Origin of the sequence: Guptibacillus spartinae, assembly GCF_028610625.1 — a bacterium.
In the GTDB taxonomy this organism is placed as follows: domain Bacteria; phylum Bacillota; class Bacilli; order Bacillales; family Guptibacillaceae; genus Guptibacillus; species Guptibacillus spartinae.
Window position 1 is genome coordinate 251,380 of the sequence record NZ_JAQQWU010000003.1, and the last position, 115,343, is coordinate 366,722.

Here is a 115,343-nt window from a genome sequence, read left to right on the forward strand (position 1 = left end):
GTCACGGTGCTCCCGGGGGTCGGTGCAGGGGTACGGTTGGGTAACGGGTGCCGCCCCCGGTAACGAACCTGACCCCAAAAAGGAGGTAGATCGATGGCGCGCTGGATATATGTGATTGGTGCTTTGCTTGTAACGGTAACCTTTTCCTTTTTTCTTTTCTATTCTGTAAGGGCTTTCAATTTAACGCCGGATCGTCCTTCTGCATCTTATAAAGCTCCGGACTATCGATTCGTACTCGTTACAGAGGAAGTGAATAATGACTACTGGCGACTAGTGGAGAAAGGGGCACGCGCTGCAGCAGAGAAATACAATGTTTCGCTCCAGTATACCGGACCAAAACAAGCCAATTTTGATGAACATAAGAAAATGATTGAAATGGCAGCTGCCTCAAAAGTAGATGGCATCATCGCGCAAGGATTAAACCAGGAGGTATCTCCTTCGCTGATTAATCAAGTATCAGCGAAAGGAATTCCTTTTCTAACAATCGATACAGATGCGCCCGAAAGTAATCGCGTGGCGTACGTCGGAACCGATAATTATTATGCCGGGTTTCTCGCAGGACAAGCGTTACTCAAGGATACAGAAGGGGAAGTGAAGGTCGGGATTATTACGGGGCGATTTGATTCAGCGAATCAAAAGCTAAGGGTGGAGGGGTTTAAAGATGCGATTAAAGATAGCAATCGCGTAAAGGTGATTGCCATCGATGAATCTCAAATTACGAGAATCCAAGCTGCAGAGAAAACGTATGAAATGATCAAGGCGTTTCCGGATATAAATGCTTTTTATGGAACTAGTGCCCTTGATGCAATTGGGATTGTACAGGTACTTGAAAGCATTGGGATGACGGACCGGGTTTATGTGATTGGATTTGATACTTTGCCTGAAACAATCCAACTCATTGAACAAGGAAAGCTAGAAGCAACCGTTGAACAGAAACCCTATCAAATGGGGTATGACGCGGTTGAATTAATGGTTCAAGTGCTTAAAGGAGAAAAGGTTTCCCCTTATCATCACACGATGACAAATGTCGTTCGTCAACAAGACTTTACTCAAACAGAAACAATGACGCCGGGAGGGATGAAACAACAATGAAAATTCAAGCGAGATTTATTCTCTTTTTTACATTGCTTGTTCTTCTGATGAACGGTGTCGCGTTTTACTTGTTTCATAGTAGTCAGGGTACAATTGATGATTATCACACGAGCTTTGAGCGATTTATTGTCTTAAATGAGATTTCGCAACAAACGAATACAGTCTATGAAGCTATGAATACGTATCTAACAGCCCGGACGCAAGAAGAATTAACAGCTTATGCTACTGAACGAAAAATTCTATCACAAGAAAAGGAAGAGCTTCTTGAGACGGTCAAAAATGAAGGGAACGATCAAATCGTCACAAATTATGAAAACATGATTGAAAGCTTTTTACTTGAATGCGATATAACCGTACAGGCCTTTCAGAGGCAGGAAATTAATCAGTATTCAGGTCACTTAAATCAAGCAGCCCAAATCTCTGCCTTTATCCAAGAAACAACGCTAACACTCATTAATTCTGAATTAACGGATTACCGCACCTTTTACAACGAAATGGATCAAAAAAGTTCATACCTGCAGTGGATGGGGATTTCGTTATTTGTTTCTATGATTTTAGTTAGCTTCTTAATGGCCTTCTGGTTTTCACGGGGAATTACTACGCCAATTCATGAGCTTGCGGCAGCGGCTAGAAAATTATCAAAAGGTGATTTTACAGCGAGTAAAGTGATTGTTCATTCAAAAAATGAACTGCAGCTGTTGGCTGAAACGTTCTATCGCATGCAGGAAAATATAAAAGAGCTGATTAAGGAAATTAAACAGAAATCAGAACTCGATCAACTTTTGAAAGAAATGGAATTAAAAAGCCTTCAAAGTCAGATGAATCCTCATTTTCTATTTAATACACTTAATACGATTTCCAGACGCGCTTACATTGAAGGGGCCGATCAAACAAGTGAATTGATCGAATCAGTTTCGGCGCTTCTCCGCTATAATCTTGGTAATCTAGCGAAAGACGTAACGCTTGAAGAAGAGCTCACAATTGTGCGGGAATATTTCTTTATTCAGAAGTCGCGATTTGGTGAACGTGTGACGTTTGATGTCATCGCAGATGAGAACGTCCTCGACTGTAGAATTCCTGTTTTAACCCTTCAGCCAATTGTTGAAAATGCGTTTATCCACGGCGTCGAGTCGTATGAAGCAGGTGGGGAAATTACGATACGTATTTATGCAGAACAAGAAGAGGTCATCATTGAGGTTTTGGATAATGGAGTTGGTATTGAAACGGAAAGACTTTCACAAATTTTTTCTGAAGATGAAGGGGCAATTGCGCAAAGGCAGGGGCATTCGACAGGACTTGGCATGCAGAATGTAAAAAAACGAATTGAATTGTTCTCGGAACAAACAGGTTCTATGACCGTTGAATCTTCTCAAAAAACAGGGACCACTGTTCGATTGAATGTACCTTATCAAACGATGGAAGGAGAGGAACAATTTGCTTAAAATCATGATCGTGGACGATGAGCAGCTAGAACGAGATGCTTTGGAAATGATGATCTCAAGAAAATATGGCGATCGCGTCACTCTTCTTAAAGCGAAAAATGGAAGGGAAGCCATTGCGCTTGTGGATGAGTTCCAACCACAAATCATTTTTATGGATATTAAAATGCCCGGAATTGATGGAGTCGAAGCGGTAAAAATCATTAAAAAGAGTCATGCCAACATTCGGTTTATTATGCTCTCTGCTTTTGACACCTTTAACTATGCAAGAGATGTCATGCAGCAAGGGGTGAAAGAATATTTGCTGAAGCCAGGGCGTAAGAAGGAAGTTTTAGCTGCTCTCACACGCGTTTCAGAGGAACTTGAAGTAGATCGAGTAGAAGCGGAAAAAAAGGAGCATGTTCAAGCAAAGCTTGCAAAAGCGGTTCACTTACTTGAAGGGGAGTGGATGAATGCGATCCTAATGAATCAAGTGACGGAGTTCAGTCCTTCTGAGTGGAGCGAACTCCTTGGTTTTCAAACGACAGCAGGTTATGCCATCGTTATTAAATTTCCCAACAAACAGGAGGTCTTCATCAATGAAATGGTCCAGTGGATTAAGGAAAAATTGAAAACCACTTTTCCAGGTGAAGTATTAATTGGAGTGAGAGATGACTGCTATTTACCCTGTTTTCTTTTTAGCGAAAATCTTCATGAGAAGGATAAGCGCATAAAGTCAAAAGTACTGCCGTTGATACGAAATCTTCTTTATGAACTTAAACATCGTTTTCATGAAGCGGTTTGTATAGGCATAGGAACGCCCTATCAGGAAGCGAATCAATTCGTTGCTTCATACCGAGAAGCTCTTCATACGGCTCGGAATCTAGATTTTCAGCATGAGGTAACGTATGCATTTTATCAAGAAGGAAAAAGCGGAAGGATACCTAGCCGGAATGTTACACAGGAGCAGGAATCGATTGTCATCAATGCGATTCATAATGGGGAATTTGCAAGAGCGATGCAAGCACTTGATGTGTATGTTGAAATGATTTCAAATAAGCCCACTTCCATCTATGTTCAAAAGCTAAATGAACTCTTTCTTGTCGCGGAGCGGATTCTTCAAACCAATGGAATTGTCTTATCCTCTTATTCCTACATAGTGGCGGAAAGTGAGTCTGAAGCGACCAATCTAGCGCGAGAAAAACTCCGGAAGTTAAGCGAGCATGTTCAGGGATGGCGTGCACTCCACGGAGGGGATCGACTTGAACAAGTCAAAAAGTACATTCGATCTCATTTTCATAAACAGCTTACCCTTGAAGAAGCAGCCGATTATGTAGAGCTTAGTCCCTATTATGTTAGTAAATTATTTAAAGATAAGAGTGGCATAACTTTTATAGATTACGTTACAGAAGTTCGGATTACAGAAGCAAAGCGGGAAATGCTCGATCCTACCAAAAGCTTAAAAGAGATTTGTTTTAACGTCGGGTATAAAGATCCGAATTATTTTAGTCGCGTATTTAAACGAAAAGCAGGCTTGTCACCTTCTCAGTATCGTGAGCGGTTACAAACCCTTAAACAGTAGGAAACGCCGATCGTTCTAGTCGTAGGTGCAAAGCGAGATTGATATTATCTTAAACTATTTTCTTATTTCATTCTTCCCTCTTCGAAAGGTATACTTAGAATGCAACTTGGGACGCAACATCCCTTAAACAGAGAGGATTTATCATCATGCTTGATTATAAGCTATATAAAAATAAGGCAAGTGACAGCGAAACGATCGTCTTGCTCCATGGTCTTGGTGGGAACTATGGGATCTTTTATCACCAGATAGGAATTTATAAAAAGCAGTATCATGTGTTAGCGATAAACTTACCGGGCCATGGAAATTCACCTCTTACATCAAGCTATGATACCCCTTTTACGGCTGAATTGATTGCTGATGAGATTCTCGGTCTTCTAGATGAATTGAAAATCTCAAAAGCCCATTTAGTAGGTATTTCACTCGGATCCGTTGCGGTGCATCACTTGTTGCAGCGGGCACCAGATCGTATTCAGAGTGCCGTGCTTGGAGGAGCGATTACGCGATTTAATTCCTTAGCTTCCTCCTTACTATTGGCTGGAAATGCAGTGAAAGCTTTTATGCCGTATATGTGGTTATACAAATTGTTTGCTTATGTGATGATGCCAAAATCAAATCATTCCCGTTCACGTGAACTCTTCATAAGAGAAGCGATGAAAATGAAGCGGTGTGATTTTCTGGCATGGTATGGATTAGCTTTTCACGTGAAAGCGACCTACGTAGAAGTACAAGAAAAGAGTGAAAACATTCCCAAACTCTATATTTCAGGTGAACAGGATCATCTCTTTGTCAAACCCTTGCTTGAAGATATTCACAGCGACCAACAGGCGACCCATTTATTATTAGATTGCGGTCATGTTTGTAACGTCGAAAAACCGAAAGAATTTAATGCTGCTTCTATGGCGTTTTTCAACAAACATCGAATAGAGAAAAGCATTTCAACTGCCCTATAACGTTTCTTCATAACAAAGAGGAGTTTCCTGTTAAATTGGTAAACTCCTCTTTATAGTTGAAAGGATATAGGATTTCTCTTTATTTCGTTAATTGAATCGAATAATCCTTCAGAATCCCCTCCTGAACATACCGCTGGATGGAGTGAAGTTCTTTTATCACTCTTGCCCTTTCTTCATCATGCTTCCACCAGTTATTTTGCTGTCCGAGTTCACGATCATCTGAACAATAACTATAGGAGATCCAGTCTGGCATATAAGTGGTAAGTGTTAGATGACATCTTTTCATATGATAAGGCGAACTTACAATTAATAGCCGGTTAATTCGGTTTAAACCAATCGAACGTTGCAAAACCATTAGAGAAGCGAGAACGTTTTCTGTGGTGTTTGCAGCCTCATGCTCGAGTAAAATAGCTTCATTTGGTACGCCGAGATCGACTAATCGATCTTTCATCCAAGTAGCTTCCGTTTCCTCGTTTTCTCCCCATCTTGCTGCAGATCCTGAAACAAGAATTTTAGGGGCACGTTTATCATGATAGAGTTTTGCAGCTTTTATAACACGGTGAATGTTCTTTGACCCGAAAACAAAAATACAATCACCGGATTTGTGATCATCTACGGTTTCCTCGAACATGATGGCCGTAATTTGTTCCCTTGAGAGATTGTCCGGGTCTAGTTCGGATAACTTCATTTTTCATTCACCTCATTTATACAGAAATACCTGCTTCCTTTATAATTCTCCTTCATTGTGAGAAGACCCTTCCTTTATTTGTGTTGTACTAGCTTATGAGAAACACCACAAAAAAGTGAAGATAACCACAAAAATATGAAGGCGCTTACATAACTTAAGCGTCATTCGGTTTGATAAAGTGTGAGTAACAAAAGAAATGGGGGGATCAATCGTATGAAAGGAAGGCTTAAATCATTTACGGGTTGGTTTTTAATATTTGTGTTAGCGCTTGGACCACTTTCTGCTTGCTCGAGTTCTAATGAAACAAGCGGCGGCTCGAGTAATGAAGAAACGCTTGATATTTTTAGCTGGTGGACAGGTGCTGGGGAAGAAGATGGATTGAATGCGCTTATTGACTTATTTAAAGAAGAATATCCTGATATTGAAGTCGAAAATGCGGCCGTTGCTGGCGGGGCGGGAACAAATGCGAAGGCTGTCCTTGCAAGTCGCATGCAAGGGGATGATCCACCAGCAACATTCCAGGTGCATGGCGGTTCCGAACTAAATGATGGCTGGGTCGCAGCTGGAAAAATGGAAACGCTTAACGACCTCTATGAAGCTGAAGGATGGGAAGATAAGTTTCCAGAGGACTTAATTGATCTTGTTAGTAAAGACGGCGATATTTATTCGGTTCCAGTAAACATCCATCGGGGTAACGTGCTCTGGTACAATACGAGCGTTTTTGAAGAAAATGGTGTGGAGCCACCGAAGACGTTCGATGAATTTTTTACAGCAGCCGATCAGCTTCAGGAAGCAGGCGTAACGCCTCTAGCCCTCGGTGACAAAGAGCCATGGACAGCAACGCATCTCTTTGAAACAGCGCTTCTTGGAACGCTTGGTGCAGATAATTACAAAAAACTTTTTACTGGGGAACTCTCATTTAGTGATCCAAAAGTAAAAGAAGCGGTTGAAAATTTCAAGAAAATGTTGAGCTACGTAAACGAAGATCATAGTTCTCGTAACTGGCAAGATGCTTCTCAGCTCGTCGCAGATGGAGAAGCAGCGATGAACGTCATGGGAGATTGGGCAAAGGGTTACTTTGTGAATGATCTTAATTTGAAAGTGAAAGAGGATTTTGGTTGGATGGCAACACCGGGTACGGAAGGAATGTTTATGGTGATTACCGATACGTTTGGTTTGCCTAAGGGCGTATCAAATCCTGAAGACGTTAAGAAATTTCTATCTGTTCTTGGTTCTGTAGAAGGGCAGGATGCGTTTAATCCTTTAAAAGGTTCGATCCCAGCTCGCGTAGATGCTGATCTTTCAAACTACGATGAATATGGTAAAGAAACGATTGAAGATTTCAAGAGTGCAAGTCTTGCACCGAGCCTTGCGCATGGATCGGCAGCACCTGAAGGTTTTGTTACGAAAGTGAACCAGGCGATTAATATTTTTGTGACGCAGCAGGATGTTGATCAACTGATTAGTTCACTTGAAGATGCTTCTAGTGACCTGAAGTAAAAATGTGCTGGGAGAAGATTGGTTCTTCTCCCTTTTTGAATGGTAAGGGGGATGATGATGGAGACTGAAACAACGATGCGATCGGTCACAGTAACAACGCGGAAGAAACGTTCGCTTACGAAGGATCACATGCTTGCGATTGGCTTTCTTATTCCTTCAATTTTATTAGTTGGTGTATTTGTTTATGGATTTATCGGCTGGACAGGCTACGTTTCGTTAAGTAATTGGAACTCACTTGTCCCAGACTTTTCATTTGTTGGATTGAAAAATTACCTTTATTTGTTTGGTGATTTCCGTTTTCAAGCAGACCTACGAAATACGCTCTTTTTTACAATCATGTTTATTTTAGCCGTGATTGTCGTAGGGCAAATTCTAGCGATCCTTTTAGACCAGAAAATTCAGCAGGAGTCACTGTTTCGCAACATCTTTTTCTTTCCGATGGCACTTTCATTTGTCGTTACAGGGGTCGTCTGGCAGTGGCTGTTGAATCCTTCCACAGGGGTTAATCTATTTCTTGCAAAGCTCGGACTGGATTCAAAATGGTATACCGATACGACAATCTTTCCTGCCATTGGCTGGGGTAAAATCGAATTCGGAATTCCAATCGCCATGATCGCTGTTGTCATTGCGGCCGTCTGGCAAATGACTGGCTTCTCGGTTGCGATGTATCTTGCCGGGTTACGAGGCGTTCCTGAAGAAGTAAGGGAAGCGGCTCGCATGGACGGAGCAAATGAATTTCAAGTGTATTGGAAAATTATTATGCCGATCCTCCGTCCCATTACGGTCAGTGTGATCATCATTATGGCTCATATTTCACTTAAAATATTTGATTTGATTTATGCGATGACGGGACCAGGTGCAAACTTTGTTACTGATGTGCCCGGTGTGTATATGTATGAAACGACGTTCAGAGGAAATTATTACGCGAACGGAGCAGCGATTGCGGTTGTCATGCTTTTAGCGGTTGCGATCTTTATCATTCCTTATCTTTGGTCGAGTCGGAAGGGGGAAGCTTAGTGGCTATACGATCGTTCACGCGCCCTATTCTCTATGCTTTACTTATTGCACTTTCGTGTTTCTACCTGATGCCCGTTTATGTGATGATCATTACGAGTCTCAAGCCACTTGAAGAAGTCACGTTAAGTCAAATGTGGCAGCTGCCGACCTCCCTGGACTTTAGTAGCTATTCCGAGGCTTTTACAAAACTTGCGCCAAATCTATTGAATAGTTTTTATCTTGTCATACCAGCCACGTTGTTATCCGCGCTCTTAGGATCCTTAAATGGGTACGTCCTTTCAAAATGGAAATTTAAAGGCGCGAATACGCTGTTTACAATTATTTTATTTGGAATGTTTATCCCTTACCAAAGTATTCTAATTCCGCTTATTCAGTTTCTACGGGAAATCGGTCTATACAATTCAATCGCTGGACTTGTGTTTGTTCACGTCGTGTACGGCATTCCAATCACGACTCTAATGTTCCGGAACTTCTATGCGAGCATTCCTGATTCGATGATTGAATCAGCCAAAATAGATGGCGCTGGATTTATAGGAGTCTATCGTTTTATTATGGTGCCGTTATCGATTACAGGCTTTGTTGTTGTCGCAATCTGGCAGTTTACAAATATTTGGAACGAGTTTTTGTTTGCGGTCACGATTACGACATCGGATCAGCAGCCAGTTATGGTCGCGTTACAAAATTTATCTGGAAGCCAAATTGTCCAATGGAATGTTCAAATGGCTGGTGCTCTACTAGCTGCATTACCAACCCTTCTCGTGTATATTTTTCTTGGAAAGTTTTTTGTGAAAGGATTACTTGCTGGTTCAGTAAAAGGATAGGGGGAAAAGAGCAGCTTATGCTGTTCTTTTTGTTTTTTCTACTAGAGGTTCTTTTCAAAAATAGAGGAATTTCGCCTACTTATCTTGAAATTTGTTTGAATAGTGAGAAAAATGGTAAAATTATTAAGTGATCTTACTTAAATGGAGGGGGAGTGCCGATGTTTCATTCTTATAATGTAGATGGTTACTTTGATGAGATGCTTCAGGAAGGCAAAAAGCCAAGGGGACATTGCAAACCGTTCCACGAAAAATTAACCGAAGTGGCGCCAGAAGAATTGCAATCGCGCTATGAACTGGCCCAGAGTGATTTTCTCAGACAGGGCATAACATTTACGGTTTATAGTGATAACGAAGGAACGGAACGAACGATGCCATTTGATTTTGTTCCAAAAATTATTCCTCCAGATGAATGGCAGGAGCTTGAACGTGGACTCATGCAACGTTTCGATGCATTAAATGCCTTTCTAGATGATGTCTATCACGAACAAAACATCTTAAAAGACGGCATTATCCCTCGTGACCTTGTTGTCAATTGTCAGCATTTTTTCCAGCAAGTAGCAGGAATTGATCTTCCAAGAAGGCAACACATTTTTATGGCTGGTATCGATCTAATACGGGACGATAACGGCGAGTACCGTGTTTTAGAAGATAATCTACGTAATCCCTCAGGCCTCTCCTATGTTTTTCAAAACCGTTATGTGATGAGAAAGGTATACCCAGAATTTTTTAATCAATATTCTGTTCAGTCTCTTGAGCAACAGTTTTCCTACCTTCATTCCGCCATGGCTTCGCTTGCTCCAGAAGGTCGTGAATCACCAACCATTGTTCTCTTAACCCCTGGTGTTCATAATTCTGCTTACTATGACCATTCTTTTATCGCTCAGCGAACGGGCATCGAGCTTGTTGAGGGGAGAGATCTTGTTGTAAGAGAGCGCCAAGTCTATATGAAAACGGCTCGTGGATTGAAGCAAGTTGATGTTATTTATCGTCGTATTGATGATGAGTTTCTAGATCCGCTTGAATTTCGTGAGGATTCCTTACTTGGTGTACCTGGCTTGATCGATGTTTACCGTGCAGGTAATGTTTCAATATTAAACGGAATTGGCAACGGGGTTGCAGATGATAAAGCCATCTATCATTTTGTTCCTGACATGATTCGCTATTACTTGAAAGAAGAACCATTAGTGAAAAATGTTGAAACGTATCTATTACGATATGACGATCAGTTAGAATATGTCCTCGATCACCTGTCAGAGCTAGTCGTAAAGCATACGAACGCTTCAGGTGGTTATAACATGCTGATTGGTCCTCACGCTTCTAAAGATGAAATAGAAGCGTATCGAAAACAAATTCTTAACAACCCGTCTGAATTTATCGCTCAACCGACAATTAAGTTATCTCGCTTACCCGCTTTTAAAGAAGACCGATTTGCGGCATGTCATGTGGATCTTCGTGTTTTTATTTTCGGTGGGGAAAAGACGCATGTTTTTCCTGGAGGCTTAACACGTGTTGCGCTAAAAGAAGGTTCCCTAGTCGTCAATTCCTCTCAAGGTGGCGGAGCGAAAGATACATGGGTGCTTGAAGAAAATCCAGTTCATATTTAAAAGGGGAGGGAACATTGTCAATGCTAAGCAGAGTAGCTGATTCACTGTATTGGTTAACCCGAAATGTGGAGCGAGCGGAAAATAATGCACGATTAATCGCGGTTAAATTAACAAGCCGGCTTGAAAACGCCAATCCAACTGAAGAAATGAATCAAAATTGGTATGAACTGATCGAAATTAGCGGTTTTCAAGAGGTTTTTGATGATGAATATGACCGTTCAATTGATCGAAATGTGATTGAATTTTTATTATTTTCGATAAAAAATCCTAATTCTATCTTAAATACGATTACAATCGCAAGAGAAAATGCTCGAGCTGTTCGTGAAATTATTCCAAATGAGCTTTGGGAAAGCATTAATTCATTTTATCTCAATTTAAAAAGACAGAGTCATGCCCCGTGGACGATGGAAGAAGTAAGCGATATCTGTGAATTTGTAAAAAAGGATTCTCTCCTATTTCAAGGTATCGTTGAAGCCACAATGCCACGAGGAGATGCTTACCTTTTCATGGAAATGGGTAAACACTTGGAAAGGGCTGAAAAAGCAGCTCGCATCTTAGACGTGTATTATCATAAAAATTTGGATTCCTACCAGAACAAAGAAATTGTTGAGTATCATCATTGGTGGTCTGTTCTTCAGTCGGTTAGTGGGCACGAGGCTTATATTAAGACGTATCGACCATTGATTAAAAGTCGGAATGTCGCTGAGTTTTTCATTTTAAATGCTGAGTTTCCAAGGTCGATGATGTACTGTATCCAAAAAGTACGAAATGCGTTTGTTGCGCTCGAAGATGGGCATGTTGAACACTATTCAGAGTCACTTGCGCAGGAACTTGAACACCTTGCCAATGATTTGTATGATTTTTCGATAGAAGAAATCTTGAATCAAGGTGCCCATGCGTTCCTTCAAAGCTTTCAACATCGCTGTATGACGATCGGCCTGCACATTACAAAAACCTATTACCTGGGGGAAGTTGTGATACCATGAAATACGAAGTTACCCAAACGAACACTTATGAATATGAGTTGCCAGTAAGACAGAGCATTAATCAATTCAGGCTCCGGCCGCTTCACGATGTGCAACAATCGCTTCATGACTATCGTGTTCGAATTCGACCTGAGAGCATGACTTACGGGCACACGGACTATTGGGGCAACTATGTCGAGACGTTTTACCTTTGGGGCGAGCATCAAGGCCTTGAAATTGAAACCGTTTCAACAGTTGAAGTGCATCCTCTAACGTTGGATGTTACGTTACCATTGACGGGTAAACAGCGAACGGAACTTCATTCAGAATCGTTTAAACAAGCCTATACCGAATATCTGATTGAAACGGATTATACAACGATTTCAAAAAACGTTATGGAAGAAGAAACGCGAGAACTCTGGGCAAATGCGAGAGATGAGCTTGATTTTGCTGTGAAGTTAAATGAGCATATTTATAACACGATGGAGTATGTGTCTGGGGCAACGAATGTGGAAACAACAGCTGAGAAAATCTTAACCCATCGGACGGGCGTTTGTCAGGATTACACCCATTTAATGCTTGCTCTTTGTCGGCACCGAGGGATTCCAGCACGCTATGTGAGCGGGTACATCTACATTGGAGAAAATTCAGCTTATCGTGGTGATGCAGCAACGCATGCCTGGCTTGAGGTCAAAGTCCCAGGGTTAGCCTGGATTGGTCTCGATCCAACGAATAACGCGATTGCGGCAGAGCAGCATATTCGTATTGCAGTAGGACGAGACTACCGTGATATTTCTCCGTTAAAAGGGGTATATATCGGCGGAGCTCAAACGCTAAACGTAAGCGTCGGAGTGAAAAATTTAGAAGAACGGGTCAGCGGGTAAGAAGCTGCTCGTTTTTTTATGGTAATGGACATAATAAGCAATAATAAAGTTTTAATTTTTTTCAGAATCCTGTCTAAGGGAATCTAAATTAGGGTATTGGAATGAATAGATCATTTGAAAAACAATAAAAAGGGTGATGTCATTTGTCGGATTCCATCCACGTAACGATTAATGGAAAGAGTGTAGCCGTATCGAGTGAAAAGAGCGTGCTTGAAGCACTTAATGAAAATAGCCTGGATTTGCCTAGCGTATGCTACCATCCAAGTCTTGGCGCCATTGAAACATGTGATACTTGTATGGTGGAAGTGAACGGTGAAATTGTAAGAGGGTGTTCGACCGCAATTTCAAACGGAGATAGCATTAATACAACGGCCACACACGTAAAAGAAGCACAAAATATTGCCATGGATCGTATCCTTCACAATCACGAGCTTTATTGTACAGTTTGTGACTACAACAACGGAACGTGTGAAGTACATAATACAGTGAAACAAATGAAGATGAATCATCAGGCAATTCCATTCGAACAAAAGCCAGATCCAGTGGATAACTCCAACCCTTTCTATCGATACGATCCAGATCAGTGTATTCTTTGTGGACGATGCGTCGAAGCGTGTCAAGATGTTCAGGTTACCGAGACATTAACGATTGACTGGGAAAGAGAACGTCCACGCGTTATTTGGGACAATGATGTCGCTATTAATGAATCTTCTTGTGTATCTTGTGGTCATTGCTCAACGGTATGTCCGTGTAATGCCATGATGGAAAAAGGGATGGAAGGAGAAGCAGGATTATTAACAAGCATTCAACAGGATACGCTTCGTCCGATGATTGAGCTTACGAAAAATGTTGAAACAGGCTATAATTCAATCCTTGCGATCTCGGATATGGAATCCGCTATGCGTGAAAATGAGATCAAAAAAACAAAAACGGTTTGTACCTATTGTGGTGTTGGCTGTAGCTTTGATGTTTGGACGAAAGGCAGAGATATTTTAAAAGTTGAGCCACAGGTGGAGGCGCCTGCAAACGGGATTTCCACTTGTATCAAAGGGAAATTTGGTTGGGACTATGTAAACAGTGAAGAACGTCTCACAAAACCGCTTATTCGTGAAGGCGATTCGTTTAGAGAAGCGGAATGGGAAGAGGCATTGAAGTTAATTAGCCGAAAGTTTTCAGAAGTAAAGGAAAACCACGGTGCGAACGCTCTTTCTTTTATTAGTTCTTCCAAATGTACGAACGAAGAATCATACTTAATGCAAAAGCTTGGAAGAAGCGTAATTGGAACGAACAATATTGATAACTGCTCACGCTATTGCCAAACGCCAGCTACTGTCGGGTTATTCCGTACTGTTGGACACGGGGGCGACGCAGGATCTATTAAAGATATTGAAATGTCTGAGCTTGTGATTGTCATCGGATCGAATACGTCTGAATCTCACCCTGTCTTATCGACAAGAGTGAAGCGTGCGAATAAGTTGCATGGTCAAAAGCTAATCGTTTCCGATCTTCGAAAACATGAAATGGCCGAACGATCTGATTTATTTATTCGTCCATCTTCCGGTTCCGATCTTGTTTGGCTTTCTGCTGTAACAAAGTACATCATCGATCAAGGCTGGGCAGATGAAGCCTTCTTAAAAGATCGCGTAAACGGTCTTGATGATTATATAGCTAGTCTCGAAAAATACACAATGAGCTACGCATCTGAAGTAACAGGAATCGATGAAGCAGAATTAATTCAAATTGCTGAAATGATTCACGAAGCAAAAACAACAGTGGCGCTATGGGCAATGGGTGTAACGCAACACGGAGGTGGCTCAGATACGAGTACAGCGATCTCCAACCTTCTACTTGTTACTGGAAACTATGGCAAGCCGGGTACAGGCGCTTACCCACTTCGCGGTCACAATAACGTGCAGGGTGCAAGTGACTTTGGAAGCATGCCAGATAAAATGCCTGGTTATGAAAATGTGACCGATGAAAAGGTACGCGCTAAATATGAAAAAGCCTGGGGAACGCCACTTCCTGAAGAAATTGGTTTAAACAATCATGAAATGGTTGAGCATATTCATGAAGGAAAACTAAAAGCGATGTACTTAAAAGGAGAGGACATGGGAATTGTCGATTCAAACATCAACCATGTTCACGCTGCTTTTGAGAAGCTTGATTTCTTCGTGGTCCAAGATCTCTTCCTTACGAAAACGGCTCAATTCGCCGATGTTGTGTTACCGGCAAGTCCAAGTCTTGAGAAAGAAGGAACCTTCACTAACACTGAGCGTCGTTTCCAGCGTCTGTATCAGGCGCTAGAGCCACTTGGGGAGTCGAAGCCGGATTGGCAAATCATTATGGAGATTGCGAATGAAATGGGCGCAGATTGGGATTATGATAGTCCGAGTGACATTATGGCTGAAGCCGTTCAACTTGCCGATATGTTTGCGGGTGTTTCTTACGAACGTCTTGAAGGTTATAAGAGTCAGCAGTGGCCAGTTGCAGCAGATGGAACGGATTCGCCGCTTCTCTTTACAGAAGATTTCCCATTTCCTGATGGAAAAGCTAGACTATTCCCGGTTGAATGGACGAAACCACTTGAGTATGACGACCAGTATGATCTGCATGTCAATAACGGGCGTTTGCTTGAGCATTTCCATGAAGGCAATATGACGTATCAAAATGAAGGCATTAAATCGAAAACACCGAGTACGTTCGTTGAAGTTTCTCCTGAATTAGCAGAAGAAAGAGGACTTACGGATGGGACGCTTGTCAGACTTTCCTCACCATATGGGGCAGTGAAAATAAAGTGTCTTGTAACCGACCGCGTTCAAGGAAAAGAAATTTATATTCCACTGAATGACCAGGATGATGCCGCGATTAACTTGTTAACGAGTAGTTATGCGGATAAAGATACGGATACGCCTGTGTACAAAGAGGTAAAAGCGAAGATGGAAATTTTGAAAGATAAGGGAACTTCGCCGCTTCCTAAGATTAATCATCGCTATGGTAATCCTCAGCCACAGATAGGTGTCATGGTTGAGAGGAAATGGGCAAGAAAAGACTACTTATTCCCTGGCGAAATGGTGAAAAAGGAGGGCATCAACTATGGCAAAAGCCATTAAGCAAATCAAGCGGATCGACGTTTCGAAAGAAGAGAAGCGAGCAAATGATCTAAAGGAAATTGAAGATGCGTTGATAGATAATAAAGATGCCCTTCTTGAAACGTTAAGTGTTGTCGGTGGGATGAAGGAACGTGGGATCCTCACCCTTATGAACGGTCTATTTGGAGAAGGAGATCGCGTTCTAAAAGTGATTGTGGATTTACTAAATGTTCCTGAGAACACAACGGCATTAAAAAACCTGATGCTTCTCTTTGGAGCAGCCGGTAAAATTAACGTCCAGGATCTTGAACCCTTATTATTAAAAATAAATGCAGGGATTGAGAATGTAGCTGAAAATTCAGAGGGAATGGAGAAAACGGGGTACCTTGATCTCCTACGTGCCTTAAAAGATCCAGAAATTAATCGATCCCTGACGATTTTAATTACCTTCTTAAAAGGAATGGGAAAAGATACAGAAAACGAAGAACAGATGAATGATAAGTCACAGTCATCTGAAATGAGACAGGATATTTAACATGTGATCTTTAAAGAGCCCTGCCGTTTAATGGCGGGGCTCTTTCACGTATGCTGTTCTGGAGAAAATCCAAAAAAGAAGTAAAGTGAGAACAATTCCTATTGTGTCAGGCACGAAAACATCAATTAAATGACCAGTTCTGCCTTCAACTCGGCTTTGATGAAATTCATCAAATAAGGCATAAAGAAATGCGATCATCGCTCCTAAGAAGATGGCATTCGATCGCTGGAATTCTTTAGATGCCTTAATACATAAAAAAGCAAGGAGGGCGAATGAGGCCACATGCGCTCCTTTTCTTATGAAAAATTCGACGTACTGGTAAGGCGCTGACGGTGTGACACGTACACCATCATAAGTAAAGGCAATTGGAGGCAAATCTTCCTCTTCAATCGTTATCATTCCTTTAAATAATGGCTTTACATCCTGTTTTTGATAAGGAGTATGAGAGGATATAAATAGGATGCTCATCATCATTAAAGCAAAAAAAGTCCACTTTCGTTTTGTTATAAATTTCATACATTTTCCACGTTCTTTCTTAAGCAGTTTAGTCCCTATCATATCGAAAATCATGCATAATAGGGAGTAGTTTCGTGAAGAAATGTTAACTTTTTGTATTGATCACGTGAATGAGGCCTGAAATGATTCAGGCGCCCTTATAATAAAAAGGAATCCATATTGAAAAGGAGATTTGTGATGAGAATCGCCGTTATTGGTGCTGGCTATGTTGGTTTAGTCACAGGTGTCTGTCTTGCTGAAATTGGACATCGCGTCACATGTATTGATGTAGACCGTGAGAAAGTAGCGATGATGACAAAAGGTTATTCGCCAATTTATGAGCCGGGCCTGGAAGAGATGATGAGAAGGAATTTGCAAAAGGGTCGTCTCAATTTTACGACTTCTTATCACGAAGCTTTCAAAGAAGTGGAAGTCATTTATTTGGCTGTTGGTACACCACAGCTGCCTGATGGAACAGCTGATTTACAATACATTGAGCAGGCTGCTAGCACGATTGGAACGTCCCTCCAAAAAGAATGCATTGTTGTCACCAAGAGTACAGTCCCTGTTGGAACAAACGTCCGGATCAAAGCGTTGATTGAAGAAAAGTCAATGCACAAGATGAAAATAGACATTGTATCAAATCCAGAATTTCTTCGAGAAGGGTCAGCTGTTTACGACACGTTTCATGGCGATCGGATTGTGATTGGATCCGAGAATCAAGAAGCGGCTGAGGTACTAGAGCGAATAAATCAGCCATTCCATATTCCGATTTATCACACAGACCTAAATAGTGCTGAAATGATTAAATATGCTTCGAATGCGTTTCTAGCTACAAAGATCAGCTTTATTAATGAAATCTCAGCCATTTGTGAAAAGGTTGGGGCGAATGTAGATGATGTTGCATGTGGAATGGGGAAAGATCGGAGAATTGGTGAGCAATTTCTTAAAGCGGGAATTGGTTACGGGGGTTCTTGTTTTCCAAAGGATACGAATGCCCTTGTGCAATTAGCTGGGAACAACCAACATAATTTTAAATTGCTTCAATCCGTCATCGAAGTGAATCATTCTCAGCAAATGAAACTAATTGAAAAAACGCAAGAAGCAGTTGGAGAGATTCAAGGGAAAAAAGTTGCGCTTCTAGGTCTCGCGTTCAAACCTAACACTGACGACATGCGGGAAGCAGCTTCTATTCCAATTGCACACGCTTTAAAGGAACGAGGCGCGGAAATTGTTGCTTATGATCCCATAGCCATTCAAAATGCAAAACAGCATTTACCACCAGGGATCCGCTATGAAGAATCACTAATCAATGCACTAGCCGGTGCAGACGTGGCGTTAATACTAACTGAGTGGAACGAAATTAAGAAACTCGATTTGAGTCACTATGTTAAATGGATGGCCTCTCCAATCGTAATTGATGGGAGAAATTGTTATCCGTTGGATGAGATTAAAAAGTATTCGATTCATTACGTCTCCATTGGTCGCCCGACAATCAATCGAAAATGCCTATCTGTTTCAGTTCATTAATGCGATAAACTAGCCTAGGCTGTTTATCGTATTTTTTGTGGGTAAAAAATATCTCAATTTCAGAGTATTAGTACTTGAAAAAACCTATCACTTTGGTAAAATATGTTTGTTGGTTACTTGAAAAGGTACTACTTGCATTTCTTCAAATGCGAATGAATGGAGTGAAAAAATGGTAGAAAAGACGTGTGACAGCTGCCAAAAACCTTCGTATAGCAGTAATTATCAAGGAGAATGGATTTGTCCGTATTGTGGTAAAGATCTTACCAAAATACCTGCAAATAATGAGGATTATCTATACAGTGCAAAGGTAATTAAAAATAAGTGAGGTACAAAAATAATTTTGAATAAAATGAGGCATATCACTGGTTCTTTAATAGACTAGAATGAATTTGCTCGAAAAGGATTGTGATATGGGAGAGTTTATTAAACTAATTGTGGCGATTGTTAATGAGCTTCATGACATCGTTATCGGGGTTATGTCTGGGTTAGGTTTTTCGATCACTGATAAGGAACTACATTTCTGGGTCATTGGTTTAATGGGAATGGGAGGATTTGTGGTCGTCCAATTTTTATTTCGATTGCTCTCAAAATGGAGCATCACAGCTATTTCTTTTATTTATACAATAACCGTATTGCTCGTGATCGTCTTTGCTATTGAGATTCAGCAGAAAATCACCGGTAGAGGAAATATGGAATTTGCCGATGCGGTTGTTGGATTGCAAGGCTTTGTCGTTTTGTTTCTCGTCTATTTAACTATTCGCCTTCTGGCAATGGGTGTAAGAAGGTTACAAAAACCACGTTCAAATAAGAGCACAAGAAGTAGGTAACCTGGTGATGGTTATCTTTTTTTTATAATAAAAAGAAGGAAACGACCGTTCCCTTCTTTATTAATTAGTAGGTCATTTGAGTTAATAAGGCAATAGCCGCTCCAATAATGATTGCAGACACGGGTAGCAAAAGATAAATCATTTTCTCCTTACGCTGTCTACGATATTGGATTTCTTCAGGCGTTAGCCACGATTCTTTCATAATTAAATCTCCCCCTGGTTCTTGCTACAATCGCAGTGAGGCCGTATTCGGCAGCTGGCTGACTGTCGGATGAACAGCCCGTGAAGTCCCTATAGCTTTGCGTCACCACTTTTCAGTGATTTTGCCATTCTCGTACGATTTGAAGCATTAATAAATCATAATAGTGAAGCGGTGTCATGAAAAAGTAAAAATTGTCGAAAAATGACTACAATTCTAAGTATAACCTATTCCCTTTAACGTGTATATTGGGAAAATGAAGATAGTAGCCTTCTCTTTATTAAGAGTTTGTGAACGAGTTTTCCCAATATCCCCTCGTTTAAGTCATGTCCAGACTTGTTAACAAGGTTTCGGAAGTTTTTTCTTTAGTTGACCACAGAATAACGCATGAAAAAATATGGATGGATCAGAATAGAGATAGAAAGGAGGTTGGTCTTACATGAAAAAGCGCAAAGCACAATCTCATGCTGCGTTAACAAATAATCAAACTCCTAAAGAGAGTATCCCCAACCCGGAAGCTTCTAAACGATCGCGAAAGAAGGAAAGTTAATCTTTACCACCCTTTATTCGTAAGAAGCGCAGTTCCTAATAGAATAGATAACAAAGAAGTGGCAAGGAAAAGCAACTTTTCCTTGCGCTTTTTTTGAAACTGAATTTCTTCAGGCGTTTTCCATTTGTGAACCATCTTCTTCACTTCTCATATCGCTTTCTTTTTTTGCTGATATGATGAAGGCCTTGCCCTGTTTTATTTATTATCGGTTTAAAGGTGAAAAAACTTTAGGATAATTTGTCGATTTTTAAGAAATAATCGGAAAGACTTGCTTTTTTACAAGTAATTGGTACTTATCTAGGTTGAAAGTCGAGAGGAGTTGCTAGTAATGCCAGTGATCTATTTGGAAACGCTCATTGATGCTCCGCTTCAAACATGTTTTGATTACGCAAGAAATGTCGAAGCGCATATGAAGAGCACGGAACAAACAAAAGAAAAAGCAATTGCTGGAGTGACAAACGGGTTAATGAGAGAAGGAGATACAGTCACATGGGAAGCCACACACTTTGGGATCAAGCAACGTCTAACAGCTGAAATTACAGGAATGAGTGAACCCGATTGGTTTATTGACGAAATGACAAAAGGCGCTTTTAAGTGGTTCGTTCATACCCATCGCTTTGAAGATCTAGGGGGTGTAACGTTAATGGTTGATCAATTCGCATATAAAGCGCCATTTGGGATTCTCGGCAATCTAGCCAACGTATGCTTTCTAAAAAAATATATGAAGAGTTTATTAGAAAAGAGAGCTAGCGAGTTAAAAAATATGGCCGAAACAGCTGTATAAGCGGCTTCAATTCAGGTGAAACTGTAATGTGCTTGAAGAGGAGGCGAACTTGTTGCATGTTTCTCGTACAATCGTACTTGTTAGCATCCAATGCTGGCTTGGCATGGGACTTGTTCTTTCATGTATAGCCACACTTACATTATTTGACCAAGAGCCAGCTCCGCTTATTGTGAAAGGGATCGCTCAAGTTTTCCGATCAACGGAACTTCATTATGGTTCCTTAACAGTGAGTTTACTTAATAATGGCGACAATGGATTTGCTCATTTTGTCATTCGAAAACTTGGTCATTTTTTTGTATACAGCTTTTTAACGATTTTCTTGTTTCAACTAGGTAAAGCGAGCGACTCTTTTCTAAGGATACTGATGGTGTTGCTTATGGTTGGCATCATAGCCGTGACTGACGAGTTTGTTCAAGCGTTTTTACCTAATCGAACCGCACTCATAACAGACGTATTTGTTGATCTAACAGGGTGCCTACATAGTATTTTTCTTATGAAAATATGGTATTTATGTCGATTATGAAAAGCTCTCGCATAGTGGGAGCTTTTTGGCATGGTGGAATAGAGGAGTCCTGTAATGCTTTTATAGTAAAAATATCCTATAAATTCGACACGGTTTATAGGTATTCTATGTTATTTTTGTAATATTCGTCATTTCCCGCCTATTTTAATGTCAAATTTATGCTAAAGTGTTAAAAAGGGAGAATATAACTAATATTTTCTTAAAAAATCTTAGGGGGAAAAGATTTGAAACTTTTGACGTCACTTTTAGTTGGCATTCTAGCATTTTCTTTATCGATGCATGGTGTCCAGGCAGCGGGGGAAACCGTCACTGTCAAACTAGTAAACTATGTGAAAGATACGACGGCTTTAACGTTTAATGTAGCAGGAAGCTATCAGATTCAAGGTAGTGAGATTAAAATTGAAAGTTCTCAGGTAGATGAGTACAGTGTAAAAGCTGAGTCTTCTGATGTGGTTCTCTATCGAGGCAAAACGAAGCTTAAGAACTTTGGAAGTTCAATGACACTTGTGCCAACCATCACAAATGCGATGGATAGCTTCGTCGCAATCGGTGATAAAAAGTATCTAGGTGAAATGAAGTTTACGGTTGATGGGAAATACATTCGCCCGGTTAATACACTTCCGATGGAAGAATATTTAAAAGGCGTAGTACCTAGTGAAATGCCAGCTTATTGGGGAACAAACGGAGGAATGGAAGCTTTAAAGGCACAGGCGATTGCCGCAAGAACTTTTGCATTACCTCGAAAAAATTCTTTATCGGATAGCCAGTCAAGTCAAGTATACAAAGGATATGACTGGTTTCAAACGACGAATGAAGCCGTAGATGCAACAGCAGGAAAAACATTAATGTATGATGGAAAGTACATAGGTGCCTACTATTCCTCCACAAATGGTGGAATGGTGATGTCAAATACAAATTCGTGGGGGAGTAGCTGGATTCCATACCTCCAAACGAAAGTCGATCCTTACGATGAAAGAATGATCACGAGCTACGACTATTGGGAATATAGTCTTGGAAAACAGCAAATTGATTTAGAGAGATTAGATCTTAAGAATCCTGACGCATGGTGGTCTCAAGTATCAGAATCGAGTTCAAATGTCACAGAAATTAAAAATATGAAATCATGGCTTGTAGCAAAAGGAAAAATTAAACCGACGGATGATATTAAAATCACGCAAATTAAGAATATTAATTTTACTGTACCACCATTTAAATCGGATCAAGTATTAAAAGGCAGTGTCGAATTTGATTACTTCTTAAAAAACAAGGAAGGTTTTGTGAAAGATTCAAATGGGGAAATCAAAATAAATACGATGAAAATTGAAGATACTTCCTACAATGTTCGATTTATGATAGGTACGACAATTATGAAAAGTCCATATGTTAAGGAGATTAAAGATACGAAGGATTCCTTCATCGTTTCTGGAAGTGGTTTTGGACATGGAATTGGAATGAGCCAGTATGGCGCTTATCAGCAGGCGAAAGAGGGTCGAAATTTCGAGCAAATTCTATCTTTCTATTATTCAGGAACTGATTTAGTCAAAGAATCAACGGAATCAAGTGAGATTAGAAGGCTTGCTGGTAGCAACCGCTATGAAACAAGCGTAGCGATCTCTGAAAACGGATGGAAGGAGTCTTCAGATGTTGTTGTACTTGGGAGAGGGGACCTATCTGTCGATGCTCTTACAGGTAGTGTTCTAGCTAAAAAGTACAATGCGCCATTACTTTTAACAAAAAGTGATGAACTCCCATCAAGTGTGGAAGAAGAATTGAATCGGTTGCAGCCTAAGAAAATTTATATCCTAGGTGGACCTGCTGCCATTTCTGAGAAGGTAGTGAACCAACTTTCCACTAAAGTTCACATATCTAATATTGAAAGAATAAGCGGTGCTAATCGTTATGAAACGTCGGTTGCAGTTGCTAAAGAAGTTGGAAATAGCAATCAGGTAATCGTGACAACTGGAGACGATACTTCACCTGATGCCCTTTCAATCGCGCCATACGCGGCTTCTAAGGAAATTCCTATTTTGTTAACAAATAGTAAGAAATTAAGCGAAGCTACGTCAACATACATGAGTACCGTAAAACCAGTTACTGCTACAATCATCGGAGGAGAAAATGCAGTATCTAATGTGGTCGAGAATAATTTAGTTGGCATTCCAACGGTTAAGCGCGTAGCGGGAAGTAATCGTTATGAAACAAGTGTGAAAATTGCTGAAACATTTGATTTTGAAAACAAAAGTGTCTTTTTCGCAAATGGAGATGTATTTATAGATGCTCTCCCAGGGTCTCCATATGCAGCTGCGATGGGAGCTCCTGTTATTTTAACGAAACAAAGTTCACTTTCTGGAGAAGCTGAGCAATATGTAAAGAAATCAATGAGTAGAGAATATTACTTCCTAGGTGGCGAGGCAGCCATTAGCAAACCAGTTGAAGAAATCGTAAATAAGCTCTTAAAATAATCTTTTAACCACCTCTCATAAAAAGAGAGGTGGTTTTATGTTATTATAATAAAAATGGCTTTACTCAAGACAGCATTCGTTCATATAAAAGATATTTCTTATAGATAAGGATGTGGTTAAATGCATGAAAAAAAGGAAATTGAAATTCTTTGTGATGCGTTAAGAACTTATTGGAATGAGCACCCTGAAAAAAATATGGGGCAATTGTTAAAAGATTTGCATGCAAAGTATGAAAATGATGAGCTATTCACCGAAACGGCTGATCAAAAATGGTTACATTGGATGCTTGAAAATAGTAAACAGCGCGATATCATTGAAAGAAAATACCGCAATCAATCACAACTTAAAGATTTGGAGAGTAGTATTCGTCCAGAACTCATGGAAGTGATTCGAAGATTTGTTGATTAATGAAAAGAGCCGACCACGTTATACGAGGTCGGCTCTTGTTTTCCTTATAATCAAAAGGGGGGATTAAAGGGATTACTTAATTTTTCGGTTTATTGCTTGTTACGTTGGGGGTACTTGAAAGGTAAATATGAAAACATTATCTGGGAAGACAGAATGGAAAAAGGTAATGAATACATAGAAGGGAAGTGCACGAAATGGGACTAAAATTTGGAATAATGGGTACAGCGAACATTGCAAGGAAAGCGGTTATACCTGCCATCCAAAATGCTAGTGGTTCTGAAGTTGTGAGCGTAGCTAGTGGCAGTGGCAAAGCCAAAGAATTTGCAGAGGAAATGAGCATTCCACATTATCATGACAGTTATGAAGCGATGTTGGAGGATGATTCAATTGACGCAGTCTATATTCCACTTCCAAACACGCTTCACAAAAAATGGACCATTGCAGCTGCGAAGAAAGGGAAACACGTTCTTTGTGAAAAACCAGCTGCTATAACGGCTCGTGACGCAATGGAGATGGTAGAAGCTTGTGACGAAAACGGCGTTATCTTCATGGAAGCTTTTATGTATCAATTCCACCCTCAGCACTCAGTTGTAAGAGATGTGATTGCGTCAGGTGAAATTGGGGACGTCAAGCATATGCGTGCAAATTTTTCATTTTACCTGGGAGACAAACCAGATAATATTCGCCTTAGCAGTGAACTAGGTGGGGGAAGTATTTGGGATGTGGGATGTTATTGCATACATTCCTCTCGCTTCATTATTGGCAATGAACCACTTAAGGTCTATACGGAAGCAGCTATTCCAGAAGGCGGAGGAGTCGATCTTTCTGCTTCAGGCATCTTGACATTCGCTAATGACGTTACCGCTTCGTTTGATTGTAGTTTCGAACGGCAGATGAGCCATTCCTATGAGATTATTGGTACAAAAGGTAGCATTTACCTCCCGTACGCCTATCGTCCTGATGCACCAGGAGCGAATGGAGTCATTGAGATTAAAAATAGTGAAGGCAAGGTGAGAAAAGAAACGGCTGAAGGTGAGCAATATACGCTTATGGTTGAGCACTTTGCACATTGTGTTCAAAGTAACCAAACGCCATCTTATTCCGGTGAGGCAACAGTAAATAATCTAAAAGCGATTGAAGCTTGCTATGAATCGATGAAACAAAATCGCCCAGTTGAATTAGTTTAATACAGAAAAGCACATTGGGATTATCCAATGTGCTTTTCTAGTATTTCATTTGTTCCTGCTGAGTAGGAAGCTTCACTTGCAACAGAGTTAATCTGATCTTCTTGAGGAGTTTCACCCTCGCCAACCCAGTAAAACGTTATATTATCTATATGATGTTCTCTTGCAGTAACAGCCATAACAATATCACCTTCGCTGTCTCCAAAAACAAATACTTCTTCTGCAGAATGAATTTCATCTAAAATCCATGTCGCCCCAATTTTTTTAGTTAAATCAGGATGAATAACATCGACTCCATAAGTAGACACAGCGGTTTTATTTCCTGATTCAGAAGCAATCGATTCGACATCATCTGCATATTCTTGAAGGGCTTTTCGGGTTTTCTTTAAATGTTCCTTATCACCAGGATCTCCGTGAACAGCCTCAACCGTACCCATGGCTTCTTTTGTTTGATCCCATTGAATCAAATCTTCATACTTTTCTTTCTGACTAACTTTGTATAATTTATCTTTCACTTCATCTGAGATCACATATCCTTCATCTAAATCCCATGAAGAAGTATCCGTTCCCCGTCCTTTAATGACCCCATGTTCAGAAACACAATAAAGAGAAGACCAGTCAATTTCATCATCAAAGAGCGGGAAAAGATAGTCAGAAAGCCAACCTCTCGACCGACCAGTTACAAAAGAAAGGACGTGTCCGTCTATGGCGAGTTTTTCAATTTTTCTCACGACGTCTTCATCAGGTCTAGCATTTTCATCGGTTAAAACACCGTCTACATCAAACATATATAAAGCCATTCAAGCACGCTCCTATTCTATTTAATGAAGTTTAGTTTCTAGTATAGCGTGGGGGAAGGAGAAGGGGCAAATAAAAACCCCGGCTTAAATGAGCCGGGATCTTATTTAAATATTTACTTGTTCAGTTTGAATTTCATGAGATTGTGGAAATTTTTCGTGATCTAATGCACCAATTACAAAAGCAGATAGAGCAAAAACAGTTGCCAAAGTGATAGTTAATTTTTTCATTTCATTCTCTCCCTTAATTTAATTAATTATTTTTTTTCTGGCATCATTGGCCAGACGATAATAATAACTAGCATTTTTATATTGTGAAGAATGATTAAAGTAATCTGCTAGCCGTTCACAATAATCAGTAACATACTTCCAAGATTGTTTTTCTTCGAAATAAGGTATAGCCTCCTCTTTTAATAGGACCTCATAATCTAAGTTATATGTTTGTTTAACATGATGCTCCAAAATTTTAAAATGATAAACATAATTAATAACTTCATTGTTTTGAGCTTGTTTCAAACCAGTTGCTAGCCATTTTTCTGCATTATCTATTTTATTTAATTTACTATATTCAGTAGCAATTAAATATATGGTTTGTACTACTTCTTCGGAATCATCTTCATTTATATACTGAAGACCGGATTTATAATAATCTAAAGCCTCGAGAGATAATCCCATAGCTGCTGATACTAAGCCTAAATTGTGATAGACAATACTTTTTAAATACTTATCATTAAATGACTCAGCATATTTTAAAGTGTTTTTAAAATGATTAGTTGCTTCTTCATAATTTAATATTCTTAAATTATTAATACCTAGAAGTACTTCAATATCAGCACTCCTTTTAAAATTGTACTCTTGATTAAACAATGATAAAGCTTTAACAGCATGGTTGTTTGATAATGCTACTTGATACAACCTACCATGAACCAATGCTTTTTGATAATAAAATTCGCTAAGTTCTCCAACATCTAAGTTCATAGTCTTACTGAGTTTTTCTGCTTTTTTATAAACTTCCAGAGAGTCGCTAAATTTTTTGAGTTGGTAATAATATAATCCTAAAAAATAATAATAATAGAACTCTAAATCATGATTCAAGCTTTCCTGAACAATGTAAAGTCTTTCAAGTAAGGTATTGGATTTATCTAATTCTAAATTTAGAAGATGGTAGCGAAATTTGAATAAAAGATAAGTGGTAAGTAGAATTGGATCTTCAATGTTTTCAAACTCTTTATCAATCTTTTTCTTCTTGATTTCAACCTGTTCAAAATCTCTCATTCTCATTTCCCGGTACCATTCTTTGAGAAACTTTGTCATTTCAGAGATCTTATCCTCATCATCAACCTGATCAAGAGAAACGCCTAACTCATTACAAAGATGTTCGACAAGTTCTTCACTTGGCTGGGCAAGGCCGTGTTCAATCTTACTCAAATACGGAATAGAACAGATACCGGAAGCAAGTTGTTCTTGGGTGATGCCTTTCATTTGTCTGAAGTATCGGATTTTTGCTCCAATCATTCTTTGCTTCCTTTCTCCTAGAACTATTTGATTATAGTTTACTAAAAATTCTCAGAAAAGAGAATAGTTTTGAGGTTGGGAAATATAAACGAATTTAGACGGTTTAAACGCATGTTTTTCGGTTTGTTTTCCCAATATCAACATGTCGAATGAATTTTCGAACGATAATGACCATTATATGGTAAAATGATGAAAATGAAAAGGAGGTGTCGAAATTGCAAGAAGATCGCATTGAACGTGTAGAAACTATGATTACAAATTTGATTCAAATTATTGGAAGCATGAGAAAAGAACAGCATAACCTCGAAGAAAAATTTCAAACTCTTCAACAACTGCATCAAAACCTTCTCCATGAACGTTCGTAACCCCTCTTTTTACAACTACTTTCTTAAAAGCGTGACTTACTCCCTATTCAAAACCATTTTTTTCTAACCATTAGTGTGATACTATTCTAGTGATTTGTCGAAAGATTCGTTATAAACTTATGAGTAGCGAATGTGTATCAATCATGGAAGAGGTGTCACAACTGAAAAATAAAACGATGATTGTTTTAATGTTTTGTATTCTATTTTTTTCGTTTGGTCCTAGTGTCTCTGAAGCTCAATCAGATCAAGAGACGAAACGCATTATTGTTACATATGATAAGACTTCTAGTCCTTCCCGAAAATCTAATCAGTCTGCAAAAGTAAAAGTGATTGAAGTTCCAAAGGAAGAAGTAAAGGAAACGATTGAACGTTTGGAGTCGGATCGTAAAATCAAGCATGTTGAAGAAGACCAACCTGTTTATTTAATGAATACAAGTCTACCGAACGATGCTATGATTTCCTATCAAAAACCATGGATCGACCAGATTCATTTACCAAAAGCATGGGCACGGATTGATAAACAAGAAAGTTCCATAAAAGTTGCAGTCATTGATTCAGGGGTTGATCTAACCCATGAGGATCTAAAAGCGAATCTTGTAAGTGGCATTAACCTTGTGAATAAGGATCAAACGGTACAAGATTTAGATGGACATGGTACAAAAGTGGCCGGACTTATTGGCGCAGTAACGAATAACCAAATTGGTATAGCTTCTCCAGCCCAAGGGGTTTCCATTATGCCAATAAAAGTGACGGAGAACGGGAAGGGCATGCTTTCAACACTAGTAGAAGGAATACGATTTGCAATTGATCACGATGCAGATGTTATTAACTTCAGCCTTGGTAATTATAATAATTCATATGCTTTAAGAACAATTGTTGAAGAAGCTGCAGCGAAAGATATTTTGATGGTAGGCGCTGCAGGTAATGATAACCAATCAGCTGTCGTTTTCCCTGCAGCGTATTCAGAAGTATTAGCTGTGTCGTCTGTTCAAACGGGTACAAAAGAAAAGGCATCCTTTTCAAACTATGGTTCTCTAGTGGATTTAGCCGCACCTGGTACGGATATTTATAGCACCTCCCTTAACAGCGAGTATGCTTTTGATAAGGGGACAAGTCTATCAGCACCCATTGTTGCGTCCTCAGGGGTTCTATTAAAAAGTTATGCGCCGTTTTTAACCAGCAAGCAAACCTTTAAACTATTAAAAGAGTCTGCGGAACCACTCCCTGGTTCTTTCTCTCTTGGCAATGGTTTGTTAGATGTAAATGCCGCTATTAAGAACGTGACAGAGTACAACCGAATATATGGCGAGACTTCGATTGAAACAGCGCTAGAAATCTCTCGAAAAAATTGGGAGACGTTAGAGAAACAAACACTATCAATTGATGGGCAGGAGATCACAGGGAAATTTGCCGTACTAGCTCGCTTTGATGAATTTCCTGATAGTTTAGCCGCTTCTCCGCTTGCTTCTAAGCTAGGAAGTCCGATTCTCTTAACAAAAAAAAGTGGTTTATCACATAATGTAATTGATGAATTAAACCGTATTTCTGCAGATCATGTTTTAATAATTGGTGGGGAAAATGCGGTTCCAAAAGGTATATCAGAGCTACTAGAATCGTCAGGGATCACAACAACAAGAGTTGCTGGAGATAATCGTTATGAGACGGCGACTGAAATTGCTGAAATTGTTGAAGAAGACAAAACATCGGAGGCGTTTATTGTTTCAGGAGAAAAATTTCCAGATGCTTTATCAATTTCCTCATTTGCCTCAAGGTTTGGGGCACCAGTACTTTTCACAAAAAGTTCAGCTTTGCCTGATGATACGAAAGCTTACCTAGAGAAGTTACGCCCTGAAAATGCCTACGCGATTGGAGGCGAGACTGTTATTAGTCAGAGTGTGATGTCTAAGATTCCTTCTACAAATACCGAGCGAATTGGTGGAAAGGACAGATTTGAAACAAACTTCAAAGTTTTATTAAGATTTGGGGTAGAAGAAAATAGCGATGGCATTTACTTTGCAACAGGTCTGAAATTTCCAGATGCACTGACGGGTGGAGCTGCCGCTTCAAGATCAGGTCAATCCATTGTTCTCGTTCATCCATATAGAGAAAATGAAGCATTAGAAAAATCCATTTTATATTTAAACAATCAAGGAATTGACAATTACCGTATTCTAGGTGGTCCAGCTGCAATCAGTGAGAGGAAAGCCTGGTATATTGATCACATTCTTGATGAGTAAAAAGACTCAGCCATGGCGCTGAGTCTTTCTTTATGAACACGATTCTCCCAATCTATTGCTATTACGCCATTATTACGCTTTTATGGACAAAAGTCCTAAAATATCTACAAATTATCAAAAATTTTCACAATTTTAACAGTAAAAGATTGACTCTTAATCTCTTTATAATTAAACTGAAAATAGTGAATTATTCTAATTGTTACGAATTAAAGGGGGATCGATTGCAGGTATTTCACAAATTATTAAGGGGGATTTTAGTAAATGACGATTAAGAAAAAAGTCCTGACAATTGTAGCAGGCGCTTCTCTTGTTGCTTCTTCATTCGCGGGAATGACGTATAATCCAGAAAAAGCGGAGGCTGCATTAACAGAAACGAAGAAATTTAAGCTTCCAGTAACACAGGAAATTGCCTCTCTTGCTGCAAGTGAACAATCGAAACAAGAATTGATTATTGTTGCAAACGAACACGGTGGACCTGACATTACTAAAGAACTTGAGAAACTTGGCGTGAAAGTAAAGAAAAATACAAACAACTACTTGTATCTTGCTGAAGTGCCAACAAGTAAAGTTCTTCAAGTCTATCGCCTGGATTCTGTTGGCATGCTTGGTGCAAACAGTGAAATTGTTCTGGATCAAAGTCCGAGTGAAGACACTGATCTTAATCCAACAGTAAAAAACCCTGAAGATGTAGTGAAACCTGCAACGGAAGAAACTCATTCGGCAACTGGTGTTGATGAATTTCATGATAAGTATGACGGAACAGGAGTTAAAGTAGGAATCATTGATACTGGTGTCGACCCAGGTCATGAAGCTTTCACTCAATATAATGACGAAGGAGAAGTTATTTCTTCAAAAATCAAAGGCGTTGTTGATACTGTTGGAGAAGGTGACGTTTGGTTCCAACAAGAGGCACCTGAGGGGGACTCAATTACTGTAGAAGAAGGAACATATAAGACAGAAGGCATTGATGCGGAAGACGATACATATTACTTCGGTACGTTGAATCCGGCATCTTATGATGTAGATGGAAAAGGAAAAAAACTTTATCGTGATTTAAATGGTGATGGGAAAGGTGACGCTCAATTTGACGTTCTTCTAGTAGACGATCAAGTCTATATCGATATGGATCAGGATAAAGATTTCACCGATGAAAAAGCATATGGTGAGGGCGATGTTGATAACATGGACCTTAACGAGGAGGACGAAGTTCCTGGTGCAAACTTTAGAATTGCAAGTCCTAGTCCTACTTATCAAGGTCACCAGTTCCCAGATTCAACATTGTACCCTTTCCCAGTTGCAACAGTTTTCTTTGATGGAGATGGGCATGGTACACACGTTTCTGGAATTACAGCTGCAAATGGACCTGAAAGAGAAAATGAAACTGGCGCTGTAGCTGCTGAAGGTGTAGCTCCAGGCGCAGATTTGTATGGTCTAAAAGTATTCGACTCTGCTGGTAAAACATTTGGCTGGAGTATTGCAAATGCAATGTATCTTGCGGCAGTTCCTGAAGAACTTGGTGGATTTGGAACAGATGTCGTTAATATGAGCCTCGGTTCATCTCCAGATTTAAATGATGGATCTGGTGCATATGCAAAAATTATTGAGGATATGGGCGAGCTATTCGATACTATTTATGTTACTTCAGCGGGGAATGATGGACCTGGAGTAGATTCTGTGGGAGCGCCTGGTGATGGGATGAAAGCACTGTCAATTGGAGCATACATTAACAGTAAAATGTGGGCAACCGAATATGGATATTATCCATATGGTAAAAATGCAGATGGTTCTCCTGTGCAAGGTGAAGGTTTATGGTATTTCTCTGCAAATGGCCCGACAGAAGATGGTCAACAAAAACCAGACTTTGTAGCACCTGGATCTTCTTATGCTTCTTTTCCAGTCCATTTAGGTAATTATGAAGTTCTTCAAGGGACTAGCATGTCTTCTCCATACGTAGCTGGAGCGGTAGCGACACTTAAGCAAGCTGCACTTAAAGATCGTATTCCGTTTGATTACGAGCTTGCGCGTGAAGCGCTTATCCAAACGGCTGTCCATGTGGATGGGTATAATCGTGTGCAAGAAGGCGCAGGTCTCATTGACGTTCCTGCCGCTTATGAGTACATTCGCAAGCATTATATCAACGAAGTAAAAGAAGTGAATGTAACAGTTTACCACGGTGAGAAAGTTTCTGGTGGACCTGGTCTTTATGTTCGAAACAAGGAAGTTCCTGAAGAAGTAACAGTAATGGTAGAAAATCCAACGGATGAAACGAAGAACCTTAACATTTCTTCAAATTCTGATTGGTTCACTCCTTCTGTGAAGAGTATTAAACTTGCACCGGGTGAGTTTAAAGAAATGACTGTGAAGTATGATAAGAGCAAAATGGATATTGGCGTAAATGCTGGCACTCTTTTAATTGACGATCCAGATACGGCTTATGCCGAAGCTCGTTCTTTCCAAACAATCGTTCTTGGAGAAGAATTTACGTCTGAAGATCGTTTCCGCTTAACGCATGAAGGTGAAGTTCAGTCTTCAAAAACAAAGAGCTATTTCTTTAATGTTGAAGAAGGGGCACAGGAAGTTCGCTTTGCGTTAGAAGCTCTTAAAGAAAACAATGAATTCCAGGGCCGCGTGCGGATGCTTGTTATGAACCCTGATGGCGATCAAGTTAACGCATTCCAGGGGTATGCAGGTTATGATGGTCTTGGCGTAGAAGATTATGTTGCTAAAAGTCCTAAGTCTGGTGTTTGGGAAGTAGCGGTCTACGGTACTGCATCTCCAAAAGACGGTCTTGATATGAATAAATTTAAGCTTGAAGCATTCGTCCAAGATGTTGTAGCTAGCCCGGGTAGAATTGAGCTTGGCAGCGTAATGCCTGGTAGTGAAGTATCCAAATCTGTTACCTTTGAAAACTATCTATCTACGAAACGTTCAGTAGAAGTAGTTGGTGGAGCATTTAGTAAGCCTGAAACCGAGAAATCTCGTGAAACTGTAACTGGTGGCAAGGTTTACGATAAAACAATCAATGTGAAAAATAACATCTCTCTTGATGTAGCTATCGGTAATACAAGCGATGCTGGTGATGATCTTGACCTCTATCTTTATCGCTCAAAAGACGGGAATGTTATTGGGGATTACATCGCTATTGATGCAGATGGTGATTCAGAAGAATCATTTACTGTAAAGAATCTTCCTGATGGTGAATATACAATTCGCGTCGATGGTTATTCAACAGTTGAAAAGACAACTGACTTTGATCTTTCTGTTACAGAAGCGAAAGTACTTGCGGCTGGAGAAGAAGGTGCTGGAAGTATTGAAGTCACTGGAAAGTCTAGCTTTGATTTGGGAGTAGGAAAGAAAGCAACCACAGACGTGAAGATCACAACACCAGAAGATAGCGGTAAATATACAGCTGGCGTCTTCTTGAAAGATAAAGCGACTGGCGAAGTGCTTTCCATTGTTCCCGTTGAAACAGATGGCGATATGGTAGAAGTAGTAGCTGGAGATACGCGATTTGAAACAGCTATTGAAGTATCAAAACAAATGTATCCAAAAGGAACCACTGCTGATACTGTGTTTATCGCAACTGGATTTAACTTCCCGGATGCGCTATCTGCTGGGCCGTTAGCAAGTGCTTACGATGCACCAATCTTGCTTGCTAATAAAGACGGTATGCTTTCAGATGAAGTTTTAAATGAAATTTCACGTCTTAAAGCGAAGAATGTCATGATTCTTGGTGGGGAGAATGCCATTTCGAAGAAAGTCAACACGCAGCTTGCAAATATTGGTGTTAGTACCGCTGATATCGAGCGCCTTAGCGGGGACACTCGTTATGATACGAACGTTCAAATTATTAACAAGCTTGCTGAAAAAGGCTCGACGAGTGAAGCTGTCTTCCTTGCAACTGGAACAAACTTTGCAGATGCTTTGAGTGCTGCTTCAATTGCAGGTGCGAATGATATGCCAATCGTATTGACGGACGGAAAAACGCTGACTGAAGATGCGAAGAAGCTTATGGCAGGAAAGCAAGTTTATGTTCTTGGTGGAGATGCAGTCATATCCGATGCAGTTGTGGATATGGCCGATGAACTATCTCTTTCTACAAAACGTCTAGCTGGAGCAAATCGCTTTGGAACGCTCGTTGAAATCCATAAAGAACTGGGCTCAAATACGGATCAACTATTCGTTGCTAACGGAATGAACTTCCCAGATGCCCTAGCAGCTGCACCACTTGTTGTGAAGGATCAAGGTAGCATGTTCCTTGTGAAGAGCGACGAAATCCCGAAAGAAATTGAATCTTATCTCGTTAAGTACTTTACAACAACGGATGTATCAGGAGCGAAAGTTCTTGGTGGAGACAATGCTGTAAACAAAAATGTGAAAGATCAATTTAACAAATGGTTAAATAAGTAAAGTAACAAAAAAGCCGCTCTCGAAAAAGTGAGCGGCTTTTTAATTTTTACTTGCAATCATTTTCCCTTTATTACAATAATATTAATAGCTACCATTATTCTACATATTTCAGGGGGAAGGTATGAAAAAAGTAATTTTTTTAATCGCTCTTATTGGATGCCTCGCAGTAGTCATTGCTGGGAAGTTTCATTGGGATGATAAGATTCAACAAACAGGTGCGACTGTTAGCGCGGAAGTAGATTCAACAGAAGAAACAGCAAAACAAAGCAAAGAACCTAAAGAAATACCGGTCAGTAATAGCCAGCTTCAAAAACTTGTCACTAATTTTCCAGAGCACCTTCAGGAAAAAATGATGTCTTCTAACGAGCCAATCTCCGTGGCCATTGTGGGTTCTGAATCAGTTGGTACAAGTAAAGAAGGACTCAAGCAAAGTGTTGAAAAGGGATTAGAAGATTCTTATTGGGATGGGGCTTTTGCAGTTAAACAATTTACATTCGAAGAGGCCACAACGAAGTCGATCGTTGAAGAGAAATTATACGATAATGTCATTGAAGAGAAACCAGATATCGTACTGTTAGAAGCGTTTACGTTAAATGATAATGGAGTCGTTGTTATTGATGAAGGCCATCAACATTTATCTGCTTTTATGGCGGAATTAAAAGAAGCGATTCCAGGTGTTACCATTATGTTGATGCCTTCTAATCCGATTGCGGATCCTGGCTACTACGCCCTTCAAATTAGTGCGCTTGAAAAATACGCAAAAGCAAATGACATTGTATACTTGAACCACTGGAAAGAGTGGCCTGCCGTAGATAGTGAAGAAATAGAAGGTTATTTAGCCGATTCTAGACCAAATGAACAAGGTTTTGAAATATGGGGCGATTATATCGTTGATTATCTAAGCGGAAACTAAGAGAGAGCCTTCCTATTTTGTAGGGAGGCTTTTTGCTTTTTGTTTCGTGTTTTTATAAGATGAATAGGAACATGAGTCACCATTCGACTAAAAGGAGAGTCAGCATGGCACCTGTTAAAGTAATGAGTGTATTTGGTACAAGACCTGAAGCAATAAAAATGGCCCCGCTTGTGAATGAATTAAAAAAATATCCGCAACATATCACGCCACTTGTTGCTGTCACAGCTCAGCATCGAGAAATGCTAGATCAAGTGTTATCGATTTTTGAGATCGAGCCAGATTACGATTTAAATATTATGAAAAGCAATCAGTCTCTTGCTGATATTACAACAAGAGTGCTTAATGGTCTTGATCAAATTATGAAAGAAGAAAAGCCTGATCTTGTGCTAGTTCATGGAGATACCACAACGACATTCTCTGCAAGTCTTGCAGCATTTTATAATCAAGTTTCAGTCGGTCACGTTGAAGCAGGTTTGAGATCACATGATAAATGGTCTCCGTACCCGGAAGAAATGAATCGAATGTTAACTGGGAACCTTGCTGACCTGCATTTTGCACCAACAATTCAAGCATCAAAAAATTTATTAAATGAAGGAAAAAAAGCAGAAAGCATTCATATAACTGGAAATACAGCGATTGATGCATTGAAAAATACAGTCCGTGAAGACTACAATCATCCCTTATTAACAAAAATAAATAACAACCGTATGATATTGCTCACTTCCCACCGACGGGAAAATCATGGAGACCCCATGAAACATATTTTTCAGGCGGTTATCCGAATAGTGAATGAGCATCATGACGTTCACGTCGTTTTTCCAGTTCACTTAAATCCCTCAATCAGACAGTTGGCGGATGAAGTACTTGGTAACCATTCTCGTGTTCATTTAATTGAGCCGCTGGATGTTATTGACTTTCATAATTTCGCTTCTAGAGCAATCTTAATTTTAACGGATTCTGGAGGTGTACAAGAAGAGGCGCCATCACTGGGTACTCCTGTACTCGTTTTAAGAGAAAATACAGAAAGACCAGAAGGTGTATTAGCAGGGACGCTTAAATTAGTGGGGACAAATGAACAAACCATCTATTCTACTGCAGCTACTCTTCTTGACAATAAGGAAGAATATAACAAAATGTCGAAAGCATCAAACCCTTACGGAGATGGAGAAGCATCAAAGCGAATAGCTGAGGCAATTTTATATTACTTTGAAATATCTGACAGAAAACCAGAAGCATTTCTTGAATAAATATTAATAGCGAACCTTTCTATTAAATATAGAGAGGTTTTTTTCTTATTATCCGTAATCGAACATAGTCATATTTTCTTATCTTAAATGGATTATCGGATAAACATAGAAGTTCTCTCCTACCTATATTAAAATGTAATAGATTGCCAAAATAGGAGAGTGGGATATGAAGAAAAGTGTAGTTGTAAGTTTTTTTCTTTTGGTCTTTATGTTGTTACACAGTCCATCTTATGCTTCAGCAGAAAAATACATAGTGATTGATCCAGGGCATGGCGGACGTTTTACAGGAACATCAGGTTATTCAGGGGCAGAAACAGGCTTTTATGAAAAGGTTGGAACACTTGAGATAGGTTTAAAGTTGAAAGAAAAGTTGCAAGATACGGATATTAAAGTTTTTATGACTCGACAAACGGATCGAGATTTTGCAAGTGATTCGAAGGAAGATCTTATTGAGAGAATGAAGATTGCAAACGGATACGTGAAGGGAAACAATGACAATTCTCTTTTTGTTTCGATTCACCACAATGCTTACCCTTTTAGTACGCTCGTGAAAGGCTATGAAACGTATTATTATAGTAAAGAAGCTGCATGGGATGAAGAGTACCCGCCAGATCCAATTCAAGTTGACTTTGAGTCAGAAAGCCGGAGACTCGCAAGTATTGTTCATCCTAAAGTGTTAAATCAGACTGGATTACTTGATAAGGGAATACAAAATGATCAGGCATTCTTTGTGATTCGTAATGCTCAGATGCCCTCCGTACTTGTTGAATTAGGGTACATGTCTAATCCCTCAGAAGAAAGCTTAATTAAAACAAGTCGTTTTCAAAATGATGCAGCAGAAGCGCTTGCGCAGGCCGCTGTCAACTTTTTTAAAGTGTTTGAAGTGAAAGATCGTGATGGAAATGAGATTAAGCAATTCACTTCACGAAATGATGCCATCACCTTCGCCAAAACGCTTAAGAACGTGACGGTATTCGATAAAGATAAGCAAGAAACAATCTATGACTCTACTAAAGTAAACTATGAAGTTTATATGAAAGGAGACAGTAAAGCTATTTCTTTTACAGAGCTATCGGATGCGATCAATTATGCTAAAGATCGAAAAAATACAAAAGTTATTGATAAGAAGAAAGGCACAGTTGAGTGGTCGAATTATTTAACGCGTCCTTTTCAAATTCGGAGTAAAGATGGCTCTAGTAAAGGGAGTTATTTTGAAAAGAACCAGGCGATTTTAGCTGCTAAAGCTATGAAGGATGTAAAAGTTGTCAATCGCTCGTCGGCTGATACTCTTTGGACCAATATTTCTGGAGAACAAGTGACAAAGACTCTTAACGTGGAGGATCTTGCTGGAAGCGATCGATTTGAAACAGCCGTTAAGATTTCAAAAGAAATTTATCCTGAAGGTTTTAAAGATAATAATAATGAAAAAACAGTCGTACTTACAAATGGATTAGGTTATGCAGATGCTCTTTCTGTAGGTCCTCTTGCTGCTCAATTAGGAAATGCGCCAATTCTTTTAACTAGGGGTTCTTCGCTAGATCCTTTTGCTGAGCAAGAAATCAAGCGATTAGGTGCTGAGAAAGTCTTATTGATTGGTGGAAAGAGTGCCGTTTCTGCAAGCGTTGAAAAGCAAGTAAAGGGATTAGGGGTAACTGCAGAAAGAATTGGCGGAGCCAATCGATATGAAACAAACTTAATGATAAACGAAAGACTTGATCATGTTGAGGGAGTGTTTGTAGCGAACGGCTTAAGCTACGCAGATGCGCTAGCAAGTTCGCCAATCGCTTCAGCCTCCGATAGGGCGATACTCTTAACCGATAAGAAAAAATTATCACCTGAAGCTCTTTCGTATGTCAAAGGAAAAGAGACAGCCATACTTGGTGGAGAAGCAGTTATTTCTTCATATCTAGAAGAACAGCTGAAGAATTCAACTGGATCTAGCGTGAAGCGCTTGGCGGGGGAGACACGCTATGAAACGCTTGCTGCTATTTTAAATGAATACAGCGATGAAATGGGATCAGATACTATGCTTCTTTCCATTGGTCAGGATTTTCCTGATGCTCTCGTTTCTTCCTCATTAGCCGTTCAAACTGGTGCACCGTTGATTCTCGTACATGATGAATTGAATTCCTCCGTACAAGACGTGCTTTTTGAATACGGAATGGAAAACCGCTTGACTTCTTTGTTTACAATCGGCGGAAAAGTTCAGGAGAAACCAAAAAGCCAGGTAGCGAACCGATTATATTAAGAACATATTAACTTCAGCATGGAGGCAGGTATGAAAAAAAACACAATAAGCATCCTTTTAATGCTACTAATAGCGTCTGGGTGTGGCACGGCTGCAACGGAAAATAGTTCAGGTGAAGCAAGTGAGGCCAAAGCTAGTACGAACGAAGTAAGCGCAATGAATGAACTGGACTTCATTGAATATCGACCAGAGACTGGTGTCTCAAAGACATTTACATCGCAGGGTAAACAATTGTTCACAGAATATATCGTGGATCAAAATGCAGAATATATCCAAAGAATGATTACACTCGGAGATATGGAGACGACTCAAATTGTTAAATGGACAGAAGATCGAGCTGCAGTAGTAGAAGAAAATCAAGTAAGTAGTAAAGAAAGTATGCTTGAGGGATATGAATCAGTAGAGGAAGTGGAGGCGCTTTTGGACCATTCCGACAAAACGGAAGGGCTAGAAATGACAACAGTCGATACAGTGGAAGTTCCTTATGGCAGTTTTCATGATGTGATTAAGGTGACGAAGAAACAAGACCAAATGATGATTACGCTCTTCTATGCAAAGGGAATAGGAATGATTAAGCAGGTGTATGAAACAGAAGATAGCTCAGAAAAAGAAGTAGCTGAATTAACTGAAATTCAATGAAAACCGAAAAAAGCAGCCATTCTGGTTGCTTTTTTTGGTTTGAAAAGCTTAAAAAGTTATTCGACAAAAGTTGGCAATTCAGGTTGAATTATGAAAGAATAAGTTAATCGTTTCTAAATACATAAGAAACGTTAAGATTTTGTAAATTACGGTTGAATAAAGGGGGAGATTAGCGAAAAAATGTAGAGGAAAGCCGATTTAACAAGGATTAGTACTTAATATGACAGGCTTCTGATACTAGTAGACGACAGAAGCGTAATTATATAAAATATAATATGACGTTTAGAAATATAAATGCAGTTAGATTAGGAGTTAACAAGCGAATGTTTAAAAAATTACTTAACGATTGGCGAAACAACAAAGATTTGCTTTACCACCTAACCATATCAGAATTGAAATCAAATACTGCTAGAACGTATCTTGGAACATTATGGTGGATTGTTGATCCGATTCTGTATATGGCGATTTATTATTTTCTTGTAGGAATTGTTTTAGATCGAGGCGGCGACGATTATGCTGTTTATCTTTTCACTGGATTAATTCCACTAAAGTGGGCAACGGCTTGTATGGTCGATGCAACTACTGCTATTTCGTCAAAAGCGAGAATTCTTCAACAAGTGTACGTACCAAAACTAACGTTTATTTTGGTTAGGCTTGGCGTTAACACATTTAAATTTCTTGTAAGTTCATTCATTATGGTTTTATTCCTCTACTTCAGTGGAGTGGAAATGACCGTTAATGCGTTGAATTTCTTTATATTACTCGTATTAAACCTTCTTTTGTTACTCCCGATTATGATTATTATGGCTCATATCGGAGTGTACTTGAAAGATATCAAGAATATGATGCAATACATTTCACGAACATTGCTTTATTTATCACCCGTTCTTTTTAGAATGGAAAGGGTCCCAGAGGATATTAGAGGTTATCTTTACTTAAATCCGTTCACAGATTTTCTAGTTTCCTACAGAAATATCTTCTTATACAAAGGACAGCCGCTATGGGACAACCTCTTCATTATTTTAGGTCTCTCATTAGTTCTCTTGTTCATTGGACTCCGCATTTTGAACAAATACGACAAACAATATGCCAAGGTGATTTAATTGAAAAAGGACATCATTGAATTAAAAGATATCTGGGTTTCGTATCCTGAGCACTCTGATAACCCATTGAAACAATTGCTTAGTAAGGATAAAAAGCAGTTCTGGGCATTGAAAGGCCTTGATTTCACTGTGAAAAAAGGAGAAGTGCTTGGGATCATCGGAAGAAATGGTTCTGGAAAGAGTACTCTTTTAAAATTAATGAGTGGCTTAATTGAACCAGATCAGGGATCTTACCAGGTGGAAGGAAAACGCCCGATGTTACTCTCTCTTGGGGCAGGTTTTCAACCAGAATTGTCAGGGATTGAAAATATTTATTTGAACGCCCTTTTATTAGGAAATCGCAAAAAGAAAATTGACGAAAACCTTGAAGCCATTATCGAATTTTCCGAGCTTGATGATTTTATTTATAAGCCCGTTAGAACGTATTCTTCTGGTATGAGAGCAAGATTGGCGTTCTCGACTGCTATTATGCTTGATCCAGAAATACTACTTATCGATGAAGTTCTTGGTGTTGGAGATTCGGCGTTTCAGAAGAAGTGTAAGGACGCAATTCTTGAGAAAATTCAGCAGGATCGGACCGTTATTCTTGTCACACACTCTTCTTCGCTAGTGAAACAAATTTGCGATCGGGTCGTCTGGATTCACCGCGGCGAACAAAAAGCAGTAGGAGAGACGAAGGGAATCGTTGAACAGTACGATGAGTTTATGAAGGCAAAAAAGAAATGAAGCACATTCTAATGGTTCTTTTTAAAGACATTGATTATGATGCGCGGGTTCAGCGTGAAGCCATTGCTCTCGCGGAGAGTGGCTATAAGGTGACCATTTGCTGCTTAAATGAATTTGATACGGAGCCCCCTTTATTGCATAACTTGATTAAAATTCATAAGCTGGATATTTATACAAAGCAAGCGAAAAAGGGATTGGCTTCCGGATTGTCAGGAAAGCCATCTATCATAGCAAGAATGGTTAGAAACCCACTTGTTAAACTGGCAAAGGATCAATATGCCAGCTACGAATTTTATAAAAGGGTAAAGGAAACAATGGCCCTAGAAACTATACATGCTATCCACTGTCATGATCTAAACACATTGGATACTGGTAAACGCTTAGCAGGACACTTTCAAAGCAAGTTGATTTACGACTCTCATGAACTTTTTAATGAAATGACTGGCCGAAATGCCATAGATCGGCGTTTTGGTTATGCATTAGAGGCGAAATTAATGAAGCGAGTTGATCGATTTATTACGGTGAATCCCTTTTTAATCGATAAATTTAGTAAGCGTTATGGGACATTACCTCCTTCGATTTATTTGCAGAATATCCCGCTTCTTGGTGAGGAACAAGAGCGAAAAAATGCTAACTATTTTCATCATCTTTATGGGATCCCCACTGATAAAATGATTCTTTTGTATCAAGGGGGCTTTTCTAAGAACCGTGGCATTGAACTGTGTGTTAAATCGATGAACCAATTATCTGATCAATACCATCTTGTTTTACTTGGAGATGGGGATATCAAAGCAGCTCTAACGCAACTAGTTGAAGCAGAAAACCTTACTTCGAGGGTGCATTTTCATCCAAAGGTACCACCAACAGAAATACTATCTTTGACAAAAGAAGCGGATATCGGCCTCGTCATGTATGAGAATGTGAGTGAAAATAATTATTATTCAACGCCTAACAAAATTTTTGAATACATGTTGATGGGGCTTCCAGTAGTATCTTCTAATCATCCAGGGAAAGCCTATCTATTAGAAGAGTATGATTTTGGGATCGCTGTGGATGAAGATGAACAGGCGATCGTAAAAGGAATTGAAACAATTCAACATAGAAGAAATTATTATGTTCAAAAATGTGACGAAGCAAGCAAAGTACTAAATTGGCCGAATGAATCAAAAAAGCTAATTCACTTGTACAATGAATTATTTTCTTAATCAGCAAGGAAATGGAAACATCTTCATTTCTGAAGTTACTGTGAGTGAGGAGTTGTAATTATGAAACTTGTCGTAATGGGCCTTGGATACATCGGGTTACCGACTGCTGTTATGTTTGCGAGGCACGGCGTTCAAGTGCATGGTGTGGATGTCAATGAGCACGTAATTGAGACATTAAAAAATAAGACGCTTCACATTGAAGAACCAGGGCTAGGCGACATGCTCGTTGAAGCGATTGAGTCTGGTCATTTAACATTTGGAACAGAACCCGTTGAGGCTGACGGTTTTATTATCGCTGTACCAACACCGGTTAATCCTGATAAAACAGCGAACTTAAATTATGTTCGATCTGCTGCTGAAATGGTCCAGCCTTTTTTAAAGGAAGGAAATCTTGTTATTCTTGAATCAACAAGTCCTCCTGGCACAACGCTGAAGGTGCTTTCACCTATTCTGGAGTCATCAGGTCTACAAGTTGGAAAAGACTTATATGTGGCTTATTCTCCTGAACGAGTTTTACCTGGTAAACTGCTCGATGAACTCGTCCATAATAATCGCATTGTTGGCGGAGTAAATGCGGATTCAAGTATCAGAACAGAGGAAATTTACAAAATCTTTGTAAAAGGAATGATTCACCAGACTGATGCAACAACGGCAGAAATGGTAAAATTGATGGAGAATACGTATCGGGATGTGAACATTGCGCTAGCGAACGAATTGGCTCGTATTGCCGAGCGTGTTGGATGCGACATTTGGAAAGCAGTTGAATTGGCAAACTGCCATCCGAGAGTTAATGTCCATTCGCCAGGACCAGGAGTAGGCGGTCATTGCATCGCGGTTGATCCGTGGTTTCTAGTGGAAGCAAGTCCGGTAGATGCTAAGCTCATCCAAACAGCTCGATCGATTAATGATGATGTCCCGAAAAAGATTGCTAACCAGATTAAGAAACGATTAGAAGGGATAACAAACCCGAAAGTTTCATTATTTGGACTTGCCTATAAAGGAAATATTGGTGATGCACGTGAAAGCCCATCTCTTACGATATTGCAAGAGCTTGAAGAAATGGAGATTGAATGTGCTGTTCATGATCCATACGTCGTAGATAAGCGGGTTAAACACCAATTTGAAACGGTAGAAGAAACGGTCCAACAGTCAGATTGTCTCGTTATTTTAACGGATCATAATGATTACAAGGTGTTAGATCTTCAAAAACTAGCTCCTTTAATGCGCCATACCTTGCTTTATGATACGAAGAATTTAATTAATAAGGAACAGGCACAGAATGCTGGCTTCCGCTATGAAAAAGTAGGGGAATCCCCAATCAACACGAATTTATTACATTTATAAAGGATGAATGAGATGAAGGAAGCATTGTTAACGAAGTTTGAAACAGGTAATGCACGTGTAGGAGTTATTGGACTTGGCTATGTAGGGCTGCCCCTTGCTGTAGAAATGGCACAAAAAGGTTTTGAAGTATATGGAATCGATGTATCTAAAGAAAAAATGGACATTCTAAATAACGGGAAGAGTTATGTGATGGATATTTCCGATGAACAGGTAGAGGCGATTATCGGAAAGAATTTCTTCCCTGGAGATGACTTTTCAGTTATCTCTAAATTAGATGCCGTTAGTATTTGTGTCCCAACACCTCTCGCTAAAACAAAAGAGCCAGACGTTTCTTACATCAATGCTGTGGTTGAAAAGTTAGTGGAGTTCATGACAGAAGGCACGCTCGTTGTTCTTGAAAGCACCACTTATCCAGGTACAACGGACGAGTTAATTAAAGCTGTTATTGAAGAAAACACCTCTTTCCGTGCAGGTGAAGATTTCTTCCTTTGTTTCTCACCAGAGCGTGTTGACCCAGGTAACCAGCAATTTAACACAAAAAACACACCGAAAGTGCTTGGTGGGGCAACAAAGCCATGTCTTGAATTAGGGGTATCACTTTATAGTTCATTCCTAGAAAATATCGTTCCAGTTAGCTCAACAAGCGTAGCTGAAATGGTGAAACTTCTTGAGAACACGTTCCGAAGTGTGAACATCGGTCTAGTGAACGAATTAACGATGATGTGTGATCGAATGGGAATTAATGCATGGGAAGTGATTGATGCAGCGGCGACGAAGCCATTTGGCTATATGCCATTCTATCCTGGACCGGGAATTGGCGGTCATTGTATTCCACTTGATCCAGCCTATCTTTCATGGAAAGCAAAAATGTTTAACTTCTATAACCGTTTCATTGAGCTTGCAAGTGATGTGAATGGCAATATGCCACGCTATGCGCTAAACCAGGCGGCGGATATTTTAAATGATAATGAGAAGTCCATTAAAGGATCCAAAATCTTTATTTTAGGTATGGCTTACAAGAAAAACATCGATGATCTTCGTGAATCTCCAGCACTTGAAATTTATCGACTTCTTGAAGATAAGGGAGCACATGTGTATTATCATGATCCATTTGTTTCTAGCTTTAAGAATGGAGAAGAAGTGGTTTATTCCGTTGAGTTAAATGACCAGAATCTTGATGACGCAGATCTTGTTGTAATTGCAACTGATCATACAACCGTCGATTATGATTATGTCATTGAGCGTGCGAAGCTAATTTATGACACGCGGAATGTAACAAAGAACTACAAAGATTCGAAAGGTAAAGTGACGCTACTCGGTGGTCAGCAAAACTTTGATTTACCTACGAATGTTGAAGAAAACTCAAGTGTGAACCCTAAGTAATCGAAGTAAAAGGAGAATTCTACATGAAATTTGATGTTAGCCCATTTTATACAGAAAATATTGAGGTATTTATAGATGAGGGTTGCTTAAATGACAGACTGCTCGAAAATGGAAGAAAAGCAAATTCCCTTCTCATTCTTTCTGGTGATGGGGAAACACAAGCTTCATTAGAACTTGCAAGAGTGGATCAGCGTGTGAAAGAGCTTGTTCGTTTTGATGAGGATTTACAAAAGAAAAGAAACATGTATAGCTCCTTACCATTGGAGCTTCAAGAGAAGATAAACTTGCAAAAAGTGAATTATTATCATGCAGAAGAGCTGGGCATGTACCATTCAGATATGATTCTGCTTGAAGGAAGCTTTACAAGAAGATTTTTCGAGGAAAGTTTTCTTTCAACCCTTCACCATTTGATGGCACAGGAATTAAATGGCTCAGTAGCGGTTAAATTCCCATTGAATGAAGAAATTACAGAAGATATCTCTGAGGTTATTCTGAGTTTGAACCAGTATTTTGTGGCCACTTCTATTGGACTTGAAGACGGTTTTCTCTACTTCATAGGTGAACCACGTACCGCCCTTCCTGAAGAACGAATCAAACAAGAGGTCACCAGTGGCCTTTTAGCCGCGGTATTAAAGCTTGAGAAAGCTCTTCAAAAACTGAATACGGTTCAAACCAAGGCAGATTCCGAAAATCAAGAAGACGCGATCGCGAAAGCGGTAGCCAACCAAAACTTAGATCAAATGATTAAACAACAGTTTCAGATTAGAGAGCTTCAGGAACAAGTGAAGCAATATAAAAACGAGTCCAAAAAGAAAGAGAAACAACTTTCACAAGTTTCAAGAAAGTACCAGCGTGCTCAGCACATTGTTAACCATATGGATTCCAATGCTTCGACGAGATATTTAATTGGTGATGCCGTGATGGGATCAACAAAATCTTTTGGTCGCGCCATTCGGTTACCGAAAAGGTTGTTACGCATTTATCGAGATGCCAAAAATGGAAAAATTGGACGGATTAAAAATGGTTCTGGTTCATTTGAAATTGAACCAATCGCTGATGGAAATGCCATTCTTTTTGTTCCAACAAACGGAGCTGGCCTTGGCCACTTAACAAGGTTGCTTGCGATTGCGAGACGAGTGAAACGAATTGACCCGTCCAAAAAAATCATTTTCCATACAACAAGCTCAGCGATGCATTTAATTTTACAGGAAGGTTTTCTAGGGTACCACTTACCTTCCAAAATGCTTTTCCCTAAAGAAATGAGTGCAAAGCAATGGAACGCCATGTTACGCGATCACCTTGAAACGGTTATTGGCATTCACCAACCTGAAACGATCGTCTTCGACGGGGCTTTTCCGTATGCAGGGCTAGTTGCTTCCATGCGAAAGAAAGATGGGTTAAGAAAGATCTGGGTGAAGCGAGGTCAGCACAAAGAAGGTAAGGCTGAGCTAGTGGAATCCAAGGAAGCCGAGTTCGACGAGGTTTACGTCCCAGGTGAAGCTGGCGGGGAAAACAGTATGCGTAAAGAAGGAATAAAAACTTACTGTGAGCCAGTACTCTATCTGGATCGTGAAGAGTTAAAAGATCGTGAGAGTGTTCGCCAGCAGTGGAATATCCCAGAAGGTATGAAGATGGTGTATGTTCAACTTGGTGCCGGAAAAATCAATGATATTCATTCCACGATTTCCATTCTTTTGAATGAATTATTGAAAAGAGAAGATGTGTTTGTCGTCATTGGTGAATCCATTATTGGAAATCGAATGGATCTTAAAATGGAGCGGGTTCTTACCTTAAGAGACTATCCGAATTCAATCTATTTTAATGCGTTTGATCTAATCGTGACAGCAACTGGTTACAACACCTTTCATGAAGTCATGTATTTCGGAGTGCCTTCTATTTTAATTCCGAATGAAAACACAAAGACAGATGATCAAGTTGCAAGAGCGATGATTGCTGGAAACGCAGGGGCTGCCATTGTGTTAAGAGATCCGGGAGCTGCTGACTTTGAAAAAGCCATTCATGATGCTCTTGATGTAGAGAACAATCAAGCCATGCGTAAAAGTGCTCTTTCGCTAGTGAAAGAAAATGGAGCTCAGCAAATGGCAGAAATGATTGTACAAACCGTACCAGCTAATCAGTAGAACTAATTGTGGGAGAGTGATGAAATTGAAAAGAAAGATTTTGGTGCCAATCGCATTTAATAATTGGGCGTTAACAGACGTGAACGATAACCGTTTGACGAAAGAATGGATCGATCATCGAATGGGGATTTTTATGAAGTACACATGTAAAAGTCTTAAAGCGCAAACAAATCAAGATTTTACAACAATCCTTCAATATGATCAGCGCTCTGAAGAGCATGTAATGAACGCGCTAAAACAGCATGATCCACTTCCAGAAAACATCAAATTTGTTCCTAAAAATGCGTATAACAAAACGTTAGAGCGTGAGATTCAGGGATATGATGAGGTTTACTTTGCCCGAATTGATTCAGATGATATGTATCACAAAGGATACTTTGAATTTCTGAAAAATCATCAACCATCAGAAGGGACCGAAGCACTAATCAATCAATATGGTTATTTTTATGATGAGTATTCGGATAAAGTGGCGACAGCTAAAATCAAATCACCACCTTTCTATACGCTCATTTATAAGGTGAGCGAGTATTTAGAAGGGAAGCGTCATCCGGTTAAAGGCCATCTGTCTGTCCACAGTCTTAATCATGAATTATTAGAGCCAAGAAACTATGTGCAAGTGATCCATTCGAATAATATGTCCACATCATTTGAAAATCGCTATATCGACGGATTAATTGAAGATGAGAATGAAAAGAAACAGATTCTCAGCAACTTCTGGGGTTAATTGTTACTGAATGAAAAGCTGTCGGGCCTTCCGGCAGCTTTTTTTTTCGAAAAATATCATTTCTCCCTAGCTTTCCAACAATTTAAAAATCCTTGGAAAATGACCCACAATCCTTTTTTGAACATATGGAATGAGCTATAATGCTAATAAATGGTATCCAATTCATTAGAGCTGCCTTTGCAGTGGAATCAGGAGAGTGGCATGTTAAAAAATCAGTTAGAGCATTTGCAAAGTGAAACTCTTACCATACCTGAACCTCAACGGTCGAGATTACGGTGGTGTGGGTCTAGAGCTTCAGGAAAACATATTCTGCATATAAGCCAGACACCTGGAATTCTTTCCATTATTAATGAAGATACGCAATTAGACATGGTAAACCTTATTTCTACCTATGCTGGTGGGGGAGTGGTTGACCAACCTAACGTTAATTGTACAAGCACATTTTGGGCAGTAAACCTTTCAGGCGACATTCCGTTTCCAACGAATTACTTTGATGCCCTTATTATTGAAGATACATTAGCTGAAACTCTTGCTGAACAAAAATATGAAGTGCAAAGACTTTTAAAGCCCAACGGGAAAATTATTGTTACGGAAAAGAGAGAGCATGCCTTTCACTTAAAAGAGGAATGGGAAGCGATTTTCTTAAGCAATGAACTGATTGATCACCGTGTTGATGAATATTATGTTAGTGTCGTTCTCCGAAATGTTATGAAAACATCTGACGAGTCAGAGAAAATGCTAAGTAATGTGTTAAATGAGATGGAAGCTGTAAATGATCGATTAAATAAAGAATACGCTAAGGTGGTATATCAAAAGCTTGAAGAGAAAAAAAATGAAGAACTAGCAAGATTGCAAGAAAAGAACAAATTGGTCAAAAATCTTCCTTTTGTAAAACGAAAGCATGATGCCCTAATCCAGCAAGTTGAACTTTCATCAGAAGAAAAAAGGGAGATACTCCAAAAACCTCAAGATATGGCCATACATATAAAGAAATGCAACTTGGAAAATCAGCTTAGTCGTTTTCAAGCAATGGGAAACGTTACGGTTGTGTTTGGAAAGGGTTCTTTCTATCGAAAAAATAGTTTAGTATTCTCTCATCAATTAGTGAATGTGCTTAGTCATAAAGACCGAAATGTCGTTTATGTACATGAAGACATCACTCATTCGATAACACCATTATATCGAACTGGAGAAAAGATCATTCAAATGAGCGCCTCAGATTTTTGGGATCATTCGCATCTATTTGTTGCACCAGATTTGTATATAAGCTTACAGGACCTTCAATTGGCAAAAAGGATAGGGCGATTTCAATGGCAGAAGTGGCGTATTTACTATTTACCTAAAGAAATTGCAGATCAAGAGGTTCACCATTTTACGTTAAATAGCCTTTATCCTAAAAGTTTGATTTCGAGAAACGCGAGCTATCTTTCCTTTGTATCGGAGGAAATGCAATCTAAGAGTATGGTTAGCTCTTTCAAAGGAGCAGCGCGGGTGATTGCCGGATATATTGGGGATCTTGGACAAGATACCGTAGATTATAAAGCCATTAAAGAAATGCTTGTTGCAAACAAGTCGATGGCAATTGAACTTATCGGTTACAATCTTCCTGATAAAGCTCCAATTAATACAAAAAGATTATCGCTAAGAGAGTATACAAATGATGATGATGTAAGAAAAAGAGTGAAAAGATGGACGTTCGGCATTCTTCCCCTTCAAAAGCGCGGATTATTGATACCTTTTCACACGATGACTACCTTTCAAGTTCCAATTTTATATACTGAAAACTGGAATGCTCCTCTACAAGAGCAAAAGATCATTTCCCTTGATAAAGAAAAGTCCTTAAGTGAGCTACTAGAGGAAGCGATTTACGCTTTGGAGGGAGGAGAACAATGAAAATCCTATATATCTATCGTTACTTGTTACTAGGTGGTGTAACGACGCAATTAGCCAATCGACTTGGATTTCTGAAATCCGTTTGTGATCCTCATTTTATTTTTCTTTCTGATCATGGAGGGAGAACGGCGTTTGATAACTACGATAAAATTACAGTGACGAGTGAGCCTGCTACCATTCATGATTATGTGAAAGAACATGAATTTGATTTAATTATTGCAATTGATACAAAAGAAATTACGGATTATTTAATAGAAGTTCAATGTGAAGTGCCAATGATTCAAGAGGTGCATGGGATTTCGTACAAGCTAAATTATTTGGTAGAAGAGGATCAGCGTCGCTTTCTTGGATATATCGTTCCCTCAAGCTACAGTAAAGAAAGGATCATAGAGGATTATTCTGCTCCAGAAGAGGGAACGTTTGTGATTCCCAATTGTCTTGATACCACATTATTTTCTCGAAAAGAAGTTCGGCCGATTACAAACAAAAAAATCATTTGTTGGGTTGGAAAACTAAATGATCATAAAAATTGGCAAGGATTTTTAGAACTTGCAGAAAGAATATCTGCACGTCGAGATGATTGTGTATTCTGGATTGTTGGGGGTGAAACGGCCTCTGCTAAAGCAACAAGACATCTCTTCCATGAGGCGAATAAGCGTCATCTGCGAATTCAATGGATCGATCGCATGGAGTACAATGAAATGCCTCATCTCTACTCGATGGTTGCAGAGAGCGGTGGCTGTACGGTTAGTACATCAAAAGGCGAATCCTTTGGTATGAGTTTGATTGAAGCGATGGCATGTGGATGTCCAGCTGTTGCCCCAACGGTTGGAGCCATTCCTGAAATTTATTTAGGGTCATTACAGCGACTAACCTATAAACTCCACGATTTGCCGACGTGTGAATCCATTGTGGGTCGTCTCCTGGATGATGCAGATGAACGAAGAATTCAAATTAGGAATGGGATGGAAAAGGTGAAAAAAGACTATTCAATTAAACATGTTGTTACGCAATATTTTGATTTGCTTCAGAGGTTATCTACTGCGCAAAAAGTCTGGTGATCTACCGGGCTTTTTGTATGTGCATGATTGAATCGCTTCTTCATTATGGGGAGAAGGCAATGGCTTTATTAACGGAGTGTAAAATTTCGTTTACACTTCTGCTGGTTATCCTAATCAACTTTTCTTTCCAATCATTACGAAGTATAATGAAAGAAGTGTTTTTATGTCGTATTCTTGCTAAGAGGGAAAGGATTCATTATGAAGATTTTATATCTATCTCAACATTTCCCGCCCGAGATAGGCGCTGCTCAAGCACGTGCTTATGATATGTCAATGAATTTGGTAGAAGAGGGCTGTGATGTTACAGTCGTTACAGCTTTTCCGAATCATATTTCTTCCAAAAAACTACTTCAATCCAGCAAGCATCTAGGATTAAATGTCATACGTTCTTATGTTGTTCAAGACACGAAGAAGAGTACACTAAGAAGGATGTTAAATTATGTTTCGTTTATGACAACCTCGATTATAGCCGGGTTATTTGCTAAAAAGCCTGACGTTGTATTTGCTACAACTCCACAGCTTTTCGTTGGGTTATCTGGTTATGTATTAAGTAAGTTGAAACGTGCCAAATTCGTTATTGAAGTTCGGGATTTATGGGTGGATTTTGCAGAAGTACTAAATCAAATTAATAATAAAAAGTTGCTCACAATGGCTCGGAAATTAGAATGGTTTCTTTTTAAACAGGCTGATCACATCATTGTTGTCACTCATGGGTATAAAAGATACCTCGTTGAAAAAGGAATATCTGAAAGTAAAATTGACGTTATCACAAATGGTGTAAATCCTAGTGAAATGGGATTATTAGTACCTGAAGAAGGATTGAAAATTCGTTCGGAATATGGCCTGGAAGACCAGTTTCTTATTCTTTATGCAGGTAACATGGGCATTGCACAAGGTCTTCAAACTGTGTTAGAAGCAGCTCATAAGTTGAAAAGTGTCTCTTCTATAACTTTTGTGCTTATAGGAGAAGGTGCTGAAAAAGAAAGGCTACAAAACTACAAAATAGAAAACAATCTTCAGAACGTCATGATCCTAGATAGTCGAGCAAAGCAAGAGTTGAATGGCTTTTATGCGGCGGCTGACTTATGCCTTGTTATTTTGAAAAACCACCCTCTTTTTGATATTACCATTCCATCTAAATTGTTTGATTGTCTTGCTATGAACAAACCGATTCTGTTAGGAATTGGAGGAGAATCAAAAGAAATTGTTGAAAGTTTAAACGCAGGTCTCTTTTTTGAACCAGAAAATGCGGAGTCGCTTGCGAATGTTGTGGTAGAGGCTACTTCTAACCCTCACATTATGGAGCAATTAGAAAAAGATGTTCGAAGCAAAATGTTGTTAAAATATAATCGACAAGAATTATCTAGAAACTTAGTGCGGTTGTTAGAATCGACTCAGGATCGTGTAAAAGGTTGGTCACAATGAAAAAAGTGTGTGTTATCACGTCCATTCATTCTCCCTATGACGGACGTATTTATCATAAACAGTGTAAAAGTTTAAAAAGAGCGGGATATGACGTCGTATTAATTGCGCCTAAGCCAGAAGTGGCTGAGTCGGAAGATATCCCGCTTATTCCTTTTAAACGCCCTTCAGGAGTGAAGGAACGACTTCGATCTCTTTTTCATCTTTATAAGCTTGCTAAAAAGACTAAAGCCGATCTTTACCATTTTCATGATCCTGAATTAATGCTGGTGGGGGTTATGATTGAGGTCTTCCTAAAAAAACCAGTCATTTATGATGTACATGAGCATTATCCAAATACGATAATGGGTAGAGAATATATCCCTTCTTTAATAAAAGTGCCGATGAAGCTTGGCTATATCTTGACAGAAAAATTAGCCCTTATGAAAATTAGTGGCGTGATTTATACGACAGAAGAAATTGGATTACGGTATCGTCATTATCATGGATGCAAAATTGAAAATTATCCATTAAAGGAAATGTTCCCAGAACCATCGAATGAAAAGGATGAGAACCAAATCATTTATTTAGGTGGTATTACAAAGATAAGAGGCGTTCTTCAGCTCATCGAAGGGTTTGCTAAGGCAGTAGAAAAAACACCTGCGGCAAAATTACTCTTTCTTGGTAGTTTTGAATCTGAGCATTTTAAAGATGAAGTACATCAATTGATTGATCGGTTGGAAATAAATCAGAATGTAACTTTTATAAGTAGGGTACCCTACGAACAAATATCAGCTTATGTGAATCGTTCAGCTATTGGGATTTTACCTTATTTGCCCTATCCAAACCACCTTGTTGCTCTCCCAAACAAATTATTTGAGTATATGGCTGCAAGCAATGCCATTATCTCTTCCAACTTCCCACACTATTCAAAAGTGATTGAAGATAGTGAGGGAGGCGTTGTCATTAACCCGGAGAATCCTGAGGAAATCTCAGTTAAAATCCATCAGCTTTTAAGTCAACCTGCACAGACGAAAGAACTTGGCCAAAATGCTAGACGTGCATTTGAACTTAAATATAACTGGACTTGTGAAGAAAAAAAACTGCTTAAATTTTACCGCTCTTTGCTAAACATGTAGCGGTAAAAAGAGAGAAGCTTGAAAGAAGCGGGGAAACAGAATGAAAAAACAATCAAGAATTAGAAGAAGGCGAAAGAAAAGCTTCTTTCGCAGACTTTTAACTTTTGTCCTGTTAATTGTCCTGGTCTTAATTGGCTATGGTGCTTATCTTGCCTATAATGCTTATGATGCAGCATCCGGCTCCTATCAGGGACTTTCTAGAGGAGAAAAATCGGCGTTGCGTGACGCGGAAGTAGCGGTCACAAAAGATCCGATTTCCATCTTAATCATGGGAATAGAAGATTATTCAACTGGTGGAGAGAACGGTCGAACGGATACGCTCATGGTCGCAACGGTTGATCCTGATACAAAGAAGGTCAACTTACTCAGCATTCCAAGGGATTCTCGTGTGGAAATCGTCGGAAAAGGTATTGAAGACAAAATTACCCATGCACATGCCTATGGTGGGACAGAAATGACCATTAATACCGTTGAGAATTTCTTAAACATTCCAATTGATTACTATGTGAAAGTAAACTTTGAAGGATTTAAAGATGTTATTGATGAAATTGGTGGTGTTACCGTTGATGTGCCATTTGATTTCGTTGCTCATACAGACGTACCGGGCGGGAGAGCGACCTTTACAAAGGGGTCTATGACTCTTGATGGTACCGAGGCGCTGGCCTATGCACGTATGCGTAAAGATGATCCACGAGGAGATTTCGGACGAAGCGACCGACAGAAACAGGTGATTAAGGCAGCGATGGATGAGGTTTCGACAGCATCAGGTTTGTTCAAGTTAGATGATATCGCTCAACACATTGGCAACAATATTGAAACAAATCTAAAGCCAACGGAATTGTTTGCTCTTCAAAAAGCTTATTCTGATGTCAGTTCATCGGATATCGAAAGCCTTTCAATTGATGGAGTGGATGAACGGATAAATGACGTTTATTACTTTAAACCAGATGAAGAAAGCGTAGCTTCGTTAAGCCAGAAATTAAATGACATTCTTAATTCTTCGAAATAATAAAACGTTAAAAAGCATCCGCTATTAGGCGGATGCTTTTTTAACGTTTCATTGTACTTGTGAAAACCAACAGTTTCTTTAACGTATTAATGAGGGGTTTTTTCTGGTTACCAATTAGCCCAATTAATTCGGCAGTAAACTGAATGACTACGAGAACTAATAGGAGTAAGAAAAGAGAACCCCATAAAGTGGACGCTGAAAACAAAATGGCTGTGATGCCAAAGAAAAAGCTGAGAAGGTAAATGATAATAACGGTTGATTGATGTGAGAATCCTATAGCGAGTAAACAATGGTGGATATGAAACTTGTCAGGCGTTGAAATCTTTTGCTTTCTCGAAACACGTCTAACAATTGCAAAGAACGTATCAAAAATGGGAACTGCCAAAATGATAACAGGTATAATCAAACTAAAGACAGTTACACTTTTAAACAATCCAAGCATTGATATAACCGAAATAGCGAATCCGAGAAAGAGTGCTCCAGTATCTCCCATGAAAATACTTGCTGGATGAAAGTTGAAAATAAGGAAGCCGAGTGTACTACCAATTAATATGACCGCAAGTGCAATGACTACAAGCTGTTGGTCAAGAATGGCCATTGTTAAGATCGAACCTAAAGCAATTGTAGAAACCCCAGCAGCAAGCCCGTCTAGTCCGTCAATTAAGTTAATGGAATTGGTAACACCAACAATCCATAATACTGTGATAAAGAAGCTAAGAAACCCAAATTCAATTCTCCCAACAAAAGGAAGTGAAATGAATTCTACTTGTAAGCCTGATGACGCGACAATAATCGCAGCGATAATTTGACCAACTAACTTCACTTTAGGCGAGACTGCAAAACGATCATCAAACACGCCTAATACGATAATTAACGTTCCAGCAATGACAATTTCAGGCATATAAGGTGAGTAAGGACTTAAATATAAAAATCCTGCAACGGTTCCAGCAAAAATGGCAAGTCCGCCGGCAGACGGCATTAATCCTTTATGAACTTTACGCTGGTTTGGTTTATCAGCAATTTTAAATTTCAGTGATAAGAATTTCACAACAGGTGTAGCTAAAATAGCCACGGTTATAGATATCAAAAAAGCAATCAAATACTCTGTTAACGAATACAATAAAATCCCCCTCTAACTGAGGAATAGTAATTCATTCCTTTCATATCATATCAAAATAGATGTGTATTGCAAGAGGTTTCTTATTAAGCTTTTATTGAGTTTATCCTAATGTTTCTATCTTTCCCGAATATGGGACTTTCATGTTGAATGATAGGAGGATCTATAATTACCAATACCCTTTTGGGTTAATCAGTAACCATTTTACACATCATACTCTTGATACACTTGTTCTCCAATTGTTATAGTGGCTTGCCCGTTTACAGTATTGGTCATCCAATCAATAAAATTTTCTTCTGTATTGCTATCCACAAGTGTTCGAACTTGGACATTCTCCAAATACTTTATCTCATCTAATAAGTAGTTCGACGAACGGATTTCGTTTTCGACTTTACCTAATAAAGAATAATCAATTACAGTGGTTATTTTGGTCATTAATTTACGCTCCACTATTCCAGTTGCATTCAGTCCTTCTGAAACTGATTGTCCATAGGCACGAATTAAACCACCTGCACCTAGTTTAATGCCACCAAAGTAACGGGTAACGACTACGGTAGTATCTTTTAAATTTCGTTTTTTTAGAACCTCAAGCATTGGAACACCTGCTGTGCCCGATGGTTCTCCATCGTCATTCGCTTTCTGAATCAAGTCCTGCTCGCCTATTAAGTAAGCGGAGCAATTGTGAGTGGCACTCGCGTGTCTTTTTTTGATGGATTGAATAAACTCTTGGGCTTCCTCTTCTGAGGGGGTTCGCTTGACGTGAGCTATAAATCGAGATTTTTGTATGACGATTTCGTTTTCTCCTTCGTTTTTAACGGTATAATATGAAGTAAGCATGCGAATAACCTCCAGATATTCTTTCAACATTCTAATGAATGAAAGGGATTTGTTTCTAATTATCGAATAGTACATAATGGAACCTTCGTATTTAAGTCAGAAAATAATAAAGGGTTTTAACGTCCTTCTTATTATAAGTTTCTTAGATTAATCCATCAAATATAGATCCTCAAGTCATAAACAGACGGTCACATACGAATTTTGTAAAAGAAGTACTTTTGGACTATCTTTTCTTAACGTCCGTCCCTTGAAGGAATGGAGGGGTAAGCTCTTGGATTTTCAAAAGCTTGATCCAAATTCATTAGATGTCATTCTCGACAGAACAATGGAGAGTATTAATAGTAGTAAATCGAAATTGTTCGAAATTGGAGAGCTTTCTCATGACGAGTGTCAAAAGGTCAATAATCAACTTCAATTATTAAAAGAAGAACTCGACAATGTTCATCGTCTCAGGCAAGAAAGATTGCAAATGGATCGTGAAGCCCGTGCTGAACTTGTGAAGATTAGTAAGAACTTTCAGGACTATAAAGAGCCAGAAATTCGTAATGCCTATGAAAAGGCTTCAGACGCTCAAATTAAGCTATCAGTTAGCATGGAAAAGGAAACACGGTTAAAAGATCAGATATCGGATCTTGAACAACGGATTTCTTCTTTGCAGAACACTTCGGATAAAGCGGAGTCATTTATGAGCCAAATCTCAACCGTTCTAAGTTATCTGAATGGCGAATTAAGACAGTACGGCGAAGTCATTGAGGACGCTAAGCGAAAGCAAGAATATGGACTTAAAATTATTGAAGCGCAAGAAGAAGAAAGAAAGCGACTATCTAGAGAAATTCATGATGGTCCTGCCCAAGTACTCGCGAATGTTTTATTACGCTCGCAATTAATTGAAAGAATTTACGAGAAAAAAGGAAAAGATGAAGCATTTAAAGAGATTAAGGATATGAAATCGTTAATTGAAGATGCGTTAAAAGAGGTAAGGCGCCTCATTTATGATCTTCGTCCGATGGCGCTTGATGATCTTGGTTTAGTGCCTACTTTGTTAAAGTATTTAAATAAAGTAGATGATCGATCAGAGGCGACAATTTACTTTGATTATTATGAAGGGATTCAGAGACTTCACGTTCGTCTTGAGGCAGCCATCTTTCGACTTGTTCAAGAAGCCGTACAAAATGCTCTCAAGCATGCTGAAGCAACTGAAATAAGTGTTGACCTGAAACTTGATGGTGATAAGATTGTGGTAACCATTCAAGATAATGGAATTGGTTTTGATGTGAACGTACGTAAAGATCAATCATTTGGTTTAATCGGGATGAAAGAACGTGTCGGATTATTAAATGGATCGATTCAGGTTCAATCAACGCCAAACAAGGGTACATATATACTGATAAGAATCCCGATACATGAACAGGAGGGCGTGTAAGAGATGTATGCAGCAAAGACCAAAACTAAAATTGTTATTATAGATGACCATCGCTTGTTCCGTGAAGGTGTTAAGCGTATTCTGGATATGGAAGATGACTTTGAAGTCATTGCAGAAGGTGATGATGGAGACGAGGCACTTCGTCTTGTTGAAGAAAACAAGCCCGACGTTGTGTTAATGGATATCAATATGCCACATGTCAATGGTGTGGAAGCGACACGACAACTGATTGAACAAGTCCCTGAAACAAAGGTAATTATCCTTTCCATTCATGATGACGAAACGTACGTGACGCATGCTGTGAAGACCGGAGCAGCCGGCTACTTACTAAAAGAAATGGACGCTAATTCTCTTGTTGAAGCCGTTAAGGTTGTTGCTTCCGGAGGAGCTTATATTCACCCTAAGGTAACGCATAACCTAGTAAATGAATATCGTCGACTTGCTACTGAAGGAAAAAGACCATCCGCCCAAATCGGCTATAAAGAGGTGGAATATCGCAAACCTCTTCATATTTTAACACGCAGAGAATGCGAAGTTCTTCAGTTGCTAACAGATGGGAAAAGCAACCGTTCGATCGGGGAAGATCTCTATATTAGTGAGAAAACAGTAAAAAATCACGTATCGAATATTCTGCAAAAAATGAACGTAAATGATCGAACTCAGGCTGTTGTGGAAGCAATAAAAAAAGGCTGGGTAAAGGTGCGCTGAGGCGCGCCTTTTTCTTTGGGGAGTTTTCCGTTCCTGAGAGAGGAAAAGTGAATCAAAAAAAGGATCTCCAACGTGGAGATCCTTTTTCTTGATTATTATCATTATGCGCGTTTTGCTCCAAGGTAACGTGGTGCCCAGTAAGAGTTGTCCATGCTGCTAATTGTTACTCCGTAAGAAGATGAAGCGTGAATGAACTGACCGTTACCGATGTAAATACCTGCGTGTGATGGACCAGATTTGTATGTTTCAAAGAAAACAAGATCTCCAACAGAAGGAGAAGAAACTTTATCTGTTGCGTTCCAGATGCTAGCTACAGTACGTGGAATAGAAACGCCAGCTTTGTTGAATACGTATTGTAGGTAGCCGCTGCAGTCAAATCCAGATGGAGATGTTCCTGCCCAAACATATGGTACACCCATGTATTGCTTCGCAATTGATACAACAGAAGAGTTAGATGTTGATGCACTCTTAACTTGTGAAGAAGAGTTGCTTACAGAAGCTCCACCAAGTGCTGCAAAGGTGTTTGGTCCTGCAATTCCGTCTACGCTAAGTCCGTTTGAGCTTTGGAAGCTACGAACAGCTTGTTGTGTAATCGATCCATAGATGCCATCAACTGAATAGTTATAATAACCTTTTGATTTCAGCTGGCTTTGTAGGTTTGTCACACTTGATCCACGGTCGCCATAACGAAGTGTTCCGCTATATGTATTGGAAGAACTGCTTGATTTAGAAGATGTTGATCCTTTTAATGCGCTCACTGTTTGTGGGCCAACTACGCCATCAACGCTAATGCCTGCACTACGTTGGAAGTCACGTACGCCGTCTTCAGTAATGTTTCCAAAATATCCTGTTGCTGTATGGTAGTCAAAATAACCTTTATCGTCAAGTACGTTTTGAAGTTCAGTTACATCAGAGTTGCTCATGCCATTGTAAAGGGTACGGTCGCCTAAAGCTGCTTCACTTACATTTGGTGCTAATAAAAGAGTACCGGCTAGTGTAGTAGTGATCACGACTTTCTTAAACATAATATAATTCCCCCTGATTTATAAGTTTAAACCTTTTATTTTCTTTTCTCTATCACGATTGCTAGTTTACATGATTGAGATAACAGGACGATGAACATAAGATTACAATCATGTAACAGAATATCTGCCTAATTTACTAAAACATTCATTTTACGACAATTATATTAAAAAATATGGGGGATTACGGTTGACAAAATATGAGAAAAATACTATAAGCTTTTGTTGGCACAATACGAAAAATACTCTATCATTAACATGAGCAGTTTAATAAATTTGAATGATGTACTTAATAGATTGAAAAGAGGCGTTTAAATGAAAACAGTGGCTATTGTAACAGATAGTACCGCGTATATACCGGAATCAATGTTAAACGAATATGAAGTTACGATGATTCCGCTTAGCGTGATATTTGGTAACGAATCTTATTTAGAAGAAAAAGAAATGCAAGCTGACGATTTTTTCGAAAAAGTAAAAAAAGAAAATATTCTACCAAAAACATCACAGCCTTCTATTGGAAGTTTTGTTGAAGCGTATGAAAAACTCGCACGTACACACGATGAAATCATTACAATTACATTATCTAGTGGAATTAGCGGAACCTATCAGTCTGCCCATTCTGCTGGAGATATGATCGAAGGCGCAGAAGTCTATGTTTTTGATTCTGAGATCAGCTGTATGATGCAAGGTTTTTACGTACTAGAAGCGGCGCGTATGGCTCAGGATGGCTTTAGAAGCAAAGAGATCTTGGATCGACTTCAAAAGATTAAGAACCAGGGGACGAACGCTTATTTTCTTGTAGACGATCTTAGTCATTTGCATCGTGGTGGGCGACTAAATGCGGCACAGCTTGTTGTAGGAAACCTTCTGCAAATAAAGCCAGTACTCACTTTTGAAGATAAACGCATCGTACCCTATGAAAAAATTAGAACGCGAAAAAAAGCGCTAAACAAAATAATGACGCTGTTTGATGATGCGGCAAACGGTGGCGATATCATAAAAGCAACCCTCATTTATTCAACAAACAAAGAGGAAGCTGAGAATCTGAAAACTGAGCTAGAAGAAAAATATTCGAATGTAAGCATCATATTGAGTTATTTTGGGCCAGTCATAGCAACTCACCTTGGAGAAGGTGCACTTGGCCTTGGCTGGTACCGCGTATGATTATGAAATTGAAAATGGAAGCAAATCAATGAGATTTGCTTCCGATATGCTAAAAAATTATCCGGTGCTCGTGCCTGAATCACTTCATCATTCCTCAAATTCCCCACAGTTTTATCCGATTGGTCACTACTCTTCAATACCTACCATACCAATAAATAAGCAATTTAAACCGAATCTCTCACTGCTCCATTTTCTATCAGGGCGACATTTATTACGCGATGAACTTCCCTTCACCCTTCATGATCTTCATGCCCATTATTTAAATGGGTATCTTCATATTGAGCCAGGTATTCAAACAATTAATGGAAAGATAGCGTGTATGAGATGTGGAAGTCAGCAGTCATTTTCTAAGTTTTCTTGTGCAAGGTGTCAAAGTTCGAGCTGTCAATATTGCCGCAATTGTATCATCATGGGGAAGGTTACCTTTTGTTCGCCTCTCTACTCTTCAAGCTACAAGGAAAAAAGAGAGGAAACCACCACGTTACAATGGTCTGGTAAGCTTTCGGAAGGTCAAAAAGAGGCATCAGACGCTGTCATTCTTGCAATTAAAACAAATCAGTCTGTACTGATCTGGGCGGTTTGTGGAAGTGGAAAAACGGAAGTGCTTTTTCACGGTTTAGCGCATGCCCTTTCTGAACATAAATCTGTTTGCATTGCTACTCCACGAACCGACGTGGTTTTAGAGTTAGCGCCACGCTTAGAGAGCGTTTTCCCCGCTCTTACGATTTCGCCTCTTTATGGAGGGCGTTCTGAGCCTTCTTCTTCTTTCGTTATTTCAACCACTCACCAGCTCATTCGTTATAAAGACTATTTTGATGTCATGATTATTGATGAAGTTGATGCTTTTCCATACAATATCGACGCTTCTCTCCAACATCACGTAAACAAAGCCCGTAAACAGAGTGGCTCACTCATCTATCTAACTGCAACACCATCTCAATTATTTTTAAAACAAGAAAACCTTCAGGTCGTACGCATTCCTTCTAGGTATCACGGATCTCCTCTACCAGTTCCTACTTTTAAGTGGGTTGGAAATTGGAAGAAGAAAATTGACGCAGGAAAGGCTCCACAAATTTTGATGGATTGGATAAAAAGACAAATGGGAGCAAAAAAACCGATATTGGTCTTTCTACCATCGATTAAAATGGTTGAAAAAGTAAAAAACGTGTTTGACTCTCACCACCTTTCTTGTGAATTCGTCCATTCAGAAGATGAAGATCGCGCGGCTAAAGTTCTTCAGTTCCGAAAAAAAGAAATACCGATCTTACTTTCTTCTACTATTCTTGAACGGGGCATTACGATTGAAAATGTTGCAGTTGCGGTACTGGGAGCGGAGGATGATGTTTTCACAGAAAGTGCTCTTGTGCAAATTGCTGGCAGAGCAGGAAGAAGTGCTTCTTTTCCTGAAGGGGACGTATCGTTTTTTCATTACGGGAAAACAACTGCTATGGTAGCGGCAGGTCGACACATTCGAAAAATGAACCAGGAAGCGAAGGCGAGAGGATGGTTAAAATAGCACGATGTTTATGGTGTGGAGAAGACATGAGTCAGCAGGTTTCATGGCAGCTTTTGTTTGGTATGAAAGTGACGTGTTGTGAAGCTTGTCAAAAGCAACTCCATCCCATAAGAGGAGAAGTTTGTTTGAAATGTGGGCGCTCTCTTCAACAAATGGATGCGCGATTTGTGCAGGGAAAGCATTGTACCGATTGCGTGAGATGGGGAGAACGAGGGTGGAAGGATGTTTTGATCCAAAATAAGTCCTTCTATGTTTACAATGATTTTTTGAAAAAGATTCTTGCGCGCTTTAAATATAGAGGTGATGTTGACGTAGGGAGGGTTTTCTCAAGTTCCATTCACAAGGAGTTAATAAGGTCTTACTCATTCATCGATCAGGTCATTCCGATGCCTGCAAGTCCGGAACGAATGTATGAAAGAGGGTTTAATCAGTGTGAGGTTTGGATTGAAGGCACGAAATTTATGGAAGTTTCTCCTTTAAAGAGAATGAGAAATGAAGATAAGCAGTCTAAACGATCCAGAGAGCAGAGAATAAATCGGGAAGAAGAGATGTTCCAACTCGTAGATGAGGCAAATGTAGCCGGGAAAAAGCTTCTTTTGCTAGATGATATTTATACAACGGGCACAACGATCCATCATGCTGCTCTCACGCTTAAAAAGGGAGGAGCTGCAGAGGTCTACTCCCTTACTTTATGTAGAGGATGAGTGTGTGTCGAAAACTTTATTAGAAAGCGCCTTCATTCGAGTGAAATCAACAAAAAACCCCCTTTGACAGAGGTTTGAGCCACACGTATAGTTAATGTATGGCACTGCCATGAAGATTTTTGAAGGGAATGTTGAACAAGATGCAGGGAAAAGTAAAATGGTTTAACAATGAAAAAGGTTTTGGCTTTATCGAAAGAGAAGATGGCGACGATGTTTTTGTTCATTTCTCAGCAATCAATGGTGAAGGATTCAAGTCTCTAGAAGAAGGTCAGACGGTTGAATTCGAGATTGTTGAAGGTGCTCGTGGGCCACAGGCTGCTAATGTAGAAAAAGTATCTTAATTAAAACAAATACGTAAAGTCGCTATCAGATCCGATAGCGGCTTTTTATTTAGAGCAATTTTAGAGTGAAAAAGGGATTAATGAGAATTAATGTAAAAAAATGTCGGATTTTAACGTGTTTTGTGAAAAAAACGTAAAAATAATTGTGTTTTTTTAAAGTTTATAGAGGGGAATAGAGTGGGTATAACGAATACTATAGTTATAGCATGGAAGGAGGAGTGCCACATGATGAATTTCAACATCCGTGGTGAAAACATTAAAGTTACACCTGCAATGAGAGAATATACTGAGAAGAAGGTAAGTAAACTTGAAAGGTATTTCGATACTCCACCTAATTCTGATGTTCATGTCAATATGAAGGTCTATAACGACCAACAAATGATCGAAGTTACCATCCCAATGCCAAACCTTCTACTTCGAGCAGAAGAAGAGCATCAAGATATGTATGCAGCTATTGATTTGGTTGTTGAGAAACTTGAGCGTCAAATTCGCAAGCATAAAACGAAAGTTAATCGCAAATTCCGTCAGGAAGGTAGCGTAAAATATATGTTCCGCGATGAACTTAATCCAACAACGACTAGCGTCGCTGAAGCTGATATGGATGATGATGACGATCTGCAAGTAGTGAAAACAAAACGTTTTACGTTTAAACCAATGGACGTTGAAGAAGCTATTCTTCAAATGGACATGCTTGGCCATAGTTTCTTCGTTTTCTCTAATGCAGTGACAGGAAGTACTGGCGTTGTTTATCGCCGCAAAGATGGAAAATACGGCCTAATTGAACAAGATTAACGAATAATATAAATCAGGGCAGGGGGAACGATCCCCTGCCCTTTCCCTATATAAAGAACTTTCCATTCCTTCATTAATATAGTCTTTCGGGCAACAGGCTTTTTTTTACTTTCTTGTGCCTCCAGCAACTAATTGTTAAAATAGCTACATAGTATCAAAAATTCTAAGTTTAGTTATACATTAGCACTCTACTGACAACAAAAGAGGAGCGTTTCTATGAAAGCTTTATTACGTAAAATTATACCGAATGGTAACGAGCGTCAGGTTAGCCGATTGCAAAAAATTGCCGATCAAGTGGAGAATTATTCAGATGAAATGAAACAGTTATCTGACGAGCAGCTTCGTAACAAAACGGAAGAATACAAAGAGCGAATTGAAAAGGGAGAAAAGCTCGATAAAATGTTACCGGAAGTGTATGCGACTGTAAGAGAAGCGTCAGAACGCGTTCTTGGTATGCGCCCGTTTCCAGTACAAATCATGGGAGCAGCCGCTCTTCATGAAGGAAATATTGCAGAAATGAAAACAGGTGAAGGTAAAACACTTAGTGCCACAATGCCTGTCTATTTAAACGCATTAACTGGAAAAGGCGTTCACGTCATTACGGTTAACGAATATCTTGCTAAGCGTGACGCTGAAGAAATGGGAGAGCTATACCATTTTCTTGGTCTGACAGTTGGGTTAAACATTAGTGGGCTATCTAAAGAAGAAAAAGCCGAAGCGTATGCTGCGGATATTACGTATGGAACAAACAATGAGTTTGGTTTTGACTATTTACGTGACAACATGGTGCTTTATAAAGAAGAAATGGTGCAACGTCCTCTTCATTATTCCATAATTGATGAAGTTGACTCTGTTTTAATCGATGAAGCAAGAACACCGCTCATTATTTCAGGTAGCGCTGAGAAATCGACGACGCTATACATTCAAGCGAATCAATTTGTTCGAACCTTAAAAGAAGAAGACGACTACAATGTTGATATTAAAACAAAGAATGTTCAATTAACGGAAGATGGGATTACAAAAGCAGAAAAATTCTTCTCAATTGAAAATCTATATGATTACAAACATGTTCAGCTAAACCACCATATTAACCAGGCAATGAAAGCGAACTTTATTATGCAACTGGATATGGACTACGTCGTTCAAGATGAAGAAGTGGTGATCGTAGACTCCTTTACTGGTCGTTTGATGGCAGGGCGTCGCTATAGTGATGGACTGCACCAGGCAATTGAAGCAAAAGAAGGCCTGGTTATTCAGCGTGAGAGTATGACGCTTGCCACGATTACTTTCCAGAACTACTTTAGAATGTATGAAAAGCTTTCAGGTATGACGGGTACAGCGAAAACAGAGGAAGAAGAATTCCGTAACATTTACAATATGAATGTTATTGCGATTCCGACTAACAAACCGATTGCGCGGATGGATTATCCGGATCTAGTTTACAAATCAACGAATGGTAAATTCCAGGCTCTTGCTAGAGAAATTGAAGAGCGTCATAAAAAAGGACAACCCATCCTTGTAGGTACAGTAGCCGTTGAAACGTCGGAGTTAATCTCACAGTTTTTAAAGAAACGCGGTATTCCGCATAACATCTTAAATGCGAAAAATCATGCACGTGAAGCAGAAATTATTGAATCAGCAGGCCAAAAAGGTGCTGTTACGATCGCCACAAACATGGCAGGTCGAGGAACAGACATCAAGCTTGGAACCGGCGTAATAGATCTTGGCGGACTCTTCATCCTAGGGACAGAACGTCATGAAAGTCGAAGAATTGATAACCAGTTGCGCGGACGCTCAGGTCGTCAAGGTGACCCGGGTGAATCACGTTTCTATATCTCGATGGAAGATGAACTGATGAGAAGGTTCGGTTCAGATAATATGATGAACATGATGAATCGTCTCGGTATGGAAGAGGATCAGCCGATTGAATCGAAGCTCGTATCAAGAGCAGTAGAGTCGGCACAAAAGCGTGTTGAAGGAAACAACTATGATGCACGTAAACAGCTACTTCAGTATGATGATGTTATGAGACAGCAGCGTGAAATCATTTACGCGCAGCGTGCAGAAGTACTTGAATCTGATAATTTACGTGACATTGTCGAAACCATGTTAACTTCCGTGATTACGCGTATTGTGGATGCTCATACAGGTGATGAGGACATTCAAGAAGAGTGGGATCACCAGGCCATTCTTGACCATGCGAAAGGAATTTTCCTTCAAGAAGGTCAAGTAACGGTAAAAGATATTAAAGGCCTTGATAAGGAAGAGATCGTTGAACTTCTCGTTGAGAAAATGAAAGTGAACTACGATGAGAAAGAAGCGGCGTTTGAACCGGAACGCATGCGTGAATTTGAAAAAGTGATTCTTCTTCGCAGTGTGGATCGCAAATGGATGGACCACATTGATGCGATGGATCAGCTTCGTCAAGGTATCCATTTAAGAGCATATGGACAAAATGATCCGCTCCGTGAATACCAATTCGAAGGATATGAAATGTTCGAAGATATGGTTGCTGAGATTGAAGAAGAAGTAGCAACTTATATTATGAAAGCTCAAATTGAAAGCAATTTGAAGCGGGAAAAAGTAGCTGAAGGAAAGGCTGTTAATCCGAAAGAAGAGGGAAGTACAAAGCCAAAACCTGTTAAGAAAAAACAGGACATTGGCCGAAATGACCCATGTCCTTGCGGAAGTGGTAAGAAATACAAGAATTGTCACGGCAAAGCAGAATAATGCCGGGCAGGTGTTCGAGGATGAACACCTGCCTATTCTATGTAAAATAATAAGGTAGAGGTGCAGATAAATGGAAATGCATGAAATTCGTAGCGAATTAAATACAATTGAAACACGACTAAACGATTTTAGGGGGTCTCTTTGACCTCGAAAATAAGAGAGCTCGCATTGATGAATTAGATATTCAAATGACAGATCCAGATTTTTGGAATGACCAGAATGCTGCTCAGAAAGTGATTAACGAGTCGAATGCATTAAAAGAAGCGGTGAATGATTTCGATTCACTTCAGGAAAGTTATGAGAACCTGGAAGTTTCCTATGAATTAGTGAAGGAAGAGAACGATCAGGAATTATTTGAAGATCTTGAAGTTGAAATTAAAGATCTTAAAAAAGCCGTGAATCAATTCGAATTAACACTTCTTTTAAGTGAAGAGCATGATAAAAATAACGCCATTCTTGAATTGCATCCGGGCGCTGGTGGTACGGAGTCTCAAGACTGGGCGTCAATGCTTCTTCGAATGTATACGCGTTATGGAGAGAAAAAAGGATTTAAAGTAGAAACGCTTGATTATCTACCTGGGGATGAGGCCGGCGTAAAAAGTGTCACCCTAAACTTTAAAGGTCATAATGCTTACGGATATTTAAAAGCTGAAAAAGGCGTTCATCGCCTTGTTCGAATTTCACCATTTGACTCAAGCGGTCGACGTCACACATCGTTTGTATCCTGTGAAGTTATGCCTGAATTCAATGATGAAATTGAAATTGATATTCGGACGGAAGATTTAAAAATTGATACGTATCGCGCCAGTGGAGCGGGCGGACAGCACATTAATACGACAGACTCGGCTGTTCGAATTACGCACCTTCCAACAAATGTTGTCGTAAGCTGTCAGGGTGAACGTTCGCAAATTAAAAACCGTGAACAGGCGATGAAAATGTTAAAAGCGAAACTTTATCAATTGAAAATTGAGGAACAAGAAGCGGAACTTGACGAAATCCGAGGCGAACAGAAAGAAATCGGCTGGGGTAGTCAAATTCGTTCTTATGTTTTCCACCCCTATAGTATGGTGAAAGACCACCGTACGAACATGGAGGTTGGGAATACCCAATCTGTTATGGATGGTGATTTAGATCCGTTTATTGACGCCTTCTTACGTTCTCGCTTAAATGAACAAAATTAAAGATAAGCCCTTCTGTTTATATAGGAGGGCTTATTTTTATTTCATGAAAGGATAAATGATCTTATGTTTTGAATGAAATAGGGCAAAATAAACCGAAAGACAGAAGCACTTCAACATGATAACGCGCTGCTACAATGCGGTTTACACCCTATAAACCCGGTGATATACTACGAAAGGCTTTTGCTTAGAAGAAGCAGTGACGAAAATCATCGAAGTAAGTGAGTGAGTAGAGTTATGATAGCAACGTTAGCGAAATTTACAGCAAGAAAAGTTTCACCGTACCATAGGATTCTGGAATATGTAAGCGTTATGATTGGATCGGCCATTGTAGCGATTGCCTTTAACCTTTTCTTACTTCCTAACAGTATTGCTTCCGGTGGAGTAAGTGGAATTAGTACGATCACAAAAGGCGTGTTTGATTGGAAACCAGCTTATGTTCAATGGGCTTTTAACATCCCTCTGTTTATTAGCGGATTAATTTTTCTTGGGAAAAAATATGGCCCAAAAACGTTGGTTGGAACCCTCTTCCTCCCATTCGTTGTAAAGCTAACGGAAAACGTTGAACCGGCGACAACCGACCCCTTATTAGGTGCTCTGTTCGGTGGTTTAGGTGTCGGCATTGGTTTAGGAATCGTATTTAGAGGAAAAGCTTCAACAGGTGGTACGGATCTTGCGGCTCAAATTGTGAATAAGTATACAGGAGTCTCTCTTGGCACGTGCGTCTTTATGATTGATGGATTAATTGTTGTAGCATCGGCGTTTGTTTTTAGTCTTGAAGAAGCCCTTTATGCCCTGATCGCCATGTACTTAACAGGTAAAACAATTGATGTTGTCCAGCTTGGCCTTGGTTATTCAAAAATGGCCTTAATTATTTCAGATAAAGAAGAAGAGCTGCGAGAAGGGATCATTACGGTCGTTGATCGTGGGGTAACGAGAATATCCGGTCAAGGCGGTTACACTAATGATAAACGACCAATTCTTATGGTGGTTGTAGCACAAAATGAAGTAACGAAATTAAAAGAACTTGTAAAAGGCGTTGATCCGTCTGCATTTGTAATTGTGTCGAATGCAACGGAAGTGTTAGGAGAAGGTTTTAAAAGAGAATAACCCGGTAATAGTATAGAAAACAAAATGGAAAAGGGTGGAACTATGAAGAAATGGGTCGGAATGTTATTTGCAGTTGTTTTACTTTTTAGCCTTGTAGCGTGTGGTGGAGAAAACAGTGAAAATGAAAGCAGTAATGACAGTTCTTCAAACAGCGCCTCTGAAAATGCAGGAGAGTCGTCAGGAGAATATGATGCTACAGCTGCAGAAGCTACATATCAAAAGAATTGCTTGAGCTGTCATGGTGATAACCTTCAAGGGAAAGTAGGACCTAAGATTTCAGACATAGGGTCGCGACTATCCAAAGATGAAATACTAACTGTGATACAAAATGGAAAAGGTCAAATGCCTGGAAATATTCTGGGAGGAGATACAGAAAAAGAAGAAAATTTAGCAAGTTGGCTAGCCGATATGAAATAAATGATCTAGCACTCGATTAGAGTGCTTTTTTATTTGGAAATGAACAAATAATCTCCATTAACCCGTGAAAAGTAACTTGTATTTATAGAGAGAACATCAAAAATCACTTAATAGATTGTGTAATAATCTATTAAATATTAATGGTTTATTGCAGAAGATGTCATATTCGGGAGTCTTGAAACAAAAATGTAATAAAAATTTGTCTTAAAATAGCGAATTTGTTTGTTATAATATCTTCAGATGTAAAGGAACTAATCAATAAACGAACTATCAATAAGAACCTTACTCCTAAGAATTTGCATCGAGAATTTAAGCAAGTAGGAAGTGGTACAATTTGATCGAAATGAAAGATGTTTGGAAAACGTATAACAATGGCATTAAAGCAATCAACGGAATTGATATTAAGATTAATAAAGGCGAGTTTGTTTACATAGTTGGGCCAAGTGGTGCCGGTAAGTCAACTTTTATGAGAATGATGTATCGGGAAGAAAAGGCTACAAGTGGAACAATCATTATTAACGGAAAAGATGTTGGCAAGTTAAAGAACAAGCATGTACCTAAGCTACGCCGCGAAATCGGCGTTGTTTTTCAGGATTTTAAGCTTTTACCAAGGTTAACCGTTTATGAAAACGTCGCTTTTGCTCTTGAAGTCATCGAAGAAAGCAAAGCAAATACGCGCAAGCGAGTCATGGAAACGTTAAGTCTCGTTAATTTGAAAAACAAAGCAAGGTTCCTTCCTGATGAACTTTCTGGGGGAGAACAGCAGAGGGTTTCAATAGCAAGAGCGATCGTCAATAATCCTCACATTCTACTTACTGATGAACCAACAGGTAACCTGGATCCAGAAACAGCGTGGGGAATTATGGATTTACTTGATCAAATCAACAATCGCGGTACAACTGTTATTATGGCTACCCATAATAAGGATATTGTGAATACATTCAGAAAACGTGTTATTGCAATTGATGGTGGTTTGGTAACCCGTGATGAAGCAAGAGGTGAATACGGGTATGAAAATTAAAACATTTGGTCGTCACGGAAAAGAAGGCTTTAAGAATCTTGGACGAAATGGCTGGATGACATTCGCTTCCATTTCTGCCGTTACCGTTACGCTCCTTCTCGTTGGAGTTTGTCTCGCATTACTACTCAATTTAAATGCATTTGGGGATCAGCTTGAAAGCGATGTTGAAATCAGTGCTTTTATTGATTTAACGGCGAAGCAAGATCAGCAGGATGAGTTGAAATCGAGAATTGAAAACATTCCTGAAGTTGAATCCGTTACCTATCAATCCAAAGAAGAAGGATTAGATAATTTAATTGAGAACCTTGGAGATGATGGCGAAGTATTCGAGTCGTTAAAGGATGAAAATCCACTTAGTGATGCCTTTCTAGTTAAAACCAATGATCCTCAGGATGTCACAGCGGTTGCTGAACAAATTAAGCAGCTTGAAAATGTTCAAGATGTTGAATTCGCAGAAGATACGGTCAATCGCCTTTTTAAAGTTCTGGAAATTGCACGAAATGTTGGACTAGCGCTTGTTGTAGGATTACTATTTACAGCCATGTTCCTTATTTCAAACACAATTAAACTAACAATTGTTGCCAGAAGTCATGAAATTGAAATTATGAAACTAGTAGGGGCGACCAATTGGTTCATTCGCTGGCCATTTCTAGTAGAAGGTATTTTGATTGGTATTTTCGGATCGATCATCCCAATTGGGATTCTCATATATGGCTATTATTATTTAATCGATTTAATAGCTAACCGTTTTCCGACTTTATTTATTGATTTACTACCGGTTACACCGTTTGTCTATCAACTGTCCGGGTTGTTAATTGTCCTCGGTGTCATTATCGGCGTATGGGGAAGCCTCACATCAATGCGTAAATTCTTAAAAGTTTAAAAGAAAAAATAAGAGATAAATAGTTTGATCTATTTTGGGGGAGGAACAAAGATTGAAGCATAAAATATTGGCAACGGCTCTAACACTAACGCTAGGATTAAGTGGACTGTCAGCAGCACTTCCACAAACTGCTAGTGCGGAAAATCTTGATGATCAGCTTAATAATGTAAAAGAGAAGCAATCCTCAAATCAACAAGAGTTGCAGAAAAAAGAATCTGAACTAGCTGATGTGAAAGCAGAGCAAGAAGATGTTCAAGCCGAAATTGAACAGCTTAACAAAGAAGTAGCTGAAACTGACGATAAAATCACTGCAAAAGAAAAAGAAATTAAAGATACTAATGCTGAGATCGATCAACTAAAGGAAGATATCAAAGCGTTAGAAGAGCGTATCGCTGAACGTGATAAGTTACTTAAAGACCGCGTTCGTTCCATGCAGCAAAACGGTGGCGGAACGGTTGACTATATGGAAGTTCTTCTTGGTGCAACGGACTTTGGAGATTTAGTTGAGCGCGTTCTTGCATTAAATACGATTGCTGATCAAGATAAGAAAATTCTTGAAGAGCACAAAGCGGATAAGGAAGCTGTAGAAGAAAAGAAAGCTCAAGTAGAAGAAAAATTAGCTTCTCTTGAAGAAAATAAAGCTGAGCTTGAGAACCTTAAACAAGAGCTTGATGCTAAAAAAGCTAAAAAAGATAAGCTAATGAAGTCCCTTGAAGCAGAAGAAGGCGAACTTCATAATCATATGATGGATTTAAATGAAACAGCAGAACTTCTTGCTGCTCAGGAAACTGCAGTGAAGCAAGAAATCAAGCGCGCTGAAGAAGCGGCTCGTAAAGCAGAAGAAGAACGCAAAGCAGCAGCAAAAGCAGCAAAAGAAAAAGCTGAAGCTGAAGCTCAAGCGAAAAAAGAAGCTGCAGCTAGTTCAAGCAAGTCTAGCAGTTCGAACAGCAGCAGTTCAAACTCAGCACCTGCTCCTACGCCAGCACCAGCACCAGCACCTTCTAGTAGTAACGCATCATTCATTAAGCCTGCGGCTGGTCCAATCACATCAGGCTTAGGTCGACGCTGGGGAACTTTCCATGCAGGTATTGATATTGCTCAAGGCGGGCAAAATCCAGTCTCAGCTGCAGCTGATGGAACGGTTTTAAGATCTTACAAATCAGATTCCTATGGTAATGTGGTTTTCCTTACACATAGCATTAATGGCCAAATGTACACAACAGTTTATGCTCATATGCAAAACCGTGCGGTATCAACAGGTCAAACAGTAAGTCAGGGAACTTACCTTGGAACAATGGGTAACACTGGTCATTCAACTGGGCAACATTTACACTTTGAAATTCACAAAGGTTCATGGAACTCCAGCAAGTCAAATGCCGTTAACCCAATGAACTACATTCAATAGTAATTTATTTCTTTCCCCTCACATGATGAGATGGAAACATAATGAAAACAACTGAATCATATAGTACAATAAGATGAAAAGGCATCGCATCGTTATGATGGGGTGCCTTTTCCTTCAAATCAGAAGAGGTGAGTACAATGAGGATACAGGGGAAAGTTGTCGCTTTGCTGGTCTTGGTCGCCCTGGTCATCGGTTCAGGTGGTACATATGCGGCATTTGCGTTATTTCAGGACGAGCCTGAAGGAAGCGCTCAATCTTTAACTCTTGGATCAGGAAATGAAATAGAGTCAGAAGAGTTAACGAAAATTAATAAAGCTTACGAGTTAATCAAAGATCGCTATGTAAAAGATGTTGATCAAAAAGATCTGTTAGATGGAGCCATTAAAGGGATGGTGGATACGCTAGAAGATCCTTATTCTGTGTATATGGATCCAAAAACAGCGGAGCAATTTAGCCAGTCACTTGGTTCCTCTTTTGAAGGAATTGGGGCAGAAGTCAATATGACGGATGGAAGGGTGACAATTGTTTCTCCGTATAAAGACTCTCCTGCGGAGAAAGCAGGTCTACGTCCGAAAGACAAAATTATGACAATCGATGGTGAAAGCACTGAGGGTCTAGATTTATATGATGCGGTATTAAAGATTCGTGGCGAAAAAGGTACGGTCGTTAAACTAGGAGTCCAACGTCCAGGAGCTTCAGAGGTTATGACTGTAGAAGTAACGCGTGATGAAATTCCGATCGAAACGGTGCATGCAAAAACCATCGAAGAAAATGGAAAGACAATCGGAGTCTTACAAGTAACGTCCTTTTCGGAAGATACGGCTAAAAGCTTTTCGAAAGAATTAGGAAAATTGGAAGATCAAGGGATTGACGGTCTTGTCCTCGACGTTCGTAATAACCCTGGTGGTCTTTTAAATGTCGTTTCAGATATGGCTGAGGAGCTTATCCCAAATGATAAGCCTTATGTCCAAATTGAAGATCGTGAAGGTGAAAAGCAGGGATCAGTTTCGTCACTTGAAGAGAAAAAAGACTATCCAATCGTAGGATTGATCGATCGCGGTAGCGCATCAGCTGCAGAAATCCTAGCCGGTGCCCTTAAAGAAGCAGGCGGCTATGATTTAGTCGGAGAAACGTCCTTTGGTAAAGGAACGGTTCAATCGACAGTTGATCTCGGAGATGGCAGTAATATTAAACTCACCATGTTTAAATGGCTAACTCCAGACGGAAATTGGATCCATAAAAAAGGAATTGAGCCTACGGTTGAGGCGAAGCAACCTGATTATTTCTATGTAAATCCATTATCTGCTGAAAAAACACTAACGTTTGACCAAAACAACGAACAAGTGGAATCAGCACAAGTAATGTTAAAAGGTCTTGGATTTGAACCAGGTCGTAAAGACGGTTACTTCAGTGAAAAAACAGTTACAGCTGTAAAAGCCTTTCAACGTTCGAATGATTTAAATGTGACAGGTAAAATAGACGAAAAAACGGCTCAGAAACTTCAGGAGAATATCATAGAATCTATTCGTAATTCTGAAAATGATGTGCAGCTCGAAACAGCTGTTGAACTTCTTATAAAATAATCGTAAGAAGGAATTGAACAGTTAATGTCGAAGCTATTCCGCAGGAAAACCTGCGGAATTTTTTTCGAATTCTTAACGTTGCAGGAGACAATGAGCGATTATAAAACCGTTGTAAATTAATTTTTCCTTTTTGAAAATAGGAACTTAAGCATGGAGGATTACTAAATGGACACTATTGGCCTATCGCTACTTAAGGGGATCATGAGTTTTTTTCTTCACCCCCTTACGTATATCACCATCATCGGAGCTTTCATACTTGGCCGTTCACGAGTCAAACGTGACCGAAGAGATTTTCATACAAGAGTTCACGATGTTTTAGACGACGTTATTTTTGCGATCGTCCCAAGTTTAATGATTGGAGCTGTCTTTTTACTTCTAAATCTCTTTTTAGGTTTAACGGTTCCTTTAAGTGCGACTGTAGCCATGAGTATTGCAGCACTTTTGCTTATACTCACGGGTCAAATACGATTTTTATCGCCTGCCTTTGTTATGATTCTTCCTGTTTTGGCGGCAATGTTTTACACGCCTAGGGACTTTGGTAATAAAACCCTGAATCAAATACAAGAAGGAATTGGATCGACTTCGTTAATAGCACTTGCTCTCTTAGTTGGATTTCTTGTTTTTATAGAAGGTTATTTAATTGCTACGAACGCTGGTAAACAAACATCACCAAGACTTGTTAAAAGTAAAAGAGGCAAAATAGTTGGTTCACATGAGATGCAGAGAATATGGTTATTACCGCTTTTTCTTTTTCTACCCGTTGGCAATGTGGAAGCACTCTCGTGGTGGCCGCTTCTTCATTTTGGAGAGCAGACATATACCTTTTTGTTATTGCCATTTCCAATCGGTTTTCGAAAGCTGATTCATCACGCGCTACCTCTTCCTGAAATGAGAACAAATGGTAGACAAGTTTCTCTTATTGGAGCTGGAACAGTAATTATTGGTCTGATTAGTTATTTTCTAGACAATCAGTGGGTCGCTTTAGCTGCCATTGGATTTGTTATTGTGGGGCGAGCAAGTATATTGCTTCTTCATCGTGGCAAGAACAAGCCTGCGTATTTCAATGAGCGAAATGAAGGACTTGTGATCTTGGGTATTCTTCCAGGATCTCCTGCAGATCAAATGAGCTTACAAGTGGGGGAAGTGATTTCAAAAGTAAATGGTCTTTCGTTAGGAAAAGGCGTCGACTTTTATACAGCACTTCAACGAAATGCAGCTTTTTGCAAATTAGAGGTTCTGGACATTAATGGGGAAGTCAGGTTTGAACAAAAAGCGCTTTACAACAATACCCATCATGAACTTGGTTTATTGTTCGTGAAAGATCATCGCTTTGAAGAGCAAGAAGAAGCTCAATAATTATTGAACGGTAAAGAAGAAGGGTCCCATACCTTCTTCTTTTTTTTTGAGCACGAGCATCTCATAAAATGAGGTAAAAAAATAAAACATCTAATTACGAAAAACCTCTTAACTTTCTATGCCGATTTGTTATAGGTTCTATTCAAGAAATATATGGAAGTGAAAAAAACGGCTAAATGCCTGTATGGTTGCGTTTACAGAGATTTTGACAGTCTTGTTCGTATAGAAATCACTTGCTACAATTTGATCATTCTTAACGTAAAGGAGCATGTCATTATGACTGGAGAAACTCAGCTACAACAGCAATTGATGGATCTCAACGCGAGAGAAATGAAGTTGCTTCAAAAGTTTGAAATAGAACGTGAAACGATTATGAGTCAAATGAATGGCAGCACTTCGGCAGTAACAGATGCACCCACTAAGGAAGTTGTTGAAATTCTAGAGCGGTCACAAGTTGGGATGGGACCCCTTTACCTCTCTGATCTACTTGAGAAGCATTATGGCATTGCCATTTCAAAGTCAGCGGTTTTTAATATCCTTATGAAACTTGCTGAATCGACAGAATATCCAATCAGTCGGATTAGCGAAAGATGCTTTAAATATACGGCTAAAGTTATTTAGTAATAAAGCAATTTGTTCATGTACGTTTCCATTTAAAGCATGAACAGCTGCTTTCAAAAGAAAGAGAGTGATTTAAAATGAACCATGTATCAGAAAGTAACAACATGAAGTCAACGAATGAGTCTAGAACGGCGAAAGCGACAGTCGTGAACCCAACTCATACGAATATTCATGGCACATTGTTTGGAGGTCAATTAATGGCCTTTATTGATGATGTTGCTCTCATTTCAGCAACTCGTCATTCAAGAAGACCTTGTGTAACAGCTTCAACCGATTCAGTCGATTTCCTTCATCCGATTCATCAGGGAGATATCGTCTGTCTTGAATCGATGGTAACCTGGACGCATAAAACATCGATGGAAGTTTTTGTGAAGGCTATTGCCGAGAAGATGTTCACCGGTGAACGTCATGTGTGTGCAACAGCGCTACTCACTTTCGTTGCTCTTGATGAAGAAGGAAACCCGGTTGAAGTACCAGGTGTTTATCCTGAAACGGAAGAAGAAAAATTCTTGAATGAAACAGCTGCTGAACGTAAAGAGCTTCGTAAAGGAAGAAAAGGCGAGAGTCGAAAGTTAGCGCGTGAATTCGGAACGCCCAAACCATGGGATGCTGCTCAATTTACTGAAGTTTAAAAAGATAAAATCCCTACTCATCATAGCTTTCTCTCCCCATCTTGTTGTAAGATGGGGAGAGAAGTGCTTAGAGAGGGGAACTTATTCTTATGCAAGGAATTTTAATTGCTTTATTCGTTCCAGCAATTATCATGATCGTGTTTACACGAGTGACATATAACACATACGTCAGCTTTGGTTTAACGATATTATTTATGTGGGCTGTTTTTGGTGGGATTGATCATCCCATTCACCTCATCTTAATAACGGTCTTGTCTTCACTCATAGGTTTTTATTTTTCAATGCAAACGCAAAAACAAAACAAGAAAAAGATGAAGTAGCGTCTATTCCAAAAAGAATAGGCGCTTCTTTTTCGTACAATACTGGTAAAGAAAGAGAACGCTTAATGTCACGATATAACCGCTCAGAAGCAGAAGTCCAGACGTTGCGTGATGGAGGAGCTTGAATAGGATACTAATCATTGTGAAGAAATAAAGCGCAGCTAACAATTTTTTCATCACTTCCTCAGAGAAAAAAGCTGTCATTCCTGCCCCAAATCGTGCTCCAACCACTGCTCCAATAACAAGAAGGATGGCTAGTGTAAGGGGGATGGTGACAGTCTGGATATAGGAAAAGAAGCCTGTTGATACAATGAAAAAGATTGAGGTAAGCGATGTACCAACGGCAAGTCGAGCTGGTATGCGCAAAACATTGATTAATAATGGCACCATAACAAAGCCTCCGCCTACACCAAGGATGGATGAAATAAACCCGCCTAGTAAGCCGATTAAAATTGTTCGAAGAAGGGAAATGGAAGAAGTAACGCTATTTTGTCCTTTATGCGGGGTTTTTGAAAGCATCGAAATGGAGAAGTATCCCAAAAGAAACAAATATAAAATAGAAATCACGGTATCATCGAGGCCATTTTCGGTTAAGTAAAGAATAACTGGATTAGCAAGCTGTGTACCAAACATGCCACTGATCGCTAAGAAAATCGTTGTTTTTAGAAGGATATTCTTGCTTTGTATGTATGTTAGTGCACCTGAAATGGACGTGCTCATACTATAAAGTAAACTGATTGTTATGGCCATTGCTGGAGGATAACCAAGTAAGAGGAGAATCGGGGTAAGAAGAAAGCCGCCCCCTACACCAAAAAAACCTGAGATCGCCCCAATGGCTAAGCCAGCTGGTAATGCGAATAGAAGTAGCAATGATAAAACTCCTTTTTAGTAAAGCTAGTTTGTGAAAGGTAGTATTAAAATCCAATCAATCTACCCTTAACAGCATACAACAGTTATTTCAGAAGAGAAATAGCAGCAAAAAAATAAATGCGAATATCAGTTCGCTTTAATTGAAGTTTTCACTAGTGTTTGTGCTATAATAAATGACAGGAATGTGAAGAACGGAGGCGAAGATGGTGGAGAAAAAATTTGAGTTGGTATCGGATTATGAGCCTCAAGGGGACCAACCAGAAGCAATTAAAAAGCTTGTGAAAGGCGTGCAGCAAAACGAGCGTCATCAAACTTTGCTTGGTGCAACAGGAACTGGTAAGACGTTTACGATGTCGAACGTCATTCAAGAGGTAAATAAGCCAACCCTTATTATTGCACATAACAAAACGCTGGCAGGACAGTTATATAGTGAATTTAAAGAATACTTTCCCCATAATGCGGTAGAGTACTTTGTGAGTTATTACGATTACTACCAGCCGGAAGCGTACATACCACAATCGGATACGTTTATCGAAAAAGATGCGAGTATTAATGACGAAATAGATAAGCTTCGTCACTCAGCTACGTCCAGTTTGTTTGAACGTAATGATGTTATTATCGTTGCCAGTGTTTCATGTATCTATGGACTTGGTAATCCAGAAGAATATAAAAGCCTTGTTCTCTCCCTTCGAAAAGGGATGGAAAAAGATCGGGACCAGCTGCTACGTGATATGGTCGATATTCAATACGCACGCAATGACATTAATTTCACACGTGGTACATTTCGCGTTCGAGGAGATGTTGTAGAGATTTTCCCTGCCTCTCGCGATGAGCACTGCATTCGAATTGAATTTTTTGGTGACGAAATTGATCGGATTACAGAAGTAAATTCGTTAACTGGTGAAATTCTCGGAGAGCGAGAGCACGTGGCTATTTTCCCTGCCTCTCACTTCGTAACTCGTGAAGAAAAGCTAAAGATCGCTATTCAGCGTATCGAAGCAGAACTTGAAGAGAGACTGAAAGTGCTAAATGATGAAGGAAAACTTCTTGAAGCACAGCGTCTTGAGCAGCGAACAAGATATGATATTGAAATGATGGCTGAGATGGGATTTTGTTCAGGAATCGAAAACTATTCGAGGCACTTAACACTCCGTGAAGCGGGGGCAACGCCTTATACGTTAATGGACTATTTTCCAGATGATTTTTTAATTATGGTTGATGAATCGCATGTTACGCTTCCGCAAGTAAGAGGTATGTATAACGGTGACCAGGCAAGAAAAGGAGTTCTAGTCGATCATGGCTTCCGACTACCCTCTGCGAAAGATAACCGCCCGCTTCGTTTTGAAGAGTTTGAAGAGAAGGCAAATCAGTTTGTTTATGTTTCGGCAACTCCTGGACCCTATGAAGAAGAGCACTCTACTCAAGTTGTTGAGCAAATCATTCGTCCTACAGGTCTTCTAGATCCAACAATTGAAATGCGTCCAATTGAAGGGCAAATTGATGATTTATTAGATGAGATTAATCAGCGTTCGGCTCGTAATGAACGGGTACTTGTCACTACTCTAACGAAAAAAATGTCAGAAGACTTAACGGATTATTTACTTGAAATGGGGGTGAAAGTACGTTACCTGCATTCTGAAATAAAAACGCTTGAACGAATTGAGATCATTCGTGACCTTCGCTTGGGTGTATTTGACGTTTTAGTTGGGATCAACCTTCTTCGAGAAGGACTTGATATTCCGGAAGTGTCACTTGTGGCCATACTTGATGCAGATAAGGAAGGTTTCTTAAGATCCGAACGGTCCTTAATTCAAACCATCGGCCGTGCCGCCCGTAATTCAAGCGGACATGTTATTTTATACGCTGATAAAGTAACGAACTCAATGGAAATTGCGATGAATGAAACAAGTCGCCGACGTGAAATCCAGCAGGAGTATAATAGTAAATACGGCATTACGCCAACGACAATTCAGAAAAAAGTTCGTGAAGGAATACGAGCAACCATTGCTGCTGAAGAAGGCGAAGAGTATACAGTGCCTAAGCAAGGCAAAATGAACAAGCAAGAACGTGCAAAAGTGATTGAAAATGTTGAAAAAGAAATGAAGGATGCTGCGCGAGACCTTAACTTCGAACGTGCTGCTGAACTTCGTGACCTATTACTAGAGCTTAAAGCGGAAGGATGACGAACAAATGGCAAACGATGAGATCGTCGTCAAAGGGGCAAGAGCCCATAATTTAAAAAATATTGATGTGACAATCCCGAGGGATAAACTGGTGGTCGTCACGGGCTTATCTGGTTCAGGGAAATCGTCCCTAGCCTTCGATACAATCTATGCTGAGGGGCAACGTCGCTATGTAGAATCTCTGTCAGCCTATGCAAGGCAGTTCCTTGGCCAAATGGATAAACCGGACGTTGATGCGATTGAAGGCCTATCACCCGCCATCTCGATTGATCAAAAAACCACTAGTCGAAACCCTCGGTCAACTGTAGGAACGGTAACGGAAATCTATGACTACCTTCGTCTATTGTTTGCAAGAATTGGTCGACCTGTTTGTCCACGTCATGGTGTGGAAATTACGTCACAAACGATTGAGCAAATGGTTGATCGCATTCTTGCATACGAAGAGCGAACAAAATTACAGATTCTTTCTCCCGTTGTTTCAGGACGTAAAGGTGAACATGTGAAAGTGCTTGAAGATATTAAAAAGCAGGGCTATGTTCGCGTGCGCGTTGATGGTGAAATGATGGAAGTAGCGGATGAAATTTCGCTTGAGAAAAATAAAAAACATTCCATCGAAGTTGTGATTGATCGTATTGTGGTAAAAGATGGTGTTCAATCGAGACTAGCAGATTCACTTGAAACAGCCCTTAATCTTGGAGGCGGTCAGGTGATCGTGGATGTGATGGGGCAGGAAGAACTTCTTTTTAATCAGCATCATTCATGTCCTTACTGCGGTTTTTCAATTGGTGAGTTAGAGCCAAGGTTATTTTCATTTAATAGCCCATTCGGTGCTTGCCCTTCATGTGATGGGCTGGGATTGAAGCTTGAAGTCGACCTTGATCTTGTTATACCGGATTGGGATAAATCACTTCGTGAACACGCACTTGCTCCTTGGGAACCTGTCAGTTCAAACTATTATCCACAGTTACTTGAAAGTGTGTGCAATCATTTTGGTATTGATATGGATACTCCTGTAAAGAACATTTCTAGGTCACAGCTTGATAAAGTGCTTTATGGTAGTGATGGGGAGAAAGTTTATTTCCGTTATGAAAATGATTTCGGTCAGGTGCGCGAAAACAATGTTCCTTTTGAAGGCGTCATCCCAAACGTAGAGCGCCGCTATCGGGAGACGAGTTCTGATTACATTCGTGAGCAAATGGAAGCGTACATGGCACAAAAACCGTGCCCTACGTGTAAAGGCTACCGTTTAAAGAAAGAAGCACGTTCTGTTTTAATTAACGGTAAACATATCGGAGAAGCGACAGAATATGCGATTAAAGATGCAGCAGGCTTTTTCGATGAGCTGGAACTAACGGCTAAAGAAGCGACAATTGGAAAAATGATTTTAAGAGAAATCCAGGATCGCTTAGGATTCCTTGTTAACGTCGGTTTAGATTATTTAACACTTAATCGTTCAGCGGGTACGTTATCGGGTGGAGAAGCGCAGCGCATTAGACTGGCTACTCAAGTAGGCTCACGTTTAATGGGCGTGCTGTATATACTAGATGAGCCTTCAATCGGTCTGCATCAACGAGATAACGATCGCCTCATTTCAACACTCGAAAATATGCGAGACCTTGGAAATACGCTTATTGTCGTTGAACATGATGAAGATACGATGTTAGCTGCTGACCACATTATTGATATCGGTCCTGGGGCTGGGGCACACGGTGGTTATATTACATCAGAAGGATCTCCAGCTGAAATCATGGATGATGAGGATTCTTTAACTGGAGAATATCTTTCTGGTAAGAAATTTATTCCCGTGCCGACGGAGCGTCGCAAGCCTGATGGTAGATACATTGAAATTGTTGGAGCAAAGGAAAATAACCTTAAAAATACGAAAGCAAAAATTCCAATTGGTTTATTTACTTGTGTCACAGGTGTGTCGGGATCAGGAAAAAGTACGCTGATCAATGAAATCTTATACAAAGCGCTTGCTCAAAAGCTTCATAAAGCAAAAGATAAGCCTGGAGAACATAAAAAAATTAACGGTCTTGAACATGTGGATAAAGTGATTGATATTGATCAGTCTCCAATTGGGCGTACGCCTCGATCAAACCCGGCTACTTATACAGGTGTATTCGATGATATTCGCGATGTTTTTGCACAAACGAACGAAGCAAAAGTGCGAGGATATAAAAAGGGAAGATTCAGCTTTAATGTTAAAGGCGGCCGATGTGAAGCTTGTCGTGGTGACGGCATTATTAAAATTGAAATGCACTTCTTGCCAGACGTTTACGTTCCATGTGAAGTGTGTCATGGGAAACGCTATAACAGAGAAACGCTTGAAATTGAGTATAAAGGCATGAATATTGCTGATATTCTTGAGATGACGGTAGAAGATGGACTTGATTTCTTTAAGAACATTCCAAAGATTAATCGAAAACTTCAAACCCTCTACGATGTAGGCTTAAGTTATATCAAACTTGGACAGCCTGCTACGACAGTTTCAGGTGGAGAAGCTCAACGCGTGAAGCTTGCTTCGCAGCTCTACAAGCGTTCAACAGGGAAAACGCTATATATTCTTGATGAACCCACAACGGGATTGCATGTAGATGATATTTCTCGTTTACTAGAAGTTCTTCAGCGTCTCGTAGAAAATGGGGATTCCGTCTTGATTATTGAACATAATTTAGATGTGATTAAAACGGCTGATTATCTCATTGATCTCGGACCTGAAGGTGGAGATGGTGGTGGTGAAGTCATCGCTACTGGGACACCAGAGAAAATCGTGAAAGAAGAGCGGTCTTACACGGGAAGCTATCTTGCGCCTATTCTTGAACGAGATAAAAACCGGATGAAGAAAAGGTTAGAACAAACACAATCTGTATGATTTGAAGGGACAGCGATTCGCTGTCTTTTCGTTTTTTTTCTTTCCCCTTTTTGAAACTTTCTTTTTGACGAATCGTATAGATAGGTAGAGAATATTGAAAGGGGAAGCAATCATGTCTGTAGAAAAAGTAATGTCCTCCCTTTGCTATTTTAGTGTTTTCTTCGCACCGTTTCTTTTCCCAATCATTGTCTATTTTGTTGTGCGGGATGAGGAAGTCTCTTATCATGCAAAGCGCTCGATTGTTTCTCACCTTCTTCCGTTTTTAACAATTATCTTGGCGCTTTTCGCCATTTTTGTAATGGATGTAGGTGTGGTGATCATTTTAGGTTTTATCTTGTTTAGTTTACTTAATGTTGTGGTTTTTATCTGGAACATTGTAAAAGGAATTCAGGTTCTCCGCTGGTAATTATCTATTTACATCAAATCAAAAAGGAGATGTTTTGAATGAATGAAGAACGTCGAATGATTCTTAAAATGATTGAAGATGGCAAAATTTCCGCTGATGAAGGTGCAAAACTATTAAAAGCGATCGGAACAAATGAAGGGTCAGAGGAACCGAAGCGTGAGAAGTCGACAGATTCTCATACAGATCGAACGGCTCCTGGATATAAAGTAGGTCAATTTGTAGAATCTCTCATTCAAAAAGTAAAAGATATGGACCTTGATTTTAACTTTGGTTCTTCAGAAGAGGTCTCTCACGTTTATGAACAGTTAGAAGTGAAGCCTGAAACACTAGATGTACATGTAAGAAATGGCGAAATCACCTTTCAAACATGGGAACGCAACGATGTGAAAATTGACTGTCGTGCGAATGTTTATCGGGTCTCAACGCAAAAAGATGCCATGGATAAGTTGTTACGAGAAACTTACTTCGCTGTAGATAATGGAAAAATGACATTTAAATCAGAACGTGCAGATGTAAAGGTGAATCTGGTCATTTATGTTCCTGCTTCTGAGTACGAGGGAGTGTGGGTTACTACGTTTAATGGAGATGTGACAGGGGAGAATATCACATCAGCTAAAGCCAAATTAAAAACAGCAAATGGTAAAGTTGGTATTCGAAAATCTTCTGTAAAAGTACTTGAAGCGGAAACGGGTAATGGTGCGATTGTGGTGGAAGACTCGACTGGAGAAGTTTGTGAGCTCGAAACAGCAAACGGCCCTATTACAATCGATGGCACCTATGTTGAAACTGAGGCGCAATCTATGAACGGTGCCATTCGCCATACGTTAAAGAATGCCGTAAGTGGTAGTGCAGATTTTAAAACCGTCAACGGTACAATTCAAATCGTTGTTCCGAAAGGCATGAACATTAAAGGAGATCTTAAATCGACGATTGGAGCGATTACGACAGATCTTGATCATATGAGCATTCTTCGTGAGAAAAAAGAAATTTCACACCGTTTAAAGAAGTTTAGAACAGAGGAAGAATCGGAGCACAATTATCGCATTGTTGCCAATTCAACAGCTGGTTCAATTTCAGTTTCCTATCTTTAAAAGTTCGAATAAGGGATAAAAAAACGCTTATACTATAAAAACCAATGGATAAGGAGGGGTATGATGCGACACTGGCTTTTAAGTTTGCTTGTTAATAGCGTCGTATTAATGGTAGTAGCAGGCTATTTTGATGGATTTTATATTCAAGGGCTGGGTTCTGCCGTTCTCGCGAGTGTTATTCTTTCGCTTGTGAATGTGTTTATTAAGCCGGTTTTAATTCTCCTTACCCTTCCTGTAACCATTCTCACTTTAGGATTGTTTCTAGTAGTGATTAATGCTATTACTCTCATGATTACAGCAGCGTTAATGGGTGATGCTTTTGTCATAAATGGATTTGCCATGGCCCTTCTTGCAGCGATCGTCATTGGGATCTTAAATTTATTAATTGATAAGGTCATTATCGAACCTTTACGTCATAAAGCCTAAAAGCACGCTCTCTACCGGAGAGCGTGCTTTTGTGGCTCTATTAACCACCTCCAGCCTCTAACCTCTTCCTCTAATGGAAGTTTCCATTAATTCTGGTATGATAAAAAGAAAAGGAGGGATGATCCATGACATTTCATAACCAAAGCATCCTGCCGGCGGTAAGAAAAATGCGTGATTTTGAAATTTTATTAAATAGCAAGTACACCTATATTGTTCTTTTAGATACGCATATTGGACAATTGAAGTCAGTGATTCGGGAGGGGAATCGAGCGGATAAAAAGATTTTACTTCATGCTGACCTTGTCCAGGGATTACGAAATGATGAACACGGTGCCGAATTTCTTTGTCAGGAAGTAAAACCCGCAGGACTTATCTCGACAAGGTCCAGTGTGCTTGGAGTCGCGAAAAGAAGAGGCATACTTTCCGTACAGCGCTTGTTCATGCTCGATTCCATGGCCCTAGATACGAGCTATAGCATGGTGAAAAACACGAAGCCAGACTGTGTCGAGGTGTTGCCGGGAATTATTCCACAAGTGTTTGAAGAACTTCATGAGCAAATAAAAGTACCAATCTTCGCTGGTGGGTTTATTCGTTCAGTAGAGGACGTAGAAGCCGCTTTAAGTGGTGGAGCTGCGGCAGTCACGACTTCTAAGAAAGATCTATGGAAACATTTTCAACCGGGTTGAACCACTTGACATCGCTTACATAAGTCTGGTTTAATGGGTATTAAGTTAATATTTCGTGCCTGAGATGAGGAGAACCACACACAAATCCTATCAATTGATAGGACCGCTTGTTGTGGTTTTTTTTAATTTTCCTTTTAGAATGTGAAAAAGAGGGAATAAGGTCAGGGAAAGGAGTGTTAACTAAACTCGGGAGGAAGGTGTCTGGTTATGTCTCCATTTATTGGTGAAATATTAGGTACTATGATTTTAATTATTTTTGGTGGTGGCGTTGTTGCAAACGTTAACTTAAAGGATTCGAAAGCACAAGGCGGGGGCTGGATTGTGGTTGCTCTCGGATGGGGACTCGGTGTTGCAATGGGCGTTTACGCTGTAGGTCAAGTAAGTGGGGCTCATTTGAATCCTGCTGTAACACTTGGGTTAGCAGCCGTTGGCGATTTTCCATGGAGTGATGTACCAGGCTACATAACTGCACAAATGATTGGTGCGTTTCTCGGTGGATGTATCGTATATTTTCATTTTCTACCTCATTTTCGTAAAGAAGACGATAAAGCGCTTAAATTAGCCGTGTTTTCTACCGATCCTGCTATTCCGCATACGTTCAGTAACTTTTTAAGTGAGTTTATTGGAACAGCGATGCTTTTGATTGGGCTTCTTGCGATTGGTTCAAATGATTTTACTGATGGATTGAATCCCTTCATCGTAGGTTTTCTGATTGTTGCGATTGGACTTTCCCTTGGTGGTACGACGGGGTATGCGATTAACCCTGCTCGAGACCTTGGCCCAAGAATTGCTCACTTTTTCCTGCCTATTCCAGGAAAAGGGGATTCAAATTGGCGGTACGCATGGATTCCAGTTGTCGGTCCCGCTGCCGGTGGAATGTATGGAGCGATTCTTTTTAGATCTGTAACAGAAGCAAATTATAGCCCCGTATTCTGGATCTCAACTGTAGTCGTAGCGATTTTATTTGTTATACTGTATCAACTTAGTGATAAGCTTAGAGATACTGTTTACGCTTCATCTGAAGCAAAAAATTAAAAGTTAATTCTAATTAGGGAGGAAATAACATGTCAAAAAAGTACATTTTATCATTGGACCAGGGAACAACAAGTTCACGCGCGATTCTGTTTAATAAAAAAGGTGAAATTGTAAACGTTGCACAAAAAGAATTCAAGCAGCATTTTCCTAAATCAGGTTGGGTTGAACATGATGCTCAAGAAATCTGGAGCTCCATTCTCTCTGTTATGGCTCAAGTGCTCTCTTCTGCTTCTGATCTCTCTGCCAAAGATATTGAAGCCATTGGCATTACAAATCAGCGTGAAACAACAGTCGTATGGGACAAGAATACTGGAAAGCCGATCTACAATGCGATTGTATGGCAGTCCCGTCAAACTGCAGGAATTGTTAAAGAGCTAAAAGAACAAGGTCATGAAGAGATGGTTCGTAACAAGACCGGCCTTTTAATCGATGCCTATTTCTCGGGCACAAAAGTAAAATGGATTTTAGATAATGTCGATGGTGCGCGTGAAAAGGCTGAAAATGGCGATCTTCTCTTTGGAACGATTGATTCCTGGTTGATCTGGAAACTTTCTGGAGGCGAAGCACACGTAACGGATTACACGAATGCTTCACGCACAATGATGTATAACATTTATGACCTAAAGTGGGATGATGAACTACTTGAGATGCTAAACGTTCCGAAGTCTATGCTTCCTGAAGTTCGTCCTTCATCTGAAGTATACGCGAAAACGGTTGATTATCACTTCTTCGGTCAAAATGTTCCGATCGCTGGCGTTGCAGGCGACCAGCAGGCAGCACTATTTGGACAGGCTTGTTATGAAAAAGGAATGGCGAAAAACACGTATGGGACAGGTTGCTTTATGCTTATGAATACTGGCGAAAAAGCGGTCAAGTCTGATAACGGTCTTCTTACCACTATTGCATGGGGCGTTGATGGAAAAGTGGAGTACGCGTTAGAAGGTAGTATCTTTGTTGCAGGTTCCGCTATTCAATGGCTACGGGATGGTTTACGTATGTTTAATGAAGCGCCAGAGAGTGAGAGTTATGCTGAACGTGTTGAGTCTACAGATGGGGTTTATATGGTTCCAGCATTCGTTGGGCTTGGAACACCATACTGGGATAGTGACGTGAAAGGGTCTGTCTTTGGTTTAACAAGAGGAACGAGCAAAGAGCACTTTATTCGCGCAACGCTTGAATCTCTTGCTTATCAAACGAGAGATGTGCTTGATGCCATGACGGCTGATTCTGGTATTGATCTTAAAACACTTCGCGTGGATGGGGGTGTTGTGAACAACAACTTCCTTATGCAATTCCAGAGCGATATCATTGGTGTTCCTGTTGAGCGTCCAACGGTTAGTGAGACAACAGCACTTGGTGCTGCTTATCTTGCAGGACTTGCAACTGGGTATTGGAAAGATAAAGAAGAAATTAAGCAGCAGTGGATGATCGATAAGACGTTTGATCCTAAAATGAAAGAAGAAGAGCGAGAAGAGCTATATGGAGGATGGAAGAAAGCAGTTCATGCAACAATGGCTTTTAAATAATAATCCTTTTTTATAGGCAGAGCCTTCGGATTATGCTACAATGAATTTAAGTTAATAGTGTTCTGGTCGGAGAATAGGAGAAGACCACAGCGCCCAAGCATGGAACGTCATGCTCTGGTGTGTTGTGGTCTTTTTTTGTTCTTTAAATCAGCTGTTTTTGTAGGAATGTATAATCTAATGCTTAAGAAACCCTCTATTAGGGGTAAAGTACTGAAGAGAAGTTTTATTAGAGGTTAGTTTAAATACGCTATTGTTCATATAACAAAAGGGAGTGTTCATCTTGGTTAAACCATTTTCAGGATTGCAAAGAAGCGTAGTACTTGATCAAATCGTCTCAGAGGAATTAGATGTTCTTGTTGTTGGAGGAGGAATAACAGGTGCCGGCATTTTACTTGACTCTGCTTCAAGAGGAATGAATGCGGCTGTTATTGAAATGCAGGACTTTGCGGCTGGTACGTCGAGTCGCTCAACGAAGCTTGTTCACGGTGGCTTACGCTATCTTAAAAATTTAGAAATTGGGCTAGTTGCGGAAGTAGGGAAAGAGCGTGCGATTGTGTATGAAAACGCGCCTCATGTCACAACGCCAGAATGGATGCTACTACCAATTATTAAAGGCGGTACATTTGGGAAATTCTCTACAGGTGCAGGACTTGCTCTTTATGACAGGCTAGCGGGTGTTAAACGAAAAGAAAGAAGAAGCATGTTATCTAAGAAAGAAACGTTAGATAAGGAACCGCTTCTTAGGAAGAGTGACATAAAAGGCGGCGGTTATTATGTAGAGTACCGTACGGATGACGCGCGTCTTACGCTAGAAATTATGAAAGAAGCCGTTCATCGCGGTGGCAAAGCCGTTAACTATGTAAAAGCAGAACAGCTTTTATACGAAGATGGAAAAATAGTTGGTGTTCGTGCCAAAGACGTGGTGACTGGTGAAACGCGTGAAATTCGTGCGAAAAAAGTTGTGAACGCAGCTGGTCCGTGGGTAGATGAAATTCGTGAGCTCGATCAATCTAGAAAAGGAAAGCACATGTTCCTAACAAAAGGCGTGCATCTTGTGTTTGATCAGTCTAAATTCCCACTTCAGCAAGCCGTCTATTTCGATACACCGTTTGATGATGGTCGTATGATGTTTGCGATTCCGCGCGCTGGCAAAACCTATATCGGAACAACGGATACACACTATACGAAAAATCCTGTCCATCCTCAAATGACAGTTGAAGACAGAGATTATATTGTGGATGCAGCAAACTACATGTTCCCTGGAATCAATGTCACAAAAGATGATGTCGAATCTAGCTGGTCAGGCGTTCGCCCGTTGATCCATGAAGAAGGAAAAGATCCATCAGAAATTTCTCGTAAGGATGAAATTTTCCTTTCTGATTCTGGTTTAATCACGATTGCTGGTGGTAAACTTACAGGCTACCGCAAAATGGCTGAAAAAGTGGTTAATCTTATTACAGATCAATTTAAAGAAGAAAAATATAAAAAGTTCCCTGCTTCTACTACGAAAAACATGATCCTCTCAGGCGGCTATGTTGGAGGAAGTAAAGGATTCAAAGAATACGCAACCGAACAAGTACGACGTGGGACAACGCTTGGGTTAAGCGTGAAAGAAGCCGAAACACTCGTACAACGTTATGGTTCAAACATTGAACGTATTTACCAAATCATTGAAACCGTTGGTACTGAAGCAAACTTCCATCACTTAAGTCTTGAAGTATTCGCTACGCTAATCTATGGCATTGAAGAAGAAATGGTGGCAACACCGCTTGATTATTTCAACCGTAGAACAAGTGCGCTTTACTTTGATATTGATTGGGTTCGTCGCTGGAAAGAGCCTGTCATTGAGTACATGGCGAAGCGACTCAACTGGTCAAACGAAATGAAACAAGCACACATTCAGGAACTTGATAAGCAAATGCATGATGCAGTTGTACCGTTGAAAGTAAAATAAGACTTGAAAAAGCCGGAGCAGATGCTTCGGCTTTTTTTGTGGTGGTTGTGGGCGTGATCTCCTACCGCAAAAATGGCTTTAATCTATATGTGCTTTGAAATAGGAAATGGTACAATAGGGGAAGTTGAATTGGAACCGTCACTTTGGTTCTTACATAGGAGGTTTACGAATGGTTAAAGTTCGTATGAAAGATGTTATTGAAAAATTCAATCTTGAGCTTGTAAGCGGTGAGGAAGGGATTCACCGTCCGATTACAACGAGTGATATCTCGCGTCCTGGGCTTGAGATGGCAGGTTTTTTCACCTATTATCCGGCAGAACGTTTGCAGCTTCTTGGAAAAACGGAAATGTCGTTTTTTCACGGTCTTCCTCAAGATCAGAAGGTGGAGCGAATGCAGAAGCTCTGTACAGACGAAACACCAGGCATTGTGCTTTCAAGAGATATGGAAGTTCCTGAAGAATTGATCCGTGCTTCGAAAGAAAAAGATGTTCCTATTATACGTTCAACAATGACAACAACTCGTTTGAGCAGCCGCTTAACAAACTACCTTGAAAGTCAGCTGGCTCCTAACACAGCCATTCACGGTGTCCTTGTTGATATTTACGGTGTCGGTGTTTTAATTACTGGATCAAGTGGTGTAGGAAAGAGTGAAACGGCTCTTGAACTTGTGAAACGAGGTCACCGTCTTGTAGCCGATGATTCAGTCGAGATTCGTCAAGAAGCTGAAAATACGCTTGTGGGCAGTGCCCCTGAACTGATTCAGCATCTACTTGAAATTCGTGGGCTTGGCATTATTAACGTCATGACGTTATTCGGTGCAGGAGCCATTCGAAACTACAAGAAAATTTCTCTTGTTATGAATCTGGAACTATGGGATTCCAAAAAAGTGTACGATCGGCTTGGTCTTGAAGAAGAGTATATGCAAATCATCGATTCAAATGTACCGCGCCTTGTTGTGCCAGTTCGCCCGGGGAGAAACCTTGCCATTATTATCGAGGTTGCTGCGATGAACTTCCGCTTGAAAAATATGGGGATGAATGCAGCAAAGCAATTTTCAGAAAGACTAACGAGAGAAATTGAAGACGGAGATGAACACGACAGCATCTAGTCTAATGTAGGATATGGATAAAGGAGAGACAACAATATGTTAGCCTCAATACAGCCTCTTGATCGTGTCGCCCTAGAGCTTGGACCGATCTCAATTTATTGGTATGGCATCATCATTGCTTTAGGTGCTTACCTTGGTTTACTTTTAGCGATCAGGGAAACACAACGCCAGGGATTACCGAAAGAAACGTTTGTTGATCTAATTTTGTGGGCAGTTCCGCTTGCGATTATTTCAGCTCGTATTTACTATGTAACCTTCCAATGGAGCTACTACAAAGATAACCCAGGAGATATCTTTGCGATTTGGGAAGGTGGTATAGCCATTCACGGTGCCTTAATTGGTTCTGTGATTACAGCCATTATTTTCACAAGAAAGCGCGGACTCTCTTTCTGGAAAATTGCAGATATCGCTGCACCTAGTATTCTTCTTGGGCAAGCCATTGGCCGATGGGGAAACTTTATGAATCAGGAAGCACACGGGGGACCTGTCACCAGAGCATTTCTCGAGAACTTGATGCTTCCAGAGTTTATTATTAATCAAATGTACATTGATGGGACTTATTATCATCCGACATTTCTTTATGAGTCACTTTGGAATATAATCGGTGTTATTCTCTTAGTGATTCTCCAACGAACGTCATTGAAGCGAGGAGAAATATTCCTCTCTTACGTCATTTGGTATTCATTTGGACGTTATTTTATTGAAGGATTGCGAACTGATAGTCTCATGTTGACAGAAACGTTGAGAATTGCTCAGGTTATATCGATCGTACTGATCATTGTATCGATTGCATTGATCATTTACCGTCGTAAGGTTATGAAAGCAACGCCTTATAACGAACAAGGATAGGGGGGACAGCTGTGGGGATTTTGAAACGTGGTTTAAAAGCTGGACTAATGACGACGTGGGAACTTGGAAAAATCATTTTTCCGATTACCTTAGTGATGACTCTACTTCGCTATACACCTGTCCTTGAATGGATCGTCACGCTGATTGCCCCCGTCATGAAATGGATTGGTTTGTCAGGCGATGCAGCGATTCCTTTAGTTTTAGGTAATTTCTTGAACCTATATGCTGGTATTGGTGCCATTTTAACCCTCGATTTAACGGTTAAAGAGGTTTTCATTCTGGCCGTTATGCTATCCTTCTCACATAATTTACTGATTGAGTCAGGTGTGGCAGCAAGAGTGGGGGTGAAACTCTGGGTCATCCTTGCTGTAAGAATTGGGCTCGCTGTACTATCTGCTTTTGTGATTCACCTTGTTTGGCAAGGCGGCGGCGAGCAGGCGGCGTACGGACTTGTGTCTCAAACGAATGAGACGGTAAGTGGCTGGGGAGCCATTATACTTCAAGGATTAGAAAAAGCGTCATTAGGCGTTCTTCAACTTGCACTAATCGTCATTCCGCTGATGATTTTTATCCAGGTCATGAAAGATTTGTCCTGGCTTACGACTTTCTCCCGTTGGATGGCGCCGGTCACAAGAAGCCTTGGCATGAAAGAAAATACATCGACAACGCTTGCCGCTGGTCTTGTGTTTGGGCTTGCTTACGGTGCTGGTGTGATGATTCAGGCTGTAAAGGATGATGGTGTAGAGAAAAAAGATCTTTATTTAGCGTTTATTTTTCTCGTAGCGTGCCATGCTGTCATAGAGGATACCCTTATTTTCATTCCGCTTGGGATTCCGGTTATCTGGCTGCTTCTCGTCAGACTAGTGACAGCGATACTCCTCACAATCATCATCTCCATTATATGGAAAAGACGTGAATTAAATGCTTCAAAAAGAAAGGAACCATCGTATGAGTATTAACACCATTTTATTTGATTTAGACGGAACATTGATTAATACAAATGATTTAATTATGGCTTCATTCAGACATACGTTTGACCATTTTTATCCTGGTCGTTACGGAGATGAAGACTTAAAACAGTTTATTGGAGAGCCTCTTTACTTAACGTTTGCCAAGCATGATGAAAGTCGTGCAGAAGAAATGGTCGCTTTTTATCGTGACCATAACATTACACATCACGATGAGCTCGTCACGGAATTTGAGGGCGTTTTTGAAACGGTGAAGACGTTATCTGAAAAGGGATATAAGCTTGCGATTGTCACATCGAAAATGAGAAATACGGTGGAAATGGGGTTAAAGCTAACAAAGCTTGATCAGTTTTTCCCTGTGGTGATCACGGTTGATGAAGTCGACAACCCTAAACCACACCCTGAGCAGCTTGAAACAGCTATGAACAAACTCGGTTCTGGTCGTGAAGAAACGCTAATGGTGGGAGATAGCCAATACGATATTTTAGCTGGTCAAAATGCAGGTGTAACGACAGTCGGTGTGTCTTGGACCATTAAGGGATGCGACTTTCTTGCTTCGTTTAAGCCAGATTACCTCGTTGATCATATGGAAGAAATTCTTGCGATTGCTGGAGCTGACAAGTGAGAAACACGGAGCGGTACCCCGTCACAGGTAGCAACGCTCTCTGGCAAATTTATAAAACCGTTCCGTTTTGGAAGGTCGTTAAGAATTTTATTGTGATTCAACTCGCTCGCTATACGCCGTTTATTCCATTGAAGAACTGGTTATATAAAACGTTTCTTGGCGTAAAAATTGGTGACCAAACGGCATTTGCTCTCATGGTGATGCTGGATATTATGTTTCCAGAGAAAATCTCTGTCGGTAAGAATTCGATTATTGGATACAATACGACGATTCTCGCTCACGAATACTTAATTGATGAGTACCGGCTTGGAGATGTTGTCATTGGCGATCGCGTCATGATTGGAGCAAATAGTACTTTATTGCCTGGCATCACGATTGGTGATGGAGCAATTGTTTCAGCAGGCACACTTGTGCATAAAAGTGTGCCTGCAGGAGCTTTTGTTGGTGGAAATCCAATGCAGGTCATTTATACGAAAGAAGAACGAGCAAAGCATGATATATAAAAGCCCGCAGCATCTGCTGCGGGCTTTCTTACGTTTATTCGTCACCCTGATCTGTTAGAATCACTGGGCCGTCTTTTGTAATAGCCAGCGTGTGCTCGTACTGAGCAGATGTTGAGCCATCTACTGTGCGAGCTGTCCAGCCATCTTCATCTATCGTGCTGTATGGTTTACCGATGTTGAGCATCGGTTCAATTGTAATGACCATACCTTCTTTCAGTCTAGCGCCTGTACCCGGCTGACCGAAGTGTGGAATCATTGGTTCTTCATGAAGCGTCGGTCCAATGCCGTGTCCAGTGAAATCGCGAACAACGCCAAATCCTTCTGCTTCTGCATATTTTTGAATCGCATGACCAATGTCGCCAATACGATTGCCGATGACGGCTTGCTCGATACCTAAGTAGAGAGATTTTTTCGTCGCTTCAAGCAAATGCTGCTTTTCCTCTGAAATTTCTCCTACTGCATATGTCCATGCAGAATCAGCAAGTGCACCATTTAAGTTGACAACCATGTCGATTGTAACGATGTCGCCTTCTTTCAGTTTCCTTGAACCTGGGAAACCGTGACAAATGACATCATTTACGGAAGCACAAGTGGCGTATGGGTAATCTTGATAACCTTTTTGTTCTGGAGTCGCCCCGCGCTCTTCTAAAAAGAGTTCAACAAAATCATCAATTTGTTTCGTTGTCACACCTGGCTTAATAATACTGCGAAGTTCTTTGTGGCAGTCAGCCAGAACCTCACCAGCTTGTTTCATTAGTTGAATTTCTCGGCTTGTTTTACGGTGAATCATGTTTTCGCCTACTTTCTGCGTTATCGTTCAATCCGTTAGGAGGACGTGTTTCTCAACAATGAGAAGTCAAAGTCCAATTTCTAACACGTTATGCGGAAGATCTTCCCTCAGTTACTGTAACAAAAAAGCCCGCAAATTGCAGGCTTCTTGATTAAAGTAAGTAAAATCCGATCCCCATTATTAAGTAAGCAGCGAGTAACGTCGCTCCTTCAAACCAGTTCGTTTCGCCATCATTACTAATGACAATCGTAAGTAGTACGGCTGTTACCATTGTTACGAGCTCGGGCAATGTAAAGACGAGTGACATTTGTACTGGAAAGAAAAGAGAGATGAGGACGAGTATAGGTGCAACAAACATGGCCACTTGAAGTGTTGAACCAACTGCTATTTCAACGGCTACATCCATTTTATTTTTGTAAGCCATGATGATCGCAGAAGCATGCTCCGCCGCATTTCCAACAATGGCTACAATGATGACCCCAATAAATAATTCGCTCCATCCAAATGTCTCGCCAACCGTCTCGAACGTATGCACGAGACTTTCCGACACATAAGCTACTGCCGCAGTTGAAAGGGCTAACACAAGGATCGCCTTTTTGCTCGTCCACTCAGGTTCTTCGTGAGCTTGTTCGCCACCTTCTTTATCGGAGACATGCTGATACACGCCGCGATGTGTGACAAGCTTAAAGAAAAGCGCAGCAAGGTAAAGAACGATTAGGATAATGGAGATACCGGTACTTAAAGAAATCGCTTCTGCCTCACTCATGTTCATTGAGAATACTTCAGGAATAACAAAAGCCACGATCACACCAAACATCAGCAGTCCGGAATTGTGCCTGGCATCATAAACGTTGAATTTTTGTCTTTTAAACTTCAATCCTCCAATAAAAAAGGATAGTCCAGCAACAAGGAGGAGGTTACCTAGAACCGATCCCGTTAGTGAAGCAAGCACAATTTCAATTAGTCCTTCTTTTAATGCAAAAATGGAAATGATGAGTTCTACCGCATTTCCAAACGTAGCGTTAAGCAATCCACCAATTCGAGGTCCGGATATTACGGCAAGACTTTCGGTCGCTCTCCCCATATAAGCAGCAAGAGAAATAATTGTTAAACAGTAGACAACAAACATCAGCGTTTGAGACCAGTGCAGAAGGCTTCCTGCAACGGATAAGGGTACTCCGATGATCACGAGAAAAAAGAAAATTTTATTAACCACGTGTCACATCCTCTCTTTTCAACATTTAGTCTTTTCCTCATTATAGATTTCCTTATTTGGAAAAGAAAGTTTCTTTCATAGCTATTACCCCAATTTAAGGAAAAGTGATCACGAATAGGAGAAATAACCCCAACAATCGACATCATTCCTTAAGATCACCTAAAAAATAAAGGTAATTCACAATGGAGTACAGAAAAGGAGTAAAGGGAATAATGCCCCATATTGGTTGACGAAAAAAATAAAGCCGTGTAAACTACAAATAACTTCATCTTGTTAGTATGTTAGCGAACTAAAGGGAATGTGAGGTGCACAAAATGACAAGACCATTCGTATTTGAGAAGCCACTCGGTATGCGCGATACGCTACCGGTCCTATATGACTTGAAAACAAGCATTCGAGAGAAGATTCAGCGTGTAACAGAAGGATGGGGCTATCGTTTTATGAACACCCCGACGCTAGAGTACTATGAAACGGTCGGAGAAGCTTCTGCTATTCTTGATCAGCAGCTTTTTAAACTACTTGATCAGCGTGGCAATACGCTCGTGTTAAGGCCTGACATGACCGCACCAATTGCTCGTGTCGCAGCTTCTAGTCTTAAAAACGAGCCATTTCCACTCCGTCTTGCCTATGATTCCAATGTGTTTCGGGCACAAGAAGACGAAGGCGGAAAGCCAGCTGAATTTGAACAAATTGGCGTCGAGTTAATCGGAGATCGGACCACTAGTGCTGATGCGGAAGTCATTGCGTTAATGGCAGCTGTTTTAGAAGAAGCTGGCCTTGAAGATTTCCAAATCGCTATTGGACACGTTGGCTTTATTCAAGAGCTGTTTCTATCGATCGTTGGAAACGAAGAACGCGCGGCTGTGCTTCGCCGTTATTTATATGAGAAAAATTACGTCGGCTACCGTCAGCATGTTCGTGAGATGCCGCTATCGACAATCGATCAAAAAAGATTAATGGCTCTGCTCACGCTTCGCGGTGATGGATCAAAATTAGAAGAAGCGATTGAACTTCTTCCAAACAAAGCTGGTGAACGAGTTCTTAATGAACTGCGCACGTTATTACATACGCTCGAGGCTTATGGAGTCGCAGATCAAGTGAAATTTGATTTTACACTTGTAAGTCATATGAGTTACTACACAGGGGTTGTATTTGAAGGATATGCGAACAACCTTGGTGTGCCTCTAAGTAATGGTGGCCGTTACGATGAGCTACTTGAACGATTTGATCGACCAGCACAGGCAACGGGATTTGGGATTCGCCTTGATCACCTTGCAGAAGCCCTAGGAGTAACGGACAATGAGCGTCTTCCAAATGCCATTATTTTCAGCCCTGAGCGAAGAGAAGAAGCCATTCAACAGGCATCCGAACGACGAGCGGGTGGCGAGAAAGTTGTTGTACAGGAATTAAGCGGCGTAACGAATCTTGATGCATATTCTGAGCGTTTTGAGGACGTAACCTATTTAATCGGTAAAAACGGAAAGGGGATGTAGTGATGCTAACGATGGCCATGCCGAAAGGGCGTATTTTTGAAGAAGCGGTTGAATTGCTTCGAAATGCAGGTTATCAACTTCCCCCTGAGTTTGATGATTCACGGAAGTTAATTATCGATATAGAAGAAGAAAATCTTCGGTTTATTTTAGCGAAACCAATGGATGTTCCAACTTATGTGGAGCACGGCGTAGCTGACGTTGGGATCGCTGGTAAAGATGTGATGCTTGAAGAGGAACGGAATGTGTATGAAGTGCTTGATCTTAAAATTAGCGGCTGTTATCTCGCGGTAGCAGGGCTCTCGGATGGTCCAATTAAAGGGGTGGCACCGAAGATCGCAACAAAATATCCGAACGTTGCGTCGAATTACTTCCGTCAGCAGGGAGAGCAAGTTGAAATCATTAAGCTAAACGGTTCGATTGAGCTTGCGCCACTGATTGGTCTAGCGGATCGCATCGTTGATATTGTTTCAACAGGTCGAACCTTAACAGAAAACGGGTTAATGGAAACGGCATTTATTGAGCCAATCACATCGCGCTTTATTGTGAACCCGGTAAGTTATCGAACGAAAGACGCCATTATTGATGATATGGTCGAACGTCTTTCAGCGGTTGTGGAAGGAGAGAGTGTAGATGAGAATCGTTAACCGGAAAGACGGGATTTCCATTAAACGCTCGATTGAGCAAGGGACGGAAGAGCAGCGTCAGGCTGTTCTTTCGATTCTTTCACAAGTGAAAGAAACTGGTGATCAAGCGGTTAAGGAAAATACAAAGAAGTTTGATGGAGCGGATTTAGAAGAACTTCGCGTTTCAACTGAAGAAATCGAAAAAGCCTATCGCGATTTATCTGAAGAACTCATCACAACGATTAGGCAAGCCGCTGAAAATATCCAGACGTTTCATGAGCGTCAACGTCGCCAATCCTGGTTTACGACGGCTGAAGACGGCACAATGTTAGGACAAAAAGTGACGCCGCTTGATTCTGTTGGTGTCTATGTTCCTGGAGGAAAAGCAGCCTACCCTTCTTCCGTGCTTATGAACGTCATTCCGGCTATCGCAGCGGGTGTAAAGCGCATTGCGATGGTCACACCACCTGATGCAGAGGGAAATGTCCCTTCTGGTGTTCTTGTCGCAGCAAATGAAGTCGGCGTCACGGAAATCTTTAAAGTTGGCGGCGCTCAGGCAGTTGCAGCACTCGCATACGGGACTGAAACAATTGCTCCGGTTGATAAAATTGTAGGACCAGGTAATATTTTCGTTGCGCTGGCGAAACGAGAAGTGTTTGGGATCGTCGATATCGATATGATTGCTGGACCGAGCGAAATCGTTGTGCTAGCGGATGAACGTGCGAACCCAGCTTATGTGGCAGCAGATCTTTTATCCCAAGCTGAGCATGATGAGCGGGCAAGCGCAGTTCTGGTCACAACATCATCTGCACTTGCTGAGCGCGTCCGGGAAGAAGTGAAGAAACAGCTCGTTGAACTTCCGCGTGCCGAAATTGCCGCAACGTCGATTGAAGATTATGGCATGATTTATGTCGTAGATCACCTTGCGGAAGCGGTTGAAGCTGTGAATGAGCTTGCGCCTGAGCACCTTGAAATCATGGTAGATGAACCGATGACGCTTCTCGGAAAAATTCGTCACGCAGGTGCGATTTTCCTTGGACCTTATAGCTCTGAACCTATTGGGGATTATTTTGCTGGACCTAACCACGTGCTTCCAACGAATGGAACGGCACGCTTTTCAAGTCCCCTCTCAGTAGATGACTTTATAAAAAAATCGAGCGTGATTTCTTATAGTAAAGAAGCATTAAGACAGAATGGTAACAGCATCGTGGCGCTCGCTAAGCTTGAAGGACTTGATGCTCACGCGAGAGCTGTTGAACTTCGATTGGAGGATTTAAAATGAGTGAAGAGAGAAAAAGTTCCATTTCGAGAGAAACCTCTGAAACATCGATTAACTTATCCTTTGGGGTGGACGGAAGCGGAAAAACCGATTTGCAAACCGGCGTTCCTTTTCTTACTCACATGCTTGATTTGTTCACTAAGCATGGCAAGTTTGATTTAGCGATCGCGGCAAATGGTGACACGGAAGTTGATGACCACCACACAACAGAAGACATAGGTATTTGTCTTGGTGAAGCGCTAAAACAGGCACTTGGGTCAAAAGAAGGCATTAAGCGATATGGGAATACGTTTGTTCCAATGGATGACGCGCTTGCTCAGGTTGTCGTGGATTTAAGTAATCGTCCTCACCTTGAATATCGTGTGGAACTTCCATCGACGCGCGTTGGAACATTTGATACGGAATTGGTGCATGAGTTTTTATGGAAACTTGCGATTGAAGCAAGAATGAACTTACATGTGATCGTTCATTACGGACACAATACACATCACATCATAGAAGCCATTTTTAAAGCACTTGGACGTGCTCTCGATGAGGCAACGCTGATCGATCCTCGAGTAAAAGGTGTGCCATCAACGAAAGGAATGCTGTAAATGATCGGAATTATAGATTATGGCATGGGGAATTTATATAGCGTGAGTAAGGCGCTTGAGCGTCTCGGCTATGACTATTTTATTTCAGAAGATGAGAAGGAACTCGCCAAAGCGACGGGACTTCTCCTTCCTGGAGTTGGTTCTTTTCGTGATGCGATGGCGATCTTAACCGAAACAGGCTTAAAATCTTTTATTGAAAAAGAAGTGGAAGCAGGCAAACCGTTACTTGGCATTTGTCTTGGCATGCAGCTTCTGTTTGAAGAAAGTGATGAAAATGGGTATGCGAAAGGTTTCTCTTTTTTACCGGGTAAAGTAAAGAAGTTTCCTGGCAAAGATGCAGCTGGTAACGCCTATAAAGTTCCGCATATGGGATGGAACAAACTAGTCATCCATCAACCTGATTCCTTTTTAATGAATGATGTCGGAGATGAGCACGTGTATTTTGTTCACTCCTATTATGTTGATACAGATGATCGTGATGTTTTAATTTCAACAGCTAATTATGCTGAGGAAGTTCCGGCTGTTGTAGGAAAAGGTAAGGTGTTTGGTACCCAGTTCCACCCTGAAAAAAGCAGTCATGCCGGTCTTACAATTCTAAAAAACTATGCCCACTACGTAGAAAGGAATGACGCATAAGATGCCCATTACCATTTATCCTGCTATTGATATGAGAGGCGGCAAATGTGTACGCCTTTTGCAAGGTGATTACAACAAAGAAACGGTTTACGGTGATTCGCCTTATGACATGGCGAAGCAATTTGCTGATGATGGAGCCGAGTGGATTCATATGGTTGATCTTGACGGAGCAAGAGAAGGAAAGCGTGTGAATGATCGCCACGTTCTTGAGGTGGCCAACAACTTATCAGCGCGTGTACAAGTTGGGGGAGGAATTCGAACGGAAGAAGACGTTGCTTATTACCTTGAAAACGGTGTTGATCGGATTATTCTCGGTAGCAGTGCCATATCTGACCCGGACTTTGTGAAAAGAATGCTTTCGAAATACAAAGAAAAGATCGCGATCGGAATTGATGCAAGAGATGGGTATGTCGCTGTTGAAGGCTGGCTAAAAACATCTGAAATTAAAGCAGTGGATCTCGGAAAAGAACTTGCTGAGCATGGCGCAGAGGTGTTCATCTTTACGGATATTTCAAAAGACGGCACGCTATCAGGCCCAAACGTTGAAGCAATTGCTGAACTTGGCGAGGCGACAGGCAAAGAAGTGATTGCTTCAGGTGGAATCAGCAACCTTGATGATGTGAAAAGTCTTGAACAAAGAAGTGACTCCATTAGCGGTGCGATTATTGGAAAAGCACTTTACACGAATCAATTTACATTAAAACAAGCGCTGGAGGTCTAGTAATGCTGACGAAACGAATTATTCCGTGCCTGGATGTAAAGGACGGTCGTGTTGTGAAAGGCATCCAGTTTGTAGGTCTTAGAGATGCAGGTGATCCTGTTGAGTTAGCGAGAGTGTATGATCAAGAAGGGGCAGATGAGCTTGTTTTCTTGGATATCTCTGCTTCTCATGAAGGAAGAGAAACAATGGTCGATGTGGTGCGGCAGGTGGCAGCAGAACTTGCGATTCCATTTACTGTTGGCGGCGGAATTAATAAGCTTGAAGATATGAAGCGCGTGCTTCGCGCAGGAGCAGATAAAGTATCGATGAATACAGCAGCAGTTCTTCGTCCGGAATTAATCCGTGAAGGCGCAGATTATTTTGGAACACAGTGTATGGTTGTGGCAATTGATGCAAAGTGGGAAGAAGAAACAAGTTCCTGGCGTGTCTATACGCATGGTGGACGCACGGCAACGGAATGGGATGCTGTTGAGTGGGCAAGGAAGGCTCAGGAAATGGGAGCAGGCGAAATACTATTAACAAGCATGAATGCTGACGGAAGTAAAGACGGATTTGATGTTCCTTTAACGAAAGCGATTGGCGAGGCCGTTTCGATCCCGGTCATTGCATCCGGAGGAGCGGGATCATCGGAAGATTTTCTAGAGGTCTTTCAGGATGCTTCAGCAGATGCCGCTCTTGCCGCATCGATCTTCCACTATAAAGAAACCTCACTATCACATGTGAAAGATTACTTAAAACAAAACGGGGTGGCGATTCGATGAATACCGACATGATTCAATTTGATGAAAAGGGCCTTGTCCCAGCAATTGTACAGGATGTAGTGAGTAAAGAAGTGCTAACACTAGCATATATGAACAAAGAGTCTCTTACGAAAACATTGGAAACAAAGGAAACGTGGTTCTATAGTCGTTCGCGTGAAGAGCTCTGGCATAAGGGAGAGACTTCAGGAAATACGCAACAAGTGGTAGATCTTCGATATGATTGCGATCAAGATGCTGTTCTTGTACTTGTGAACCCTTCTGGACCAGCCTGTCATAAAGGAACGTATTCTTGCTTCAACGATTCGTTACTTTCAGAAGAAGCATCTCCGAACGCGGATCGTTTTGCAATCCTCAATACGCTTGAGCAAACGATTGCTAAAAGAGAAGCTGAGCTTCCTGATGGAGCTTATACAACTTATCTCTTTAATGAAGGTGTGGATAAGATACTAAAGAAGGTCGGCGAAGAAGCTTCTGAAGTCATCATTGCCGCGAAAAATCGCAACCACCAAGAACTTACATGGGAATCAGCCGACTTGCTATTCCATTTGATGGTACTGTTGAGAGAGCAAGAATGCGCGCTTGATGACGTTCTTAAAGTTCTTAATGAACGACACGCTTCGAAATAATGAAACTTTTTTCTTTCCAGCTCGTAGAGAAGAGTAAATTCACTGATGAGAAATGGAGAGAAGAAGCATGTTTGTAGGATTTATGTTTATTGGACTTGCTATTGGTTTATTCCTTGGTCAGCCTGGACCTGGTGTTCTTCTTGGAATGGGCGTCGGCTTTATTGCACAGAAACTGGCAAAACACAGAAAAGATATGTGGAAATAAAAACGAGCTCATGAGCTCGTTTTTATTTTGCGCCAGATCAAAACGATTCGAAGAGTGAAAATGGGGCTTTAGGTAGTTTTTTCTACTTATTTTCTTTTAGGACTGGACGGTCGATGTATGTTATACTTTTGAACGGATATGACTGGTAATAGCATTATTCGAAGCGAAATTATTGGGGGGAAACATGAGGAAAGAACTTCATGCTTCTTCGGAAATGAAAGGCCGACTGATTCCGTTCGTTCAGGACGGAGATTATTTTTATAAAAAGGCCATGAGAGCCTATCAGCAACGGAATTTGGATAAAGCAAGACAGCATCTTGAACGTGCGGTTAAACTTGTCCCCGAAGAAGTCGATTATATATGTCAACTTGCAGCGGTCCTGTCGGAATTAGGCGAATATGAAGCATCAAATGAGTGGCTGAATTTTGTACTTGACGATCTTGATCCTGAATACTATGATTGCTACTTTTTCCTTGCGAACAACTTTGCACATATGGGTCTGTTTAAACAAACGGAAGAGCATGCACGAACTTACCTTCAGCATGAACCAGAAGGTGAATTTATGGAAGATGCCGAGGAGTTAGTCGATCTGATCTTGTTCGAGCAATCCGAGGATTTGCCACAGGAAATTGGTGAAGAAGAGCAGCTGATTCAAGAACATGAAGCCGCTCGAAAAGCGATTGAAACCGGGAATTTTCTTGAAGCGATTGATTTACTCGAGCGAATGACAGACGTTTATTCGGAATTTTGGCCGGCGTACAATAACCTTGCGCTCGCTTATTTTTATAGTGAGCAATACGAGAAAGCCGTCCAAGTGCTCGATGACGTTTTAACAAAAAACGAAGGAAACCTAAATGCGGTTTGTAATTTAACGCTTTTCTATGATTTCCTTGGTCAACATGTTAAACGTGATGTGATGCTTGAAAGACTGAAAAACGTCTACCCGATTCATCCTGACCATTCTTATAAGCTAGGAAGCACATTTGGATTTTTAGGTGAACATGAGCTTGCCTTTCACTGGCTACGTAAAGTTGAGAGTACTAGGCACGAGTGGGACATACCGTTCTATCATTGGATCGCGGTCTCAGCGTTTCATCTTGATCGCCCTGACCTTGCAAAGCGCTACTGGAAGAAGGTTCAACGTGTTGACGCGGCGAATGAAATGGCAGCGCGTTATCTTACAGAACTAGAAGAAGGGACGCTTCTTAAAAATCAGGTTAGCTATCGGTCCCAGATGCCTCAAGAAGATGATCACCCTGAGGGAAAACATGATTATCATGCCAGAATGACTCATCTGATGCTTCTCTATACAAGACGAGATTCAGAAAGTGCTTCGATTTTACAAACGTATTGCAAACGGAAAGACGAGCCTCTTCTTGTGAAGGAGCTTTCGGCTTATATTGCCATCACGCTTTCTGATGATCCGGTTCAAATTGTGGATGATGAAAAAGCGTATACCGTTCATACGCAGACTGATTTTCCTGAGTACGTGCGAGCAGGTATGCGTATTATCGCTGAGCTTGAACAGGCTGATATTAGTGACTCAGATTTACATGAGCTAATTGCGATGATCTGGTTACCTTGTTATGTTAAACTTTCTGATAGTAGCGAAGCTTTTCAAAACGTGAAAGCAACGGCAGCTGCGATGTTTTACATGTGGCATAAAGTAAAACAAACAAATGTCACTCAAATCGAAGTCGCCAATGCATTCGGTGTCTCTGGATCGACAGTGTATGCTTATCGTAAGAAGTTAACGCACTTACTTGAGACAAAGGACGTTTGAGCAGACTAGTAGACTTTTGATCAACAATCAGATATGATTCTAAATAAGAAACATTATTCTTTGATAATTAATATAATCTAATGATAGAAACGTGAAGGAAGTGAAGCAGATGAGTGAAAAGATTTATGATGTCATTATTGTCGGTGCCGGACCTGCAGGTATGACTGCAGCTGTATACACTTCTCGTGCTAATCTCGACGTTCTTATGATTGAACGAGGGATTCCGGGCGGACAAATGGCAAATACAGAAGATGTAGAAAATTATCCAGGTTTTGATAGCATTCTAGGTCCTGATCTTTCTACGAAAATGTTTGAGCACGCGAAGAAATTTGGCGCTCAATATCAATATGGTGATGTAAAAGAAATTCGTGATAATGGTGACTATAAGACAGTCGTATCTGGGAACCAAGAATTTCATGCAAAAGCGATTATTGTTACGAGTGGTGCAGAATATAAGAAAATTGGTGTTCCTGGAGAAGCAGAATACAGCGGCCGCGGGGTATCCTATTGTGCGGTTTGTGACGGAGCTTTCTTTAAGAACAAAGAGCTTGTCGTAGTAGGTGGGGGCGATTCAGCTGTTGAAGAAGGCGTGTATCTCACACGATTTGCTTCAAAAGTAACGATTGTACACAGACGCGATCAGCTACGAGCACAGAAAATTCTACAACAGCGTGCGTTTGATAACGAGAAGATTGATTTTATCTGGAATCATACTGTAAAAGAGATCCTTGGTGAAAATGGCAAAGTGAATAAAACACTTCTTGTTAACACAGTAACGGGTGAAGAGCGTGAATTCAGCGCGGATGGTGTCTTTATTTACATCGGTATGCTTCCGTTAAACCAAGCTGTTAGCGGTCTTGATATTACAAACGAAGAAGGCTATATCGTCACAGATGAAAACATGGCGACGAAGGTTCCTGGTATTTATGCAGCAGGTGACATTCGTGACAAAATGCTTCGTCAAATTGTAACGGCTACTGGTGATGGTAGTATTGCTGCCCAGTCAGTTCAACACTACATTGAATCGCTAGAAGATGCTGGAAAAGAAGCGCTCGTTTAATGCAATAAAAGCAGAGAATCAATAGGGTCCTCTGCTTATTTTATTTCAAGAGACTCCGTGAGTATACTTCATTTCGACAGCCTTCGAGGGGTGCCTGTCACCGCGTCATTCGCTTTTAACTTGTCTGTAACAGCGGTGAAACACAAATGGGGTACACTAGAAGTAGATTTAACCCCCTTTAAATAGAATCACTTTGTTGCACGGGCATAACGCACCGTGCTCTTTTTTTTGCCAGGAGTAGAAGAATCTTCACAGCTTATCCAAACCGCTCTCATTGTTCATGGTCCCCAATCATAGTATACTATGGATAGAAAATCTTGAAGTCTGTGCTTTTTTCAGACTTTCGTATATCAATAGGAAGATTGAATTGAGGTGACAAATGTGCAACGTGTAACAAACTGTATTTTAAATGACGAAGCAAATGATCGCGTCCTCTTGCTACAGAAACCGCGACGTGGATGGTGGGTTGCACCTGGTGGGAAAATGGAATCGGAAGAATCAATCCGTGATTCAGTGATTCGTGAGTTCCGGGAAGAGACGGGGGTTTATTTAAAGAACCCTAAACTAAAAGGAATTTTCACATTCATTATTAAAGAAAATGAAGTAACAAAATCCGAATGGATGATGTTTACGTTTCTTGCAACGGAATACGATGGGGAGCCGGTTGAGAAGTCAGAAGAAGGTAAAGTATCATGGGTGAAAACAGATGATGTCAGTGAACTTCCGATGGCTCCTGGAGATTATCATATTCTTGATTATATGATGAAGGGCCATGGTATCATCTATGGCACATTCACCTATACTCCAGATTTCAAACTACTTTCTTATCGATTAGACCCGTCTTAATGAGAAACCAATAAGAGAAATTGAGAAACGGAGTGGGGAAAATGACCGATTCAATCGATAAGCGCATTCATATGGTCATTATTACGGGAATGAGTGGTGCTGGTAAAACGGTTGCGATGCAGTGCTTTGAAGATATTGGATATTTCTGTATTGATAACCTGCCGCCAGCCCTTTTACCAAAGTTCGTTGAAATGGTAGACGGATCGGAAGGGAAATTAAATAAAGTCGCGCTAGTGATGGACTTACGGGGTGGAGACTTCTTTGATCACCTTGTGGAAGCAGTTGATCATTTGGATTCCCATGATGGACTGGATGCAGAAGTGCTCTTCCTTGATTCAAAAGATGCAACGCTAGTCAGACGATACAAAGAAACAAGACGTTCCCATCCGCTTGCGCCAGAAGGCTTGCCGCTTGAAGGAATTAAGAAAGAGCGCGAGATGCTCGAAGAACTAAAAGGACGCGCACAACAAATTATTGATACGAGCGATATTAAACCTGTTCAGCTTCGGGAAAAGATCATGGATCGTTTTTCAAACAATGAAAAAGAAAACTTCGGCGTTAATGTTATGTCATTTGGCTTCAAATATGGCATTCCGATTGATGCTGACCTTGTTTTTGACATTCGCTTTCTTCCAAACCCTCACTATGTCGAGCATTTGCGTCCAAAAACAGGTGTAGAGGAAGAAGTCGCGAACTATGTATTTAAATGGAAGGAAACACAAATCTTTCTTGAGAAGTTAATTGATATGCTTGCCTATATGCTTCCTCAATATAAAAGAGAGGGGAAAAGCCAGCTAGTCATCGGCATTGGCTGTACAGGCGGAAAGCATCGTTCTGTTGCATTTGCAGAACACATTGGTCATCATTTTGAATCAGAGTATCGAACAAATATTACGCATCGGGATATTGAAAAAGGGAAGGGTCACAAATAATATGAATGACACTAATCTGCCAAAGGCTGTCGTCATTGGTGGAGGAACAGGCCTATCGGTACTTCTACGTGGACTTAAGAAGTTTCCTGTCGACATCACTGCCATTGTAACAGTAGCGGACGACGGAGGAAGTTCAGGTCGATTGCGTGACGAGTTTGATATTCCTCCTCCAGGCGATGTGCGAAATGTCATTACAGCTCTATCCGAAGTAGAACCCTTATTAGAAGGGTTGATGCAACATCGCTTTAAAAACGGAAATGGTCTATCGGGTCATTCGCTTGGCAACTTGATGCTGGCTGCTATGACGGATATTACGGGTGACTTTGTGAAAGGTGTAAGAGAGATGTGTCGCGTTCTAAACGTGAGAGGAGAAGTACTTCCAGCATCGAACCAAAGCATCGTCTTACACGCGGAAATGCGTGATGGAACGTTTGTCAAAGGTGAATCACAAATTCCAAAGGTCAACAAAACGATTAAGCGTGTGTTTCTTTCGCCACCGGGCATTAAAGCATTACCAGAGTCAATCCAGGCCATTCGAGAAGCCGATTTGATTGTCCTTGGACCAGGTAGCTTGTATACAAGCATTCTACCGAATTTACTTGTGCCGGGCATTGCGAAAGAAATTCAGCAGGCAAAAGCAAGAAAAGTATACGTTTGTAATGTTATGACGCAGTTAGGTGAAACCGAAAATTATACGGCGAGTGACCACGTGCAGGCACTCATTGATCACATTGGCTATAAACTTATGGATACGATTATTGTAAATGAAGAAATGATTCCCTCTTTTTATGAAAAACGTTATGCACAAGAACGAGCAGAGGTTGTGCAATATGACGAAAATCGTCTGAAGAGCTTTGGTTTTCATGTAATCAGTGATAAAATTATCCAATACGATGAGAAATACGTACGCCATGATGCAAAGAAAATATCATCGATTCTTTTATCTTTATTAGACGATAAAAGACCATGATGGGTCAGTGGGGCCCCTGCATGAAAAAGGGGGGATGGCAATGTCATTTGCTGCTGATACAAAGAAAGAATTAACGCAGTTAGAAAGCAAACCTTGTTGTGCACGATCAGAACTAGCAGCTCTTATACGAATGAACGGATCGATTTCGTTTGGGAACAGACAGTTGATCTTGAACATTCCGACCGAACATGCTGCCATTGCAAGAAGGATTTATACGCTGATTAAGCGGATTTACAATTATGATGTTGAATTGCTTGTCCGAAAGAAAATGAGATTGAAGAAAAACAATGTTTACATTGTTCGCGTCTCAGCAAAAGCGAGAGAGCTTCTTGAAGATCTCGGCATCATGGATAATGCATTTACGTTTACGAGAACGATTTCCAACGATTTTACAAAAAAGGCCTGTTGCAAACGCTCTTATCTTAGAGGAGCATTTCTTGCAGGTGGTTCCATTAATCATCCTGAAACTTCCTATCATCTTGAGATCTTTTCCATGTATGAAGAGCATACAGAGTCACTCTGTAACTTGATGAATGAATTTGGATTAAATGCGAAGATGCTTGAGCGAAAGAAAGGGTACATTGTTTATATTAAAGAAGGCGAAAAGATTACGGAATTTTTAAGTGTAGTCGGGGCCCATCAGGCACTGCTTTATTTTGAAGATGTTCGCATCATGAAAGATATGCGAAATTCAGTTAATCGAATTGTGAACTGTGAAACAGCCAACCTGAATAAGACGGTTGGCGCCGCTTTTCGCCAGGTCGAGAATATCCGTTTCATTCAAAAAGAAGTGGGCCTTGAAATTCTTCCTGATAAATTAAGGGAGATTGCAGAACTTCGAGTGAAGCACCAGGATGTGACGTTAAAAGAACTTGGTGAGATGGTTACAGGTGGGGCGATTAGTAAATCTGGTATCAATCATAGATTAAGAAAAATTGACCAAATAGCTGACAAACTCCGTGATGGTAAACCAATTTCATAGGTTTTTTCCTAAAATCAAAGAAAAACTTTCATTCCCTTTCTGGGAATGATGTTTTTCTAAATTTTTCACAGTCTGAGATAGCGCTTACTTTAGATTGGGGTAAGAAAACGAGTATCTGCTGACACCTATTTTTAGCACGAGCTAAACAAAAGTCCTCGATCCGTTTTTCGTATCAGCAGTTATTAATAAGGGAGGAATGAACAAGTGGTTCAAAAAGAAGTTGTGGTAACATTAGAAACAGGATTACAAGCTCGACCTGCTGCTCTTTTCGTGCAGGAAGCCAACCGATTTAATTCTGATATTTTTCTTGAAAAAGATGGTAAGAAAGTAAATGCCAAGAGTATCATGGGGATAATGAGCCTTGCGGTTGGAACAGGAGCTTCCGTTATTTTAACTGTTGATGGTAATGACGAAGAGGATGCCATCTCTTCACTCATTGATTTTGTACAAAAAGATTAGAAAAACGAAGGTCAACCGCTTATTCTGTGCGGCTGACCTTCGTGTTTTTTATGTAGTCACCTAGATTAAATGCAAAAAAACCTTTCCTGATTACCTCAGGAAAGGTTTTTTTTAAGCTATGCTTTCTTTTCCATAACTTCGTCAATTAAGCCGTACTCTTTCGCTTCTGTTGCTTCCATGAAACGGTCACGATCTGTGTCGCGATCAATTGTTTCGAGTGGTTGACCTGTGCGTTCAGAAAGAATTTTGTTCAGCTTTTCGCGCATTTGGATAATGCGTTTCGCATGAATTTCAATGTCAGAAGCTTGACCTTGTGTACCACCAAGCGGTTGGTGAATCATAACTTCACTGTTTGGTAGCGCATAACGCTTCCCTGGCTCACCTGCTGCGAGAAGGAAGGCACCCATTGAAGCTGCCATACCGATGCAGATTGTGGATACTTTTGGCTTAATGAACTGCATTGTATCGTAAATCGCCATACCTGCTGTAATTGAACCACCAGGGCTATTAATGTAAAGTGAAATATCTTTATCAGGATCTTCTGCAGCAAGGAAAAGAAGCTGAGCAACGACTGCATTTGAAACGTTGTCGTCAATTGCTGTTCCTAGCATGATAATACGGTCTTTAAGAAGACGAGAATAAATATCGTACGCTCTTTCACCGCGGTTTGTTTGTTCAATTACCGTTGGAATTAAAACCATTTAAAATTCCTCCCTTATAATAATGGAATATGTAGTTGCTGTACGTTCATCATACCTAAAAGGTCAATATAGGTCAAATAAAGTGCTGTTTGATTTTCGAAAAGATGAAGAAGGTGGTATTTGCTCCTCCTCTACCTACATCCATTTTCCCCGCCTTTCCTTATTTTAAACAGATCGGGTGCTCCTTTTTTTGAGTCGGTCATCTGCTAAGAAATAGGCTAAAATTCGTCTCTCTACCTGATTTCGTATTTGAATTGAAGAATAACGATAGGTTTGATTGTACCCTCGACAGAAGACTTTACAAATTATCACATCTTCTTTTGTTTCTTCAATATAGACACGAATTCCTTTTTCGTGAAGCAAAGCTTTGGCCCATTTTAAATCAGTTGAGGCTAGCGTTATAGATGAGCGAATCAGTTCCATATAAGGGCGAGGAAGCTTCATTCTAGATTGTTTTACCCATGTTGTATCCATCTCCAGCACTCTTTTTACGTAAGGAAGTAAGAGATAATGTCTTAATGCTTTCGTTTCTTCTTTACTTAATTGGAACACAATCGCCACCTGCCTAACAGAACGTATGTTTGGATTCACTTTACTATGAGACGATTGAGACGTCAAGGACTTTGAAAAAAGCAACAATCGAATCGAAGAAAAGCTAGTCGTTTCAGGAGAAAATGACCTTGCAAAAAAAGGGGGGATCCCGTATAATAATGTTTGCGCTAATAAAGCGCGCCCGTAGCTCAGTTGGATAGAGCGGTGGTTTCCGGTACCGCGTCAGTCGGGGGTTCGAATCCCTCCGGGCGCACCAAATACATCATTCCAATCCCTTTCGCTTATGCGAGGGGGATTTTTGCTGTTTTTTTCTATCTATTATGATGGACGGCCCTTTTGAAAACGATAAAGGTGGCGACGGGAAGTAGAAATGATGTATAGGAGCTAATCGTGTTCCTTTTTTGTTTTGGTTACTTTCATTTAGACACAAATAAAAAAGAGTAGAACTTGTCCACTCTTTTTGCTATCAGTCGTGCCTTCTAACAATCTTGATCATCATCACGTCTCTTGCTGCCTGCTCCACTCATCGTGTGTTTGAAGCCTGAGTGCATTCCAGTAGCGCATAGTCCAAGCCATAATCCGATAAAGAAGGCTTTCTTAAAATCTTCCGGTTCGACGTAAATATGACTCATCACAATCCCAATGAAAATGGAGAGGATGGGTAAGTACCTTACCGGAAAACCAAACACCTTGAAGAGGTGTACTACTCCAATGATGACTGGAAGCAAAGCAATTCCATATACTGTTAAATCCATGGTATTTGCCTCCTTTTCTCTCTATGTAACAGTTTATGTTGAAATTTGACAGAAGGATGGGCTAATTCATCAATTTTCATAAAAATGGTGTCAAGTGCCGTCTTAAAAAAACAGAAAATTCTGCTCATTTTCATCTTTTCATACCATAAGATGAAACGATATAGTATGATGAAGGTGGAGGGATTACGATGGAATTAGGATTGATACAAAAGCAGACAACGAAACTAGTCATGACAACCCAGTTGCATCAAGCGATTTCCATACTTCAATATTCTACAGCTGAATTACTGGAGTACGTGAAAGAGCAGGCTCTTGAAAATCCACTCATTGAATTACAGTCACCATCTTGGGACGGAGGCATTCGATCTTCTAAGCGCTCTTACGATAGTGGAACGAGACAAGATCCGATCGAATATGCGGAAACAAAGAAAAGTCTGCACGATGAATTGCACGAGCAGATGAGGTGTATAAGCCTCTCCAAAAAAATCACCGGTATTGTCGATTACTTAATCGATAACATTGATGAAAGTGGCTATTTACGAATCAATGAGTCAGAAGTAATGGCTTATTTAGGTGTTGACCAATTTGAGTTAACAGAGGCAATCCGACAAGTGCAGTTACTTGATCCTCCTGGTATAGGGGCTCGCTCGTTGTCAGAATGTCTATCCTTACAAATAAATGAGCAAGGTGCTGTTTTTGAACTTGCTCGAGATCTTGTATCGCAAAATTTGAAAGCGCTAGCAGAAAAGAAATATCGTCTGCTTTCAAAACAATATAATGTATCAGTTGAACAAATTCAGCAGGCAGCAGATTTAATAGCAGACCTTGATCCGCGACCAGGATCAAAATGGGTTGTTGAAAAACCTACTTACATCGTCCCCGATGTGATGATTAGTGAGAAAAATGGTCGGTTTACCGTTTCGTTACTTGACGATGATTTACCGGCCATGAAAGTGAGTAACTCGTATCGATCGTTTAAAAATAACGAGGCGGCCGAATACTTAAAAAGCAAATACCAGCAAGTGAGCTGGTTAATGAAAAGTATTGAGCAGAGGAAACAAACGTTAAGGGCGATTATGGGCGTAGTGATTGTCCATCAACAGGGTTTTTTAAGAAATGGCATGAGCGACCTTGTACCAATTACACTTAAAGAAGTGGCAAATGAAGCTCATGTTCATGAGTCAACAGTTAGTCGGGCCATAAAAAGTAAATATGTTCAGACGCCACATGGTTTGTTCCCATTAAAAAATTTGTTCACTTCAAAGCTAACGAGTGAATCTGGAGAAGGAGCTTCTTCCTCTAGCGTGAAGCTCTTTATCAAAGAACTTGTTGAGAATGAAAATAAACTTAAGCCGTTATCTGATCAAAAAATTGTAGAAGCTCTTCACATTCAGCGGGGAATTGATGTATCAAGACGAACAATTGCGAAGTATCGAGATGAATTAAAGATCTTAAGTTCATCAAAGCGAAAGCGATTTACGTAATAGCTGCCGGGTTGGCGGCTCTTTTTTTGCATTAGAATACCTTGTTCAGTAAACTAGGAAATTGTAAGGGGAGGTTTAACACATGAGTAAATCGGTTATTTTATATTCGAAAGCGACATGTCCACTTTGTGACGAGGCGGCTCACCTTCTCGCTGAACTTCAAAATGAAATAGCGTTCTCATTCCAGACGATTGATATTTATACCGATGAGGAACTGTTGGAGAAGTTTATGCTAATGATTCCGGTGGTTGAAATCGATGGGGATATCGTGGATTATGGCCGAATTTCAAAAATATCTCTAAGAAAACGCTTACTTTAAAATTTTCAGTATAACATAGTTGCCCATGCTTTTGGCAACTGCTACAATGAAAATTGTAAGAAGTTCTTTTTGATCCAGGTGGGACTGAAAATGTCTAAGCGGGACATAATACGTCTTAGGAGAAAAAAGAATGACAGGGGAGACGAACTATGCGCTCATTATTATCACTTCAACAAAAATTATTGCCGGACATGCTAGAAGTTATGAATAAGCGCTATCGGGTATTGAGACAACTAAGACTAATGCAGCCTATTGGCCGCCGAAGTCTTGCGAACAGTCTGGATATAACGGAGCGGGTTCTTCGAAGTGAAGTAACGTTCTTGAAAGATCAGGGGCTACTACATATGTCTGTACAAGGTATGCACCTGACAGAAGAAGGTGAACAGCTTCTATTAGAACTTGAACCGGTTATGAATGAAGTATCCGGTCTCGATAACCTCGAAAAACGTTTGAAAGATAAGCTTGGCATACCGGAAGTATTTATTGTCCCTGGTGATAGTGATGGAATTCCCTGGGTAAAGAAAGAAATGGGCAGAGCTGCTGTGGGACGCTTGAAAAAGTTTCAGCTAAAAGATAGAGTGATTGCTGTGACAGGCGGTACCACACTCGCAGGTGTAGCCGATATGATGATTCCTTCTTCAGATATGGAAGGTACGCTGTTTGTTCCGGCCCGAGGAGGCCTGGGGGAACAGGTTGAAAATCAGGCGAACACAATTTGTGCGAAAATGGCTAGAAAAGCCCACACCGACTATCGTTTGCTACATGTTCCAGATCAGCTAAGTGAAGAAGCATACCAATCTCTCATAGAAGAACCAGGCGTGAAAGATATCCTTGAGATAATTAAGTCAGCCGGTATTGTGGTTCATGGGATTGGGGAAGCTAGAACGATGGCACAGAGGCGTAAGTCTACGTTTGATGTTGTTGAAAAGATCGAGCGAGAGCATGCTGTTGCTGAAGCGTTTGGC

The 115,343-nt window shown here is 40.3% G+C and carries 107 protein-coding genes, 1 tRNA gene and 1 riboswitch (1 of these 109 running past the window's edge); of the genes, 92 read left to right on the forward strand and 16 right to left on the reverse strand.

Features of this window, described 5'->3' with window-relative positions; translation table 11 throughout:
• The first annotated feature begins 93 nt into the window (after nucleotides 1–93).
• From PQ511_RS07875 to PQ511_RS07890, 4 genes are all read left to right on the forward strand, one after another.
• A complete protein-coding gene (locus tag PQ511_RS07875) occupies nucleotides 94–1,092 on the forward strand; it encodes a sugar-binding protein (RefSeq protein WP_273851353.1) in 999 nt (332 codons plus the stop codon).
• Nucleotides 1,089–2,534, forward strand: a complete 1,446-nt coding sequence (locus tag PQ511_RS07880; protein ID WP_273851354.1) for a sensor histidine kinase — start codon at nucleotides 1,089–1,091, stop codon at nucleotides 2,532–2,534. Before PQ511_RS07875 ends, PQ511_RS07880 begins: the two co-directional genes overlap by 4 nt.
• A complete protein-coding gene (locus PQ511_RS07885; protein ID WP_273851355.1) occupies nucleotides 2,527–4,092 on the forward strand; it encodes a helix-turn-helix domain-containing protein in 1,566 nt (521 codons plus the stop codon). The genes PQ511_RS07880 and PQ511_RS07885 overlap by 8 nt, the downstream gene beginning before the upstream one ends.
• 146 nt (nucleotides 4,093–4,238) lie before the next feature.
• Nucleotides 4,239–5,042: an alpha/beta fold hydrolase gene (locus PQ511_RS07890; RefSeq protein WP_273851356.1), complete on the forward strand. Its 804-nt coding sequence runs from the start codon at nucleotides 4,239–4,241 to the stop codon at nucleotides 5,040–5,042.
• Between the two features lie 79 nt (nucleotides 5,043–5,121).
• Here the strand turns inward: PQ511_RS07890 and PQ511_RS07895 are convergent, their stop codons facing one another.
• Nucleotides 5,122–5,730: a YdcF family protein gene (locus PQ511_RS07895; protein ID WP_273851357.1), complete on the reverse strand. Its 609-nt coding sequence runs from the start codon at nucleotides 5,728–5,730 to the stop codon at nucleotides 5,122–5,124.
• Nucleotides 5,731–5,943: 213 nt separating this feature from the next.
• On the opposite strand from PQ511_RS07895, the gene PQ511_RS07900 reads away from it, so the two are divergent.
• From PQ511_RS07900 to PQ511_RS07935, 8 genes are all read left to right on the forward strand, one after another.
• Complete coding sequence (locus PQ511_RS07900) at nucleotides 5,944–7,230, forward strand: ABC transporter substrate-binding protein (protein WP_273851358.1); 1,287 nt, start codon at nucleotides 5,944–5,946, stop codon at nucleotides 7,228–7,230.
• Nucleotides 7,231–7,281: 51 nt separating this feature from the next.
• Nucleotides 7,282–8,247 carry a carbohydrate ABC transporter permease gene (locus tag PQ511_RS07905; protein ID WP_420541670.1) on the forward strand — a complete coding sequence of 322 codons (966 nt, stop codon included), beginning with the start codon at nucleotides 7,282–7,284 and terminating at the stop codon, nucleotides 8,245–8,247.
• Between the two features lie 68 nt (nucleotides 8,248–8,315).
• Nucleotides 8,316–9,068: a carbohydrate ABC transporter permease gene (locus tag PQ511_RS07910; RefSeq protein ID WP_420541673.1), complete on the forward strand. Its 753-nt coding sequence runs from the start codon at nucleotides 8,316–8,318 to the stop codon at nucleotides 9,066–9,068.
• Nucleotides 9,069–9,226: 158 nt separating this feature from the next.
• Nucleotides 9,227–10,672 carry a circularly permuted type 2 ATP-grasp protein gene (locus tag PQ511_RS07915; RefSeq protein WP_273851360.1) on the forward strand — a complete coding sequence of 482 codons (1,446 nt, stop codon included), beginning with the start codon at nucleotides 9,227–9,229 and terminating at the stop codon, nucleotides 10,670–10,672.
• A gap of 20 nt (nucleotides 10,673–10,692) precedes the next feature.
• Entirely contained in the window at nucleotides 10,693–11,658 is a 966-nt protein-coding gene (locus tag PQ511_RS07920; protein ID WP_273851361.1) for an alpha-E domain-containing protein, read from the forward strand.
• On the forward strand, nucleotides 11,655–12,521 hold the full coding sequence (locus PQ511_RS07925; RefSeq protein WP_273851362.1) for a transglutaminase family protein: 867 nt from the start codon (nucleotides 11,655–11,657) through the stop codon (nucleotides 12,519–12,521). Before PQ511_RS07920 ends, PQ511_RS07925 begins: the two co-directional genes overlap by 4 nt.
• 143 nt (nucleotides 12,522–12,664) lie before the next feature.
• Complete coding sequence (gene fdhF / locus PQ511_RS07930) at nucleotides 12,665–15,631, forward strand: formate dehydrogenase subunit alpha (protein ID WP_273851363.1); 2,967 nt, start codon at nucleotides 12,665–12,667, stop codon at nucleotides 15,629–15,631.
• Complete coding sequence (locus PQ511_RS07935; protein ID WP_273851364.1) at nucleotides 15,615–16,145, forward strand: helical membrane plugin domain-containing protein; 531 nt, start codon at nucleotides 15,615–15,617, stop codon at nucleotides 16,143–16,145. Before fdhF ends, PQ511_RS07935 begins: the two co-directional genes overlap by 17 nt.
• A gap of 27 nt (nucleotides 16,146–16,172) precedes the next feature.
• On the opposite strand, the gene PQ511_RS07940 is transcribed toward PQ511_RS07935, so the two are convergent.
• Nucleotides 16,173–16,661 carry a VanZ family protein gene (locus tag PQ511_RS07940; RefSeq protein WP_273851365.1) on the reverse strand — a complete coding sequence of 163 codons (489 nt, stop codon included), beginning with the start codon at nucleotides 16,659–16,661 and terminating at the stop codon, nucleotides 16,173–16,175.
• 177 nt (nucleotides 16,662–16,838) lie between these two features.
• Between PQ511_RS07940 and PQ511_RS07945 the strand changes: the two genes are divergently transcribed.
• A complete protein-coding gene (locus PQ511_RS07945) occupies nucleotides 16,839–18,170 on the forward strand; it encodes a UDP-glucose dehydrogenase family protein (protein WP_273851366.1) in 1,332 nt (443 codons plus the stop codon).
• Nucleotides 18,171–18,580: 410 nt separating this feature from the next.
• Nucleotides 18,581–18,997, forward strand: a complete 417-nt coding sequence (locus tag PQ511_RS07950) for a hypothetical protein (protein WP_273851367.1) — start codon at nucleotides 18,581–18,583, stop codon at nucleotides 18,995–18,997.
• A gap of 64 nt (nucleotides 18,998–19,061) precedes the next feature.
• Here PQ511_RS07950 and PQ511_RS07955 read toward each other — a convergent pair whose 3' ends face one another.
• Complete coding sequence (locus tag PQ511_RS07955) at nucleotides 19,062–19,199, reverse strand: hypothetical protein (RefSeq protein WP_273851368.1); 138 nt, start codon at nucleotides 19,197–19,199, stop codon at nucleotides 19,062–19,064.
• A gap of 46 nt (nucleotides 19,200–19,245) precedes the next feature.
• A riboswitch (cyclic di-GMP riboswitch) is annotated at nucleotides 19,246–19,335 on the reverse strand.
• 300 nt (nucleotides 19,336–19,635) lie between these two features.
• Here PQ511_RS07955 and PQ511_RS23815 point away from each other — a divergent pair.
• Complete coding sequence (locus PQ511_RS23815; protein WP_489753149.1) at nucleotides 19,636–19,746, forward strand: hypothetical protein; 111 nt, start codon at nucleotides 19,636–19,638, stop codon at nucleotides 19,744–19,746.
• A 3-nt stretch (nucleotides 19,747–19,749) separates the two neighbouring features.
• On the opposite strand, the gene PQ511_RS07960 is transcribed toward PQ511_RS23815, so the two are convergent.
• Nucleotides 19,750–19,881 (reverse strand): hypothetical protein, encoded by a 132-nt coding sequence (locus PQ511_RS07960; protein ID WP_273851369.1) that lies wholly within the window; start codon nucleotides 19,879–19,881, stop codon nucleotides 19,750–19,752.
• Nucleotides 19,882–20,074: 193 nt separating this feature from the next.
• Between PQ511_RS07960 and PQ511_RS07965 the strand changes: the two genes are divergently transcribed.
• From PQ511_RS07965 to PQ511_RS07985, 5 genes are all read left to right on the forward strand, one after another.
• A complete protein-coding gene (locus tag PQ511_RS07965; protein WP_273851371.1) occupies nucleotides 20,075–20,530 on the forward strand; it encodes an SRPBCC family protein in 456 nt (151 codons plus the stop codon).
• Nucleotides 20,531–20,582: 52 nt separating this feature from the next.
• Nucleotides 20,583–21,053: a VanZ family protein gene (locus tag PQ511_RS07970; RefSeq protein ID WP_273851372.1), complete on the forward strand. Its 471-nt coding sequence runs from the start codon at nucleotides 20,583–20,585 to the stop codon at nucleotides 21,051–21,053.
• Between the two features lie 224 nt (nucleotides 21,054–21,277).
• Nucleotides 21,278–23,515, forward strand: a complete 2,238-nt coding sequence (locus PQ511_RS07975) for a cell wall-binding repeat-containing protein (RefSeq protein ID WP_273851373.1) — start codon at nucleotides 21,278–21,280, stop codon at nucleotides 23,513–23,515.
• Between the two features lie 120 nt (nucleotides 23,516–23,635).
• Nucleotides 23,636–23,923 (forward strand): hypothetical protein, encoded by a 288-nt coding sequence (locus tag PQ511_RS07980; RefSeq protein ID WP_273851374.1) that lies wholly within the window; start codon nucleotides 23,636–23,638, stop codon nucleotides 23,921–23,923.
• Between the two features lie 194 nt (nucleotides 23,924–24,117).
• The gene (locus PQ511_RS07985; protein WP_273851375.1) at nucleotides 24,118–25,110 is read left to right on the forward strand and encodes a Gfo/Idh/MocA family protein; all 993 of its coding nucleotides are present in this window, start codon (nucleotides 24,118–24,120) and stop codon (nucleotides 25,108–25,110) included.
• A gap of 20 nt (nucleotides 25,111–25,130) precedes the next feature.
• Here PQ511_RS07985 and PQ511_RS07990 read toward each other — a convergent pair whose 3' ends face one another.
• The 3 genes from PQ511_RS07990 to PQ511_RS08000 form a co-directional block, all read right to left on the reverse strand.
• Entirely contained in the window at nucleotides 25,131–25,907 is a 777-nt protein-coding gene (locus tag PQ511_RS07990) for an HAD family hydrolase (RefSeq protein WP_273851376.1), read from the reverse strand.
• Nucleotides 25,908–26,012: 105 nt separating this feature from the next.
• A complete protein-coding gene (locus PQ511_RS07995; RefSeq protein ID WP_273851377.1) occupies nucleotides 26,013–26,135 on the reverse strand; it encodes a hypothetical protein in 123 nt (40 codons plus the stop codon).
• 18 nt (nucleotides 26,136–26,153) lie between these two features.
• A complete protein-coding gene (locus PQ511_RS08000; RefSeq protein WP_273851378.1) occupies nucleotides 26,154–27,419 on the reverse strand; it encodes a helix-turn-helix domain-containing protein in 1,266 nt (421 codons plus the stop codon).
• A gap of 215 nt (nucleotides 27,420–27,634) precedes the next feature.
• Here PQ511_RS08000 and PQ511_RS08005 point away from each other — a divergent pair, with 215 nt between their 5' ends.
• The 19 genes from PQ511_RS08005 (at nucleotide 27,635) to PQ511_RS08095 (ending at nucleotide 54,607) form a co-directional block, all read left to right on the forward strand.
• A complete protein-coding gene (locus tag PQ511_RS08005; protein ID WP_273851379.1) occupies nucleotides 27,635–27,784 on the forward strand; it encodes a hypothetical protein in 150 nt (49 codons plus the stop codon).
• Between the two features lie 143 nt (nucleotides 27,785–27,927).
• A complete protein-coding gene (locus PQ511_RS08010) occupies nucleotides 27,928–30,021 on the forward strand; it encodes a cell wall-binding repeat-containing protein (RefSeq protein ID WP_273851380.1) in 2,094 nt (697 codons plus the stop codon).
• A 261-nt stretch (nucleotides 30,022–30,282) separates the two neighbouring features.
• On the forward strand, nucleotides 30,283–34,431 hold the full coding sequence (locus tag PQ511_RS08015; protein WP_273851381.1) for a cell wall-binding repeat-containing protein: 4,149 nt from the start codon (nucleotides 30,283–30,285) through the stop codon (nucleotides 34,429–34,431).
• 121 nt (nucleotides 34,432–34,552) lie between these two features.
• Nucleotides 34,553–35,344: an SGNH/GDSL hydrolase family protein gene (locus PQ511_RS08020; protein WP_273851382.1), complete on the forward strand. Its 792-nt coding sequence runs from the start codon at nucleotides 34,553–34,555 to the stop codon at nucleotides 35,342–35,344.
• Between the two features lie 104 nt (nucleotides 35,345–35,448).
• Nucleotides 35,449–36,591, forward strand: coding sequence for a non-hydrolyzing UDP-N-acetylglucosamine 2-epimerase (gene wecB, locus PQ511_RS08025; protein ID WP_273851383.1), 1,143 nt, complete (start codon nucleotides 35,449–35,451; stop codon nucleotides 36,589–36,591).
• 166 nt (nucleotides 36,592–36,757) lie between these two features.
• Nucleotides 36,758–38,839 (forward strand): cell wall-binding repeat-containing protein, encoded by a 2,082-nt coding sequence (locus PQ511_RS08030; protein WP_273851384.1) that lies wholly within the window; start codon nucleotides 36,758–36,760, stop codon nucleotides 38,837–38,839.
• Between the two features lie 30 nt (nucleotides 38,840–38,869).
• Complete coding sequence (locus tag PQ511_RS08035) at nucleotides 38,870–39,478, forward strand: hypothetical protein (RefSeq protein ID WP_273851385.1); 609 nt, start codon at nucleotides 38,870–38,872, stop codon at nucleotides 39,476–39,478.
• A gap of 323 nt (nucleotides 39,479–39,801) precedes the next feature.
• Complete coding sequence (locus PQ511_RS08040) at nucleotides 39,802–40,581, forward strand: ABC transporter permease (RefSeq protein ID WP_273851386.1); 780 nt, start codon at nucleotides 39,802–39,804, stop codon at nucleotides 40,579–40,581.
• Nucleotides 40,582–41,307 (forward strand): ABC transporter ATP-binding protein, encoded by a 726-nt coding sequence (locus PQ511_RS08045; protein ID WP_273851387.1) that lies wholly within the window; start codon nucleotides 40,582–40,584, stop codon nucleotides 41,305–41,307.
• Nucleotides 41,304–42,512 carry a glycosyltransferase gene (locus tag PQ511_RS08050; RefSeq protein ID WP_273851388.1) on the forward strand — a complete coding sequence of 403 codons (1,209 nt, stop codon included), beginning with the start codon at nucleotides 41,304–41,306 and terminating at the stop codon, nucleotides 42,510–42,512. The genes PQ511_RS08045 and PQ511_RS08050 overlap by 4 nt, the downstream gene beginning before the upstream one ends.
• A gap of 60 nt (nucleotides 42,513–42,572) precedes the next feature.
• Entirely contained in the window at nucleotides 42,573–43,856 is a 1,284-nt protein-coding gene (locus PQ511_RS08055) for a nucleotide sugar dehydrogenase (RefSeq protein ID WP_273851389.1), read from the forward strand.
• 12 nt (nucleotides 43,857–43,868) lie between these two features.
• Complete coding sequence (locus tag PQ511_RS08060; RefSeq protein WP_273851390.1) at nucleotides 43,869–45,239, forward strand: nucleotide sugar dehydrogenase; 1,371 nt, start codon at nucleotides 43,869–43,871, stop codon at nucleotides 45,237–45,239.
• A 23-nt stretch (nucleotides 45,240–45,262) separates the two neighbouring features.
• Nucleotides 45,263–47,380: a glycosyltransferase gene (locus PQ511_RS08065; RefSeq protein WP_273851391.1), complete on the forward strand. Its 2,118-nt coding sequence runs from the start codon at nucleotides 45,263–45,265 to the stop codon at nucleotides 47,378–47,380.
• A gap of 25 nt (nucleotides 47,381–47,405) precedes the next feature.
• Entirely contained in the window at nucleotides 47,406–48,104 is a 699-nt protein-coding gene (locus PQ511_RS08070; RefSeq protein ID WP_273851392.1) for a glycosyltransferase, read from the forward strand.
• A gap of 201 nt (nucleotides 48,105–48,305) precedes the next feature.
• Nucleotides 48,306–49,997 carry a class I SAM-dependent methyltransferase gene (locus tag PQ511_RS08075; protein WP_273851393.1) on the forward strand — a complete coding sequence of 564 codons (1,692 nt, stop codon included), beginning with the start codon at nucleotides 48,306–48,308 and terminating at the stop codon, nucleotides 49,995–49,997.
• Nucleotides 49,994–51,058: a glycosyltransferase family 4 protein gene (locus PQ511_RS08080; protein WP_273851394.1), complete on the forward strand. Its 1,065-nt coding sequence runs from the start codon at nucleotides 49,994–49,996 to the stop codon at nucleotides 51,056–51,058. The genes PQ511_RS08075 and PQ511_RS08080 overlap by 4 nt, the downstream gene beginning before the upstream one ends.
• Nucleotides 51,059–51,256: 198 nt before the next feature.
• Complete coding sequence (locus tag PQ511_RS08085; protein WP_273851395.1) at nucleotides 51,257–52,483, forward strand: glycosyltransferase family 4 protein; 1,227 nt, start codon at nucleotides 51,257–51,259, stop codon at nucleotides 52,481–52,483.
• A complete protein-coding gene (locus PQ511_RS08090) occupies nucleotides 52,480–53,598 on the forward strand; it encodes a glycosyltransferase family 4 protein (RefSeq protein WP_273851396.1) in 1,119 nt (372 codons plus the stop codon). Before PQ511_RS08085 ends, PQ511_RS08090 begins: the two co-directional genes overlap by 4 nt.
• 40 nt (nucleotides 53,599–53,638) lie before the next feature.
• Nucleotides 53,639–54,607, forward strand: coding sequence for an LCP family glycopolymer transferase (locus PQ511_RS08095; protein WP_273851397.1), 969 nt, complete (start codon nucleotides 53,639–53,641; stop codon nucleotides 54,605–54,607).
• 40 nt (nucleotides 54,608–54,647) lie between these two features.
• Here the strand turns inward: PQ511_RS08095 and PQ511_RS08100 are convergent, their stop codons facing one another.
• Nucleotides 54,648–55,727: a glycosyltransferase family 4 protein gene (locus tag PQ511_RS08100; RefSeq protein ID WP_273851398.1), complete on the reverse strand. Its 1,080-nt coding sequence runs from the start codon at nucleotides 55,725–55,727 to the stop codon at nucleotides 54,648–54,650.
• Nucleotides 55,728–55,928: 201 nt separating this feature from the next.
• Nucleotides 55,929–56,561, reverse strand: coding sequence for a YigZ family protein (locus tag PQ511_RS08105; protein ID WP_273851399.1), 633 nt, complete (start codon nucleotides 56,559–56,561; stop codon nucleotides 55,929–55,931).
• Nucleotides 56,562–56,832: 271 nt separating this feature from the next.
• Between PQ511_RS08105 and PQ511_RS08110 the strand changes: the two genes are divergently transcribed.
• Together PQ511_RS08110 and PQ511_RS08115 are read left to right on the forward strand one after the other, a co-directional pair.
• Nucleotides 56,833–57,984 carry a sensor histidine kinase gene (locus PQ511_RS08110; protein ID WP_273851400.1) on the forward strand — a complete coding sequence of 384 codons (1,152 nt, stop codon included), beginning with the start codon at nucleotides 56,833–56,835 and terminating at the stop codon, nucleotides 57,982–57,984.
• Between the two features lie 3 nt (nucleotides 57,985–57,987).
• Entirely contained in the window at nucleotides 57,988–58,692 is a 705-nt protein-coding gene (locus tag PQ511_RS08115; RefSeq protein WP_273851401.1) for a response regulator, read from the forward strand.
• 101 nt (nucleotides 58,693–58,793) lie between these two features.
• Here the strand turns inward: PQ511_RS08115 and PQ511_RS08120 are convergent, their stop codons facing one another.
• Complete coding sequence (locus PQ511_RS08120) at nucleotides 58,794–59,717, reverse strand: C40 family peptidase (RefSeq protein WP_273851402.1); 924 nt, start codon at nucleotides 59,715–59,717, stop codon at nucleotides 58,794–58,796.
• Nucleotides 59,718–60,029: 312 nt separating this feature from the next.
• On the opposite strand from PQ511_RS08120, the gene PQ511_RS08125 reads away from it, so the two are divergent.
• The 17 genes from PQ511_RS08125 (at nucleotide 60,030) to PQ511_RS08205 (ending at nucleotide 77,487) form a co-directional block, all read left to right on the forward strand.
• Nucleotides 60,030–60,878 (forward strand): DegV family protein, encoded by an 849-nt coding sequence (locus PQ511_RS08125; RefSeq protein ID WP_273851403.1) that lies wholly within the window; start codon nucleotides 60,030–60,032, stop codon nucleotides 60,876–60,878.
• A complete protein-coding gene (locus PQ511_RS08130; RefSeq protein WP_273851404.1) occupies nucleotides 60,859–62,394 on the forward strand; it encodes an ATP-dependent helicase ComFA in 1,536 nt (511 codons plus the stop codon). Before PQ511_RS08125 ends, PQ511_RS08130 begins: the two co-directional genes overlap by 20 nt.
• A 26-nt stretch (nucleotides 62,395–62,420) precedes the next feature.
• Entirely contained in the window at nucleotides 62,421–63,098 is a 678-nt protein-coding gene (locus PQ511_RS08135; RefSeq protein ID WP_273851405.1) for a ComF family protein, read from the forward strand.
• A gap of 140 nt (nucleotides 63,099–63,238) precedes the next feature.
• Nucleotides 63,239–63,439 (forward strand): cold-shock protein CspD, encoded by a 201-nt coding sequence (gene cspD, locus PQ511_RS08140; protein ID WP_224596848.1) that lies wholly within the window; start codon nucleotides 63,239–63,241, stop codon nucleotides 63,437–63,439.
• A 228-nt stretch (nucleotides 63,440–63,667) separates the two neighbouring features.
• Nucleotides 63,668–64,231, forward strand: coding sequence for a ribosome hibernation-promoting factor, HPF/YfiA family (gene hpf / locus PQ511_RS08145; RefSeq protein ID WP_273851555.1), 564 nt, complete (start codon nucleotides 63,668–63,670; stop codon nucleotides 64,229–64,231).
• A 216-nt stretch (nucleotides 64,232–64,447) separates the two neighbouring features.
• Nucleotides 64,448–66,961, forward strand: a complete 2,514-nt coding sequence (gene secA / locus PQ511_RS08150) for a preprotein translocase subunit SecA (protein WP_273851406.1) — start codon at nucleotides 64,448–64,450, stop codon at nucleotides 66,959–66,961.
• A 70-nt stretch (nucleotides 66,962–67,031) separates the two neighbouring features.
• Nucleotides 67,032–68,142 (forward strand): peptide chain release factor 2 gene (gene prfB / locus PQ511_RS08155; RefSeq protein WP_273851407.1). Its coding sequence is split into 2 segments (ribosomal slippage): nucleotides 67,032–67,103 and nucleotides 67,105–68,142, totalling 1,110 coding nucleotides; the frame shifts between segments, so codons are not numbered across the junction.
• A 309-nt stretch (nucleotides 68,143–68,451) separates the two neighbouring features.
• Nucleotides 68,452–69,249, forward strand: coding sequence for a YitT family protein (locus PQ511_RS08160; protein WP_420541674.1), 798 nt, complete (start codon nucleotides 68,452–68,454; stop codon nucleotides 69,247–69,249).
• 42 nt (nucleotides 69,250–69,291) lie between these two features.
• Nucleotides 69,292–69,666, forward strand: coding sequence for a c-type cytochrome (locus PQ511_RS08165; RefSeq protein ID WP_273851409.1), 375 nt, complete (start codon nucleotides 69,292–69,294; stop codon nucleotides 69,664–69,666).
• A gap of 334 nt (nucleotides 69,667–70,000) precedes the next feature.
• Nucleotides 70,001–70,687 (forward strand): cell division ATP-binding protein FtsE, encoded by a 687-nt coding sequence (gene ftsE / locus PQ511_RS08170; RefSeq protein WP_273851410.1) that lies wholly within the window; start codon nucleotides 70,001–70,003, stop codon nucleotides 70,685–70,687.
• Complete coding sequence (gene ftsX, locus PQ511_RS08175) at nucleotides 70,677–71,570, forward strand: permease-like cell division protein FtsX (protein ID WP_273851411.1); 894 nt, start codon at nucleotides 70,677–70,679, stop codon at nucleotides 71,568–71,570. Before ftsE ends, ftsX begins: the two co-directional genes overlap by 11 nt.
• Before the next feature lie 52 nt (nucleotides 71,571–71,622).
• Nucleotides 71,623–72,975, forward strand: coding sequence for a murein hydrolase activator EnvC family protein (locus tag PQ511_RS08180; RefSeq protein WP_273851412.1), 1,353 nt, complete (start codon nucleotides 71,623–71,625; stop codon nucleotides 72,973–72,975).
• Nucleotides 72,976–73,118: 143 nt separating this feature from the next.
• On the forward strand, nucleotides 73,119–74,558 hold the full coding sequence (locus tag PQ511_RS08185) for a S41 family peptidase (protein WP_420541675.1): 1,440 nt from the start codon (nucleotides 73,119–73,121) through the stop codon (nucleotides 74,556–74,558).
• Nucleotides 74,559–74,723: 165 nt separating this feature from the next.
• The gene (locus PQ511_RS08190) at nucleotides 74,724–75,914 is read left to right on the forward strand and encodes a PDZ domain-containing protein (RefSeq protein WP_273851414.1); all 1,191 of its coding nucleotides are present in this window, start codon (nucleotides 74,724–74,726) and stop codon (nucleotides 75,912–75,914) included.
• Nucleotides 75,915–76,190: 276 nt separating this feature from the next.
• Complete coding sequence (locus PQ511_RS08195) at nucleotides 76,191–76,535, forward strand: hypothetical protein (protein WP_273851415.1); 345 nt, start codon at nucleotides 76,191–76,193, stop codon at nucleotides 76,533–76,535.
• Nucleotides 76,536–76,612: 77 nt separating this feature from the next.
• Nucleotides 76,613–77,167, forward strand: a complete 555-nt coding sequence (locus PQ511_RS08200; protein ID WP_273851416.1) for an acyl-CoA thioesterase — start codon at nucleotides 76,613–76,615, stop codon at nucleotides 77,165–77,167.
• A gap of 89 nt (nucleotides 77,168–77,256) precedes the next feature.
• Nucleotides 77,257–77,487: a DUF2198 family protein gene (locus tag PQ511_RS08205; protein WP_273851417.1), complete on the forward strand. Its 231-nt coding sequence runs from the start codon at nucleotides 77,257–77,259 to the stop codon at nucleotides 77,485–77,487.
• 3 nt (nucleotides 77,488–77,490) lie between these two features.
• Here PQ511_RS08205 and PQ511_RS08210 read toward each other — a convergent pair whose 3' ends face one another.
• Complete coding sequence (locus PQ511_RS08210; RefSeq protein ID WP_273851418.1) at nucleotides 77,491–78,357, reverse strand: sulfite exporter TauE/SafE family protein; 867 nt, start codon at nucleotides 78,355–78,357, stop codon at nucleotides 77,491–77,493.
• A gap of 206 nt (nucleotides 78,358–78,563) precedes the next feature.
• On the opposite strand from PQ511_RS08210, the gene uvrB reads away from it, so the two are divergent.
• The 14 genes from uvrB (at nucleotide 78,564) to PQ511_RS08280 (ending at nucleotide 94,592) form a co-directional block, all read left to right on the forward strand.
• Nucleotides 78,564–80,540, forward strand: a complete 1,977-nt coding sequence (uvrB, locus tag PQ511_RS08215; RefSeq protein WP_273851419.1) for an excinuclease ABC subunit UvrB — start codon at nucleotides 78,564–78,566, stop codon at nucleotides 80,538–80,540.
• A 7-nt stretch (nucleotides 80,541–80,547) separates the two neighbouring features.
• Complete coding sequence (gene uvrA, locus PQ511_RS08220) at nucleotides 80,548–83,415, forward strand: excinuclease ABC subunit UvrA (RefSeq protein WP_273851420.1); 2,868 nt, start codon at nucleotides 80,548–80,550, stop codon at nucleotides 83,413–83,415.
• A 112-nt stretch (nucleotides 83,416–83,527) separates the two neighbouring features.
• A complete protein-coding gene (locus PQ511_RS08225; RefSeq protein ID WP_273851421.1) occupies nucleotides 83,528–83,821 on the forward strand; it encodes a magnetosome magnetite crystal formation protein family in 294 nt (97 codons plus the stop codon).
• A gap of 38 nt (nucleotides 83,822–83,859) precedes the next feature.
• On the forward strand, nucleotides 83,860–84,912 hold the full coding sequence (locus PQ511_RS08230) for a DUF4097 family beta strand repeat-containing protein (RefSeq protein ID WP_273851422.1): 1,053 nt from the start codon (nucleotides 83,860–83,862) through the stop codon (nucleotides 84,910–84,912).
• 63 nt (nucleotides 84,913–84,975) lie between these two features.
• Nucleotides 84,976–85,338, forward strand: coding sequence for a phage holin family protein (locus PQ511_RS08235; protein ID WP_273851423.1), 363 nt, complete (start codon nucleotides 84,976–84,978; stop codon nucleotides 85,336–85,338).
• 125 nt (nucleotides 85,339–85,463) lie between these two features.
• Nucleotides 85,464–86,024, forward strand: coding sequence for a glycerol-3-phosphate responsive antiterminator (locus tag PQ511_RS08240; protein ID WP_273851424.1), 561 nt, complete (start codon nucleotides 85,464–85,466; stop codon nucleotides 86,022–86,024).
• A 207-nt stretch (nucleotides 86,025–86,231) separates the two neighbouring features.
• Nucleotides 86,232–87,059 carry an MIP/aquaporin family protein gene (locus PQ511_RS08245; protein WP_273851425.1) on the forward strand — a complete coding sequence of 276 codons (828 nt, stop codon included), beginning with the start codon at nucleotides 86,232–86,234 and terminating at the stop codon, nucleotides 87,057–87,059.
• 29 nt (nucleotides 87,060–87,088) lie between these two features.
• On the forward strand, nucleotides 87,089–88,585 hold the full coding sequence (glpK, locus tag PQ511_RS08250) for a glycerol kinase GlpK (RefSeq protein ID WP_273851426.1): 1,497 nt from the start codon (nucleotides 87,089–87,091) through the stop codon (nucleotides 88,583–88,585).
• 280 nt (nucleotides 88,586–88,865) lie between these two features.
• On the forward strand, nucleotides 88,866–90,539 hold the full coding sequence (locus tag PQ511_RS08255; RefSeq protein WP_273851427.1) for a glycerol-3-phosphate dehydrogenase/oxidase: 1,674 nt from the start codon (nucleotides 88,866–88,868) through the stop codon (nucleotides 90,537–90,539).
• Nucleotides 90,540–90,708: 169 nt separating this feature from the next.
• A complete protein-coding gene (hprK, locus tag PQ511_RS08260) occupies nucleotides 90,709–91,647 on the forward strand; it encodes an HPr(Ser) kinase/phosphatase (RefSeq protein WP_226655414.1) in 939 nt (312 codons plus the stop codon).
• 36 nt (nucleotides 91,648–91,683) lie between these two features.
• Entirely contained in the window at nucleotides 91,684–92,496 is an 813-nt protein-coding gene (lgt, locus tag PQ511_RS08265; RefSeq protein ID WP_273851428.1) for a prolipoprotein diacylglyceryl transferase, read from the forward strand.
• A gap of 47 nt (nucleotides 92,497–92,543) precedes the next feature.
• Nucleotides 92,544–93,455 carry a nucleoside recognition domain-containing protein gene (locus tag PQ511_RS08270; protein WP_273851556.1) on the forward strand — a complete coding sequence of 304 codons (912 nt, stop codon included), beginning with the start codon at nucleotides 92,544–92,546 and terminating at the stop codon, nucleotides 93,453–93,455.
• Nucleotides 93,445–94,089, forward strand: a complete 645-nt coding sequence (ppaX, locus tag PQ511_RS08275) for a pyrophosphatase PpaX (RefSeq protein ID WP_273851429.1) — start codon at nucleotides 93,445–93,447, stop codon at nucleotides 94,087–94,089. The genes PQ511_RS08270 and ppaX overlap by 11 nt, the downstream gene beginning before the upstream one ends.
• Nucleotides 94,086–94,592: an acyltransferase gene (locus PQ511_RS08280; protein ID WP_273851430.1), complete on the forward strand. Its 507-nt coding sequence runs from the start codon at nucleotides 94,086–94,088 to the stop codon at nucleotides 94,590–94,592. Before ppaX ends, PQ511_RS08280 begins: the two co-directional genes overlap by 4 nt.
• A gap of 34 nt (nucleotides 94,593–94,626) precedes the next feature.
• Here PQ511_RS08280 and map read toward each other — a convergent pair whose 3' ends face one another.
• Both map and cax read right to left on the reverse strand, forming a co-directional pair.
• Nucleotides 94,627–95,382, reverse strand: coding sequence for a type I methionyl aminopeptidase (gene map / locus PQ511_RS08285; protein WP_224596446.1), 756 nt, complete (start codon nucleotides 95,380–95,382; stop codon nucleotides 94,627–94,629).
• Nucleotides 95,383–95,533: 151 nt separating this feature from the next.
• Nucleotides 95,534–96,598, reverse strand: coding sequence for a calcium/proton exchanger (gene cax / locus PQ511_RS08290; protein WP_273851431.1), 1,065 nt, complete (start codon nucleotides 96,596–96,598; stop codon nucleotides 95,534–95,536).
• Nucleotides 96,599–96,912: 314 nt separating this feature from the next.
• Between cax and PQ511_RS08295 the strand changes: the two genes are divergently transcribed.
• From PQ511_RS08295 to PQ511_RS08370, 16 genes are all read left to right on the forward strand, one after another.
• Nucleotides 96,913–98,091 (forward strand): ATP phosphoribosyltransferase regulatory subunit, encoded by a 1,179-nt coding sequence (locus PQ511_RS08295; RefSeq protein ID WP_273851432.1) that lies wholly within the window; start codon nucleotides 96,913–96,915, stop codon nucleotides 98,089–98,091.
• Between the two features lie 2 nt (nucleotides 98,092–98,093).
• Nucleotides 98,094–98,735 (forward strand): ATP phosphoribosyltransferase, encoded by a 642-nt coding sequence (gene hisG / locus PQ511_RS08300; RefSeq protein ID WP_273851433.1) that lies wholly within the window; start codon nucleotides 98,094–98,096, stop codon nucleotides 98,733–98,735.
• The gene (hisD, locus tag PQ511_RS08305; protein WP_273851434.1) at nucleotides 98,722–99,996 is read left to right on the forward strand and encodes a histidinol dehydrogenase; all 1,275 of its coding nucleotides are present in this window, start codon (nucleotides 98,722–98,724) and stop codon (nucleotides 99,994–99,996) included. Before hisG ends, hisD begins: the two co-directional genes overlap by 14 nt.
• Nucleotides 99,993–100,586, forward strand: a complete 594-nt coding sequence (hisB, locus tag PQ511_RS08310; RefSeq protein WP_273851435.1) for an imidazoleglycerol-phosphate dehydratase HisB — start codon at nucleotides 99,993–99,995, stop codon at nucleotides 100,584–100,586. The genes hisD and hisB overlap by 4 nt, the downstream gene beginning before the upstream one ends.
• Nucleotides 100,587–101,222 (forward strand): imidazole glycerol phosphate synthase subunit HisH, encoded by a 636-nt coding sequence (hisH, locus tag PQ511_RS08315; protein ID WP_273851436.1) that lies wholly within the window; start codon nucleotides 100,587–100,589, stop codon nucleotides 101,220–101,222.
• A gap of 1 nt (nucleotide 101,223) precedes the next feature.
• Nucleotides 101,224–101,943 carry a 1-(5-phosphoribosyl)-5-[(5-phosphoribosylamino)methylideneamino]imidazole-4-carboxamide isomerase gene (gene hisA, locus PQ511_RS08320; RefSeq protein WP_273851437.1) on the forward strand — a complete coding sequence of 240 codons (720 nt, stop codon included), beginning with the start codon at nucleotides 101,224–101,226 and terminating at the stop codon, nucleotides 101,941–101,943.
• Nucleotides 101,944–101,945: 2 nt separating this feature from the next.
• Nucleotides 101,946–102,704 carry an imidazole glycerol phosphate synthase subunit HisF gene (gene hisF, locus PQ511_RS08325; protein ID WP_273851438.1) on the forward strand — a complete coding sequence of 253 codons (759 nt, stop codon included), beginning with the start codon at nucleotides 101,946–101,948 and terminating at the stop codon, nucleotides 102,702–102,704.
• Nucleotides 102,701–103,330: a bifunctional phosphoribosyl-AMP cyclohydrolase/phosphoribosyl-ATP diphosphatase HisIE gene (gene hisIE / locus PQ511_RS08330; protein WP_273851439.1), complete on the forward strand. Its 630-nt coding sequence runs from the start codon at nucleotides 102,701–102,703 to the stop codon at nucleotides 103,328–103,330. Before hisF ends, hisIE begins: the two co-directional genes overlap by 4 nt.
• Nucleotides 103,331–103,397: 67 nt before the next feature.
• The gene (locus PQ511_RS08335; RefSeq protein WP_224596409.1) at nucleotides 103,398–103,535 is read left to right on the forward strand and encodes a hypothetical protein; all 138 of its coding nucleotides are present in this window, start codon (nucleotides 103,398–103,400) and stop codon (nucleotides 103,533–103,535) included.
• Nucleotides 103,536–103,719: 184 nt separating this feature from the next.
• Entirely contained in the window at nucleotides 103,720–105,318 is a 1,599-nt protein-coding gene (locus tag PQ511_RS08340) for a tetratricopeptide repeat protein (RefSeq protein ID WP_273851440.1), read from the forward strand.
• Between the two features lie 109 nt (nucleotides 105,319–105,427).
• Nucleotides 105,428–106,378: a thioredoxin-disulfide reductase gene (trxB, locus tag PQ511_RS08345; RefSeq protein ID WP_098445028.1), complete on the forward strand. Its 951-nt coding sequence runs from the start codon at nucleotides 105,428–105,430 to the stop codon at nucleotides 106,376–106,378.
• Between the two features lie 381 nt (nucleotides 106,379–106,759).
• A complete protein-coding gene (locus PQ511_RS08350) occupies nucleotides 106,760–107,224 on the forward strand; it encodes an 8-oxo-dGTP diphosphatase (protein WP_224596832.1) in 465 nt (154 codons plus the stop codon).
• A 41-nt stretch (nucleotides 107,225–107,265) separates the two neighbouring features.
• Complete coding sequence (gene rapZ, locus PQ511_RS08355; RefSeq protein WP_273851441.1) at nucleotides 107,266–108,156, forward strand: RNase adapter RapZ; 891 nt, start codon at nucleotides 107,266–107,268, stop codon at nucleotides 108,154–108,156.
• Between the two features lies 1 nt (nucleotide 108,157).
• Entirely contained in the window at nucleotides 108,158–109,126 is a 969-nt protein-coding gene (locus tag PQ511_RS08360; RefSeq protein ID WP_226655450.1) for a gluconeogenesis factor YvcK family protein, read from the forward strand.
• A 40-nt stretch (nucleotides 109,127–109,166) separates the two neighbouring features.
• On the forward strand, nucleotides 109,167–110,108 hold the full coding sequence (whiA, locus tag PQ511_RS08365) for a DNA-binding protein WhiA (RefSeq protein ID WP_224596396.1): 942 nt from the start codon (nucleotides 109,167–109,169) through the stop codon (nucleotides 110,106–110,108).
• A gap of 204 nt (nucleotides 110,109–110,312) precedes the next feature.
• Nucleotides 110,313–110,567, forward strand: coding sequence for an HPr family phosphocarrier protein (locus PQ511_RS08370; RefSeq protein ID WP_224596393.1), 255 nt, complete (start codon nucleotides 110,313–110,315; stop codon nucleotides 110,565–110,567).
• A 116-nt stretch (nucleotides 110,568–110,683) separates the two neighbouring features.
• On the opposite strand, the gene clpP is transcribed toward PQ511_RS08370, so the two are convergent.
• Both clpP and PQ511_RS08380 read right to left on the reverse strand, forming a co-directional pair.
• The gene (clpP, locus tag PQ511_RS08375) at nucleotides 110,684–111,268 is read right to left on the reverse strand and encodes an ATP-dependent Clp endopeptidase proteolytic subunit ClpP (RefSeq protein WP_098445023.1); all 585 of its coding nucleotides are present in this window, start codon (nucleotides 111,266–111,268) and stop codon (nucleotides 110,684–110,686) included.
• Nucleotides 111,269–111,433: 165 nt separating this feature from the next.
• Nucleotides 111,434–111,820, reverse strand: a complete 387-nt coding sequence (locus PQ511_RS08380) for a YhjD family protein (RefSeq protein WP_273851442.1) — start codon at nucleotides 111,818–111,820, stop codon at nucleotides 111,434–111,436.
• Between the two features lie 177 nt (nucleotides 111,821–111,997).
• On the opposite strand from PQ511_RS08380, the gene PQ511_RS08385 reads away from it, so the two are divergent.
• Nucleotides 111,998–112,076 (forward strand) — tRNA-Arg (locus PQ511_RS08385).
• Nucleotides 112,077–112,299: 223 nt separating this feature from the next.
• Here PQ511_RS08385 and PQ511_RS08390 read toward each other — a convergent pair.
• Nucleotides 112,300–112,575 carry a hypothetical protein gene (locus PQ511_RS08390; protein ID WP_273851443.1) on the reverse strand — a complete coding sequence of 92 codons (276 nt, stop codon included), beginning with the start codon at nucleotides 112,573–112,575 and terminating at the stop codon, nucleotides 112,300–112,302.
• A 188-nt stretch (nucleotides 112,576–112,763) separates the two neighbouring features.
• On the opposite strand from PQ511_RS08390, the gene rpoN reads away from it, so the two are divergent.
• The 3 genes from rpoN to PQ511_RS08405 all read left to right on the forward strand — a co-directional run.
• The gene (gene rpoN / locus PQ511_RS08395; RefSeq protein WP_273851444.1) at nucleotides 112,764–114,059 is read left to right on the forward strand and encodes an RNA polymerase factor sigma-54; all 1,296 of its coding nucleotides are present in this window, start codon (nucleotides 112,764–112,766) and stop codon (nucleotides 114,057–114,059) included.
• 82 nt (nucleotides 114,060–114,141) lie between these two features.
• Complete coding sequence (locus PQ511_RS08400; protein WP_273851445.1) at nucleotides 114,142–114,378, forward strand: glutaredoxin family protein; 237 nt, start codon at nucleotides 114,142–114,144, stop codon at nucleotides 114,376–114,378.
• A gap of 149 nt (nucleotides 114,379–114,527) precedes the next feature.
• Nucleotides 114,528–115,343 carry the 5' portion of a sugar-binding transcriptional regulator gene (locus PQ511_RS08405; protein ID WP_273851446.1) on the forward strand. The gene runs 216 nt beyond the window's last position, so 816 of the gene's 1,032 nt are visible here — the first part of the coding sequence; it begins with the start codon at nucleotides 114,528–114,530; its stop codon lies off the right edge, out of view.

What these genes read in the sequence shown, in the direction of transcription:
- PQ511_RS07920 (WP_273851361.1), top strand. Translation starts at nt 10,693, where the DNA reads ATGCTAAGCAGAGTAGCTGATTCACTGTATTGGTTAACCCGAAATGTG.
- secA (WP_273851406.1), top strand. Translation starts at nt 64,448, where the DNA reads ATGAAAGCTTTATTACGTAAAATTATACCGAATGGTAACGAGCGTCAG.
- PQ511_RS07955 (WP_273851368.1), bottom strand. Translation starts at nt 19,199, where the DNA reads ATGAAAGAATCGTGGCTAACGCCTGAAGAAATCCAATATCGTAGACAG.
- PQ511_RS08055 (WP_273851389.1), top strand. Translation starts at nt 42,573, where the DNA reads ATGAAACTTGTCGTAATGGGCCTTGGATACATCGGGTTACCGACTGCT.
- PQ511_RS07915 (WP_273851360.1), top strand. Translation starts at nt 9,227, where the DNA reads ATGTTTCATTCTTATAATGTAGATGGTTACTTTGATGAGATGCTTCAG.
- ftsX (WP_273851411.1), top strand. Translation starts at nt 70,677, where the DNA reads ATGAAAATTAAAACATTTGGTCGTCACGGAAAAGAAGGCTTTAAGAAT.
- uvrA (WP_273851420.1), top strand. Translation starts at nt 80,548, where the DNA reads ATGGCAAACGATGAGATCGTCGTCAAAGGGGCAAGAGCCCATAATTTA.
- PQ511_RS08020 (WP_273851382.1), top strand. Translation starts at nt 34,553, where the DNA reads ATGAAAAAAGTAATTTTTTTAATCGCTCTTATTGGATGCCTCGCAGTA.
- PQ511_RS08295 (WP_273851432.1), top strand. Translation starts at nt 96,913, where the DNA reads ATGACAAGACCATTCGTATTTGAGAAGCCACTCGGTATGCGCGATACG.
- PQ511_RS08030 (WP_273851384.1), top strand. Translation starts at nt 36,758, where the DNA reads ATGAAGAAAAGTGTAGTTGTAAGTTTTTTTCTTTTGGTCTTTATGTTG.
- PQ511_RS07990 (WP_273851376.1), bottom strand. Translation starts at nt 25,907, where the DNA reads ATGGCTTTATATATGTTTGATGTAGACGGTGTTTTAACCGATGAAAAT.
- PQ511_RS08390 (WP_273851443.1), bottom strand. Translation starts at nt 112,575, where the DNA reads ATGGATTTAACAGTATATGGAATTGCTTTGCTTCCAGTCATCATTGGA.
- PQ511_RS07960 (WP_273851369.1), bottom strand. Translation starts at nt 19,881, where the DNA reads ATGGTTCACAAATGGAAAACGCCTGAAGAAATTCAGTTTCAAAAAAAG.
- PQ511_RS08195 (WP_273851415.1), top strand. Translation starts at nt 76,191, where the DNA reads ATGACTGGAGAAACTCAGCTACAACAGCAATTGATGGATCTCAACGCG.
- PQ511_RS08000 (WP_273851378.1), bottom strand. Translation starts at nt 27,419, where the DNA reads ATGATTGGAGCAAAAATCCGATACTTCAGACAAATGAAAGGCATCACC.
- hisH (WP_273851436.1), top strand. Translation starts at nt 100,587, where the DNA reads ATGATCGGAATTATAGATTATGGCATGGGGAATTTATATAGCGTGAGT.
- ppaX (WP_273851429.1), top strand. Translation starts at nt 93,445, where the DNA reads ATGAGTATTAACACCATTTTATTTGATTTAGACGGAACATTGATTAAT.
- PQ511_RS08190 (WP_273851414.1), top strand. Translation starts at nt 74,724, where the DNA reads ATGGACACTATTGGCCTATCGCTACTTAAGGGGATCATGAGTTTTTTT.
- hprK (WP_226655414.1), top strand. Translation starts at nt 90,709, where the DNA reads ATGGTTAAAGTTCGTATGAAAGATGTTATTGAAAAATTCAATCTTGAG.
- PQ511_RS08085 (WP_273851395.1), top strand. Translation starts at nt 51,257, where the DNA reads ATGAAGATTTTATATCTATCTCAACATTTCCCGCCCGAGATAGGCGCT.
- PQ511_RS08245 (WP_273851425.1), top strand. Translation starts at nt 86,232, where the DNA reads ATGTCTCCATTTATTGGTGAAATATTAGGTACTATGATTTTAATTATT.
- PQ511_RS08200 (WP_273851416.1), top strand. Translation starts at nt 76,613, where the DNA reads ATGAACCATGTATCAGAAAGTAACAACATGAAGTCAACGAATGAGTCT.
- PQ511_RS08335 (WP_224596409.1), top strand. Translation starts at nt 103,398, where the DNA reads ATGTTTGTAGGATTTATGTTTATTGGACTTGCTATTGGTTTATTCCTT.
- hisG (WP_273851433.1), top strand. Translation starts at nt 98,094, where the DNA reads ATGCTAACGATGGCCATGCCGAAAGGGCGTATTTTTGAAGAAGCGGTT.
- PQ511_RS08270 (WP_273851556.1), top strand. Translation starts at nt 92,544, where the DNA reads ATGACGACGTGGGAACTTGGAAAAATCATTTTTCCGATTACCTTAGTG.
- PQ511_RS08230 (WP_273851422.1), top strand. Translation starts at nt 83,860, where the DNA reads ATGAATGAAGAACGTCGAATGATTCTTAAAATGATTGAAGATGGCAAA.
- hisB (WP_273851435.1), top strand. Translation starts at nt 99,993, where the DNA reads ATGAGTGAAGAGAGAAAAAGTTCCATTTCGAGAGAAACCTCTGAAACA.
- rapZ (WP_273851441.1), top strand. Translation starts at nt 107,266, where the DNA reads ATGACCGATTCAATCGATAAGCGCATTCATATGGTCATTATTACGGGA.
- PQ511_RS08165 (WP_273851409.1), top strand. Translation starts at nt 69,292, where the DNA reads ATGAAGAAATGGGTCGGAATGTTATTTGCAGTTGTTTTACTTTTTAGC.
- PQ511_RS08340 (WP_273851440.1), top strand. Translation starts at nt 103,720, where the DNA reads ATGAGGAAAGAACTTCATGCTTCTTCGGAAATGAAAGGCCGACTGATT.
- PQ511_RS07910 (WP_420541673.1), top strand. Translation starts at nt 8,316, where the DNA reads ATGCCCGTTTATGTGATGATCATTACGAGTCTCAAGCCACTTGAAGAA.
- PQ511_RS07995 (WP_273851377.1), bottom strand. Translation starts at nt 26,135, where the DNA reads ATGAAAAAATTAACTATCACTTTGGCAACTGTTTTTGCTCTATCTGCT.
- wecB (WP_273851383.1), top strand. Translation starts at nt 35,449, where the DNA reads ATGGCACCTGTTAAAGTAATGAGTGTATTTGGTACAAGACCTGAAGCA.
- PQ511_RS08240 (WP_273851424.1), top strand. Translation starts at nt 85,464, where the DNA reads ATGACATTTCATAACCAAAGCATCCTGCCGGCGGTAAGAAAAATGCGT.
- PQ511_RS08105 (WP_273851399.1), bottom strand. Translation starts at nt 56,561, where the DNA reads ATGCTTACTTCATATTATACCGTTAAAAACGAAGGAGAAAACGAAATC.
- PQ511_RS08160 (WP_420541674.1), top strand. Translation starts at nt 68,452, where the DNA reads ATGATTGGATCGGCCATTGTAGCGATTGCCTTTAACCTTTTCTTACTT.
- PQ511_RS08225 (WP_273851421.1), top strand. Translation starts at nt 83,528, where the DNA reads ATGTCTGTAGAAAAAGTAATGTCCTCCCTTTGCTATTTTAGTGTTTTC.
- PQ511_RS08205 (WP_273851417.1), top strand. Translation starts at nt 77,257, where the DNA reads ATGCAAGGAATTTTAATTGCTTTATTCGTTCCAGCAATTATCATGATC.
- PQ511_RS07945 (WP_273851366.1), top strand. Translation starts at nt 16,839, where the DNA reads ATGAGAATCGCCGTTATTGGTGCTGGCTATGTTGGTTTAGTCACAGGT.
- PQ511_RS07900 (WP_273851358.1), top strand. Translation starts at nt 5,944, where the DNA reads ATGAAAGGAAGGCTTAAATCATTTACGGGTTGGTTTTTAATATTTGTG.
- PQ511_RS07940 (WP_273851365.1), bottom strand. Translation starts at nt 16,661, where the DNA reads ATGAAATTTATAACAAAACGAAAGTGGACTTTTTTTGCTTTAATGATG.
- PQ511_RS08040 (WP_273851386.1), top strand. Translation starts at nt 39,802, where the DNA reads ATGTTTAAAAAATTACTTAACGATTGGCGAAACAACAAAGATTTGCTT.
- PQ511_RS07935 (WP_273851364.1), top strand. Translation starts at nt 15,615, where the DNA reads ATGGCAAAAGCCATTAAGCAAATCAAGCGGATCGACGTTTCGAAAGAA.
- PQ511_RS08120 (WP_273851402.1), bottom strand. Translation starts at nt 59,717, where the DNA reads ATGTTTAAGAAAGTCGTGATCACTACTACACTAGCCGGTACTCTTTTA.
- rpoN (WP_273851444.1), top strand. Translation starts at nt 112,764, where the DNA reads ATGGAATTAGGATTGATACAAAAGCAGACAACGAAACTAGTCATGACA.
- PQ511_RS08360 (WP_226655450.1), top strand. Translation starts at nt 108,158, where the DNA reads ATGAATGACACTAATCTGCCAAAGGCTGTCGTCATTGGTGGAGGAACA.
- hisIE (WP_273851439.1), top strand. Translation starts at nt 102,701, where the DNA reads ATGAATACCGACATGATTCAATTTGATGAAAAGGGCCTTGTCCCAGCA.
- glpK (WP_273851426.1), top strand. Translation starts at nt 87,089, where the DNA reads ATGTCAAAAAAGTACATTTTATCATTGGACCAGGGAACAACAAGTTCA.
- clpP (WP_098445023.1), bottom strand. Translation starts at nt 111,268, where the DNA reads ATGGTTTTAATTCCAACGGTAATTGAACAAACAAACCGCGGTGAAAGA.
- PQ511_RS08010 (WP_273851380.1), top strand. Translation starts at nt 27,928, where the DNA reads ATGGAAGAGGTGTCACAACTGAAAAATAAAACGATGATTGTTTTAATG.
- PQ511_RS08090 (WP_273851396.1), top strand. Translation starts at nt 52,480, where the DNA reads ATGAAAAAAGTGTGTGTTATCACGTCCATTCATTCTCCCTATGACGGA.
- PQ511_RS08015 (WP_273851381.1), top strand. Translation starts at nt 30,283, where the DNA reads ATGACGATTAAGAAAAAAGTCCTGACAATTGTAGCAGGCGCTTCTCTT.
- PQ511_RS07880 (WP_273851354.1), top strand. Translation starts at nt 1,089, where the DNA reads ATGAAAATTCAAGCGAGATTTATTCTCTTTTTTACATTGCTTGTTCTT.
- PQ511_RS07950 (WP_273851367.1), top strand. Translation starts at nt 18,581, where the DNA reads ATGGGAGAGTTTATTAAACTAATTGTGGCGATTGTTAATGAGCTTCAT.
- PQ511_RS08235 (WP_273851423.1), top strand. Translation starts at nt 84,976, where the DNA reads ATGCGACACTGGCTTTTAAGTTTGCTTGTTAATAGCGTCGTATTAATG.
- lgt (WP_273851428.1), top strand. Translation starts at nt 91,684, where the DNA reads ATGTTAGCCTCAATACAGCCTCTTGATCGTGTCGCCCTAGAGCTTGGA.
- PQ511_RS07905 (WP_420541670.1), top strand. Translation starts at nt 7,282, where the DNA reads ATGATGATGGAGACTGAAACAACGATGCGATCGGTCACAGTAACAACG.
- PQ511_RS07875 (WP_273851353.1), top strand. Translation starts at nt 94, where the DNA reads ATGGCGCGCTGGATATATGTGATTGGTGCTTTGCTTGTAACGGTAACC.
- PQ511_RS07925 (WP_273851362.1), top strand. Translation starts at nt 11,655, where the DNA reads ATGAAATACGAAGTTACCCAAACGAACACTTATGAATATGAGTTGCCA.
- trxB (WP_098445028.1), top strand. Translation starts at nt 105,428, where the DNA reads ATGAGTGAAAAGATTTATGATGTCATTATTGTCGGTGCCGGACCTGCA.
- PQ511_RS23815 (WP_489753149.1), top strand. Translation starts at nt 19,636, where the DNA reads ATGAAAAAGCGCAAAGCACAATCTCATGCTGCGTTAACAAATAATCAA.
- hisD (WP_273851434.1), top strand. Translation starts at nt 98,722, where the DNA reads ATGAGAATCGTTAACCGGAAAGACGGGATTTCCATTAAACGCTCGATT.
- PQ511_RS08115 (WP_273851401.1), top strand. Translation starts at nt 57,988, where the DNA reads ATGTATGCAGCAAAGACCAAAACTAAAATTGTTATTATAGATGACCAT.
- map (WP_224596446.1), bottom strand. Translation starts at nt 95,382, where the DNA reads ATGATTCACCGTAAAACAAGCCGAGAAATTCAACTAATGAAACAAGCT.
- hpf (WP_273851555.1), top strand. Translation starts at nt 63,668, where the DNA reads ATGAATTTCAACATCCGTGGTGAAAACATTAAAGTTACACCTGCAATG.
- cspD (WP_224596848.1), top strand. Translation starts at nt 63,239, where the DNA reads ATGCAGGGAAAAGTAAAATGGTTTAACAATGAAAAAGGTTTTGGCTTT.
- hisA (WP_273851437.1), top strand. Translation starts at nt 101,224, where the DNA reads ATGCCCATTACCATTTATCCTGCTATTGATATGAGAGGCGGCAAATGT.
- hisF (WP_273851438.1), top strand. Translation starts at nt 101,946, where the DNA reads ATGCTGACGAAACGAATTATTCCGTGCCTGGATGTAAAGGACGGTCGT.
- PQ511_RS08125 (WP_273851403.1), top strand. Translation starts at nt 60,030, where the DNA reads ATGAAAACAGTGGCTATTGTAACAGATAGTACCGCGTATATACCGGAA.
- PQ511_RS08400 (WP_273851445.1), top strand. Translation starts at nt 114,142, where the DNA reads ATGAGTAAATCGGTTATTTTATATTCGAAAGCGACATGTCCACTTTGT.
- PQ511_RS08065 (WP_273851391.1), top strand. Translation starts at nt 45,263, where the DNA reads ATGAAATTTGATGTTAGCCCATTTTATACAGAAAATATTGAGGTATTT.
- PQ511_RS08060 (WP_273851390.1), top strand. Translation starts at nt 43,869, where the DNA reads ATGAAGGAAGCATTGTTAACGAAGTTTGAAACAGGTAATGCACGTGTA.
- PQ511_RS07985 (WP_273851375.1), top strand. Translation starts at nt 24,118, where the DNA reads ATGGGACTAAAATTTGGAATAATGGGTACAGCGAACATTGCAAGGAAA.
- PQ511_RS07980 (WP_273851374.1), top strand. Translation starts at nt 23,636, where the DNA reads ATGCATGAAAAAAAGGAAATTGAAATTCTTTGTGATGCGTTAAGAACT.
- PQ511_RS08095 (WP_273851397.1), top strand. Translation starts at nt 53,639, where the DNA reads ATGAAAAAACAATCAAGAATTAGAAGAAGGCGAAAGAAAAGCTTCTTT.
- PQ511_RS07895 (WP_273851357.1), bottom strand. Translation starts at nt 5,730, where the DNA reads ATGAAGTTATCCGAACTAGACCCGGACAATCTCTCAAGGGAACAAATT.
- PQ511_RS08135 (WP_273851405.1), top strand. Translation starts at nt 62,421, where the DNA reads ATGAGTCAGCAGGTTTCATGGCAGCTTTTGTTTGGTATGAAAGTGACG.
- PQ511_RS08075 (WP_273851393.1), top strand. Translation starts at nt 48,306, where the DNA reads ATGTTAAAAAATCAGTTAGAGCATTTGCAAAGTGAAACTCTTACCATA.
- PQ511_RS08050 (WP_273851388.1), top strand. Translation starts at nt 41,304, where the DNA reads ATGAAGCACATTCTAATGGTTCTTTTTAAAGACATTGATTATGATGCG.
- PQ511_RS08080 (WP_273851394.1), top strand. Translation starts at nt 49,994, where the DNA reads ATGAAAATCCTATATATCTATCGTTACTTGTTACTAGGTGGTGTAACG.
- whiA (WP_224596396.1), top strand. Translation starts at nt 109,167, where the DNA reads ATGTCATTTGCTGCTGATACAAAGAAAGAATTAACGCAGTTAGAAAGC.
- PQ511_RS07965 (WP_273851371.1), top strand. Translation starts at nt 20,075, where the DNA reads ATGCCAGTGATCTATTTGGAAACGCTCATTGATGCTCCGCTTCAAACA.
- PQ511_RS08035 (WP_273851385.1), top strand. Translation starts at nt 38,870, where the DNA reads ATGAAAAAAAACACAATAAGCATCCTTTTAATGCTACTAATAGCGTCT.
- PQ511_RS07890 (WP_273851356.1), top strand. Translation starts at nt 4,239, where the DNA reads ATGCTTGATTATAAGCTATATAAAAATAAGGCAAGTGACAGCGAAACG.